This window comes from Ruegeria sp. AK4 (assembly GCF_056541025.1).
On sequence record NZ_JBQFXS010000001.1, the window covers coordinates 738412 to 848755 of the forward strand.

107 protein-coding genes and 3 tRNA genes (1 of these 110 cut by a window edge) are annotated in these 110344 nt (G+C 60.0%); 48 read left to right on the plus strand and 62 right to left on the minus strand.

Features of this window, described 5'->3' with window-relative positions; all coding sequences use genetic code 11:
- Nucleotides 1-110: the 3' end of a 30S ribosomal protein S9 gene (rpsI, locus tag ACR0EZ_RS03415; protein ID WP_480595761.1), read on the plus strand. The gene continues 376 nt to the left of window position 1, outside the view; the window shows 110 of its 486 coding nt (coding positions 377-486); the start codon falls outside the window, past its left edge; its stop codon occupies nt 108-110.
- A gap of 56 nt (nt 111-166) precedes the next feature.
- Here rpsI and ACR0EZ_RS03420 read toward each other — a convergent pair whose 3' ends face one another.
- The 9 genes from ACR0EZ_RS03420 to ACR0EZ_RS03460 form a co-directional block, all read right to left on the minus strand.
- Complete coding sequence (locus tag ACR0EZ_RS03420) at nt 167-1327, minus strand: ABC transporter substrate-binding protein (RefSeq protein WP_480610850.1); 1161 nt, start codon at nt 1325-1327, stop codon at nt 167-169.
- 25 nt (nt 1328-1352) lie between these two features.
- Nucleotides 1353-3239 (minus strand): AMP-dependent synthetase/ligase, encoded by a 1887-nt coding sequence (locus tag ACR0EZ_RS03425; protein WP_480610853.1) that lies wholly within the window; start codon nt 3237-3239, stop codon nt 1353-1355.
- 5 nt (nt 3240-3244) lie between these two features.
- Nucleotides 3245-4018: an ABC transporter ATP-binding protein gene (locus ACR0EZ_RS03430; protein WP_480610856.1), complete on the minus strand. Its 774-nt coding sequence runs from the start codon at nt 4016-4018 to the stop codon at nt 3245-3247.
- Nucleotides 4015-4779, minus strand: coding sequence for an ABC transporter ATP-binding protein (locus ACR0EZ_RS03435; RefSeq protein ID WP_480610859.1), 765 nt, complete (start codon nt 4777-4779; stop codon nt 4015-4017). The genes ACR0EZ_RS03430 and ACR0EZ_RS03435 overlap by 4 nt, the downstream gene beginning before the upstream one ends.
- Nucleotides 4776-5873 (minus strand): branched-chain amino acid ABC transporter permease, encoded by a 1098-nt coding sequence (locus ACR0EZ_RS03440; protein WP_480610861.1) that lies wholly within the window; start codon nt 5871-5873, stop codon nt 4776-4778. Before ACR0EZ_RS03440 ends, ACR0EZ_RS03435 begins: the two co-directional genes overlap by 4 nt.
- Before the next feature lie 3 nt (nt 5874-5876).
- Nucleotides 5877-6752: a branched-chain amino acid ABC transporter permease gene (locus ACR0EZ_RS03445; RefSeq protein ID WP_480610863.1), complete on the minus strand. Its 876-nt coding sequence runs from the start codon at nt 6750-6752 to the stop codon at nt 5877-5879.
- A gap of 74 nt (nt 6753-6826) precedes the next feature.
- Nucleotides 6827-7855: a zinc-binding dehydrogenase gene (locus ACR0EZ_RS03450; RefSeq protein ID WP_480610865.1), complete on the minus strand. Its 1029-nt coding sequence runs from the start codon at nt 7853-7855 to the stop codon at nt 6827-6829.
- Between the two features lie 169 nt (nt 7856-8024).
- A complete protein-coding gene (locus ACR0EZ_RS03455; RefSeq protein WP_480610868.1) occupies nt 8025-8546 on the minus strand; it encodes a hypothetical protein in 522 nt (173 codons plus the stop codon).
- Nucleotides 8547-8976: 430 nt separating this feature from the next.
- Nucleotides 8977-9066: transfer RNA gene (locus ACR0EZ_RS03460), tRNA-Ser, on the minus strand.
- Between the two features lie 123 nt (nt 9067-9189).
- On the opposite strand from ACR0EZ_RS03460, the gene ACR0EZ_RS03465 reads away from it, so the two are divergent.
- The 9 genes from ACR0EZ_RS03465 (at nt 9190) to ACR0EZ_RS03505 (ending at nt 16641) form a co-directional block, all read left to right on the plus strand.
- Entirely contained in the window at nt 9190-10032 is an 843-nt protein-coding gene (locus tag ACR0EZ_RS03465) for a DUF2059 domain-containing protein (RefSeq protein WP_480610870.1), read from the plus strand.
- Entirely contained in the window at nt 10032-10832 is an 801-nt protein-coding gene (locus ACR0EZ_RS03470; protein WP_480610873.1) for a DUF2059 domain-containing protein, read from the plus strand. Before ACR0EZ_RS03465 ends, ACR0EZ_RS03470 begins: the two co-directional genes overlap by 1 nt.
- 211 nt (nt 10833-11043) lie before the next feature.
- Nucleotides 11044-11655 (plus strand): 50S ribosomal protein L21, encoded by a 612-nt coding sequence (locus ACR0EZ_RS03475; RefSeq protein ID WP_170539672.1) that lies wholly within the window; start codon nt 11044-11046, stop codon nt 11653-11655.
- An 11-nt stretch (nt 11656-11666) separates the two neighbouring features.
- Nucleotides 11667-11936, plus strand: coding sequence for a 50S ribosomal protein L27 (rpmA, locus tag ACR0EZ_RS03480; protein ID WP_010440093.1), 270 nt, complete (start codon nt 11667-11669; stop codon nt 11934-11936).
- 95 nt (nt 11937-12031) lie between these two features.
- The gene (locus ACR0EZ_RS03485; protein ID WP_480610876.1) at nt 12032-12640 is read left to right on the plus strand and encodes a LysE family translocator; all 609 of its coding nucleotides are present in this window, start codon (nt 12032-12034) and stop codon (nt 12638-12640) included.
- A complete protein-coding gene (locus tag ACR0EZ_RS03490) occupies nt 12637-13173 on the plus strand; it encodes a GNAT family N-acetyltransferase (RefSeq protein ID WP_480610877.1) in 537 nt (178 codons plus the stop codon). Before ACR0EZ_RS03485 ends, ACR0EZ_RS03490 begins: the two co-directional genes overlap by 4 nt.
- A gap of 37 nt (nt 13174-13210) precedes the next feature.
- Nucleotides 13211-14245, plus strand: a complete 1035-nt coding sequence (gene obgE, locus ACR0EZ_RS03495) for a GTPase ObgE (protein WP_480610880.1) — start codon at nt 13211-13213, stop codon at nt 14243-14245.
- Nucleotides 14233-15339 carry a glutamate 5-kinase gene (gene proB / locus ACR0EZ_RS03500; protein WP_480610882.1) on the plus strand — a complete coding sequence of 369 codons (1107 nt, stop codon included), beginning with the start codon at nt 14233-14235 and terminating at the stop codon, nt 15337-15339. Before obgE ends, proB begins: the two co-directional genes overlap by 13 nt.
- A 39-nt stretch (nt 15340-15378) precedes the next feature.
- Complete coding sequence (locus ACR0EZ_RS03505) at nt 15379-16641, plus strand: glutamate-5-semialdehyde dehydrogenase (RefSeq protein ID WP_480610885.1); 1263 nt, start codon at nt 15379-15381, stop codon at nt 16639-16641.
- Here ACR0EZ_RS03505 and ACR0EZ_RS03510 read toward each other — a convergent pair.
- Nucleotides 16638-17234 carry a histidine phosphotransferase family protein gene (locus tag ACR0EZ_RS03510; RefSeq protein WP_480610888.1) on the minus strand — a complete coding sequence of 199 codons (597 nt, stop codon included), beginning with the start codon at nt 17232-17234 and terminating at the stop codon, nt 16638-16640. The genes ACR0EZ_RS03505 and ACR0EZ_RS03510 overlap by 4 nt on opposite strands.
- A gap of 42 nt (nt 17235-17276) precedes the next feature.
- On the opposite strand from ACR0EZ_RS03510, the gene ACR0EZ_RS03515 reads away from it, so the two are divergent.
- The 5 genes from ACR0EZ_RS03515 to tsf all read left to right on the plus strand — a co-directional run bounded on the left by ACR0EZ_RS03515 (nt 17277) and on the right by tsf (nt 21088).
- Nucleotides 17277-17459: a DUF3553 domain-containing protein gene (locus ACR0EZ_RS03515; protein ID WP_170430504.1), complete on the plus strand. Its 183-nt coding sequence runs from the start codon at nt 17277-17279 to the stop codon at nt 17457-17459.
- Between the two features lie 99 nt (nt 17460-17558).
- Nucleotides 17559-18314, plus strand: coding sequence for an L-ornithine N(alpha)-acyltransferase (olsB, locus tag ACR0EZ_RS03520; protein WP_480610891.1), 756 nt, complete (start codon nt 17559-17561; stop codon nt 18312-18314).
- Nucleotides 18301-19152, plus strand: a complete 852-nt coding sequence (olsA, locus tag ACR0EZ_RS03525; RefSeq protein ID WP_480610894.1) for a lyso-ornithine lipid O-acyltransferase — start codon at nt 18301-18303, stop codon at nt 19150-19152. The genes olsB and olsA overlap by 14 nt, the downstream gene beginning before the upstream one ends.
- Before the next feature lie 191 nt (nt 19153-19343).
- A complete protein-coding gene (rpsB, locus tag ACR0EZ_RS03530) occupies nt 19344-20135 on the plus strand; it encodes a 30S ribosomal protein S2 (protein WP_480610897.1) in 792 nt (263 codons plus the stop codon).
- 77 nt (nt 20136-20212) lie between these two features.
- Entirely contained in the window at nt 20213-21088 is an 876-nt protein-coding gene (gene tsf / locus ACR0EZ_RS03535) for a translation elongation factor Ts (RefSeq protein ID WP_480610900.1), read from the plus strand.
- Between the two features lie 373 nt (nt 21089-21461).
- Here tsf and ACR0EZ_RS03540 read toward each other — a convergent pair whose 3' ends face one another.
- The 3 genes from ACR0EZ_RS03540 to ACR0EZ_RS03550 form a co-directional block, all read right to left on the minus strand.
- Nucleotides 21462-22217: an autoinducer binding domain-containing protein gene (locus ACR0EZ_RS03540; RefSeq protein ID WP_480610903.1), complete on the minus strand. Its 756-nt coding sequence runs from the start codon at nt 22215-22217 to the stop codon at nt 21462-21464.
- Complete coding sequence (gene aroQ / locus ACR0EZ_RS03545; RefSeq protein WP_480610906.1) at nt 22214-22663, minus strand: type II 3-dehydroquinate dehydratase; 450 nt, start codon at nt 22661-22663, stop codon at nt 22214-22216. The genes ACR0EZ_RS03540 and aroQ overlap by 4 nt, the downstream gene beginning before the upstream one ends.
- A 125-nt stretch (nt 22664-22788) precedes the next feature.
- On the minus strand, nt 22789-23790 hold the full coding sequence (locus ACR0EZ_RS03550) for an NADPH:quinone oxidoreductase family protein (RefSeq protein WP_480610908.1): 1002 nt from the start codon (nt 23788-23790) through the stop codon (nt 22789-22791).
- 109 nt (nt 23791-23899) lie between these two features.
- Here ACR0EZ_RS03550 and ACR0EZ_RS03555 point away from each other — a divergent pair, with 109 nt between their 5' ends.
- Complete coding sequence (locus ACR0EZ_RS03555; protein WP_480610911.1) at nt 23900-24718, plus strand: SDR family NAD(P)-dependent oxidoreductase; 819 nt, start codon at nt 23900-23902, stop codon at nt 24716-24718.
- Nucleotides 24719-24723: 5 nt separating this feature from the next.
- Nucleotides 24724-25752, plus strand: a complete 1029-nt coding sequence (locus tag ACR0EZ_RS03560; protein WP_480611151.1) for a phosphotransferase — start codon at nt 24724-24726, stop codon at nt 25750-25752.
- 3 nt (nt 25753-25755) lie between these two features.
- On the opposite strand, the gene ACR0EZ_RS03565 is transcribed toward ACR0EZ_RS03560, so the two are convergent.
- The gene (locus tag ACR0EZ_RS03565; protein WP_480610913.1) at nt 25756-26367 is read right to left on the minus strand and encodes a DsbA family protein; all 612 of its coding nucleotides are present in this window, start codon (nt 26365-26367) and stop codon (nt 25756-25758) included.
- A gap of 180 nt (nt 26368-26547) precedes the next feature.
- Here ACR0EZ_RS03565 and ACR0EZ_RS03570 point away from each other — a divergent pair, with 180 nt between their 5' ends.
- Both ACR0EZ_RS03570 and ACR0EZ_RS03575 read left to right on the plus strand, forming a co-directional pair.
- Nucleotides 26548-27780 (plus strand): serine hydrolase domain-containing protein, encoded by a 1233-nt coding sequence (locus ACR0EZ_RS03570; RefSeq protein WP_480610916.1) that lies wholly within the window; start codon nt 26548-26550, stop codon nt 27778-27780.
- Nucleotides 27781-27828: 48 nt separating this feature from the next.
- The gene (locus ACR0EZ_RS03575; RefSeq protein WP_480610919.1) at nt 27829-28698 is read left to right on the plus strand and encodes an acyl-CoA thioesterase; all 870 of its coding nucleotides are present in this window, start codon (nt 27829-27831) and stop codon (nt 28696-28698) included.
- Here the strand turns inward: ACR0EZ_RS03575 and ACR0EZ_RS03580 are convergent.
- From ACR0EZ_RS03580 to ACR0EZ_RS03630, 11 genes are all read right to left on the minus strand, one after another.
- Nucleotides 28695-29462: an SDR family oxidoreductase gene (locus tag ACR0EZ_RS03580; RefSeq protein WP_480610922.1), complete on the minus strand. Its 768-nt coding sequence runs from the start codon at nt 29460-29462 to the stop codon at nt 28695-28697. The genes ACR0EZ_RS03575 and ACR0EZ_RS03580 overlap by 4 nt on opposite strands.
- Nucleotides 29463-29658: 196 nt before the next feature.
- A complete protein-coding gene (gene phoB, locus ACR0EZ_RS03585; RefSeq protein ID WP_480610925.1) occupies nt 29659-30348 on the minus strand; it encodes a phosphate regulon transcriptional regulator PhoB in 690 nt (229 codons plus the stop codon).
- A gap of 12 nt (nt 30349-30360) precedes the next feature.
- The gene (gene phoU, locus ACR0EZ_RS03590; RefSeq protein ID WP_480610927.1) at nt 30361-31071 is read right to left on the minus strand and encodes a phosphate signaling complex protein PhoU; all 711 of its coding nucleotides are present in this window, start codon (nt 31069-31071) and stop codon (nt 30361-30363) included.
- A 16-nt stretch (nt 31072-31087) separates the two neighbouring features.
- The gene (pstB, locus tag ACR0EZ_RS03595; RefSeq protein ID WP_480610930.1) at nt 31088-31885 is read right to left on the minus strand and encodes a phosphate ABC transporter ATP-binding protein PstB; all 798 of its coding nucleotides are present in this window, start codon (nt 31883-31885) and stop codon (nt 31088-31090) included.
- 14 nt (nt 31886-31899) lie between these two features.
- Nucleotides 31900-33231: a phosphate ABC transporter permease PstA gene (gene pstA, locus ACR0EZ_RS03600; RefSeq protein ID WP_480610932.1), complete on the minus strand. Its 1332-nt coding sequence runs from the start codon at nt 33229-33231 to the stop codon at nt 31900-31902.
- Nucleotides 33228-34700, minus strand: a complete 1473-nt coding sequence (pstC, locus tag ACR0EZ_RS03605) for a phosphate ABC transporter permease subunit PstC (protein WP_480610934.1) — start codon at nt 34698-34700, stop codon at nt 33228-33230. Before pstC ends, pstA begins: the two co-directional genes overlap by 4 nt.
- A gap of 91 nt (nt 34701-34791) precedes the next feature.
- Nucleotides 34792-35832, minus strand: coding sequence for a substrate-binding domain-containing protein (locus ACR0EZ_RS03610; RefSeq protein ID WP_480610936.1), 1041 nt, complete (start codon nt 35830-35832; stop codon nt 34792-34794).
- A gap of 194 nt (nt 35833-36026) precedes the next feature.
- Nucleotides 36027-37073 (minus strand): ATP-binding protein, encoded by a 1047-nt coding sequence (locus ACR0EZ_RS03615; RefSeq protein WP_480610938.1) that lies wholly within the window; start codon nt 37071-37073, stop codon nt 36027-36029.
- Nucleotides 37074-37103: 30 nt separating this feature from the next.
- The gene (locus ACR0EZ_RS03620; protein ID WP_480610939.1) at nt 37104-37628 is read right to left on the minus strand and encodes a gamma carbonic anhydrase family protein; all 525 of its coding nucleotides are present in this window, start codon (nt 37626-37628) and stop codon (nt 37104-37106) included.
- The gene (gmk, locus tag ACR0EZ_RS03625) at nt 37625-38266 is read right to left on the minus strand and encodes a guanylate kinase (protein ID WP_480610942.1); all 642 of its coding nucleotides are present in this window, start codon (nt 38264-38266) and stop codon (nt 37625-37627) included. Before gmk ends, ACR0EZ_RS03620 begins: the two co-directional genes overlap by 4 nt.
- 17 nt (nt 38267-38283) lie before the next feature.
- Nucleotides 38284-39174: a YicC/YloC family endoribonuclease gene (locus ACR0EZ_RS03630; RefSeq protein WP_480610945.1), complete on the minus strand. Its 891-nt coding sequence runs from the start codon at nt 39172-39174 to the stop codon at nt 38284-38286.
- A gap of 299 nt (nt 39175-39473) precedes the next feature.
- Between ACR0EZ_RS03630 and ACR0EZ_RS03635 the strand changes: the two genes are divergently transcribed.
- Nucleotides 39474-40094 (plus strand): PAS domain-containing protein, encoded by a 621-nt coding sequence (locus ACR0EZ_RS03635; RefSeq protein ID WP_480610948.1) that lies wholly within the window; start codon nt 39474-39476, stop codon nt 40092-40094.
- A 49-nt stretch (nt 40095-40143) separates the two neighbouring features.
- Here ACR0EZ_RS03635 and ACR0EZ_RS03640 read toward each other — a convergent pair whose 3' ends face one another.
- Nucleotides 40144-41514 (minus strand): class II 3-deoxy-7-phosphoheptulonate synthase, encoded by a 1371-nt coding sequence (locus ACR0EZ_RS03640; protein WP_480610951.1) that lies wholly within the window; start codon nt 41512-41514, stop codon nt 40144-40146.
- Nucleotides 41515-41683: 169 nt separating this feature from the next.
- Between ACR0EZ_RS03640 and ACR0EZ_RS03645 the strand changes: the two genes are divergently transcribed.
- Nucleotides 41684-42688, plus strand: a complete 1005-nt coding sequence (locus ACR0EZ_RS03645) for a GlxA family transcriptional regulator (protein ID WP_480610954.1) — start codon at nt 41684-41686, stop codon at nt 42686-42688.
- On the opposite strand, the gene ACR0EZ_RS03650 is transcribed toward ACR0EZ_RS03645, so the two are convergent.
- Entirely contained in the window at nt 42685-43779 is a 1095-nt protein-coding gene (locus ACR0EZ_RS03650; RefSeq protein WP_480610956.1) for a PQQ-dependent sugar dehydrogenase, read from the minus strand. The genes ACR0EZ_RS03645 and ACR0EZ_RS03650 overlap by 4 nt on opposite strands.
- Before the next feature lie 160 nt (nt 43780-43939).
- Here ACR0EZ_RS03650 and ACR0EZ_RS03655 point away from each other — a divergent pair, with 160 nt between their 5' ends.
- From ACR0EZ_RS03655 to ACR0EZ_RS03685, 7 genes are all read left to right on the plus strand, one after another.
- The gene (locus tag ACR0EZ_RS03655) at nt 43940-45121 is read left to right on the plus strand and encodes an ABC transporter substrate-binding protein (RefSeq protein WP_480610959.1); all 1182 of its coding nucleotides are present in this window, start codon (nt 43940-43942) and stop codon (nt 45119-45121) included.
- Nucleotides 45122-45247: 126 nt separating this feature from the next.
- On the plus strand, nt 45248-46036 hold the full coding sequence (locus tag ACR0EZ_RS03660) for an ABC transporter ATP-binding protein (protein WP_480611154.1): 789 nt from the start codon (nt 45248-45250) through the stop codon (nt 46034-46036).
- Nucleotides 46033-46863: an ABC transporter ATP-binding protein gene (locus ACR0EZ_RS03665; RefSeq protein ID WP_480610962.1), complete on the plus strand. Its 831-nt coding sequence runs from the start codon at nt 46033-46035 to the stop codon at nt 46861-46863. The genes ACR0EZ_RS03660 and ACR0EZ_RS03665 overlap by 4 nt, the downstream gene beginning before the upstream one ends.
- 30 nt (nt 46864-46893) lie before the next feature.
- Nucleotides 46894-47310, plus strand: a complete 417-nt coding sequence (locus ACR0EZ_RS03670; RefSeq protein WP_480610965.1) for a hypothetical protein — start codon at nt 46894-46896, stop codon at nt 47308-47310.
- On the plus strand, nt 47310-48320 hold the full coding sequence (locus ACR0EZ_RS03675; protein ID WP_480610968.1) for a branched-chain amino acid ABC transporter permease: 1011 nt from the start codon (nt 47310-47312) through the stop codon (nt 48318-48320). Before ACR0EZ_RS03670 ends, ACR0EZ_RS03675 begins: the two co-directional genes overlap by 1 nt.
- Nucleotides 48317-49630: a branched-chain amino acid ABC transporter permease gene (locus tag ACR0EZ_RS03680; RefSeq protein ID WP_480610971.1), complete on the plus strand. Its 1314-nt coding sequence runs from the start codon at nt 48317-48319 to the stop codon at nt 49628-49630. The genes ACR0EZ_RS03675 and ACR0EZ_RS03680 overlap by 4 nt, the downstream gene beginning before the upstream one ends.
- Nucleotides 49631-49819: 189 nt before the next feature.
- Nucleotides 49820-50071, plus strand: a complete 252-nt coding sequence (locus ACR0EZ_RS03685; protein ID WP_480610974.1) for a hypothetical protein — start codon at nt 49820-49822, stop codon at nt 50069-50071.
- Between the two features lie 22 nt (nt 50072-50093).
- Here ACR0EZ_RS03685 and ACR0EZ_RS03690 read toward each other — a convergent pair whose 3' ends face one another.
- The gene (locus tag ACR0EZ_RS03690) at nt 50094-51641 is read right to left on the minus strand and encodes a helicase HerA-like domain-containing protein (RefSeq protein ID WP_480610977.1); all 1548 of its coding nucleotides are present in this window, start codon (nt 51639-51641) and stop codon (nt 50094-50096) included.
- Nucleotides 51642-52072: 431 nt separating this feature from the next.
- Between ACR0EZ_RS03690 and ACR0EZ_RS03695 the strand changes: the two genes are divergently transcribed.
- The gene (locus ACR0EZ_RS03695; RefSeq protein ID WP_480610979.1) at nt 52073-52669 is read left to right on the plus strand and encodes an invasion associated locus B family protein; all 597 of its coding nucleotides are present in this window, start codon (nt 52073-52075) and stop codon (nt 52667-52669) included.
- Nucleotides 52670-52717: 48 nt separating this feature from the next.
- Here the strand turns inward: ACR0EZ_RS03695 and ACR0EZ_RS03700 are convergent, their stop codons facing one another.
- The 4 genes from ACR0EZ_RS03700 to ACR0EZ_RS03715 are packed head-to-tail and all read right to left on the minus strand — an operon-like array spanning nt 52718 to nt 56959.
- A complete protein-coding gene (locus ACR0EZ_RS03700) occupies nt 52718-53926 on the minus strand; it encodes a beta-ketoacyl-[acyl-carrier-protein] synthase family protein (RefSeq protein WP_480610982.1) in 1209 nt (402 codons plus the stop codon).
- A 9-nt stretch (nt 53927-53935) separates the two neighbouring features.
- The gene (locus ACR0EZ_RS03705; RefSeq protein WP_170748843.1) at nt 53936-54193 is read right to left on the minus strand and encodes an acyl carrier protein; all 258 of its coding nucleotides are present in this window, start codon (nt 54191-54193) and stop codon (nt 53936-53938) included.
- Nucleotides 54194-54225: 32 nt separating this feature from the next.
- Complete coding sequence (gene lpxD, locus ACR0EZ_RS03710) at nt 54226-55317, minus strand: UDP-3-O-(3-hydroxymyristoyl)glucosamine N-acyltransferase (RefSeq protein ID WP_480610985.1); 1092 nt, start codon at nt 55315-55317, stop codon at nt 54226-54228.
- Between the two features lie 34 nt (nt 55318-55351).
- On the minus strand, nt 55352-56959 hold the full coding sequence (locus ACR0EZ_RS03715; protein WP_480610988.1) for a L,D-transpeptidase family protein: 1608 nt from the start codon (nt 56957-56959) through the stop codon (nt 55352-55354).
- Between the two features lie 353 nt (nt 56960-57312).
- Between ACR0EZ_RS03715 and mepK the strand changes: the two genes are divergently transcribed.
- Nucleotides 57313-57882 carry a peptidoglycan L,D-endopeptidase MepK gene (gene mepK, locus ACR0EZ_RS03720; RefSeq protein WP_480610991.1) on the plus strand — a complete coding sequence of 190 codons (570 nt, stop codon included), beginning with the start codon at nt 57313-57315 and terminating at the stop codon, nt 57880-57882.
- Nucleotides 57883-58034: 152 nt separating this feature from the next.
- Here the strand turns inward: mepK and ACR0EZ_RS03725 are convergent.
- The 10 genes from ACR0EZ_RS03725 to iscR all read right to left on the minus strand — a co-directional run bounded on the left by ACR0EZ_RS03725 (nt 58035) and on the right by iscR (nt 66521).
- Nucleotides 58035-58111, minus strand: a tRNA-Arg gene (locus tag ACR0EZ_RS03725).
- A gap of 88 nt (nt 58112-58199) precedes the next feature.
- Entirely contained in the window at nt 58200-59420 is a 1221-nt protein-coding gene (locus ACR0EZ_RS03730) for a cysteine desulfurase (RefSeq protein WP_480610994.1), read from the minus strand.
- Between the two features lie 11 nt (nt 59421-59431).
- The gene (locus ACR0EZ_RS03735; protein ID WP_480610997.1) at nt 59432-60034 is read right to left on the minus strand and encodes a YIP1 family protein; all 603 of its coding nucleotides are present in this window, start codon (nt 60032-60034) and stop codon (nt 59432-59434) included.
- Nucleotides 60031-60516, minus strand: coding sequence for a YIP1 family protein (locus tag ACR0EZ_RS03740; RefSeq protein ID WP_480611000.1), 486 nt, complete (start codon nt 60514-60516; stop codon nt 60031-60033). Before ACR0EZ_RS03740 ends, ACR0EZ_RS03735 begins: the two co-directional genes overlap by 4 nt.
- Nucleotides 60516-61796: a Fe-S cluster assembly protein SufD gene (sufD, locus tag ACR0EZ_RS03745; RefSeq protein ID WP_480611003.1), complete on the minus strand. Its 1281-nt coding sequence runs from the start codon at nt 61794-61796 to the stop codon at nt 60516-60518. Before sufD ends, ACR0EZ_RS03740 begins: the two co-directional genes overlap by 1 nt.
- The gene (sufC, locus tag ACR0EZ_RS03750; protein WP_480611006.1) at nt 61796-62551 is read right to left on the minus strand and encodes a Fe-S cluster assembly ATPase SufC; all 756 of its coding nucleotides are present in this window, start codon (nt 62549-62551) and stop codon (nt 61796-61798) included. The genes sufD and sufC overlap by 1 nt, the downstream gene beginning before the upstream one ends.
- Nucleotides 62552-62740: 189 nt before the next feature.
- A complete protein-coding gene (locus tag ACR0EZ_RS03755; protein WP_480611009.1) occupies nt 62741-63226 on the minus strand; it encodes a hypothetical protein in 486 nt (161 codons plus the stop codon).
- Nucleotides 63227-63431: 205 nt separating this feature from the next.
- Nucleotides 63432-64952: a Fe-S cluster assembly protein SufB gene (sufB, locus tag ACR0EZ_RS03760; protein ID WP_480611012.1), complete on the minus strand. Its 1521-nt coding sequence runs from the start codon at nt 64950-64952 to the stop codon at nt 63432-63434.
- A gap of 18 nt (nt 64953-64970) precedes the next feature.
- A complete protein-coding gene (locus ACR0EZ_RS03765) occupies nt 64971-66014 on the minus strand; it encodes a cysteine desulfurase family protein (RefSeq protein ID WP_480611015.1) in 1044 nt (347 codons plus the stop codon).
- A 48-nt stretch (nt 66015-66062) separates the two neighbouring features.
- Nucleotides 66063-66521, minus strand: a complete 459-nt coding sequence (iscR, locus tag ACR0EZ_RS03770; protein WP_480611017.1) for a Fe-S cluster assembly transcriptional regulator IscR — start codon at nt 66519-66521, stop codon at nt 66063-66065.
- A 178-nt stretch (nt 66522-66699) separates the two neighbouring features.
- Here iscR and ACR0EZ_RS03775 point away from each other — a divergent pair, with 178 nt between their 5' ends.
- The 5 genes from ACR0EZ_RS03775 to ACR0EZ_RS03795 all read left to right on the plus strand — a co-directional run bounded on the left by ACR0EZ_RS03775 (nt 66700) and on the right by ACR0EZ_RS03795 (nt 71950).
- Nucleotides 66700-67353, plus strand: a complete 654-nt coding sequence (locus ACR0EZ_RS03775) for an alpha/beta hydrolase (RefSeq protein WP_480611019.1) — start codon at nt 66700-66702, stop codon at nt 67351-67353.
- Entirely contained in the window at nt 67353-67598 is a 246-nt protein-coding gene (locus ACR0EZ_RS03780) for a hypothetical protein (protein WP_480611021.1), read from the plus strand. The genes ACR0EZ_RS03775 and ACR0EZ_RS03780 overlap by 1 nt, the downstream gene beginning before the upstream one ends.
- Nucleotides 67595-68758: an HD domain-containing protein gene (locus ACR0EZ_RS03785; protein ID WP_480611023.1), complete on the plus strand. Its 1164-nt coding sequence runs from the start codon at nt 67595-67597 to the stop codon at nt 68756-68758. The genes ACR0EZ_RS03780 and ACR0EZ_RS03785 overlap by 4 nt, the downstream gene beginning before the upstream one ends.
- Before the next feature lie 426 nt (nt 68759-69184).
- Nucleotides 69185-71002, plus strand: coding sequence for a translational GTPase TypA (gene typA / locus ACR0EZ_RS03790; RefSeq protein ID WP_480611025.1), 1818 nt, complete (start codon nt 69185-69187; stop codon nt 71000-71002).
- A 219-nt stretch (nt 71003-71221) separates the two neighbouring features.
- Nucleotides 71222-71950 (plus strand): hypothetical protein, encoded by a 729-nt coding sequence (locus ACR0EZ_RS03795; RefSeq protein WP_480611028.1) that lies wholly within the window; start codon nt 71222-71224, stop codon nt 71948-71950.
- 122 nt (nt 71951-72072) lie between these two features.
- On the opposite strand, the gene ACR0EZ_RS03800 is transcribed toward ACR0EZ_RS03795, so the two are convergent.
- The 4 genes from ACR0EZ_RS03800 to recA form a co-directional block, all read right to left on the minus strand.
- A complete protein-coding gene (locus ACR0EZ_RS03800) occupies nt 72073-72684 on the minus strand; it encodes a transglutaminase-like cysteine peptidase (RefSeq protein WP_480611031.1) in 612 nt (203 codons plus the stop codon).
- Nucleotides 72685-73055: 371 nt separating this feature from the next.
- Nucleotides 73056-73343 (minus strand): DUF1330 domain-containing protein, encoded by a 288-nt coding sequence (locus ACR0EZ_RS03805; protein WP_480611034.1) that lies wholly within the window; start codon nt 73341-73343, stop codon nt 73056-73058.
- A 1-nt stretch (nt 73344) separates the two neighbouring features.
- Nucleotides 73345-76017: an alanine--tRNA ligase gene (gene alaS, locus ACR0EZ_RS03810; RefSeq protein ID WP_480611037.1), complete on the minus strand. Its 2673-nt coding sequence runs from the start codon at nt 76015-76017 to the stop codon at nt 73345-73347.
- A gap of 175 nt (nt 76018-76192) precedes the next feature.
- Nucleotides 76193-77257, minus strand: coding sequence for a recombinase RecA (recA, locus tag ACR0EZ_RS03815; protein WP_480611039.1), 1065 nt, complete (start codon nt 77255-77257; stop codon nt 76193-76195).
- Between the two features lie 192 nt (nt 77258-77449).
- Here recA and ACR0EZ_RS03820 point away from each other — a divergent pair, with 192 nt between their 5' ends.
- Nucleotides 77450-78043: a sulfotransferase family 2 domain-containing protein gene (locus ACR0EZ_RS03820; RefSeq protein WP_480611042.1), complete on the plus strand. Its 594-nt coding sequence runs from the start codon at nt 77450-77452 to the stop codon at nt 78041-78043.
- Nucleotides 78044-78046: 3 nt separating this feature from the next.
- On the opposite strand, the gene ACR0EZ_RS03825 is transcribed toward ACR0EZ_RS03820, so the two are convergent.
- The 3 genes from ACR0EZ_RS03825 to guaB form a co-directional block, all read right to left on the minus strand.
- A complete protein-coding gene (locus tag ACR0EZ_RS03825; protein WP_480611044.1) occupies nt 78047-80338 on the minus strand; it encodes a two-component system sensor histidine kinase NtrB in 2292 nt (763 codons plus the stop codon).
- Between the two features lie 106 nt (nt 80339-80444).
- Entirely contained in the window at nt 80445-81605 is a 1161-nt protein-coding gene (locus ACR0EZ_RS03830) for an RsmB/NOP family class I SAM-dependent RNA methyltransferase (RefSeq protein ID WP_480611046.1), read from the minus strand.
- A gap of 35 nt (nt 81606-81640) precedes the next feature.
- Entirely contained in the window at nt 81641-83089 is a 1449-nt protein-coding gene (gene guaB / locus ACR0EZ_RS03835; RefSeq protein WP_480611049.1) for an IMP dehydrogenase, read from the minus strand.
- 216 nt (nt 83090-83305) lie between these two features.
- Between guaB and ACR0EZ_RS03840 the strand changes: the two genes are divergently transcribed.
- Nucleotides 83306-85351: an ASKHA domain-containing protein gene (locus tag ACR0EZ_RS03840; RefSeq protein WP_480611052.1), complete on the plus strand. Its 2046-nt coding sequence runs from the start codon at nt 83306-83308 to the stop codon at nt 85349-85351.
- A gap of 33 nt (nt 85352-85384) precedes the next feature.
- Here the strand turns inward: ACR0EZ_RS03840 and ACR0EZ_RS03845 are convergent, their stop codons facing one another.
- On the minus strand, nt 85385-86062 hold the full coding sequence (locus tag ACR0EZ_RS03845) for a GntR family transcriptional regulator (protein WP_480611157.1): 678 nt from the start codon (nt 86060-86062) through the stop codon (nt 85385-85387).
- Nucleotides 86063-86139: 77 nt separating this feature from the next.
- Between ACR0EZ_RS03845 and ACR0EZ_RS03850 the strand changes: the two genes are divergently transcribed.
- Nucleotides 86140-87204, plus strand: a complete 1065-nt coding sequence (locus ACR0EZ_RS03850; RefSeq protein ID WP_480611159.1) for an AbrB family transcriptional regulator — start codon at nt 86140-86142, stop codon at nt 87202-87204.
- A 15-nt stretch (nt 87205-87219) separates the two neighbouring features.
- Here the strand turns inward: ACR0EZ_RS03850 and ACR0EZ_RS03855 are convergent.
- From ACR0EZ_RS03855 to ACR0EZ_RS03880, 6 genes are all read right to left on the minus strand, one after another.
- A tRNA-Gly gene (locus ACR0EZ_RS03855) sits at nt 87220-87293 on the minus strand.
- A 59-nt stretch (nt 87294-87352) separates the two neighbouring features.
- Nucleotides 87353-88180 carry a polyphosphate kinase 2 family protein gene (locus tag ACR0EZ_RS03860; protein ID WP_480611055.1) on the minus strand — a complete coding sequence of 276 codons (828 nt, stop codon included), beginning with the start codon at nt 88178-88180 and terminating at the stop codon, nt 87353-87355.
- 126 nt (nt 88181-88306) lie between these two features.
- Entirely contained in the window at nt 88307-89368 is a 1062-nt protein-coding gene (locus ACR0EZ_RS03865; RefSeq protein ID WP_480611057.1) for a methyltetrahydrofolate cobalamin methyltransferase, read from the minus strand.
- A gap of 9 nt (nt 89369-89377) precedes the next feature.
- On the minus strand, nt 89378-90304 hold the full coding sequence (locus ACR0EZ_RS03870) for a methylenetetrahydrofolate reductase (protein WP_480611162.1): 927 nt from the start codon (nt 90302-90304) through the stop codon (nt 89378-89380).
- Nucleotides 90305-90330: 26 nt separating this feature from the next.
- Complete coding sequence (locus tag ACR0EZ_RS03875; RefSeq protein WP_480611060.1) at nt 90331-90627, minus strand: virulence factor; 297 nt, start codon at nt 90625-90627, stop codon at nt 90331-90333.
- 247 nt (nt 90628-90874) lie between these two features.
- Nucleotides 90875-92761 carry a PhoX family protein gene (locus ACR0EZ_RS03880; RefSeq protein ID WP_480611063.1) on the minus strand — a complete coding sequence of 629 codons (1887 nt, stop codon included), beginning with the start codon at nt 92759-92761 and terminating at the stop codon, nt 90875-90877.
- A 181-nt stretch (nt 92762-92942) separates the two neighbouring features.
- Here ACR0EZ_RS03880 and ACR0EZ_RS03885 point away from each other — a divergent pair, with 181 nt between their 5' ends.
- Complete coding sequence (locus ACR0EZ_RS03885) at nt 92943-94055, plus strand: Ppx/GppA phosphatase family protein (RefSeq protein WP_480611066.1); 1113 nt, start codon at nt 92943-92945, stop codon at nt 94053-94055.
- Nucleotides 94055-94771, plus strand: coding sequence for an RlmE family RNA methyltransferase (locus tag ACR0EZ_RS03890; protein ID WP_480611069.1), 717 nt, complete (start codon nt 94055-94057; stop codon nt 94769-94771). The genes ACR0EZ_RS03885 and ACR0EZ_RS03890 overlap by 1 nt, the downstream gene beginning before the upstream one ends.
- Here ACR0EZ_RS03890 and ACR0EZ_RS03895 read toward each other — a convergent pair.
- The 3 genes from ACR0EZ_RS03895 to ACR0EZ_RS03905 all read right to left on the minus strand — a co-directional run bounded on the left by ACR0EZ_RS03895 (nt 94768) and on the right by ACR0EZ_RS03905 (nt 97800).
- Nucleotides 94768-94953 carry a hypothetical protein gene (locus ACR0EZ_RS03895; protein ID WP_480611072.1) on the minus strand — a complete coding sequence of 62 codons (186 nt, stop codon included), beginning with the start codon at nt 94951-94953 and terminating at the stop codon, nt 94768-94770. The two genes, ACR0EZ_RS03890 and ACR0EZ_RS03895, sit on opposite strands and share 4 nt — an antisense overlap.
- A gap of 85 nt (nt 94954-95038) precedes the next feature.
- Nucleotides 95039-96937 (minus strand): multiheme c-type cytochrome, encoded by a 1899-nt coding sequence (locus tag ACR0EZ_RS03900; protein WP_480611074.1) that lies wholly within the window; start codon nt 96935-96937, stop codon nt 95039-95041.
- The gene (locus ACR0EZ_RS03905) at nt 96934-97800 is read right to left on the minus strand and encodes a YihY/virulence factor BrkB family protein (protein WP_480611076.1); all 867 of its coding nucleotides are present in this window, start codon (nt 97798-97800) and stop codon (nt 96934-96936) included. The genes ACR0EZ_RS03900 and ACR0EZ_RS03905 overlap by 4 nt, the downstream gene beginning before the upstream one ends.
- Nucleotides 97801-97962: 162 nt before the next feature.
- Here ACR0EZ_RS03905 and ACR0EZ_RS03910 point away from each other — a divergent pair, with 162 nt between their 5' ends.
- Together ACR0EZ_RS03910 and ACR0EZ_RS03915 are read left to right on the plus strand one after the other, a co-directional pair.
- The gene (locus ACR0EZ_RS03910; RefSeq protein WP_480611079.1) at nt 97963-99048 is read left to right on the plus strand and encodes an AI-2E family transporter; all 1086 of its coding nucleotides are present in this window, start codon (nt 97963-97965) and stop codon (nt 99046-99048) included.
- A 3-nt stretch (nt 99049-99051) separates the two neighbouring features.
- On the plus strand, nt 99052-100158 hold the full coding sequence (locus ACR0EZ_RS03915; RefSeq protein WP_480611081.1) for an acetoin utilization protein AcuC: 1107 nt from the start codon (nt 99052-99054) through the stop codon (nt 100156-100158).
- Between the two features lie 15 nt (nt 100159-100173).
- Here the strand turns inward: ACR0EZ_RS03915 and ACR0EZ_RS03920 are convergent, their stop codons facing one another.
- On the minus strand, nt 100174-100854 hold the full coding sequence (locus ACR0EZ_RS03920; protein ID WP_480611084.1) for a Crp/Fnr family transcriptional regulator: 681 nt from the start codon (nt 100852-100854) through the stop codon (nt 100174-100176).
- Between the two features lie 192 nt (nt 100855-101046).
- On the opposite strand from ACR0EZ_RS03920, the gene ACR0EZ_RS03925 reads away from it, so the two are divergent.
- The 3 genes from ACR0EZ_RS03925 (at nt 101047) to cls (ending at nt 105143) form a co-directional block, all read left to right on the plus strand.
- Nucleotides 101047-102657, plus strand: a complete 1611-nt coding sequence (locus tag ACR0EZ_RS03925; protein WP_480611087.1) for an arylsulfatase — start codon at nt 101047-101049, stop codon at nt 102655-102657.
- Nucleotides 102658-102732: 75 nt separating this feature from the next.
- Nucleotides 102733-103707 (plus strand): HAD family hydrolase, encoded by a 975-nt coding sequence (locus tag ACR0EZ_RS03930; RefSeq protein WP_480611090.1) that lies wholly within the window; start codon nt 102733-102735, stop codon nt 103705-103707.
- A gap of 23 nt (nt 103708-103730) precedes the next feature.
- Nucleotides 103731-105143: a cardiolipin synthase gene (gene cls / locus ACR0EZ_RS03935; RefSeq protein WP_480611092.1), complete on the plus strand. Its 1413-nt coding sequence runs from the start codon at nt 103731-103733 to the stop codon at nt 105141-105143.
- Here cls and ACR0EZ_RS03940 read toward each other — a convergent pair.
- The gene (locus ACR0EZ_RS03940) at nt 105140-105574 is read right to left on the minus strand and encodes an ion channel (RefSeq protein ID WP_480611095.1); all 435 of its coding nucleotides are present in this window, start codon (nt 105572-105574) and stop codon (nt 105140-105142) included. The two genes, cls and ACR0EZ_RS03940, sit on opposite strands and share 4 nt — an antisense overlap.
- Before the next feature lie 175 nt (nt 105575-105749).
- Here ACR0EZ_RS03940 and ACR0EZ_RS03945 point away from each other — a divergent pair, with 175 nt between their 5' ends.
- The 3 genes from ACR0EZ_RS03945 to ACR0EZ_RS03955 are packed head-to-tail and all read left to right on the plus strand — an operon-like array spanning nt 105750 to nt 109838.
- Nucleotides 105750-106397 carry an ABC transporter ATP-binding protein gene (locus ACR0EZ_RS03945; RefSeq protein ID WP_480611165.1) on the plus strand — a complete coding sequence of 216 codons (648 nt, stop codon included), beginning with the start codon at nt 105750-105752 and terminating at the stop codon, nt 106395-106397.
- Nucleotides 106394-108808 carry an FtsX-like permease family protein gene (locus tag ACR0EZ_RS03950; protein ID WP_480611097.1) on the plus strand — a complete coding sequence of 805 codons (2415 nt, stop codon included), beginning with the start codon at nt 106394-106396 and terminating at the stop codon, nt 108806-108808. The genes ACR0EZ_RS03945 and ACR0EZ_RS03950 overlap by 4 nt, the downstream gene beginning before the upstream one ends.
- Entirely contained in the window at nt 108798-109838 is a 1041-nt protein-coding gene (locus ACR0EZ_RS03955) for a lipocalin-like domain-containing protein (protein WP_480611100.1), read from the plus strand. Before ACR0EZ_RS03950 ends, ACR0EZ_RS03955 begins: the two co-directional genes overlap by 11 nt.
- Before the next feature lie 13 nt (nt 109839-109851).
- Here ACR0EZ_RS03955 and ACR0EZ_RS03960 read toward each other — a convergent pair whose 3' ends face one another.
- Nucleotides 109852-110283, minus strand: a complete 432-nt coding sequence (locus ACR0EZ_RS03960; RefSeq protein WP_480611101.1) for a universal stress protein — start codon at nt 110281-110283, stop codon at nt 109852-109854.
- Between the last annotated feature and the right edge of the window lie 61 nt (nt 110284-110344).

The following is a 110344-nucleotide window of genomic DNA, read 5'->3' on the forward strand; positions in this document are numbered from 1 at the left end:
GCGGCGCTCTGAAAGCCGCTGGTTTCCTGACCCGCGACAGCCGCGTTGTGGAACGTAAGAAATACGGTAAGCGCAAAGCGCGTCGTTCGTTCCAGTTCTCGAAGCGTTAATCGTTGCGGAATACAAATTTGAAAGGGCTCGCAATCGCGAGCCCTTTTTCTTTGGGTTATTCTTCGTAAACCAGTTTCCACGCCCCGTTTTCGACGACGCTGACAAATACCGTATCCGCGCCCTGGTGGTCGTCAGGCCCATAGGTGATGTGGTTGCCAACCAGCTCGTCGGTGTAGTCCAGCGACTCCATCGCGGCGATAAAGCTGTCATGGGTCAGATCGGGGCCTGCAGCCTCCAAGGCTTTGACCATCATCTCGGCAGCGGAATAGCCCAGCATTGAGAAACCGACAGGGTCCTCGCCCGTGGCCGCTTTGTATTCAGCAATAAATGCAGCCGGGGCGGGCTCTTCGGCGCGCGCCCACAGGTCCAGCCATGAGGCAGCGGCATAGAACCCATCCGTCACGCCACCGGGTACCTGCGCCACCACGGTCAGAAAACTGGCCGAGGTGCCAAGGAATTTCATATCGTTCAGGCCCATTTTCTTTGCCGTCCCAACCACGGTGATCGCCTGTCGCACGCCCAAGGCCATCGTAACGATATCGCAGCCTTCCTCTTTGAGCTTGCTCAGAGAGCCGACAAAATCCGTCTCATCCGGCTTATGGGTGGTCTCTGCGCCAAAGGTGATGCCAGCTTCTTCGGCACCGGCCTTGCTGCCTTCAAGGATTTCTTCACCGAAATCGGTGGGCAGATACATGATACAGACGGTTTGTGATCCGAACTCACCGTTCAGATACTTCACCCCGATCCGCGCCTGATCATAATAGGTCGAGAACGAGGTGAACTTGTTCTTCATCGGCTCCTGCAGCATTTGCCGCGCTGCGGTCAGAGGGGCGACATTGGGAATACCCTTGGGGTCCAACAGCTTGAACCCGGCAAGGTTCATCGGAGTGCCCAGCGACTGCAGCATCGCAAACACCTTGTCGCGGTTCAGCAGCTTGTTATAGCCCTGCATCGCGCGCGGCATCTGATAGCCGTTATCCTCGACAACATAACGGATCTTGCGGCCATGCACGCCGCCCTCGGCATTGACACGGTCAAAGACGACATTCGCGCCTTTGGTCGCCGGAACGCCCACGGCGGCGAAAATACCGCTCAGGTCGTTGACAGACCCGATCACGATTTCATCGTCGGACACGCCTTGGGTTTCCGCCCAACCCAGCGTGGCGGATGCCGTAAGGGTCGTTGCGGCAGCAAGGCTCTTTAACAGATTGCTCATTATTCTCCTCCCGGTACTTTCCAGTCTAACTGTACATCTCTTCAATGAGATGTCCGTGTTTCTTTTCCACCAACCCGCGTTTCAGTTTCATTGTCGCGGTCAGTTCGTCATCCTCGGCGGTCAGCAGGACGTTGATCAGTCGGAAATCCTTGATCTGCTCGACCCGCGCGAACTCGGCGTTTACGGCATCAACCTCGGCCCCGACCAGACCGTTGACTTCCGGCGCCGCGCATAGGGAGGCGAAGTTTGAGAAGGGGATCTTCCTGTCCTGCGCGAACTTCTCGACATTCTCCTGATCGATCATGATCAGGGCGGTCAGGTATTTGCGCTGGTCGCCGATGATCACCGCGTCCGAGATGTAATGGCTGAACTTCAGGCGGCTTTCGATTTCGGACGGGGTGATGTTCTTGCCGCCTGCGGTGATGATGATGTCTTTCATGCGACCGGTGATAGTGACAAACCCATCCTCGTCGATGCGTCCCATGTCACCGGTGCGCAGCCATCCGTCGGGGGTGAAGGTCTCGGCAGTTTTGGCGTTGTTGCGCCAGTAGCCCTGAAAGATGTTCAGCCCTTTCAGTTGGATTTCACCGTCCTCCGAGATACGGATATCCGTGCCCGCCACGGCTTTGCCAATGGACCCGACCCGGTTGTCTTCGGTGGTGTTGAGCGTGGCCAGCCCCGCCGTTTCGGTCATCCCGAACCCTTCGACCAGAGGGACTCCAATTGCCCAGTACCATTTCAGCAAATCCACCGAAATCGGCGCGGCCCCCGAGCCGCCCCGACGCATCTTGTCCATGCCCAGCATCCGGCGCAGGTTGCGTAGAACCAGATGGTCCCAGACCCAAAATCGCGCCGCGACCAAAGCGGGCACCGGTTTCCCGGAGTTCAGATATTCCGCCCGCGCAAACCCCGCTTTCAGTGCCAGCCCAAAGGCCAGACGCCCCAGCCGCGTCGCGTCCTGCGTCAGGATTTGAACATGGGCGTAGATTTTCTCCCAAACGCGTGGAACGGCGGTGAATGTAGTGGGTGAGACCTCTTGCAGGTTCGCAAACACGGTTTCCGGGCTTTCGGCGAAATTCACGGTGCACCGGGCAGCAAGCGGGAAATAGATGGACACGTCGCGTTCGAGGATGTGGCACAGCGGCAGGAAACACAGCTGCTCGTCACTGGCCAGCGCAGGCAGGGACCGGGCCCCGGATTCTATGGCGGCGAGGATGTTCTCATGGCTCAGCATTGCGCCCTTGGGTTGGCCCGTTGTGCCCGAGGTGTAGACCAGCAGCGCGGTGTCCTGCGGTTTTGCCAGCGCGATCTCGGCCTCGAACCGGCCCGGGTCTTCGGCCTCGGCCTGTTTTCCAAGCGCGTAGAGTTCGCCGATCATCATACAACGCGGGTGGTTTAGGTCGTGCAGGCCTTCGTCTTCCAGGATGATGACCTTGAGCAGGCCGGGAACGTCGTCCTCAATCTCAAGAAACTTGTCCAGATGCTCTTCGTCTTCGACGATCAGGACCCGGCTGTCGCTGTCGTTGATGACGTATTTCAACTGACTGGCGGAATCCGTCGTGTAGACGCCCGAGGCAATGCCGCCGACACACTGGATGCCCATGTCGAACCATGCCCATTCCTTGCGATCCTCGGACAGGATCGAAACGACCTCACCCCGTTGCAGGCCAAGTTTCCGCAGGGCGAGGCCGATCCACTTGGCATGTTGCCAGTACTCGGTCCACGAATAGGACTTCCAAATCCCCAGGTTTTTTTCTCGATGCGCTGTCCGGTCGCCCAACTCAGTGCAGCGGCTTTGGAACAGTTCGGAAATGGTGGTGCAGCCATCCACCCGCAACGGGCGCTGCCCGGGAGTTGCGTTGAACTGAACGCCGTTGATGTTGATCTGTGGGGGCAGGGGGCTTGCGTCCATTCGGCTTACCTCCACGTCTTCTTGCGTTTCCAGCGGCGGTTTTCCCGCGCGCCTTCTTCCTGAACGCCCAGATAGAAGTTCCGGATGTCTTCGGATTGCAGCAAGGCGTCTGCGGCCCCGTCCATCACGATGCGCCCGACCTCCATTACATAGCCATGATGGGCCAGTTCCAGCGCCGCGTGGGCGTTCTGCTCGACCAGCATCATGGTCATATTCTGCTCATCGTTCAGGCGTTTGAGAATACCGAAAATCTCCTGCACCAGCAGCGGTGAGAGGCCTAGCGAGGGTTCGTCCAGCAGCATGATCTTCGGGTTCGCCATCAGCCCGCGCCCGATGGCCAGCATCTGCTGTTGCCCGCCGGACAGAGTGCCGGCCTCTTGCATGCGGCGTTCTTTCAGGACCGGGAAATAGCTGAACACCATCTCGCGATCCTGTTCGATCCGGGATTTGTCCGCCACCGTATAAGCCCCAAGGCTGAGGTTTTCGTTCACGGTCAGCAGCGGGAACACCTCGCGCCCTTCGGGAACATGCACGATACCCTTCTGCACGACCTTGTGCGGCTCGGACCCCTGAATGTCCTGCCCTTCAAAGGTGATTTGGCCCTTTTCCGGGTCCATCACGCCCGACACCGTTTTCATCAGCGTCGTTTTTCCGGCACCGTTTGCGCCAAGGATCGAAACGATCTGCCCCTGCGAGACGTCCAGCGAAACACCCCGGATCGCCATGATCGGGCCATAGAAGCTTTCGATATTCCGGATTTTCAGGATCGGTTCAGTCATGAGGCTTTGCCCAAATATGCCTCAACCACGGCCGGGTGGGATTGCACCTCGGATGGTGTTCCCAGTGCCAATCTTGCCCCGTCAGCCATCGCCAGCACCCGGTCCGAGACACCCGAAACCAGCCCCATGTCATGTTCCACCATCAGCACGGTGATCCCCATCTGCCGCCGGATGTCGTCGATCCACCAGCGCATATCGGTGGTCTCTTCAACCGACAGGCCCGAGGCCGGTTCGTCCAGCAACAGCAGTTTGGGATCGGTCGCCAGCGCCCGGGCAACTTCGACCACTTTGCGGACGCCATAGGGCAGGCCCGAGATCATCTTGTCGCGAAATGCCTGCAGGTCCAGAAAGTCGATGATTTCCTCGACCTTTTCGCGGTTCTCCAACTCCTGTCGCCGGACGGAAGGGGTGAACAGGATTTCCGAGATCAGGTTCGTCTTGCGGTGCCGATGCCGCCCGACCAGCAGGTTTTGCAGGACGGTGGCGTGTTCGAACAGTTCGATGTTCTGGAACGTCCGCGCGACGCCATAGGCGGCAACGCCCGAGGCTTTGACCTGTAACAGATCGTGCCCGTCGAACCGGATGGCCCCGGCATTGGGTTCATAGAACCGCGAAATCAGGTTGAATACCGTGGATTTCCCCGCACCGTTCGGGCCAACGATGGCGAAAACCTCGCCTTGCTCGACCTCGAATGACAGATTGTCGACTGCGGTCACGCCGCCGAATGTAAGCGTGACGCCTTCGAACTCAAGCAGGCTCATCTCAAGCGCTCCGTCTTGAGGTAGGATTTCTGCCGTTTGAACATATCCTTGCGGTAGAAGGGGAACAGTTCGAACCAGGTGCGGATTTTCAGCCAGCGGCCATACATGCCCATCGGTTCGAACAGGATGAAAGCGATCAGGATCATGCCGAAGATGCCGAATTCCAGCCCGGGAATGGCGACGGTGTTGCCGCCGAAAACTGCCCCAACATACTCTTTGGAAATCGACAGGAACTGGGGCAGAAAGCCGATCACGATAGCCCCCAGAAACGCCCCATGGATCGAGCCGAGCCCTCCGATCACGATCATCATCAGCAACTGGATCGAGATCAGGACATTGAAGGTCTCGTTGTTGAAAGCCCCCGCGAACATGCCCATCAGCGCCCCGGCCCAGCCGGTCACGGCGCAGGACAGGGCGAACGAGATCATCTTGGTTCTGGCGATATCCACACCCATCGCCTGTGCCGAAACCTCTGAGTCGCGCACGGCGATGAAGCTGCGCCCCAAGGGCGCGCGCAGCAGATTGATGTAGCCCAGCGTCACAATCACCGCGACGGCCAGAACCAGCCAGTAGAAATCCTTGGGCGTGGCCCAGCGGTCAACGAGATGACCGAAAATCTCGACCCCGCCCAGATACTTACCGGCGACGCCTCCGGTCAGGGGTTCGGCCAGCACGATCACGTCGTCCATCAGGATCGACAGCGCCATGGTGAAAATCGCCAGATAGATGCCGTGCAGGCGCAGGGCAGGGATCGCCACCGTCACCCCGGCAATCCCGGTCAGCAGACCTGCCAGCGGAAAGGCGATCAGAAAAGGCACTCCCGCCTCGATCAGGTTCACGTTGGCATAACAGCCAAAGGCCAGAAACGCCGCGTGGCCAAGGCTGACCTGCCCGGTGTGCCCAGTCAGGATCATCAGCCCCAGACCGGCGATGGCCCAGATAAGAACGTTGGTCAGTTCGCCCAGATAGAAGTCGTCCAGCAACCACGGCGCGGCAAAAACGACCAAAAGCAGGATCAGGTAGAGGCTCAGCTGATACCGGTCCTTCCAAGGCCAGATATCCTGCATGTAGTCGGTTTTGAAGACGATGCGCATGCGTCAGACCTTTTTCAGCCGGACCTGGCTGAACAGACCGTTGGGGCGGAAGATCAGAACCGCCAGCAGCAAGGCATACGGGGCGATCTGGCTGTACCCGGCGGCGATGTAGCGGCTGGCGAAGGGTTCGATGACACCGACGATCAGCCCGCCCGCCAAAGCGCCGGGCAGGCTGCCGAACCCGCCGATCACGGCGGCGGCGAAAGCCTTGATGCCCAACAGGCCCGTGGTGGGATCAACCGAACCTTTGGCGGCAAACAGAATGCCCGCGATCCCGGCCACGACGCCTGCCAGCGCCCAGATAAACCCCTGCACCCGCTTGACCGGAACGCCCATGTAATAGGCCGCCAATTGGTTCTGCGAGGCACCCTGCATGGCCAGCCCCAACTTGGTTTTGCTGAAAAAGACGTAAAGGCCCCAGGTCAGCAGGACGGTGACAATAATGACGGCCACATCCTCCATCCCCAAAACCAGCCCGCCAAAACGCACCTCTTTCCCCGCCAGCGGGTTTTGCAGCGTCTGGGGTTCGTGGCCCCAGATCAGCCCGGCGAAAAAGCGGATCACGAAGCCCAAGGCGATAGTGAGGATGACGACGGCGGTCTGGCTTTCGCCAAACAGGCGGCGGATGATAAGGCGGTCCAGCAGATACCCCAATGCCCCCATGATCCCCAGCGAGATCGGCAGCGCCAGCCAGAAGGGCAGCCCCATATATTCGGTATTGGTCAGGCCAATCGTGACAAAGGCCCCCAGCATCATGAAATCGCCCTGCGCGAAATTCACCGCCTCGGTCGCCTTGTAGATCAGCACGAACCCAAGCGCGATCAGGCCGTACACACAGCCATTCGCCAGCCCGCTGATCAGCAGCTGCGCGTTGTCCAAATTCACCTCCCCGTGCCGGTTTGCCAGTCCCTGAACCGCCCGCGGCATTCTTGTTGTTGGCGGGTTTGGTTCTACTATGGCGTGATCATCACCTTGCCGTCACTCTTTTTCAGCGCCCCGGCCAGATTTGGCACCACTTCCTTCAGGGTAATCCGCTCGGACACATCGGTTTTCCAGCGCCCGTCGGCGAAACGGGCCTGCACCTCGGCCACCACGCGCATCTGATCGGAGGGTGGCGTGGACATCATCCAGTTGGTCAGCCAGAACCCCTCGATCCGTTTGCCCATGAAGATCAACTGACCGGTTTGCGTCAGGGTCGGGGCCTGGTTGCTCAGCTTGCCGTAGCAAATCCAGCGCGCGCGGTTGGGCATGGCGGTAAACACCTGTTCCGACAATTGATCCATGACCGCATCCAGGAACACGCGGGGTTTCAGGCTGGCGCTGAGGTCGGCGAATTTCTGTCCGACATCAGGGTCCGTCGTGACCAGCACCTCAGCCGCACCAAGCTGTTTCAGGTTTTCCGCAGCCTCGGCACGGCGCACCAACGCGATGGATTTCAGCCCCAGATCACGCCCAAGACTGCACATCAGCTTGCCCAACTGGCTGGTCGCTGCAGAAATCACAAAGGCCTCACCTTCCTGCTTGGCGATGTCCACCATCGCCATCGCTGTCAAAGGGTTCACGATCTGCGCCGCGCCATCTTCGTCCGAGATATCAGGGCGCAGGGGGATGCAGGTCTGCATTTGCGTCACGACATATTCGGCCCAGGCACCCGAGCCTGCGGCGACAAAGGCGACACGCTGCCCCCGCAGCCCTTCGGCCCCTTTGCCCGTTGCAACCACATCGCCGCAGCCTTCGAAGCCCGCAGCTGCGCCCTGGACCCGGGGCTGCCCGTATTCACCCTTGATAAAGTGCAAATCCGACGGGTTGACCGAGGCCATGCGCATCCGGATCAACACCTGTCCGGGGCCGGGTTTCGGGACGGGCAGTTCCGCCTCGGCCAGCCAATCGCTGGCGTTTTCGATCATGGGCCCGGTTGCCGTGCCGGAATAGCCGTCATGTTTCAGAACAGTCGCAAACATCGATGCGGGCAGGGTGGTCATGTGAAAATCCTCAGAGAAGTTGCTGCGGCGAGGTCAAAAATCCATCGCTGCGGAATTGGGGGCAAGCCAAACAAACTAAGGATCGGGCGTCAATCTGACCGCGTCCTGACGTGGCGGCAAACGCCAGCGGGACAGGCGGGGCCGCCACGGATGCGGCCCCGCCGGATTTTCATTGCTGAGTCAACAGGTTCTGCAAGTCCTGCAACTTGGTCAACGCCGTATCGGGCGCGGCCTTGATATCGTCGAGGATCTGGATCACCTGAGTTTTGATGTCCTGCGCCAGGGCGCTGTCCTGCACCGACGCAACCATCTTGTCATAGTCGAATTGCTGCGCTGTCAGCATGCCCTCCTGAACCCAGGTATCGAGCAACTCCTGCCCCTGACCGGCCAGCGAGGCAACTTCGTCACCCGCCTGGGTGGCTGCATCCGAGGCCTGATCCGCGATGGACGAGGCCGCTTCCGCCGCCTGTTCGGTCAGCGACGATGCGGCTTCACCGGCCTGCTCGGCGGCCGAATTCAGGGCCTCGGTCGTTGCCTCCTGTGCCGCCGAGGCGGCTTCGTTCAGGGCCTCGCCAGCGTCCTCAGCGGCAGATTGCAGTTGTTCGGACGGTGTCGGCTCGGGTTTGTTGATGTAATAGTACGCGCCAATGCCGATTACGGCGATTACGGCGATAAGAAGAATACGCGACATGAGTGCCTCCTTTTTGGAATGTGTCGCAGAGATGAGTCAAAATTAGCCCCGCGCAAAGGGGACTTCCCACTGTTTCGCGTCAGATCCGGGGAATGAGCCAAGCCACGCTGATCGCGCATAACGGGTACGGCGATTTAGCGCGCACCGGCAGGGTCATTTGCCGCAAAGCCCTTGAAACCGTTAGCATGCAGGGGCGAGGGTTCCCGTGCCGGTCAATCAAACGACAAAGATCTCCAGCGAGTTCGAGAATTCTTTGAGTTCCACCATACTGATTTCCTCGGCATTCGGCGAGTCCGACAGGCTCGCCTTAGCGCGTCCGTCGATCATGCTGAACATCTCTTGCACCGCCAAAACCGCGCTTTGGGCCGGGTTGTTCAGGGGCTGCGGCGCGCAGGAATTGAAAGCCGGAAACGATCACATAATGGAATAGTGGCGGAGAGACAGGGATTCGAACCCTGGGTGGGCTTGCACCCACAACGGTTTTCGAGACCGCCCCGTTCGACCACTCCGGCACCTCTCCGCGGGGGTCTGTGAGGGGGGGATTTAGTGGCGAACGGGCAGGGGTGCAAGCGGAAAATTCCTGAAATGCGCAAAGGCGGGATTTTCCATTGCCTGCGGACGTAAAACACCTAGGCTATCTGGTATGAGAAATTCTGCCCGACGCTTCGCCCATTCCCTCGTCCTGCCGCTGCTGGCGCTTGTTCTGATCCCGCTGCAGGTGGCCGCCGCAAATCGCGACCGGGTCGAGGCGTTTTTGACCACAACCGGATTTGACGTGGCGTTGGAAAGCATCGCTTTAGCCTCGGGCTCGGCTCCACAGATGCTGGGGATTGATCCGGAAGGGTTCGGCTCGGACTGGACACGCCTGACGGAAGAAGTATTCGACGTTGAAATCATGCATGAAACGGCGGTTGTGATCCTTGAACAGACGCTGAGCGACGAGGCGCTTACACATGCGGTAGAGTTCTATGCCTCGGATCTGGGGCAGCGGCTGGTTGAGGCCGAGAATGCCTCGCACCTGATCGAAGATGACGATGCGAAGGATCTGGAAGGGCAAAAGATCGTCTCTGACCTGATCCAGAAAGGCTCGCAACGGGTGGAAAGCTTCAAGCGGATGAACCGCGCGGTGGATGGCAGCGACACGTCGCTGCGCGCCCTGCAGGAAATTCAGCTGAGGTTTTTGCTGGCCGCAAGTGCATCGGGTGTGATCGAGCTGAAACTCGGGGCCGATGAACTGCGCGAAATGATGAAACGCAATGAAACCGGCATGCGTCAGGCGCTGCAACTCTCGGCGCTGGCCGGTGCGGCCTACACCTATCAGGATTTTTCCGACGACGACGTAGATGCCTATGTCAAGGCTCTGGAACATCCTCTGATGCAAGAGGTGTATGAACTGCTGACCGCCACCCAATACGAAATCATGGCAATGCGGTTCGAGGTTCTGGCCACCCGTATGGCTGAATTGCATCCCGCTCAGGACATATGATGCGCCTGGCACCGCTCCTTTTGGTTTCATTTCTCTGGGCGACCCCGCTTTTCGCGCAGGAACGGGTCGTCCGCTTGTCGCAGGCGCTGAAACTGGAACAGGTCATGGAGATACTGGCCAGCGAAGGCCAGGATCAGCGGCGCGAACTGGATGAGACGCTTTTGGACAATGCGGGCGGGGCCTTTTTTCAGGCGCAGGTCGAAGACATCTATGACCCTTTGTGGATGCGCAAACAGGTCGAGCATGCCTTTGATCAGGGGCTGACGGATGCGCAGCTGGAACAGGCCTCGGTGTTTTTCGAAAGCGATCTGGGGCAGACCATCATCTCGCTGGAAAATTCGGCACGCAGGGCGATTTCGGACGACGCGATCGAGGAAATGGCCCGCGACGCCTATGAGAACGCAAAGCGCGACTCGGTGCTGTTCGAACTGGTCGAGGAGTACATTCAGGTCAACAATCTGGTCGAACAGAATGTGCAGGGGGCGCTGAGTTCGGATTACAACTTCTTCAAGGGTCTTGATACCGATTCCCGTGGCGACGATGGCGAGCTGCTGGCCGAGCTTCTCTCGCAACAGGACAGCATGACCGCCGAGACAACGACATGGCTGTATTCTTTTCTGTTGATGGCCTATCGTCCGTTGGACGAGGCCCAGATGCGCGAAAACATCGCCTTTTCCCGAACCGACACCGGGCGCGCGCTGAATGAGGCGCTGTTTGACGGGTTTGACCGTATGTACGATCACATCTCGTACCGGCTGGGCGAGGCGGTGGCGCAGGCGCTGAAAGGATCGGACCTGTAACGCCGCTTTGGTGTTGACTTTCATCCGCAATCTATGGATAAGCGCGCATCCCGGCCGGTTTTCCGCGCCGGGTCTCGTTATTATTTGACCCTTTCGGATTGGTCCGGGGGTCAGTCACACGGCCCGAAAAGGGCGCGCTGTTCGAGGTGGCTTAGGCCAGAAACACCCGAGAGAGGGGACCACAGAACGCGGGTATGAAAAGGAAAGACGCATGTTTGCGGTCCTCAAGACTGGCGGCAAGCAGTACAAGGTTCAGGCGGGCGATATCCTCCGCGTTGAAAAACTGGCTGCCGACGCAGGTGAAAAAGTTCAATTCAACGATGTTCTGATGCTGGGCGGCGACGCTCCGGTTGTTGGCGCACCTTTCGTTGAAGGCGCAGGCGTACAGGCCGAAGTGATCGAACAGATCAAAGGTGACAAGGTCATCAAGTTCGTCAAGCGCCGTCGTAAGCACAGCTCGAAGCGTACCGTTGGCCACCGTCAGAAGCTGACCCTGGTCAAGATCACCGACATCCTGTCGTCGGGCGCTGACAAGTCGGGCATCAAAGCTGCAACCGGGTCTGCTCCAGCTGGCGAAGCGGCACCTGCTGCAAAGCCTGCCAAGAAAGCAGAAGCCAAAGCAGAGGCACCCGCCGCTGCTGCCGCCGACGATCTGACCAAGCTGAACGGTGTCGGCCCCGCCGCTGCCAAAAAGCTGGTTGAGGCCGGTATCGAGAGCTTTGCCGCTCTGGCCGCCTTGTCGGACGAGCAGATTGCTGCTATCGACACCATCAAAGTGAAACCCGAATGGGTTGAGCAAGCCAAAGAGCTGGCTCAGGGCTAAGGAGAGAGAGAATGGCACATAAGAAAGCTGGCGGTTCCTCCCGTAACGGTCGCGACTCAGCGGGTCGCCGCCTTGGCGTGAAACTCTATGGTGGCCAGGCAGCCATCGCAGGCAACATCATCGTACGTCAGCGCGGCACCAAGTTCTGGCCGGGCGAAGGCGTAGGCATGGGCAAGGATCACACCATCTTTGCAACCGTCGATGGCGCCGTGAAGTTCCACAAGGGACTCAAAAACCGCACCTTTATTTCGGTCCTGCCAGTGGCGGAGGCCGCAGAGTAAGCCGAAACCCAGAAGGTTTAGAAAAAATTCATGGGGGACCGGCAGAAAGTGCCGGTCCCCTTTCTCGTTTTAACGCAGTCGTGATTGAAAAACCGATGACAGTCGCAACCACCAGTTTCCTGATCTTTGCCGCCTCGCAGGTCGGCACGCCGGGACCGGCCAACATGGTCCTGCTGGGAACCGGTGCGCGCTATGGCTTTCGGGCGGCGCTGCCGTTTGTGGCTGGTGTTGTTCTGGGCAAGCAATTGATCATCTGGCCGGTCGGGTTCGGTCTGATGCAGATGGCGGAACAGGCCCCTTTGGTCTTTTCTGCCCTGAAATACGCCTCGGCAGCCTATGTCTGCTGGCTGGCGTGGAAGATTGCCAATCTGCGCCTGTCGTCCGGTGGCGATGTGGCCGAGGCCCCCGGATTCTTGGCGGGTCTTATCGTTCACCCCCTGAACCCAAAGGCGTGGGCGATGATTATTGCGGGATTCACGGGCTTTGTGGCTGCTGGCACGTCCAGCTTTGATGCAACGCTCACGATCGCGCTTTGTTTGTTGATCTGTCAGGTGGTTCTGCACCCGATCTGGACATTCGCAGGCGATAGAATCGCCCATGCGGTTGAAGGACGGCCTGCGGAAAAATATCTGATGTGGACATTAGCGAGTTTGACTGTTTTATCCGTAGCTTTTGTGTTGTTCGGAGGAGGAACACACCAATGAAAATTGAGACGATAATAAACCAGCCGGTCATTGAAACCGAGCGGTTCGATCTGCGCCCGCTGCGCCGGTCGGATATGGGTCTCATCGAATATTATGCAGGCGATGAGCGCGTGGCGCGTATGACCACCTCGATCCCGCATCCTTTGCCGCCCGGCTCGGTCGAGGCCTTTGTTTCGCGTTCGATGGCCGATGACCGCGACGAGGATGTCTGGGTCATGGATGCCACCAAGGATGGCGGACCGGAACTGATTGGCCTGATCTCTCTCAAGCGACTGGACCGGAACCAGTCCGAGGTCGGCTATTGGGTCGCGCCGATTTACTGGAACACCGGGATCGCGTCGCTGGCGGTTGAAACTCTGGTCAGGTCAAACCCGCTTGAGAACGCCAACATGTTTGCCAGCGTGTTTCAGGACAATCCGGCCTCGGCCCGGGTGCTGACCCATTGCGGGTTCCAGTACCTTGGCGATGCCGAAACCTATTCGGTGGCGCGCGATGCGAACGTGCCCACCTGGACGTACACCAAGAAACTCTGACTTGTGGCCGATGGGGCCTTTGCAGTAGGGGACACACATGAAATTTCTCGATCTTGCAAAGGTCTACATCCGGTCCGGGGCCGGAGGTAGCGGCTGCGTCAGCTTCCGGCGCGAAAAGTATATCGAATACGGCGGGCCGGATGGTGGCGACGGCGGTAAAGGCGGGTCTGTCTGGGCCGAGGTCGTGGATGGGCTGAACACCCTGATCGACTTTCGCTATCAGCAGCATTTCTTTGCCAAGAACGGCCAACCCGGCCGCGGCCAACAGCGCACCGGCAAGGATGGCGACGACATCGTTCTGCGCGTCCCCGTGGGCACCGAGATTCTGGACGAGGACGAAGAAACCGTCATCTGCGACCTGACCGAGGTCGGGCAACGGGTTCTGCTGGCCAAGGGCGGCAATGGCGGCTTTGGCAACCTGCATTTCAAATCGGCCACCAATCAGGCCCCCCGGCGCGCCAACCCGGGGCAGGCTGGGATCGACCGCACCATCTGGCTGCGGTTAAAGCTGATCGCCGATGTGGGCCTGCTGGGCATGCCGAACGCGGGTAAGTCGACCTTTCTGGCGGCCACCTCGAATGCGCGCCCCAAGATCGCGGACTATCCGTTCACAACGCTGCACCCCAATCTGGGTGTCGTCGGCGTTGACAACGTGGAATTCGTGGTTGCCGACATCCCCGGCCTGATCGAAGGCGCGCATGAAGGGCGCGGGATCGGCGACCGGTTCCTTGGCCATGTCGAACGTTGCGCGGTGCTGCTGCATCTGGTCGATGGCACATCCCAAACGGTGGCCGAAGACTATCGCACCATCATCCACGAGCTTGAAGCTTACGGCGGAGAGTTGGCCGAAAAGCCCCGGATCACGGTGCTGAACAAGGTCGATGCGCTGGATGACGAGGAGCGCGACCTCGCCAAAGCTGAGCTGGAACAGGCTAGCGGCGGCCCCGTCATGACCATGTCCGGCGTCGCTCATCTGGGCGTGACCGAGGTACTGCGCGCCCTGCGGGCTCAGATCGACGAAAACCGTCTAAGGCAAAAGCCCACCGAGGAGGCGCAGTCTTGGCAACCCTGACCTCCGCGAAACGTCTGGTTGTCAAGATCGGGTCCGCCCTTTTGGTGGACCGCGACGCCGGTTTTTTGCGGTCGGATTGGTTGCATTCTCTGGCGCAGGACGTAGCCTGGCTGAGGGGGCAGGGAACGGATGTCATTCTGGTCTCGTCCGGTTCAATTGCGCTGGGGCGCGGGGTTCTGGACCTTCCAATGGCGAACCTGCCCTTGGAACAGTCGCAGGCCGCCGCCGCCGTGGGCCAAATCCGTCTGGCCCGCGCCTACGAAGAGGCGCTGACCCCGCACGAGATCAAGACGGCTCAGGTGCTGGTAACGCTCGAAGACAGCGCGGATCGCCGCCGCTATCTGAACTCGCGGTCAACGCTTGAGACGTTGCTGAGTCTGGGCGTTGTGCCCATCGTGAATGAGAACGATACCGTCGCAACGGACGAGATTCGCTATGGCGACAATGACCGTCTGGCTGCTCAGATCGCGGTTACGGTCGGCGCGGATCAACTCATTCTGCTGTCAGACGTGGACGGGTTCTATTCCGGCAATCCCAACGAGGATGCCAACGCCACGCGGTATGAGGTGATCGACGAAATCACGCCCGAGATTGAGGCGATGGCCGGCGATGCCGGGTCGGGCCTGTCCAAAGGCGGCATGAAAACCAAGCTGCTGGCTGCCAAGATGGCAACTGCTGCAGGATGCACTATGGCGATTACTGAAGGGTCGCCCTTGAACCCGCTGAAAATGCTTGAAAATGGCGCGAACTGTACGTGGTTCACGGCAAAGCTTGACCCGCACGCAGCCCGCAAGCGCTGGATTTCCGCCATGAAGCCGCGCGGTGAGATTACCGTCGATGATGGCGCGGCACGGGCCCTTGCCAATGGCAAAAGCCTGTTGCCTGCCGGAATCACCGAAGTGACCGGGGATTTCGGGCGCGGCGATCCCGTTTCCGTCGTCGACTTAAGCGCCCGCCGGCTGGCACAAGGGCTAAGCCGCTATACTGCGCAAGAGGCGGACGCGATCAAAGGGCGCAAGTCGTCCGAGATTGAGGCGACGCTGGGCTATCCCGGTCGCGCCGCGCTGATACACCGGGATGATCTGGCCCTGTAACCTGAAATTTGGACTGTACCGACCTGAAAGGCTTGTAAAATGAAGGATATCGACAACATCCCCGCCCTGATGGCCGATATTGGACAGCGCGCCAAACAGGCCTCGGCCGATCTAGCCTTTGCCTCGGCAGAACGCAAACACGCCGCCCTGATTGCGGCGGCCGAGGCGGTCTGGAAGAACCGGGCTCAGATCATCGAAGCCAACCAGAAGGATCTGGAGTTTGGCCGCAAAAAGGGTCTGAGCCCTGCCATGATGGATCGCCTGATGCTGAACGAGGACCGTGTGCAAGGCATGGTTGACGGGCTGCGCACCGTCGCCGATCAGGCCGATCCTGTGGGTGAGGTTCTGACCGAATGGGATATGGCCTCGGGCCTGAACATCCAGCGAGTTCGCACGCCTTTGGGCGTGATCGGCGTGATCTATGAAAGCCGCCCGAACGTGACAGCGGATGCCGGGGCCCTGTGCCTGAAATCCGGCAATGCGGTGATCCTGCGGGGCGGGTCCGAGAGTTTTCATTCCTCGACCGCCATTCACGCCTGTCTGGTCGAAGGCCTGAAAGCCGCGAACCTGCCCGAGGATGCGATCCAGTTGATCCCGACCCGCGACCGCGCGGCGGTTCAGGAACTGCTGACGATGACAGATTACGTCGATGTGATCGTCCCGCGCGGCGGCAAAGGATTGGTTGGTCTGGTCCAGCGCGAGGCGCGAGTGCCGGTCTTTGCCCATCTCGAAGGCATCGTTCACATCTATATCGACAAAGCCGCCGACCCGCAGAAAACGCTGGATGTGGTGCTGAACGCCAAGACCCGCCGTACGGGGATTTGCGGCGCAGCCGAGTGCCTGCTGATCCATAAGGACGTGGCTGAAACACTTGGGCGCGATGTCGTTGCGGCGTTGCTTGCTGCAGGTGTCGAAGTGCATGCCGAGGGTTCGGTGGCTGTGGATGGAACGGTCGCGGCAACGGCTGACGATTGGGGCAAAGAATTTCTCGACAGCATCATCGCGGCTAAACCCGTTGCCGATATCGACGCCGCCATCGCGCATATCCGGCAGCACGGGTCCAACCACACCGATTGCATCATGACCGAGGATGCCGCCGCCGCCGCCCGGTTCTTTGAACGGCTCGACAGCGCCATCCTGATGCACAACGCCTCGACCCAGTTTGCCGATGGCGGAGAGTTTGGCATGGGCGCCGAGATTGGTATCGCCACCGGCAAGATGCATGCGCGCGGGCCGGTTGGGGCTGCTCAGCTGACCAGCTTCAAATACCTGGTGCGCGGGAACGGAACGACCCGCGCCTAGAACCGTAAAGCCACGCGGGTTGAGGCTGTTTCGACCGCAACCCGCCGCCCCATGGCCGAGGCGGTTTCGGGCAAAAGGGCAAATTGCACCTGCGCGGGCGTGACCTTGTTTGCAAAGCGCCCGGTTGGGATGCTTTTCCAAAGGTCCGGATCGATATTCAGCTTGTCGGCGGTGCCCGTCACAAGCCAGTTCTCGCCCTGTGACGCAATCTCGACCTCACCCCCAAAGGGCATGGCGCTATCGCAGCACATCAGCGCCAGAAAGGCCAGCTTCACCTGATTGCGCGGCACCGGCCCGGTCAGGTTCCAGTTGACCCGAACGCGACCTGACTGCGCGACGTCCCTGAGCAATTCGGCCACATCGGCCCGGCCCAATGGCTGATCGCTGGCCGACCCGAATGCCACGCGGAAAAACCGTATCCGTGCGCCTGCGCTGCCGACGCTGCCCGAGATTAACTCCATCTCGGGGCCCTGAACGGCACCGACCATGTCCAGCAACTCCAACCCGTTGGTGATCGCCCCGATCGGGCTGATCAGATCGTGGCAGATCCGAGAGCCGATCAACTCGGCCAGGTTGACGTCTGATGTGCCCATGCATACCTCCTGAGCGTACCTGCCACCGGACCGGAGCCCCGCATGACAGACCTGAATGCCATTCTTGCACCGGGCATGTTTGTCCGCCACCCGGATTTCCCCGATTGGGGTGTCGGACAGGTTCAGTCCAACATCGCAGGCAAGATCACCGTGAATTTCCGTGAGCAGGGGAAAGTGGTGATCGACGGAACGCGCATCGCCCTGATGCCGGTCTTTGATCCGTGAAACTGGTTTAGGAAAGGTTAACTGAGATCACCAGAGGTCATCCTGTTGCCTTTGGCCGAATATGTGCGATATCAGCCGCGTGTGACTTAAAGGACTGATATGCCTGACGCTGGCCCTTCATTTACCATCCGCCTTGCCGAAACCGAGGACGACCTGCTTGCCGCACAGCGCCTGCGCTATGACGTGTTCGTGCGCGAACTGGGCGGCGGGGGTGAGATGGTTGATCATGAAGCGGGGCTGGAACGCGACCGGTTCGATCCGTTCTTTGACCACATGCTTGCGATTGACGACGCGACTGGCGAAGTTGTGGGCGTTTACAGGCTGTTGCCGGGCGAACGTGCCGCAGAACTGGGGCAGTTTTATTCCGAAGACGAATACGATCTGTCCGTGCTGAAAGAAAGCCGGCGAAAGCTGCTGGAACTTGGCCGGTCCTGCCTGCATCCCGACTATCGCGGCGGCACGGCAATGTACCATCTTTGGAACGGTCTGGCCGCCTATGTGACCGAACGGGAGATCGAGGTTCTGTTCGGCGTCGCCAGCTTTCACGGCATCGATGTGCAGGCTCTGGCGCAGCCGCTTTCGATGCTGCACCACAATCACCTCGCGCCGCCGGATCTGAGGGTTCGGGCACAGCCCGAGGTCTTTCAGTCGATGGATCTGGTCGCGCCCGATGCGCTGGACCGGCGCGCGGCGATGGTGCAGGTGCCAGCGCTGATCAAAGCCTATCTGCGACTGGGCGGTTTCGTGGGCGAGGGAGCCTTTATCGACCACGCGTTCAACACCACCGATGTCTGCCTGATCCTCGATACGGCGCGCATTAATGACCGGCAGCGGCGTATTTATGGCGGAGCATAGATCTGTGAGTGACGCCTCGTGGCACAGCGATGACGCACCCGACCCGATTGAGCTGGGCCTTGTCGGCTGGCTGCTGGTCTTACTCCGGGGTCTGCCATTGGCGATTTTGGTGTTCGGCGGGCTGTTCATCCTTCTGGCCCTGCGCCTGATCGAGCGTCCGATTTACGGGGTGCGCCGCCCGATCACGCCTTACGTCGCCCAGTTTGTCTGCCGCAACGCATTCCGGATTCTCGGGATGGGGTTCCGCACGTCAGGCGAATTGATGAACGAGCGCGGCGCGGTGGTGGCGAACCATTCCTCGTGGCTGGACATCTTCGCACTGAATTCCCGTAAACGGGTGTTTTTCGTGTCCAAGGTCGAGGTTGCCAAATGGCCCGGCATCGGCTGGCTGGCGCGCGCGACCGGCACCGTTTTCATCGAACGGAACCCGAAAAAGGCGCGAGAGCAGACACTTCTGTTTCAGGAGCGTCTGACCGCGGGGCACAAGCTGCTGTTTTTCCCCGAAGGCACATCGACCGACGGACTGCGCATTTTACCATTTAAAACAACGCTTTTCGCGGCATTCTTCACCGAGGAACTGCGAGACTTCATGTATGTGCAGCCCGTCTCGGTCATCTATCACGCGCCGAAAGGGGAACCGGACCGGTTCTATGGCTGGTGGGGAGATATGGATTTCGCGCCGCATCTGCTCAAGTCTCTGGGTGCGCGCAGGCAGGGCTCGGTCGAGTTGATCTATCACAGCCCCGCCAAGGTCAGCGATTTCGCAAACCGCAAGGCGCTGGCCGCGCATTGCGAAGAGGCCGTGCGTCACGCGCATGCGCTGGCACGGCTAGAGTAATCCGACTGGAAATTCACTTTTCAGGTGATTTTTCACTTGTCGGGTGAACTCAGCTACCGTATACGCGCGCCATTCAAACCCGCAGGCGGGGTTTGGGCTTTGTAGGGGAGACATCCTTATCTGGCCCGCCGGTTGGAGCATCCGCTTCTTTCACCCCCGCCGAGGCGTAAACCGGAAAAGGAAAGTAAAGCATGGCTCTTCCCGAGTTCACCATGCGTCAGCTGCTGGAAGCTGGCGTTCACTTTGGTCACCAGACACAGCGTTGGAATCCCCGCATGGGCCCGTTCATCTACGGCTCGCGCAATGGCATCCACATCATGGACCTGACCCAGACCGTTCCGATGCTGGACCAGGCTCTGCAGGCCGTTCGTGACACCGTCGCAAAAGGCGGCCGCGTTCTGTTCGTTGGTACCAAGCGTCAGGCTGCTGGCCCGATCGCTGAAGCCGCCGAAAAATCGGCTCAGTACTACATGAACCATCGCTGGCTGGGCGGCACCCTGACCAACTGGAAAACCGTTTCCCAGTCGATCAACCGTCTGAACCAGATCGACGAAGCGATGGAATCGGGCGCCGAAGGCCTGACCAAGAAAGAGCGTCTGGGCATGGAGCGTGACCAGGCCAAGCTGCAGGCTTCGCTGGGCGGTATCCGCGAGATGGGCGGCGTTCCGGATCTGCTGTTCGTCATCGACGTCAAGAAGGAAGCACTGGCCATTGCCGAAGCCAACAAGCTGGGTATCCCGGTTGTGGCTGTTGTCGATACCAACTGTTCGCCCGACGGCGTTGACTACATCATCCCCGGCAACGACGACGCAGCGCGCGCAATCGCTCTGTATTGCGACCTGGCCGCACGTGCCGCTCTGGACGGTATGACCGCTCAGATGGGTGCAGCCGGCGTTGACCTGGGTGCGTTCGAAGAAGCTCCGGTTGAAGAAGCCGTTGCAGAAGAAGCCCCCGCCGAAGCAGAAACACCTGCCGAAGCGTAAGCTGCCCGTCACGTAAATGACATATGGGGCAGGGTATGACCTGCCCCAAATCCGTTTGAATTGAGGAGAGCCAAGAGATGGCAATCACAGCAGCAATGGTGAAAGAACTGCGCGACCAGACCGGCGCAGGCATGATGGACGCAAAAAAAGCGCTGACCGAAACCGGCGGCAACATGGACGAGGCCGTTGACTGGCTGCGCACCAAAGGTCTGGCCAAAGCGGCCAAGAAATCGGGCCGTACCGCAGCCGAAGGTCTGGTTGCTGTTCACGTCAACGGCGGCAACGGTGTTGCTGTCGAAGTGAACTCAGAAACCGACTTCGTTGCGAAAAACGCCGAGTTCCAGGAAATGGTCGGCAAGATCGCATACGCAGCCGAAGGCGTCGACAGTGTCGAGGCTCTGCTGGCGGCCGATCTGGGCGGAAAGAACGTTGCTGACACCCTGACCGACAAGATCGCCACCATTGGCGAGAACATGTCGGTGCGCCGCATGGCGAAACTGTCGGGCGACACTGTTGTATCCTACGTCCACAACGCGGCCACCAACGGCATGGGCAAAATTGGCGTTCTGGTTGCTCTATCGGGCGGTGACGAAGCCATTGGCAAGCAGGTTGCGATGCACATCGCGGCTGTGAACCCGGCGGCTCTGTCCGAGGCCGACATGGACCCGGCGGTTGTCGAGAAGGAAAAGCAGGTTCAGATGGACATCGCCCGCGAATCCGGTAAGCCGGAGCAGGTGATCGAGAAGATGATCGTCGGCCGTATGAAGAAATTCGTCGCGGAATCGACCCTGCTGAACCAGCAGTTCGTTGTAAACCCTGACCTGACCGTTGAAGCAGCGGCCAAGGAAGCAGGTGCAACCATCACCGGCTTCATCCGTCTGGAAGTTGGCGAAGGCATCGTGGTCGAAAAAGAAGACTTCGCCGCCGAAGTTGCCAAGGCCGCACAGGGCTAAGTGATTTCCCCGGACCTTGGGAACAGGGTCCGGGAATACGCAAAGATCGGTCACGCATTGCGTGGCCGATTTTTTTGTTTGGGCACAAAAAAAGACGCCGAAGCGCCCGCAAATCCTCAGGTTGGTGAATGAGGGGCCCCGCATGATGGGGATGGTCGAGGCCCCTCAAAAATTCCGACAAAGGTACGCGGACGAATAGACGCCCCTGTGCCAGACCGACCGGAGAGCTTTGGTATTGCAAAGATCCGACCAAATGTTCCCTGGCTAAAGCCACCACTCACGGAACATTAACAGTCTGCAACTTTGCTGTCAGAACGAAAAGTCATGATTTCCTTACCCTAGGTAAAGTAAGGTCATATGACGCTAGAAGAGGCTAAGCCTCCATCACGAACATTTGATTCTGCAAGGACGCCTTCAACACGGCCTGCGCGGTGGTTTCGACCGACAAAGCCTCGCGCGCCAGCCTCAGGTGCTTTTCCACGGTCGCCGAGGTTAGCCCCATCAGCAGCGCAATGTCCTGCGTGGTCTTGCCGTCACCCACCCATTGCAACGCCTCGCGCTGACGCTTCGTCAGGGCACGGTTCGGCGCGTTGTAGGGCAGGGTCAGGATTTTCAGGTGCGCCATGTTGTTCATCAACAGGATGTCGTCGCCATGCTCGTCCCAGACCGCATCCAGCTGGTCCTGCGTCATGTCGCCGTAATGTGCCATCGAGATCGCACCCTTGGACCGCATCGACACCGAGGTGAAGCTGATCGTGAAGCCCACGGTCGCGCCCTTTGCCCGGTTGAACTCATAGACTCGCCGTTCCTCGGCAGTCATGGTTCCGCTGGACATTGCCTCGTTGATCAGGCGCCAGCTTGCAGCACCTTCATTCTGCAGCGCCCATTTCAACATCGGCGCGTTGAAATACAGGCCCGACCGCAGAAACCCGTCCAGATATTCCTGACAATGGTTGGTCAGGATCACGAAATCCTCGGGGTCGCCAAGCGAGGTTTCGGTGCGGTATTGCGTATAGCCATAAAGCAAACGGTCAAACCCGTATTGCGCCATCTGGCGGCAATGCGCATCCCAAAGCTCTTCCAGAGTCTTTGTGTAGCTTAGAAAATTGAGATACTCGGACAGGTTCATCCCGCACTCTCCGTTCCCAAATGCGCCGCCAGCGCATCGAGCGCCAAAACGTAACTTTGCGCGCCGAAGCCGCAAATCTGACCCAACGCGACCGAGGCGATGTAGGATTTGTGCCGAAACGCCTCCCGCGCGTGGATGTTGGACAAATGAACTTCAACCATCGGAAGCGCGACCGAGGCAATCGCATCCATCAGCGCGATGGAGGTGTGGGTGTATGCCCCGGCGTTCAGAACCAGCCCGTCCTGCACACCACGTGCGCCGTGGATCGCATCGATCAGCGCCCCTTCGTGATTGGACTGGAAATGCGAAACCTCCAGCCCGACGGACGCGCCGTGGCTGGTGCATAAATCCTCGACCATCTGCAAGGTGGTACTGCCGTAAACCTCGGGCTGTCGCGTACCCAACAGATTGAGGTTCGGACCGTTCAAAACCAGTATTTTATGCATTATTCCATTGTCCCCATGTGGAATTCCTGACACGAACGGTTGGGGATGTCCACCGGGGTTTGCCCTTATGAGGCGAGTTCGCAACACCCCCCGGAGAGGCCGGGATACGCGCGGGGCTGACCCATTCAGCCCTCGTCAATGGTCACCACAACTTTGCCGAGAACGGACCGCCCGGACAAAAGCGCCAAAGCCTCGGCTGCGCGGCTAAGGGGGAACCGCTCGCTGATGCGCGGTCTGATACGGCCCGTTCCGTATAAGTCAAACAATTCGCTGATGTTTTCCGCATGGCCCTTGGGATCACGGAACACTGACGCGCCCCAGAAAACACCCACGATCTGGCAGCCTTTCAACAGCGCGAGATTGAGTGGGATGCTCGGAATCCCAGCCGGAAAGCCGACCACCAGATAGCGCCCTTTCCAAGCCATGCTGCGCAACGCCGGTTCAGCATACGCACCGCCCACCGCATCATACACGACATCAACGCCATCCCCTTTGGCCAGCGTCTTGATTTCCTTGGAAAAAGCTTTTTGGGCGTCCTTGGTCATTTCCTTGGAATAAACAATGGTCTCATCCGCTCCGATCTGGCGGCAGAATTCCGCCTTTTCCGCGGATGACACCGCCGCAATCACCCTTGCGCCCATCGCTTTGCCCAGTTCGATGGCAGCGCTTCCAACCCCGCCCGCAGCGCCCAGAATCAGCAGGGTCTCACCCGGTTGGATCGCGGCCCGGTCCTTCAGGGCGTGGTAGGACGTGCCGTAGGTGAAAATGAAACACGCGGCATCGTCATAGGGCATGGTTTCGGGCACCTTGATCGCTGACGCCGCTTTGAAGTTCAGATGCGTGGCGAACCCGCCAAAAGCGGTCAGGGCAAGGACCCTGTCGCCGACCGCAAAGCCGGTGACACCTTCGCCGATTGCCAGAACCTGGCCCGCAATCTCGCCACCCGGCGCAAAGGGGCGGGGTGGTTTCATCTGATACAGGTCCTGAATGATCAGGGTATCCGGAAAGTTCACGCCCGCTGCCTTGACGCCGACCAACAACTCCCCTTTGCCCGGCTGTGGATCAGGCAGGGTGGTGAGTTCCAGTGTCTCGGGCCCGCCCGGTGCGACGCTGAGTAATGCTTGCATGTTGATCCTGTTGCCCCTGTTATTCCCTGAAAGGGAAATTTCGGGGCAAGATCGCGCTGAGTCAACACAGGGACCCGCCGCCGCGTCGAACCCAACAGAGGAGCAGACAATGACGCCAGAAACGCTGTTTTCGCTGCACGGCAAGACCGCTTTGGTCACCGGCGGGGCCACGGGAATCGGACGCATGGCGGCAGAAGCGCTGGTTATGGCTGGTGCGCGCGTTCTGATCGCGTCGCGCAAGGGGGATGCCTGCGCCGCCGTTGCCGCCGAGTTGAATGCGATGGATGCCCCCGGCAATGCCGAGGGATTTGCCGGGGATTTGAGCAGCGAGGCGGGTATCGAGGCGCTGGCCTTGGAAATCAACACGCGCACGGACCGCCTTGATATTCTTATGAATAACGCCGGTGTCTCATGGGGCGCGCCGATCGGTCAGTTTCCGTATGACGCGTGGGATAAGGTCATGTCCGTCAACGTCGCGGGCATTTTTGAGCTGACACAGCGGCTGCTTCCCCTTTTGATGGCCTCGGCGACCGAGGATGACCCGGCCCGCGTGGTCAATGTCGGCTCGGTCATGGGCGAGGTGCCGATGGGGGACGGGGCCTACAGCTATTCGGCCTCGAAAGCCGCTGTACTGCATCTGACCAAGATCATGGCGAAAGAGCTTTCCCCGTATCACGTCACCGTCAACGCGCTGGCACCCGGCCCGTTTGTTTCGCGCATGACGGCGTTTGCCACGGAAGACGAAGGCACGCGCGCCAAGGTCGGAAAGTCGGTTCCGTTGGGACGCGTTGGCCGGGATGAGGACATCGCCGGGTGCATGCTGTTCCTGTGCGGCCGCGGCGGCAGTTACGTGACCGGCGCGGTGATACCGGTTTCCGGTGGCATCAATGTCGTGACGGCGGGCAATATCTTTGCCGAAGCTTTATGAGCGCCGTGATGAGCGACACCCCCGCCTTGGACCTAACCGCAGTCGATGCCTATCTGAGCGCCCATCTGGACGGCTACAAGGGCCCTTTGCAGGCCACCAAATTCGCAATCGGCCAGTCCAATCCGACCTTCGAACTTCGCACGCCCGATAAATCCTACGTCCTGCGCCGCAAGCCGCCGGGCGTTCTGCTGAAATCAGCCCACGCGGTCGAGCGGGAATTCCGGGTACAGCGCGCGTTGGCGGGCAGCCCCGTGCCGGTGCCCGAGATGCTGGTCCTGTGCGAGGACGAAACCGTCATCGGTTCGGCCTTTTACGTGATGGAACGTCTGGAGGGCCGGGTTTTTCTGGAACCGACCATGCAAGGCGAAAGCAATGAGACCCGAACTGCCGTCTTTGACGAGATGAACCGGGTTCTGGCCGCGTTGCATATGGTGGATATCGACGCGGTCGGGCTGGCAGATTACGGCCCGACGGGCAACTATTTCGAACGCCAGATCTCGCGCTGGACCAAACAGTATCGTGCGTCGGAAACCTCAGTGATCGAGGATATGGATGCGCTGATCTCTGCGCTGGAAAGCTCGATCCCCGCTGATGACGGGCAGAGAACTCTGGTTCACGGAGATTATCGGATCGACAACCTGATGTTCGCCCCGGACGGAACCAATTGCATCGGCGTGCTGGATTGGGAATTGTCCACCATCGGCCACCCCTACGCCGATCTGGCCGCCGTCATCATGCAGTGGCAGCTACCGCCGGGGAAAGAGGGGCGGGGCCTTGCCGGAATTGATCGCAACGCTCTGGGGCTGCCCTGCGATCAGGCCTTTGTCGCCCAGTATTGCCAGCGGCGCGGCCTGTCCGGGATCGATAATTTCGGCTTCTATCTGGCCTTCAACTTCTTCCGCATGGCCGGGATTCTGCAGGGCGTCTACAAACGGGCATTGGACGGAAACGCATCCGACCCGAAACGGGCGCAGGCCTTTGGGGCCTATGTTCCGGTGTTTGCCCGGCACGGTCTGGCTGCGTTGAGCAGTTGATGATCACGCCTTAGCCGGGGTGGACAGTTCAAGTTCCAGATTTGCCAGGCTGTTTTTGCCAAAGAACATCTCGGACCCCAGGAACATGCTGGGCACGCCAAACACACCGCGTTTAACGGCGGCTTTGGATTGCTCTTTCAATTTCGGTTTGGTGTCCGCGCTGGCAATAGCCTCGCGTATTTTGCGAACCGGAAGGCCGTGCTCGTGCAGGATATCTGTCAACACGCCAATTTCCTCGACCTTCTGACCATGCACCCAGATCGCATCAAAGATCGCGTCTATATAATTGGTTTCCCATGATTTCCCCATTGCAAACAACGCACCCCGCATTGCGAATTTCGTGTTCATCGGAAAATGAGGACTCATGTGAAAGCTGATCCCGCGCCGCCGGGCAAACCGGTGCAGATCATGCGTCAGGTACGAGGTCTTTTTGCGGTTTTCTGAAAACGCCTCGAACGGGTTTTGGTTGTGGGTCGCTTTGAAAACGATGGGCAGAAGGACCGGAACGTAGTTGATTTCGACCTTGTGCCGCGCGGCCAAATCGGGCAGCGCCTTATACGCAAGAAACGCATTGGGGCTGCAAAAATCGTAAACAAAATCTATGCTTTGCGCCATGTTGTTCCTCCGCGCCGGGTGTCAGGTTATGTTTGGGAACTGGAAAACTGCGAATCTGTACCACAGGCAGTCTAACAGTCCGAAGACAGTTTCAGCGATAACAATGATTTTCTTGAGAAATATCTGCAAATGCGGTCAGATCGCGTGGGCAAGCGACTAAGATCGGGACAGGGGCAGTAAATGTCGGGCAATGACGTAAAACTCGATCCGGCGCGGCTGGATCGCATCCGCCCGTGGATGGAGCGCTATGTCGAGCAGCGCAAATACGCAGGCAGTTCCTTTTTGCTGAAACAACACGGGTCCGAGGTGTTTTTTCACGCTCGCGGTCAGCGCGGCATTGAAAACGATCTGCCGTTCGAGCGGGATACATTGGCGCGCATCTACTCGATGACCAAACCCGTAACCGCCGTGGCCCTGATGATGCTGGTCGAGCGCGGGCTTTTTACGCTGGACGCTCCGGTCTCGGACTTCATCCCTGAATTCAAAGGCGTGCATGCGCTGATCCCCGGTGCCGAAACGCTGGACCAGACCGAGGATGCAACCCCGCCAACCCTGCACCAGATGCTGACCCATACCAGTGGCCTCAGCTATCCGTTCAACCCCGGCATTCTGCCGGCCGCGATGGATGAACAGGACCTGTTATTCAAGCCGGATCAAGGGCTTCTGGGCGACAGAGTACGCGACCTAGCGAAGCTACCGCTGGCCTTTCAGCCGGGCCGCCGCTGGGAATACTCGGTCAGCATGGACGTTCTGGGCTACGTCATCGAGCTCACCTCGGGCCAGACGCTGGATCAGTATTTCCGCGAACACATCTTTGACCCGCTGGGGATGCACGACACTGCCTTCCGGGTGCCAAACGGGGCAGGGGACCAGTTTGCGTCGCTCTACACCCCGCTGTCCGGCGACGCGATGGCGTTGAGTTCCGCCAATCTGGGCTCGGAAACCCTGCGTCTGGTGGATCAACCCGGCGATTCACCCTTTGAACGCACCACGACATTCTCCGGTGGCGGGGGATTGATCAGCACGATCGGCGATTTTACCAAATTTGCGGAAATGCTGCGGAACCGGGGCATGGGCAACGGTCATCGGCTGCTTGGCCCGAAGATCGTGGACTTCATGATGCGCAACCACTTGCCGGGCGACATTGCCTCCATGGGACCAAGCAGTTTTGCTGAACAGCCGATGGAGGGTGTGGGCTTTGGCATCGGCGGCTCGGTGCTGCTGGACCCGGGCAGGGCTCGGGTCCCCGGCTCGGTCGGGGATTTCAGCTGGGGTGGCATGGCCTCGACCTTTTTCTGGATCGACTGGGAAAACGATCTGACGGCGGTGTTTTTCACCCAGTTGTCACCCTCAAGCTCATACCCGTCGCGGGCCGAGCTAAAGGCGCTGGTTCAGGCTGCATTGGTTGAATGATCCGACAAAGGCAGTTACCCGTTTGAAAACCCCATCGGAGACCGAACCATGACCGAAGCCGAGCGCATTCTGCTTGATCTTTTGAACGTCGAACGGCTGGAGGTCGACCTGTTTCGCGGCACCGGTTCCGGCGGTGAAACACCGATGCGGATTTTCGGCGGTCACGTAATCGCACAGGCGCTGGCCGCGGCCTACAGAACGGTGGATGACCGGCTGTGCCATTCGCTGCACGCCTATTTCATTCGGCCCGGAGACCCGAGTATTCCTGTTGTTTATCAGGTGGATAGAGCGCGGGATGGAGGTTCTTTCACCACACGGCGCGTGGTCGCGATCCAGCACGGCAAGCAGATCCTGAACATGTCGGCCTCGTTCCATATTCAGGACGAAGGATGGTCCCATCAGCATCCGATGCCCGACCTGAACCCGCCGGAAACCTATCCGTCCATAACCGAGTTGCGGAACCGCTACCTGGAACGGGTTCCCGAGCAAATGCGCGAGGAATTGATGCGTGAGCGCCCGATAGAGGTGCGAGAGGTCGATCATCTGGACCTTTACCATCCCGCGGTCTCCGATGATCGGAACCAGATCTGGTTCCGCATGGGTGCAGCGGCCTCGGCAGATGCCAAAACGCAACATCTGCTTCTGGCCTATGCCTCTGACATGAGTCTGATGAGTTCGGGCATGCGCCCTCATGGGCTAAGCTGGTATACGGGCGAGGTGAACGGCGTCAGTCTCGACCACGCCATGTGGTTTCATTCACCCGTGCAATTCGACCAGTGGCATCTATACGCGATGGATTCGCCATGGGCGGGGCAGGGACGGAACTTTAACCGAGGGTCGATCTATTCGGAAAACGGTGATCTGGTTGCGTCGGTCGCTCAGGAAGGATTGATGCGACGGGCTCAGAAGCGGTCTTAGGTTTTTCCTGTAAACTGCTGATTTAGTTTCTGCATTCCTGCGATCCAGCGGTCATAATCCCCGGTTTTCAGCCTCATGTAGTTCAGAACCTCCGGGTGCGGCAGCACCAGAAATTGCTCGGCGCGGATGGCCTCAACGCAAGCTTCCGCGACGTCCTCAGGCTCCAGCATCCCGTCGATTGCCGCCACCGAATTCTCATGCCCGCGCGTCATTTCGGACCGCACAGCTTGCGGGCACAGAACCGAAACGCGCAGGCCCTGAGGGCCATATGTCAAAGCCAGCCACTCAGCCAATCCAACGGCGGCATGTTTGGTCACGGCATACGGTGCCGCACCGGGCTGGTTCAACAATCCGGCCGCCGAGGCCGTCGTCAGAAGATACCCACCGCCGCGCGCGACCATCCGGGGCACCAGATGCCGCGCGGTCCAAATGTGGGACATAACGTTGATGTTCCAGATACGAGCCCAGTCGTCGTCGGGAACTTCCAGACCGCCCAAGGTCAGGATTCCGGCATTTGCGCAGAACAGATCAATCGGGGCGATGCGTTCTTCGACCTGATCGATCAAAGCTAAGATGTCGGCCTCGGACGACACATCACAGCGAATGGCGTGTCCGCCGATGGCCTTGGCGGTTAGCCGGGCACCGTCGTCTTCAATATCGGAGCAAACCACCACGCCACCTTCGCGCGCAAACCCCTGCGCAAGGCCTTTTCCGATTCCTCGGGCAGCGCCGGTGACGACAACGGTCTTTCCATGCAATTCCATTTTTTCTTCCGACAACAGGCTTTTTGGGGCATGGTACGGTGTTGGATGCGGGATTACAGAGTTATTATTTTAACATAATTCTCATTATACGATTATTGGACCGCCTAAGGGCACATTCTAAACTGGGTTGCAATTTACCCTCTATCCAACTGCCAACAAACACAAACCACGTGATTTCAACCCCTGCCCGCAGTTCTCACCCCAGCGCGTAGCCTGCGCCGCGTACCGTGCGCACCGGATCCTCGCCGCCATGTTGCGTCAGCGCTTTGCGCAGCCGACCGATATGGACATCCACGGTTCGCGTATCCACATAGATGTCGCGGCCCCAGACGCGGTCCAGCAGTTGCTCACGGCTCCAGACGCGCCCCGGCTTTTCCATGAAGGTACTCAGCAGCCGAAATTCCGTGGGTCCGAGTTTCAGCGGTTTGCTGTCGCGGCTGACCTTGTGGGTCTCGGAATCCAGAACGATATCGGCAAACTCCAGCCGCAGCCCGACTGTCGCCGGGCGAACGCGGCGCAATTGAGTGCGGACGCGCGCCATCAGTTCGATGACCGAATACGGTTTGACCACATAATCGTCAGCGCCGGTCTCAAGCCCCCGCACCTTGTCGACCTCTTCCGACCGCGCGGACAGCATGATGATCGGGATCGACCGCGTGTCCGGGCGGGTTTTCAGCCGGCGACACACTTCGATGCCACTGAGGTTGGGCATCATCCAGTCAAGCACGATGATGTCCGGGCTGTCTTCGTCCACCAGCAGCAGCGCTTCGTCGCCGTTGGCGGCTTTGGACACACGGAAGCCTTCAGCTTCCAGGTTATAGGCCAACACCTCGCGCTGCGCGTGCTCATCCTCGACAACCAAGACAGTCGGCTGATCTGCGGACATGGTCTGCGTCTCCTAGACAGTTTGCGACGTGTTATCGGCTTTGGGTCTGGCCTCGGTCGGACGCTCGCCGGTGACCAGATAGACCACCTGCTCGGCAATTGCGGTCACGTGATCGCCCATGCGTTCGATGTTCTTGGCGATGAAATGCAGGTGCATGCAGGCCGAAATATTGCGCGGATCTTCGGCCATGAAGGTCAGGAACTCGCGGAACAGACCGTTATACATCTGATCGACTTCCAGATCGCGTTCGATCACGTCGGCGGCCAGTTCGGCGTCACGTTGGATATAGGCATCGAGCGCGTCGCGCAGCATTACCTCGACTTCGCGGGCCATTCGGCGCAAAGCGGCGGCGCTGCCGTTGATTTCGCCCGCATTGATCAAAACAGCGGTGCGCTTGGCGATATTCTTAGAATAATCACCGATCCGTTCCAGATTGGCCGCCACTTTCATGACCGAAAGAACCAGGCGCAGATCGCCCGCCGTGGGCGCACGGAGCGCGATCAGGCGTGCGGTTTCCTCGTTGATCAACTCTTCCAGCGCGTCAATCGCCTTGTCCTTCCTGCGGACTTCCTGTGCGAGCTCTTCGTCACGGGATTCCAGCGAGCGCGCCGCCTCCGTGATCGAGGCTTCGACAAGCCCGCCCATTTTCATGATATGCGCCTGAATAGTTTCGAGATCGCGGTCGAAGGCGGATGCAATATGCTGTTCGCTTGTGTCGGTCATGTCTGAATACCTGTGCTCAGCCGATACGGCCTGTAATGTAGCTTTCGGTGCGCGGGTCTACCGGGTTGGTGAAGATCTGACCGGTTTCCCCGAACTCGACCAGATTGCCCAGATGGAAGAACGCGGTTTTCTGACTGACACGCGCCGCCTGCTGCATCGAGTGTGTCACGATGACAACCGAATACCGCTTGCGAAGGTCATCAATCAATTCTTCAACCTGCGCCGTCGCAATCGGGTCCAGCGCCGAGCAAGGTTCGTCCATCAGCAGAACCTCGGGCTCGGTCGCTACGGCGCGGGCGATACACAGGCGCTGCTGTTGGCCACCCGACAGACCGGTGCCCGGCGCATCCAGACGATCCTTGACCTCATCCCAGATCGCACCGCGGCGCAAGGATTTTTCAACGATCTCATCCAGTTCCGCCTTGTTCTTGGCAAGACCGTGGATGCGCGGACCGTAGGCCACGTTGTCATAGATCGACTTGGGGAACGGGTTCGGTTTCTGGAACACCATACCCACCTTGGCGCGCAACTGCACCGGATCGACGCGCTTGTCGTAGATATCTTCGCCGTCCAGTTTGAACGAGCCCTGAACCCGGGCCACGTCAATGGTGTCGTTCATCCGGTTCAGGCAGCGCAAAAAGGTAGACTTGCCGCAGCCCGACGGGCCGATGAAGGCCGTCACGGTTTTGTCTTCGATGTCGACGTTGACGTCTTTGATGGCGTGGGTGTCACCGTAGTAAACTTGGCAGTCACGGCACTCCAGCTTGATTTCCTTGGTGTCCACGTCTCTCTCCACTCGTGACATGTCGTTCATTTTCGTGCCCCTCTTTACCAGCGGCGTTCAAAGCGGCGGCGCAGGATGATTGCGATGATGTTCATGGTCAGCAGGAATACCAGAAGGATGATGATCCCGCCCCAGGCTTTTTCGTAAAAGCCCACATCCGCCCGTGCGGCCCATGTGTAAATCTGGGCGGGCATGGCCGAGTTCGGCTCGGTGAAACCGGCCAGAAACCCGTCCGGGTATCCGCGCGCGACAAAGCCGACCATGCCGATCAGCAACAGCGGAGCGGTTTCCCCCAGCGCTTGTGCCAGACCGATGATTGTGCCGGTCAGGATACCGGGCGCGGCCAGCGGCAGAACGTGGTGGAACACCGCCTGCATTTTCGAGGCCCCTACCCCAAGCGCCGCATCCCGGATCGACGGCGGAACCGCCTTGAGCGATGCGCGGGTCGAGATGATGATCGTCGGCAGCGTCATCAGCGTCAGCACCAGCCCGCCAACCAGCGGTGCCGATTGCGGCAGGTGCATGAACTGGATGAACACGGCCAGACCAAGGATACCGAACACGATGGAGGGCACTGCGGCGAGGTTCGAGATATTCACCTCGATCAGGTCGGTGAACCGGTTCTGCGGCGCGAATTCCTCAAGATAGATCGAAGCGGCGACACCGATCGGCAGCGACAGGCCAAGGACCACCAGCATCATGAAGAACGACCCGATGACCGAGGCGCCAATCCCCGCGCCGCCGGGGTTGTCCACGCCCGAATCCGCGCCAGTGATGAACGGCCAGTTGAACACCTGTTTGATGATACCTGCCTCTTTCAGCGCATCCACCAGATCAAGGTCGCTCTTCTGCAGGAAACGGCTGTCCTGAATGGTGTCTCGTGACACCCTGCCCTTGTAATATCCGTCAACCCGGCTGGAAGCTGCGAGGTCAAACTCCACAGGTTCACCCAGCTTGTCCGGGTTTGCGCTGTAGAACTCGCGGATCGTGCCGCCGACCTTGCCCAGCAGCCGTTCAATCGCGGCATCGTCAAAATCGACGTTCAGGCCGCTTTCGGCCAGTTCTTTGTTCAATTCGGCAATGAACAAGTCCGAATAGGCTTTCGTTTTGAACAATGTCCCTTCGGCTTCTTCGCGCTGCGGTTCCGTCAGCGTGAACTCAACACTCACGACCGTGCGGGTGAAGGCCGGGATGCCCTGCGACAGGATCGATGCGAACAGGACCACCAGAAAGAACAGGCCGGTTGCGATTGCAGTGATGCCATAGGCCCGGAACCGCTTTTCCGCATTGGCACGTTTGCGCGTGCGTTCGTCTGAGGCGGTCAGCGATACCGAGCGGCGACCCGACTCGGGGGTTTGCAGGCTTGCGTCGGTCATTCGTACTGCTCCCGGTACTTACGCACGATGTAGAGGGCAAAGATGTTCAGACCCAGCGTGACGACGAACAGCGTCATGCCAAGCGCGAAGGCGACCAGCGCCTCGGGCGAGGCGAAATCGGCGTCGCCGGTCAACTGGCTGACGATTTTCGCGGTAACGGTCGTCATGGCTTCGAACGGGTTCAGGCTGAGCCGGGCCGCAGCCCCTGCCCCCAAAACCACGATCATGGTTTCCCCGATGGCGCGGGACGCCGCCAGAAGGATCGCACCGACAATGCCCGGCAAGGCCGCCGGCAGGACAACCTGACGAATGGTCTCGGACTGCGTGGCGCCCAGCCCGTAGGACCCGTCGCGCATGGCCTGCGGGACCGCGTTGATGATGTCATCGGACAGCGAGGATACGAACGGGATCAGCATGATGCCCATCACCAGACCGGCGGTCATCACAGCTGTGCCTGCCTTCATCCAGCCCAGCCCGTCATCGCCGAACACGCCCAGCAGCAGCGGGCCGACGGTCAGCAGGGCGAACAGGCCGTATACGATGGTCGGAATACCGGCCAGAACCTCGAGCAGCGGTTTGGCGACAGAGCGCACCCGCGGCGAGGCATACTCGCTCAGGTAAATTGCGGCCAACAGGCCGATAGGAACGGCCACCAGAAGGGCGACCAAAGAGATATAGAACGTCCCCCACAGCAACGGGATGATCCCCAGCGCGGACGAGCCACCCCGGCCAGAAAAGCTGGGGGCCCAGGTCGTTCCGAAAAAGAAGTCGGTCGCGGGGTAAAGCTTGAAGAACTCCCACGTGTTGAAGACCAGCGACAACACGATGCCCACCGTGGTCAGGACCGCAACCGATGCCGCTGCCAGCAACAGGACGCGCACGCCCTGCTCGACCACGTTGCGGGCGCGGTATTCCGAATGGGTCTGCCACCAGCTGAACGCCGCGCCGATCAAAGCGACCAGCAGAATAACCGCTGACATGAATGCATACCCGGTCGCGTTCATGACCCGGTAGCTCTGCGCCGCGTGCAGCACGGGTTGAGTGATGTCCGAGGTCACGACCTGCCCTGCGTCTTTCAGCAATTGGGTCACCTCGGCGATATCGGCATTTGGATCGCCTGCCGCACTCGCGCTCAGCAGATCTTGAGCGACGGCGTTGTCCAGCCCACTGGCCGTCCGGCGCACCTCGGCCATGACAAGGCTAAGGGATGACCCTTCCGCCACCGCTGTTTCGGGGATCATCGCTGATATCCGGGAATTCACGAAGAGCGGCTGCACCAGCAACCACACAATCAACAAACCCAAGGCAGGGACAAGGGTCTTCAAGGCGACGTTTGCACCATAAAAGACAGGCAGTGAATGCAGATCGCGGCTGTCGCCTCCGGCGCTTTGCAAAGCGCGCGCGCGTCCCAGCACATATCCGACAGCAGAGATCGCGATGACGATCAGGAAAAGCCAAATTATCGGCATGACACCCCCACGTGTCCTGGTTTGGATTTGGAAAAGATGCTTGGGGGCGACACCCGTGGCCGCCCCCAAAAACGTCAGACCGGCGTAAGGCTTAGCTGCCCGAGCCCATTGTCTCTTCGTTGGCAATGGCGTCCTGAGTTTTGGCCAGTTCAGGATCAGCAACCAGGCCGTAGTTGGCCAGAGGGCCGGAACCGCCTGCGATTTCGTCAGCAGTGAAGAACTGAGCGTATTCTTTCAGGCCGGGGATCACGCCGATATGTGCTTTCTTGACGTAGAAGAACAGCGGGCGCGACACGGGGTATTCACCCGACGCGATGGTCTCGGTCGACGGTGCAACGCCGCCCATGGTGGCCACTTTCAGCTTGTCGGTGTTGTTCTCGTAGAACGCCAGACCAAACACGCCGATGCCGTTCGGGTTGGTGTCGATACGGGCCAGCGTTTCGGTGTAGTCACCGTCAATGTCGACCGACTTGCCGTCTGCGCGCACGTCCAGGCATGCGTCTTCGGCGTCATCTTCGCTCATGCCGCCAGCGATCATGGCTTCCATTGCGCCGGTGGATTCACAACCGGCCAGCAGAACCTTGTCTTCGAACACTTCACGGGTACCGTGCTTGGTGCCCGGGATGAACATGGCGATTTCAACGTCCGGCAGGTCGCCGTTGAACTCGGCCCAGTTGTTGAAGCTGTTGTCGACCAGCGCGCCGTCTTTCATGACTTTTGCGCCGATGGCGTTGTAGATGTCAGCAGGCTGGAACGCAGTGAAGGCAGGGCCCGACTGCTGGCTTGCAAAGACGATGCCGTCATAACCGATGCGGACTTCCATGATGTCGGTCACGCCGTTTTCGGCACAGGCTTTGATCTCTTTTTCGCGGATCGCGCGCGACGCGTTTGCAACGTCGATGGTGTTTTCGCCAACGCCTTCGCAGAAACGCTTCAGACCAGCGGACGAGCCACCCGATTCTACAACCGGTGTCGGGAAGTCGGTGTTTTCACCAAACAGTTCTGCGACGATCGAAGCGTATGGCAGCACAGTCGACGAGCCTGCAACCTGAACGTTGTCACGAGCAGCAGCTGTGGTGGCCGATACGGCAGCGATGGCAAGTGCCGAAGCCGACAGTTTTACAAAGGACATTTCAGTCTCCCTGAAAAAGGTACATTCTGATCACCCCCATGATGATCCTGGGCGAACCCCTAGGGGTCGTGCGTAAGCCTTTTGTGACAAGTGTGTAACGCTTTTATGACAAGACCGAATTTACTTTCGTTTTCCTGTCGTCAACTGACGGTCACCATTCTTCGAACTGGAGGCGCCAGAAAAGATAGCCGCATTCACAGGGGCAAAATGACTGTAAAAACCGAACCTTCGCCCAACTCGCTCTCAACACGCAGACGCCCGCGGTGCCTATTGACGATATGCTTGACGATGGCCAGCCCAAGCCCGGTTCCGCCCAGTTCACGTGAACGGTGGCTGTCGGCGCGATAGAATCGCTCGGTGAGTCGCGGCAGATGCACGGGATCGATTCCCGGACCTTTGTCGATGATCTGAACCCGCACGGCCGGACCGCGCATGGCGGTGTCCCGTTCCGAGTACATAACGTTCATTGCGACGCTGCCCCCGCCGCCGCCGTACTTGATCGCGTTTTCGACCAGATTGGTGAACACCTGCCGCAACTGATCGCTGTCACCGGTTATTGAAACCGGCCCCTCATGCGCGCTGAGCGACAAGGCCACCCCCGCATCCTCGGCCAGGGGTTTCAGTGAATTCAGGGTCGATTGCAGAAGACCCGTCAGTTCAAGTTGTTCTTTGGGGCGGACGCGTTCCTTGCTTTCCACCCGGCTGAGGGACAGAAGATCGCCCACCAGCCGGTTCATCCGGTTGGCCTCCTCGGCCATGATCCCCAGAAAGCGCTCTTGCGCGGCGACATCATCGCGTGCCGGGCCGCGCAGGGTTTCGATGAACCCCATCAGCGCGGTCAGCGGTGTGCGCAGTTCATGGCTGACATTGGCTACAAAATCGCGGCGCATCTGGCTGGCCTGCTCAAGATGCGTGACATCCTGAAAGATCGCCAGCGACGCACCGCCTGACACCGCCCCGACCCCGTCCATGTACCGAAACTGAACGTCGAAGGTCGTGTCCTGCGCGCCGTCGTTTGACAAATGCCGGGTCTCGGACGGGCCCTTTGTGCGCAGGCTTTGCTCCATCGCTTCGATGACCTGAGGCTGCCTGAGGATTGTGGCGAAATGCCTGCCTTCAATGTTCTGCCCCAGCAGGGTCCTGGCATCGATATTGGCGGCAATGATCCGCTCGGTCTGATCGACCATCAGCGCGGGCATCGGAATGGCCGAGACAAATTCGGCAAGCAGGTCGTCAGACATTTTCGTTACTCAAAGATGAATACCTGCGCCCTATCCCACGGGTTTCATAGTTTCGCGAAACATGCGCATGTTTTCCTGATAATGCAGCGCGCTGAGCGTCAGGTTTTGCGCCATCGCAGCGTCCACGCTGCGAACGACCTTGCCGGGCGATCCCATGACCAGCGAGTTGTCGGGGATTTCCTTACCCTCGGTGATCAAAGCCCCGGCGCCGATCAGGCAGTTCCTGCCGATCCTGGCCCCGTTCAGAACGATGGCCCCCATTCCAATCAGAGTGTTTTCGCCAATCGTGCAGCCGTGCAGCATGACCTTGTGGCCGATGGTGCAGTTCGGTCCAATGGTCAGCGGATAGCCTGCATCGATATGCATGACGCAGTTTTCCTGCACATTGCTGCCCTGCCCCACGCGGATTTCCTCGTGATCGGCGCGGATGGTGCAGCCAAACCAGACGGACGCGCCCTGTTCCAGAACCACCTTGCCGATCAGATTGGCATCCGGCGCGACCCAGGTGTCCTCGTGAATCTGCGGTGTGTGCTCACCCAGCGCGTAAATTGTCATGACAGTCCCTCGAATTGGTTTTGCAGTTGCCGAACGTGGTTTTGCAAGGACGGTTGCTGAATGCGGCGCATGCGTTCGGCGCTGACAATGGTTTTCAGCTTGTCCTCGGTGGAATCCAGATCGTCATTGACCAGAACGTAATCGTAATAGCCCCAGTGGCTGATCTCATCCCAGCTTTTCAGCATGCGCTTGGCGATCACGTCTTCGCTGTCCTGCCCGCGCGTCTCCAACCGGCGGCGCAGCTCGGGGATCGAGGGCGGCAGGATGAAGATCGACAGCGCGTGTTTGCCCAGATCAGAATTGCGGATCTGCACCTCGCCCTGCCAGTCCACGTCAAACAGAACATCGCGCCCCGAGTTGATCGAGTCGCGCACCGGACCGGCAGGCGAGCCGTAGAAGTTGCCGAAGACGTGGGCATGTTCCAACATTTGCCCATCGCGGACCTGCTGTTTGAACGCGTCTTCCGTCAGGAAGAAGTATTCGCGGCCATGTTCCTCGCCCGGACGCGGCGCGCGGGTTGTGGCAGAAACCGAGAACTCCAGATCGGTGTCCCAGGCCATCAAGCGGCGGGCCAGAGTGGATTTGCCCGCACCGGACGGCGATGACAGGATGACAAGTAGGCCGCGACGATCCGCCATGTCACTGGTTCCCTTGTTCATTCAACGTTTTGTACCTGCTCGCGCATCTGGTCGATCACGGCCTTCAGTTCCAGCCCAACCGAGGTCAGCTCGGCGCTTTGCGCTTTCGAGCACAGCGTGTTGGCCTCGCGATTGAACTCCTGCATCAGGAAATCCAGTTTGCGGCCAACCGCGCCGTTCTGGGTCAGCAGGTCGCTGGCAGCTGCCACGTGGGCGGTCAGGCGGTCGATTTCTTCGGTGATATCGGCCTTGACCGCGATCAGCGCCAGTTCCTGCGCCACCCGGTCCGGGTCGGTCCCCTGCGCGTTGTCCATCACGCGGGCGAGGTTTTCGCGCAGCGCGTCGGCCATCTTGTCCTTGCGTTTCTCGGCCAGATCAGCCGCCTGCGCGGTAAGCGCCGCAACCTGATCCAACTGGGTCGTAAGAACGCCGGCCAAGGCCTCACCCTCCGTCCCGCGCATCTCGATGAAGGCGGCCAGCAGCGGGGCAAATTCCCTGGTCAGATGCGCGACCAGCGGGGCCGGGTCGTCGGCCTCATTCCCCGCCTCCATCATGCCTTTCATCGCTAGTAGATCAGCCGCACACGACGGCGCAAGCGTAATTCCGCGCGCGGCGGCCATGTCCTGCGTTTGCGCCAGAGCATCCAGTGCAGCGGTCATCACGGTTTCGTTCAGCGCCAGATCGGGCGTGGATTCATCGCGGCTGATCCGCATGGACAGGGTGACGTTTCCCCGGCTCAGCGATTTCGACAGGGTCGCGCGCAAGACGGCCTCGAGCCCGGTCAGCCAGTCCGGAACGCGAATGCGCATGTCCAGACCTTTGCCGTTCACGCTGCGCAATTCCCACGTCCAGCTATGCGGCCCGAATTCACCCTTCCCCGAGGCGAACCCGGTCATGGATTTGATCATGACTGCCCTTCCTTATTCTGCCGTATTGCTGCCCGCTTGCTGCACCTAATGCTATTGGGCCATGCAGGGCAAGACTCTGCTGAGACTGCGATTGTTCGGCAGTGGTTAACCATTCGTTAAGGAATTGCTCCAAAATAGACTTAACCCGTGTCAATCTGGCGACAGGACATGCAGTTGCGCCATGGATGCACCCGATGTGTTGCATTGTATTAAAATGGCAATCGGTTGATGCTAGGGTTATGAAAATGAAAACCTTTTTCGGGATTGGTTCCGGGTCATAATTTGGAAAGATCGTTGCTATGGATCGCTTTGACAGTGGGCGCAGCCTCTCGCCGATCCGACAGGCCGAGGCTTATTGGTCCGCCCTGTTAACAGGTGACGGTGTGCCGATGCGGTCGCAGATCGACCCGCGTGGATTAGAGAATGTACTGGAATACACATTCATACTGGAACGCATCGCGCCCGGTCTGGCGCGGTTCCGATTGGCCGGAAGCCACATGAACAAACTGGCCGGGATGGAGGTGCGGGGGATGCCGTTGACCTCATTCTTTGAACCCGAAGGCCGTGCGGCAATCAAGGACACGCTGGAACAGGTTTTCGCGGCCCCGGCAATTGCCGAGCTTGGGCTGGTGTCCGGCGGCGCGATGGGGCGCCCGCGTCTGCAGGCACGCATGATCCTGTTGCCGCTGAAAAGCGATCTTGGGGATGTCAGCCGGGTGTTGGGCGTTATGGTCAGCGACGGCACCATCGGCCCCACGCCGCGCCGCTTTTCCGTCGCGGATACGCGGATCAAGGCCGTGTCCGAGGTTCAGGCCCCCACAAAACCGACCGTTCAAGAGGCTGAAGGCTTCGCCGAAGATCAGGCTGAATTCAAAAACCCCGCCAGCCACCTGCGGCTGGTCTTTTCCCGAGACGAATAAAAAACGGCGAGCCATCGGCCCGCCGTTTCCTTTTCATCTGCAAAAGCGATCAGCCTGCGGCGCGTTTTGAACCGTTCCGGCGCAGGTTGGTCAGTTCCTCTGCCACCAGGAAGGCCAGTTCCAGCGATTGCGACGCGTTCAGGCGCGGATCGCAGGCCGTGTGGTACCGGTCCGACAGGTCCTCTTCGGTCACGGCGCGTACACCACCTGTGCACTCGGTGACGTCCAGACCGGTCATCTCGAAATGCACACCGCCGGGGACGGTACCCTCGGCCTGATGCACACCGAAGAAGTCGCGCACTTCGCGCAGCACCGAGTCGAACGGACGGGTTTTATACCCCGTGGCCGACTTAATGGTGTTGCCGTGCATCGGGTCACAGACCCAGGTGACCTTGGCCCCCTCTTCCTTGACGGCCTTGACCAGACGCGGCAGATGCTCGCCCGCTTTGCCCGCCCCGAACCGAGCGATCAGGGTCAGGCGACCCTCTTCGTTTTCGGGGTTCAGTTTGGACATCAGAACCTTCAGGTCCTCGGCGGTTGTTGTCGGGCCGCATTTCAGACCGATAGGGTTCTGCACGCCGCGGCAGAATTCCACATGCGCGCCGTCGGGCTGACGCGTGCGGTCGCCGATCCAGATCATGTGGCCCGAGCCCGCCAGCCAGTTGCCCGATGTGGAATCGAGACGGGTCAGCGCCTCTTCATATTCCAGCAGCAGGCCTTCGTGGCTGGTGTAGAACTCGACAGTCGAGAACTCGTGCGTGGTGTCCGCCGTGATCCCTGCCGCTTCCATGAAGTCGATGGTGTCCTGAATGCGGTCGGCGATTTCCGAGTATTTCTGCACGTCCTGCTCATCCGTGAACCCGAGGGTCCAGGAATGCACGCGGCTCATATCGGCGAATCCACCGGTCGAAAAGGCACGCAGCAGGTTCAGCGTGGCCGCTGCCTGTGTGTAAGCCTGCAGCATCTTGCCGGGATTCGGAATCCGCGCTTCCGGCGTGAAGGCCAGTTCGTTGATGATGTCACCCCGGTAGCTGGGCAGTTCCACGCCATTCACCACTTCGGTCGGCGCGCTGCGCGGCTTGGCAAACTGGCCCGCCATACGGCCCACTTTCACCACCGGCACCTTGGCACCATAAGTCAGCACCATCGCCATCTGCAGCATCACCTTGAACGTATCCCGGATCGCGTCCGCGCTGAATTGTTCAAAGCTTTCAGCGCAATCCCCACCCTGCAACAGGAACGCTTCGCCGCGACCGGCGGCCCCCAGATGTTGCTTGAGACGCCGCGCCTCGCCCGCAAAGACCAGCGGGGGATACTGCGAAAGCTGGGCCTCGACTTTGGCAAGCGCGGCCGCGTCGGTATAGTCTGGCATCTGAACCCGGGGCTTGTTGCGCCAGTTCGATTTTTGCCATTCGGTCATAGCTTTGATCTCCGCTGAAGTATTCAGGTGGTCTCTATACAAAATGCTTTGATGAGTGACCATATCCCATTTGCGCCTCTTGACGGCGCAAACAAGCTTTGATCATGGTGGCTGCCAAATATGGCGCTGGACGCAATGCCACAGGGCGCCGAATCAGGGACAAATAGCCATGCAAGAGCAACGCCAAGTTGTCACAGTGGACGGAAGCACCGACAAGCCCGTCAACTTCGTTTTTGTGTTGCTGGACAAGTTCTCGCTTTTGTCCTTCGCCTCGGCCTTGGACAGCCTGCGGATCGCCAACCGTATGGCGGACCGCAAGATATACACGTGGACGCTGGCCGGTGAGGGCGGCGAGCTTGTTTCCTGCTCGGCCGGGACGACCTTCAAACTAGATGCAGATCTGGGCGAATTGCAGCGCGATCAGGTCATCCTGGTTTGCGGCGGGGTCGACGTTCAGGCCGCCACAACCAAGCGTGTTCTGAACTGGCTGCGCCGCGAAGCGCGCAAGGGCGTCAAAATCGGCGGGCTGTGCACTGCGGCCTATACGCTGGCCAAAGCCGGGTTGCTGGACGGCAAGAAAGCGACGATCCACTGGGAAAACGCCGACAGTTTCGCCGAAGAGTTCGACAGCGTCGAACTTACGAAATCGGTGTTTCTTATCGATGGAAACCGGATGACGACGGCAGGCGGAACATCCTCGATCGACCTGATGCTGAAGCTGATCGCCGACGATTATGGCGAGGATCTTGCCAACGCCGTTGCGGATCAGATGATCTATTCCTCGATCCGGACGGATCAGGACACCCAGCGCCTGTCCACACCCACGCGGATCGGCGTGCGCCACCCCAAGCTGAGCCAGGTCATCCTGATGATGGAAAAGAACATCGAAGAGCCGATCTCGCCCTCGATTCTGGCCAAGGATGTCGGCATGTCCACCCGTCAGCTGGAACGTCTGTTCCGCCGCTACCTGAGCCGGTCGCCCAAGCGGTATTACATGGAGTTGCGGCTGCACAAGGCGCGCAACCTGCTGATGCAGACCGACATGAGCGTGATCAACGTGGCGCTCGCCTGCGGGTTTGCCTCGCCCAGCCATTTCTCGAAATGCTACCGAGCGCATTACAACACCACGCCGTACCGGGAACGCGGGGCGCAAAGCGGTCGGCTTTCGGTTTAGCCCTCTGGCGTCATGCGGTAAACCGCGCCCTGACCAACCGAAATAAACCATATCGATCCGTCCGGGGCCTCGACGATATCCCGAACACGCTCAGTCTCGGGGCCTTTGATCTGTTCAACCTCGCGCAGCGGCGAGCCGGCAAGGCGCGCGATATAGTCGAATTTCAGCGATCCAACGAATATGTCGCCTTTCCATTGCGGCCATAGCTTGCCCGAGTAAACCAGCAGCCCAGACGGCGCGATGGACGGGTCCCAGTAGAATTCGGGCTGTTCCATGCCTTGTTTCGACGTGCCTTCGCCGATCTTCTGGCCGGAGTAATGAGTGCCGTATGAGATCACGGGCCAGCCATAGTTCGCGCCTTTTTGCACAAGGTTGACCTCATCCCCGCCTCGCGCGCCGTGTTCCGAAACCCACAGCCTGCTTCGTGCATCCAGCCCTGCGCCCTGCGGGTTTCTGTGGCCGTAAGACCAGATTTCGGGCCGAATACCAGACTGGCCCACGAACGGGTTATCTGTTGGAACCGAACCGTCCCGCGCAACGCGGATCACCGACCCCATCGCCGTCGATCTGTCCTGCGCCGAGGGCCGGTCGCCGCGGTCCCCAACCGTCAGGTAAAGCGTGCCGTCATTCGCCTCGACCACACGCGAGCCAAAGTGCCGGCCGCCCGACCCGCCCGGCACGGCCTCGAAAATCACGCGCAGATTTGTCAGCCGCTTGCCGTTTTCAGAAAGACGCGCCACGGCAAGAGCCGTTCCGGCACCGCCGCGTTGAGGTTTGGAGAAGGTCAGAAACAGCTCGCGACTGCGATCAAAATCCCGCGCTATGGTGACGTCCAGCAAACCGCCCTGCCCCGAAGCGGCAACTTTCGGAACACCCGACACGCGCTGAGCCTCACCGTCTTTGATATAGAGAATATCGCCGTCCCGTTCCGTGACCAGAAAGCTGCTATCCGGCAGGATGCCGACGGCCCAAGGGGTGTCCAAACCGCTGACCATTTTCGTAACGCGCACCGGTCCGTCGGCGGTTTGCAATGTTTCAGCCATCGCCACATTGGCCCAAGTCAGCACGATTATTGCGATTGCCCGGATCATCTCAGCCCTCCGTCAGATAGCGCGTCTTCGCCATAAAAACCTATCTGAACAAATAGCTTGCATGGGCGCAAAAACACTTTTCCGTTAGGACTTTTCTTTTCCGAACAGCTTGCCTAGGGTTCTGCCCAGAACGAATACGTTCACAACAGGGAGTAACCATATGAAAAAGCTGCTTACTGCAACTGCAGCAACCGCTCTGCTTTCGGGCACCGCAATGGCCGAGGATGTCACGCTGGGCGTTCTGTTCGGCTTCACCGGCCCGATTGAATCGCTGGCCCCCGCAATGGGTTCAGGCGCCGAGATGGCAATGGCCGAGGTCACAGAGTCCGGCAAACTGCTGGACGGCACCACCGTGACCGCCTCGCGCGCTGACACCGGCTGTATCGACAACGGTCTGGCCACGTCGAACGGGGAACGCATGATCGCGGATGGCGTTGCCGGCATCATTGGCGGCGACTGCTCGGGTGTAACCGGTGCGATCCTGCAAAACGTCGCGATTCCGAATGGCATGGTCATGATTTCGCCTTCGGCCACGTCGCCCGGTCTGTCGACCATGGAAGACAACGGCCTGTTCTTCCGCACCGCACCGTCGGATGCGCGCGAAGGTCAGGTGATGGCGGACATTCTGAACGATCGCGGCATCAGCTCGATCGCTCTGACCTACACCAACAACGACTATGGCAAGGGTCTGGCAGACGCGATCCAATCGTCGTTCGAGGCTGCGGGCGGTGAAGTGACCATTGTCGCGGCACATGAAGACGGCAAGGCCGACTATTCGGCCGAAGTCGGCGCGCTGGCCTCGGCCGGTGGCGACATTCTGGTTGTCGCGGGCTATCTGGACCAAGGCGGCCTGGGTATCATCCAGTCGGCTCTGGACAGCGGTGCGTTCGACACGTTCGGTCTGCCGGGCGGCATGATCGGTGACTCGCTGCCGGCCAACGTTGGCCCCGACCTGAACGGCTCGTTCGGTCAGATCGCGGGTTCGGGTGGTGAAGGTGCTGAAAAGTACTTTGCCATGGCGGAAGCCGCAGGTTTCGACGGCTCGTCGCCCTATTCGCCGGAAAGCTATGACGCAGCCGCGCTGTTCATGTTGGCAATGCAGGCCGCCGGGTCCACCAACCCTGCGGACTATGGCGCCAAGATCATGGACGTCGCCAACGCTCCGGGTGAGAAAATCTATCCCGGTGAACTGGCCAAAGGTCTGGAACTGCTGGCCGCAGGTCAGGACATCGACTATGTCGGCGCGTCCGGCGTTGAGCTGATCGGCCCCGGCGAAAGCGCAGGTTCCTACCGTGAGATCGAGGTGACCGACGGCGAGAACAAGACCGTCAACTTCCGTTGATCACGCACTAAAAGTCATAAAAACAAGCAGCCCGGGCCTTGTGTCCGGGCTGTTTCAATGACAAAAACCCGCACCTCTGACATGGGGATGGGAAACAACGCCGGTAAACGGCGGCTAGGGGAAAAGATGATCGTCGTCGAAGACGTGCAAAAGCATTTCGGCGGGTTTCATGCGGTGGACGGGGCATCGCTGGAAATCCAAAAGGGCTCGATCACCGGTCTGATCGGACCGAACGGGGCCGGAAAAACCACTCTGTTCAACGTGATCGCAGGTGTCCTGCCGCCGACCAGCGGCAAGGTCTACATGAATGGTGAGGATATCACCGGCCTGCCCCCGCATGAGCTGTTTCACAAGGGCCTGTTGCGCACCTTCCAGATCGCGCATGAGTTTTCATCGATGTCGTGCCGCGAGAACCTGATGATGGTGCCGGGCGCGCAGTCCGGGGAATCGCTCTGGAACACGTGGTTCGGGCGCAAGCGTATCGCGGACGAGGAACGCGCGTTGCGGGCCAAGGCCGATGAGGTGCTGGAGTTTCTGACCATCGAACATCTGGCCGATCACAAGGCGGGTCAGGTTTCAGGCGGACAGAAAAAGCTGCTGGAACTGGGCCGCACCATGATGGTCAACGCCAAGATCGTGTTTCTGGACGAGGTCGGCGCAGGCGTGAACCGCACCCTGTTGATGACCATCGCCGACACGATCCTGCGTCTGAACAAGGAACGCGGCTATACCTTTGTGGTCATCGAACACGACATGGATTTCATCGGCAAAATTTGCGATCCGGTTATCTGTATGGCCGAAGGCAAGGTGCTGGCCGAGGGCACTCTGGATGAGATCAAGGCCAATGAGCATGTGATCGAAGCCTATCTGGGCACCGGCCTGAAGAACAAAGACAAGCTGGAGGCGGGCGCATGAGCGATAACCCCTACCAGGACGACAAGGGCAACAAGGACGCCTCGATCACCAACACGCATGGCGTCGGCACCATGACCCCCGCCCACCGCAAAAGCGGTGAGACGCATCGGGTCGAGGGCGGCCCGTTCCTGATCGGCGACACCATGACCGGCGGCTATGGCAAAGGGCCGGACATCCTGCACGACTGCACCATCGCTGTCGACAAAGGCGAAATCGCGGTGATCGTCGGCCCCAATGGCGCGGGCAAATCCACCGCGATGAAGGCCGTGTTCGGGATGCTGGATGTACGCTCGGGTGCTGTGCGGCTGGATGGCGAGGATATCACCACGCTCACCCCGCAGGATCGCGTGATGCGCGGGATGGGGTTTGTGCCGCAGACCTCGAACATCTTCACCTCGATGACGGTGGAAGAAAACCTTGAGATGGGCGCCTTCATCCGTCGCGACGACATCAGCCAGACGATGGAGCAGGTCTATGACCTGTTCCCCATCCTGCGCGACAAACGCAATCAGGCTGCCGGAGAGCTTTCGGGCGGCCAGCGCCAACAAGTCGCTGTGGGCCGCGCGCTGATGACCCAGCCCAAGGTGCTGATGCTGGACGAACCCACAGCCGGCGTGTCGCCCATCGTGATGGATGAACTGTTCGACCGGATCATCGAGGTCTCGCGCACCGGCCTGCCGATCCTGATGGTCGAACAGAACGCCCGTCAGGCGCTGGAGATAGCGGACAAAGGATATGTGCTGGTTCAGGGGCGGAATGCCTATACCGGTACGGGCAAGGAACTGTTGGGTGATCCTGAAGTGCGTAAGAGTTTCTTGGGAGGGTGACGGGTGTTTAGATTCGCATGTCTCTTTTTGATGGCACTGATAACACCTTCGGCAAGCTATGCAGTTACTGCGGCTGGACCTCATCCATATTACTGCTTTGTTTCGGCAATTTGCGATGGTGAAGGTAACTGCTTGTCTCCTGTAGGGGTTCCAACAAAATTTCTTGCCGTTCAAGTACCTAGCTTTCACGGAGACACCTATCTTTTTGAAGGCTTTGGGGGGCAAACGAAAAAGGCTTTGCTATTTGACGACGTCAACAAGGCAAAGTCTTTCATGGCAGCAACCAGCTCCAACGTAAAATTTGATGCTGTCGCAATTCCTCGTAAGGACATTGCTGACGGTGTCGGTTTCATCGTTCACGAAATTTCTTTTCGCGCTAACAAAAGTGAAATCTCTAGCAACGCAACAATGGTTCGTTGCAGTTCATTATCCGACGGGATGTACTAATGGACTTCCTCAACGCCCTCGTGGCGCTCTCCAACTTCGTTCTTGTTCCCGCAATCGCCTATGGCAGCCAGTTGGCGCTGGGCGCTTTGGGGGTGACGCTGATCTATGGCATCCTGCGGTTCTCGAATTTTGCACATGGCGACACGATGGCCTTTGGCGCGATGATCGCCGTTCTGGTCACGTGGGGTCTGCAGGCCGCCGGGGTCGGTCTTGGGCCGTTGCCGACCGCTCTGCTTGCGCTGCCGTTTGCCATTCTGGGCTGTATTGTCCTGCTGCTGATCACCGACCGGCTGGTCTACCGCTTCTACCGCGAACAAAAGGCCAAACCGGTCATTCTGGTGATCGTATCGATGGGCGTGATGTTCATCATGAACGGCCTTGTGCGCTTCATCATCGGGCCGGATGATCAACGCTTCTCGGATGGCACGCGGTTCATCGTCTCGGCGCGGGATTTCAAAGCGATGACCGGCCTGCGCGAGGGGCTGGCGATCAAGACCTCTCAGGGCATCACCGTCATCGTGGCCGTTCTGGCCGTGGCACTGCTATTCTGGTTCCTGAACAAGACGCGCACCGGCAAGTCGATGCGGGCCTATTCGGATAACGAGGATCTGGCGCTGCTGTCCGGCATCAACCCCGAGCGTGTGGTGATGATCACTTGGATTATCGTGGCCGCGCTGGCGACCACGGCGGGGGTGCTGTACGGCCTCGACAAAAGCTTCAAGCCCTTCGTCTATTTCCAGCTTCTGCTGCCGATCTTCGCCTCGGCCATCGTGGGCGGTCTCGGCAACCCTCTGGGCGCAATCGCAGGCGGGTTTATCATCGCGTTTTCCGAGGTGACGATCACCTACGCGTGGAAAAAGGTGCTGACCTATCTGGCACCGGAAAGTCTGGAGCCGTCCGGATTGGTGCAATTCCTGTCCACCGACTACAAGTTCGCCGTCAGCTTCGTGATCCTGCTGATCGTGCTGCTGTTCAAGCCCACGGGTCTGTTCAAAGGGAAAGTGATATGAGCGAGCCCGTCAAGAATACGCTGCTTTTCGTTGTCGTTGGCTGCCTGATCCTGCTGACCGGATTTACCCAAAGCTGGAACGCGGCCATTCTGATCCTGAACATGGGCCTGATCTCGGCCATTATGTCGATCGGGGTGAACCTGCAATGGGGCTTCGCGGGCCTTTTCAACGTCGGCGTCATGGGCTTTGTCGCGCTGGGCGGGCTGGCGGTTGTCCTGGTCTCGACCCCGCCAACGCCCGGAGCGTGGACGGGCGGCGGCTTTGGCGTTGTACTTGCGCTATTGCTGGGGGCCGCGACCGTGGTTGCGGCGGTGATGGTTGCGCAGAAGATGCCACGGGGCCGTGCGCAGACGCTGACAATCATCGGTATTCTGATCGTCGGTTTCTTTGTCTATCGCGCGATCTTTGATCCCAACGTGGCCTCGATTGAGGCGATTGACCCCGCCGTTGCAGGCAATATCGGCGGCCTGAACCTGCCCGTTCTGCTGGCCTGGCCCGCCGGTGGACTGCTGGCCGCCGGTGCCGCGTGGCTGATCGGCAAGACGGCGCTCGGACTGCGCTCGGACTATCTGGCGATTGCCACGCTGGGCATCGCCGAGATCATCATCGCCATCATGAAAAACGAGGATTGGCTGGCCCGCGGTGTCAAGAACGTCTACGGCCTGCCCCGCCCTGCCCCGGTGGTCGGTTACGAGGTCGAGCTGCAGCAGGACCCCGGATTTCTGGCCCGCGCCGAATGGCTGGGGCTGGACCCTGTGACCGCCTCGACCCTGTCAGTCAAACTCGGCTATTCCCTGCTGTTCATGATTGTGTTGTTGGCGCTGCTGTGGATGGCGCAGATGGCGCTGAAAAGCCCGTGGGGCCGGATGATGCGCGCCATTCGCGACAACGAGGTCGCGGCCGAGGCGATGGGCAAGGATGTCACCCGCCGTCACCTGCAGATCTTCGTTCTGGGCTCGGCCATCTGTGGCATCGCGGGCGCGATGATGACCACGCTGGACGGTCAGCTGACGCCGGGCACCTACAACCCGCTACGCTTTACCTTTCTGGTTTGGGTGATGGTGATCGTCGGCGGGTCCGGCAACAACTTTGGGGCCGTCCTGGGCGCGTTCCTGATCTGGTTCCTCTGGGTGCAGGTCGAACCCATCGGGCTTTGGCTGATGAACCTGATCACCGCAGGCCTGCCCGATGGCAGCGCACTGAAATCACATCTGATCGACAGCGCCGCCCATATGCGGCTGTTCACGATGGGGGTGATCCTGCTGATTGTCCTCAGATTCAGTCCAAGGGGGCTGATTCCCGAAAAATAGGCCAAAATCCTCCGAAAATTGCGAACCGCGCCCGACCAAGGGCGCGGTTTCTTGATTCGGGAAGGAATTTTGCATAAACGGGTACACCGCACCGTTGTTTTGGTGCGGTCTGTCCGGCGCTCGCTCACACGAAACTGGCCGATCCGTAACGATCATGAACGCTCATTTATTAGAGTAGATGTTAACACAATGAAAAAACCACTCATCACCGCCATCCTTTTGCCGGTCGCCGTCGCCCTGACGGGCTGTGTTCCTTCGCCCGAAGATCTGGAAACCCCGCCGGTACAGGTGCCGACCGCCAAGGGCGTTGTCACCTGTCAGCTTTATCGACCCGACCGCGTGATCTGGGACCGGGCAATCGATTATCCCGCGACCAAAATGTCAGTGGCCGAGGCGGATGCCGTTTGTCAGGAAGAGGGTCGGCGCCAGTTGAACCGGTGACTGCGCCCCAAGCGGGCGGCATTCACCGGTTGCGAAACAACCCACCCAGAATGCCGCGCACGATCCGGCGACCGGTTGTGCCTTTCAGTTCTTTGATAACCGCCTCTCCCACCGCCGAAGCGAACGTATCCTTCCTGCGCACGCGCCGGGCCGAGGACCGCCCGACACGGCTGCCCGAATATCTGCGGGCCGAGGCATATTCACGCTCCATTGGTGTCTGCAGATCCAGCACCTCTTCGGCTTCGGCGGCCTCAGCCTGTTTTGCGGCAGCTTCGGCACGGGCCTGCAGGATTTCGAACGCTGACTTCCGATCAACGGTCTTGTCGTATTTCGCAGCCATGGGCGAGGTTTGCAGAATGGCTTTCCGCTCGGCATCCGAAATCGGCCCCAACTGAGACCCCGGTGGCCGAATCAAAGTGCGCTCGACCACGCCCGGAACGCCCTTTTTCTGCAGCATCGACGTAACCGCCTCACCGACACCAACCTCGCGAATGGCGGCTTCGGTGTCAAAGGCAGGGTTCTCGCGATAGGTTTCCGCCGCCAGACGCAGGTTCTTTCGGTCGCGGGCCGTGAACGCCCGCAGCGCGTGTTGGACGCGGTTGCCCAACTGGCCCAGAATATCCTCGGGGATGTCCGCCGGATTCTGGGTGATGAAATACACGCCAACGCCTTTGGACCGGATCAGGCGCGCGACCTGTTCGACCTTATCGACAAGCACCTTGGGCGCGTCGTCGAACAGCAGATGCGCCTCGTCAAAGAAGAACACCAGCTTGGGTTTGTCGGGGTCGCCGACCTCGGGCAGTTCCTCGAACAACTCGCTCAGAAGCCACAGCAGGAAAGTCGCATAAAGGCGCGGCGCACCCATCAGCTTGTCCGAGGCAAGGATGTTCACCATTCCCCGCCCGTTTTCATCCGTACGCATCAGATCGGCCAGATCCAGCGCCGGTTCACCGAACAGTTTTGTCCCGCCCTGATTTTCCAGCACCAGCAAACGCCGCTGAATCGCGCCAATCGACGCGGTTGAGACATTGCCGTATCTCAGCGACAACTGCGCCCGGTTCTCGCCGATCCAGACCAACAAGGCCTGCAGGTCTTTGAGGTCCAGTAGCGGCATCCCCTCTTCATCGGCCACGCGAAACGCAATGTTCAGAATGCCTTCCTGCGCCTCGCTGAGCTCCATCAGGCGTGACAGCAGCAAGGGGCCCATCTCGGTCACGGTAGTGCGCACCGGATGCCCCTGTTCGCCGAACAGGTCCCAGAACGTGACCGGACAGGCCGCATAAGCGAAATCCGCAAAGCCAATGCGTGCGGCCCGGTCCTTAAACGCCTGATGCAGCTTATGGGTTTCGCTGCCCGGCAAAGCCAGACCGGACAGGTCGCCTTTGATGTCAGACAGAAAGACCGGAACGCCCGCTGCGGAAAAGCCCTCGGCAAGGATCTGCAGCGTGACCGTCTTGCCCGTTCCTGTCGCCCCCGCAATCAGGCCGTGACGGTTGGCATATTTCAGCGCAAGACCCTGCGGCTCAGCATAGTCCTGACCCGCGCCACCTACAAAAACCTTATCGCTCATATGTCCGCCTTAATGTCCACCGATCCGGCACCAGCATACAAACTTAACCATTGACTGCCATAGTCCATTCGCTGCCTTCGCGGTGTAAGCCGTGGGGGCAGACTTCCTCCCTGTCGACTGGCCGTGCCTTCGGGCACGGCTTTTTTTGTTCAACTCTTACGTAAACCTGATGGTGTCATTAAAATTTCAGGTTTGTTGTTGACCCCCGTGCGCCCCTTCCGTAGGGTTTGCGCATAACTAAGTCGGCCAGTCCGACGGGGAGAACCAATTTGAAAGGGAGCTGCTCCACCAGCTCCCTTTTTTCGTGGCCGGACAAAACGGTGTGGCAAGAATCCGTTCACTTTCAGAATCGCGCATCGCTTAGTGACTGACAGCGGGCCTGAAGGGTGTTAGAGGAAACAAAAAGCTCAATCACTACACCCGAGGCAAGCATGATCAAGAAATTCCTCTCGTTCAATATTGTGGCGGCGGCCCTCATCGGCGGCGCGGTCAGCGCGCAGGAGGCGGGAACGTCCAACGAAACTCCAGCAGCGGAAAGCGACACCCAGCTCGATCTGGGTGAAACCGGCCCGCGTCTTGGCGAGCAATATGTGAAGGAAGAGACCGGCGACTGGCAAATCTCGTGCATCAAGACCGAGGCCGATGTTGATCCCTGTGCAATGCGGCAGTTGCTGAACGGCCAGCAAGGGCAGCCCATCGCTGAAATCACCATCCAGAAACTGCCGGAAGGCAACGCCGCCGTTGCTGGCGCGACTGTCATCGTTCCGCTGGAAACGCTGCTGCAGGCGCAACTGGCGCTGTCGATCGATGGCGCGCCGCGCAAGCTGTACGATTACCACCACTGCAACCCTGTGGGCTGTTTGGCCCAACTGGGCTTCACCCAGGGCGACATAGACGCGATGAAAGCCGGAAGCACCGCCGTGATTTCGCTGGTTCCGGTCGTCGCACCGAACCAGGTGCTTGAGATGGATGTTTCGCTGTCCGGCTTTACTGCCGGGTTTGACGGTCTTGCTGTCAACACGAACTAAGAAACTGGCTTTGATTTCGCCGCCACGGCCCTGTGGCGGCGGAAACGCTTAAATCCGCTTCAGCGCCAGAACCGCGTTCAACCCGCCAAAGGCGAACGCGTTGCTCAGGGCCACATCCACCTTGGCCTCGCGTGCTTCGTTTGGCACCACGTCCAGCGCACATTCCGGGTCGGGCTCTTCGTAGCCAATGGTCGGGGCAATGACCCCGTCCCGCAGTGCCATAATGCAGGCCAGCAGTTCCACTGCACCGGTGCCGCCGATCAGGTGCCCATGCATGGATTTCGTGGATGAGATCATCAGATCATCCGCGTGCGGCCCGAACACATCCGCCACCGCCGCACATTCGGTCTTGTCGTTGGCGGCAGTACCGGTTCCGTGCGCGTTGATATAGCCGACATCGCCCGCGTTCAGCTTCGCATCCGCCAGCGCGCCCGACATCGCGCGCGATGCGCCCTGCTTGCTGGGCATCACGATGTCCGAGGCATCCGACGACATCGCAAACCCGACGAGCTCGCACAGAATCTCAGCGCCGCGCGCACGGGCGTGTTCATATTCCTCGAACACAAAGATCCCGGCCCCTTCGCCCTGCACCATACCGTTGCGGTTGGCGCTGAAGGGGCGGCAGGCATCCTTGGACATCACGCGCAGCCCTTCCCACGCCTTGACGCCGCCGAAGCACAGCATGGATTCGGACCCGCCGGTGATCATCGCAGGGGCTGCGCCGCTGCGGACCATCTGAAATGCCTGCGCCATTGCGTGGTTGGATGAGGCACAGGCGGTCGAGACCGTGAAGCTCGGACCCTTGAGGTTGTGTTCCATCGACACATGGCTGGCCGCGGCGTTGTTCATAAGCTTGGGAACGACAAAGGGGTGAACGCGGTTTTTGCCGTCTTCGTAGACCGACCTGTAATTGTCGTCCCAGGTCGACACACCCCCGCCCGCAGTGCCCAGCACTACGCCGGACCGCGCGGCCAGTTCGCCGTGGAATTCGATGCCGGACTGTTCGATCGCTTCCTTGGCGGCGGTCAGGGTGAACTGAGTGAACCGGTCGTACAGCGACATTTGCTGGCGGTTGAACCGCCCCTCAGCCTCGAACCCGCGCACCTGTCCGCCAATTTTGATGGCCAGCCTGTCAACGTCGCGAAATTCGAGTTCCGAGATACCGCAACGACCTTCGCGCATCGCTTCAAGGGTGTCGGGGACCGAGTGGCCCAGCGAGTTGATGGTGCCAGCACCGGTAATGACAACACGTTTCATAACCGTTTGTCAGACCTTTTCCGACACAAGCTTTTCGATCCCGGCAATGATCGCGGCCACGTTCGAGATGTCGAAATCGTTGGCCTCGGGTTCGTTGGCGTTGAACGGGACCGAGATGTCGAACTCTTCCTCAATGGCGAAAATGCTTTCGACCAGACCCAGGCTGTCGATACCCAGATCCTCCAAGGTGCTTTCGGGCGTCACATCCGATGGCTCCAGCACGGCTTGCTCTGCAATGATCGCGATGACGCGGTCGCTGATGCTCATATCGATCCCCTGATTATCAATCTGAGGATGATTTAATCGCTCGGCGACTGTTTGAAAACAGCCTTTTTCAGTGCCTCAACGTCGCGGGCCATGCGCGGCAGGCGGCGTTGCGCTTTATACACATCCGTATGAGTTTCCATCTTGATGCCGGGATAGCCCATAATCACCCGTCCTGCCGGGACGTTAGACAGAATCTTGGTGCCACCGCCCGAGATCACGCCATCGCCGATGAAGATATTGTCGACCACGCCGGTCTGGCCGCCCAAAACCACGTTATTGCCGATCTCGACCGAGCCGGACACGCCGGTCTGCCCGCACAGCAGGCAATCCCGCCCGACCCGCGTGTTGTGCCCCACATGGACAAGGTTATCCAGTTTCGAGCCGTCACCAATGCGCGTGTTGCGGATTGTACCGTTGTCGATGGTGCAGTTCGATCCGACCTCAACATCGTCACCGATTTCGACCGCGCCCAGCGAATGGATGCGCAGCCAGCTTTGCGCCTTGGCATCGCCCTGATCGCCCAAAGTCTTGCGCGCGTTTTCCGCGCCCGACACTTCCGGCGTGACATAGCTGAACCCGTCGCCGCCAATCCGCGCGCCAGGCTGGGCAATAAAGCGATCGCCAATCTGCGCTCGCGCGCCAATGCTGACCATCTCACGCAGCACCGCCTGTTCACCCAGAACCGCATCCATACCGATCACGCAATGCGCTCCGACAACCGCGCCTGCGCCAATCCGCGCGCGCGCGCCAATAGCGGTCAGCGGTCCGATTGAGGCATCCGCGCCAATCTCAGCAGTGGGATCAATCACAGCCGAGGGGTGAATGCCCGGCTCAACCCCCTGCCCCCGGTCCAGCATCGCGGTGATCCCCGCCATCGCCATCCGCGGACGCCCAACAAATATCGCCGCGCGCAGACCCAGCGCCTGCCAGTCCGCGCCTTCCCACAAGACCGCCGCACGCGCATTGCTGCCCGACAGCGCTTCGGCATATTTCGGGGACATCGCCATTGCCAGATCGGTTGGTCCCGCATCACCGGGCTCAGCCGCCCGCATGATGGTCAGGCCGGTGTCGCCCTGACACGCGGCCCCCAGACTGTCGGCGATTTGCTGAACGGTAAACTGCATGACGGGCTTCCTTTTGGCAGGATTTGCCCCGTGCTTACCCCTGAACGTCCGGCAGGGCCACCCCCGCCTTTTGCAGGGCCTCCCAAATCTTGCGATCCCGGTCATAAACATCCCGGCGATACTGGATTTCGCCTTTCGGGCCTATGTAAGCCGTGCGGTAGATCAGATGCACCGGCACCGACTGTTCAAGATTCACCTTGGTCTCTTTCCCCGTGTTCAGGACGCGATGGAAAAACGCTTTTGGGTTCTCCTCCTGCTTCGCCAGCAGCGCGTAAGCGAACCCAAACGGGTCCGACAGGCGGATGCAGCCATGCGAGAACGCCCGAACCTCGCGCGCGAACAGGTTTTTATGAGGCGTATCATGCAGATAGATGTTGTGCTTGTTAGGGAACATGAACTTCACCAGACCCAGCGCGTTGCTCTTGCTGGGCGGCTGGCGCATCGCAAACGGGAAGTTGCTGCGGGTGAACTGGGTAAAGTCCACCGCGCCCCGGTCCACCTGACGGCCGCTGCGGTCGGTGATCTGGATGTGGCCGACCGCGTTGGGGTCAGACTGCAGTTTCGGCAGATATTCCTTGGTGATGATCGAGCGTGGAACATACCAGCTTGGATTGATCACCATATGCTCCATCTCATCCGAAAACTCGGGGCTGCGGCGGTCGTGAACGTTCTTGCCGATCACCGCGCGGGTTTCGAATGTCACCAGACCATCATCGACAATCTTGGCCGAGAAATCGGCCTGATTGACAAGGATATGCCGTTGGCCGCGCTCGCGGGGCAACCAGCGTTCCCGTTCCAGCGCGACATAGACGGCCTTGAGCCGGTCCGAGACCGAGCGATTGAGTTCCGTGATCGTCCCCTGACCCGCCACGCCGTCAGGTTCCAGCCCGTGCGCAGTCTGAAAGGCGCGGACGGCGGCTAGAAGGGTGTCATCGAAGGACGGGCTGGCGGTGGGCTTCAGGTAGCCCATCGTCACCAGACGGTTGCGCAGTTTGATCACGTTGGGCCCGGTGTCGCCATATTCCAGCTTGGCCACCGGAACGGCTGGCCCCCATCCGCCCTGTTCGATCAAAGCTTCCAGCGCCATCTTCTGCTTCATCAGCGCGCGATACTGGCGCGTTTGCGGGGCCAGTGACTGAAAATAGCCCGCACCCTGCGCATTCAGCCCCTGCAAATGATCCGCCGCACTGCGCCGCTTGACCGTACGCACCAGACCATCGTCAACCTGCGCCGGGCGCAGCGTGCCCGAGAACACATCGCTGGCATATGTCACGAAAACCCGGCTCAGTTCGGCCTCGATCGCGCCCATATCCCGGACCGAGCGCGCCTGCTCCAACTGATCCATCAACGCTTTCACGTCATACCGCGCGGCGGGCAGCCCATGCATTTGAACGTCAGACAGGGCCTTGATCAGGGCGGCGCGCCGTTGCGCATGTTCTTGCGTCTCACCAACCCAGATCGGCGAAAATCCGTTCGTCCGGTAGAACTCGCCAATCCCCGATGACGCTGGTGTTGCCTCGGCGACGGCCATCTGAAAGGCCGTACCGGTTTTGACCTCGGTTGAGGTGTTGGCCACGGCGGCGGTCACCGCAAAGAATGAGGTGAGCAGGATACTGGTACTGGTCCGAAGAACTGAGAACATGGGATGACCTTGGTTATTCAATATATTGCGCATATGGGAAATACGCCAAATTAATATGGTTTTTCACCGGTGCAAATGTCTATTCACAATCTCCTTACTCAAACGCTTCTTTCCACGCATGATGCGCGTTTGCATCGGACCGGTTGCACAAAAGACTCAGTCGCTCAGAAATGTGCAATATTACGTCACGTGCGCAAAAAACTGCCGAAAATTCCCCCTTGATAAGGTGCAAATGAAACACTTCTTGGCCGCAGAATCCGATTGTGCCATAAAACTGCCATCTGGGATGGGAAAAAATTAAGACAGCGCGCGTAACATCGTGTGCAGGCAGGAACAGTACGGGACGACAAGAAATGACCAAGAGCAGTGCATCGGGCTTGACCCGGCGTGCCCTATTGGGCGCATTCGCGGCCACGACGGTTGCCGCAGCACCTACTTTCTCCAATGCAGCAGGTTTCCTTCGCGGCGGTGGCGATATCCGCCGTATCCGCATGTATTCCGGTCGCACCGGCGAACGGATTGACATGATCTATTGGGTGGATGGCAAGTACATCAAGGATGCCGTCAAAGAGGTGAACCACTTCATGCGCGACTGGCGGACCGATCAGGTCAAGTCCATGGATCTGCGCACGATCGACATCATGGCAGCCTCGCACAACCTTCTGGACGTGAACGAGCCATATATGCTGCTGTCGGGCTACCGCTCACCCCAGACGAACGCGATGTTGCGGTCGAAATCCCGCCGCGTGGCACGCAATTCATTGCATATGCAGGGCCAGGCCGCTGATCTGCGCCTCGCGTCCCGCTCGGTTTCCCAGATGGCCAAAGCAGCCATGTCTTGCCGTGCAGGTGGCGTGGGCCAGTACTACCGTTCGAATTTCGTCCACATGGATTGCGGCGTCATCCGCACCTGGCGCGGCTAAGTTAGAAACCACTTTTCACCGAAGACCGCGCCGTCGGCGTCGTCATCCATTGTGATGTCGGCGCCTTTGTTATTTGAGACGATGCACCCAAGACCAAATTGGCCGCGGGCAACGCAGAAAAAGCGCGCTCTGGAACCGAGATGATCAAGAAGTGGCGCACCTGAGAGGATTCGAACCTCTGGCCTCTGCCTTCGGAGGGCAGCGCTCTATCCAGCTGAGCTACAGGTGCCTTGGCCGTTAGCTAACCCTGATCCGATCCGGGTGCAACTGGAAATCTGTCCGCAGCGCAAAGGTTTTGGCGGTCGGCCGACCCTCGTTCAGGCGAACAGATCATGGGCCAGTTCAAGCGCCTCGACCAGGGTATCGACCTCATCCGTAGTGTTATACAGGCCAAAGCTCGCACGACAGGTTGCAGTCACGCCAAGGTGATCCATCAAGGGCCCGGCACAGTGGTGACCGGCGCGGACGGCGACACCCTTCTTATCCAGAATGGTCGATACGTCATGCGCGTGCCCTGCCCCGTCCAGCGTGAAGCTGAAGATCGCAGCCTTGTCCGGTCGGGTGCCCTGAACCTGCAGCCAGTTGAGCCCCGTCAGCCGCTGCATCGCATAGTCGCGCAGACCAGCCTCGTGCGCGGCGATTTTGTCCATGCCCAGACCCATCATGTAGTCCAGCGCGACACCCAGACCGATGGTTTGCACAATGCCCGGAGTGCCGGCCTCGAATTTCATCGGCGGGTCGTTATAGATGACCTGATCCTTGCTGACCTCTTTGATCATGTCGCCGCCGCCGATAAAGGGGCGCATCTCGGCCATGCGTTCGGATTTGATGTAAATCGCGCCTGAGCCAGAGGGGCCGTACAGCTTGTGCCCGGTGATCGCGTAGAAATCGCAGCCGATGTCCTGCACGTCGACCGGCATATGAACGGCCCCCTGGCTGCCATCCACCAGAACCGGTACGCCCTTTGCATGCGCGCCCTGGGTGATCGCCTTGACGTCCACCACCGTGCCCAGCACGTTCGAACATTGGGTGACGGCAACCAGCCTGGTTTTCGGGCCAATCGCATCGATAACCGCCTGCGGGTCCAGCCCGCCATCGGCACCCACATCGACCCATTTCAGAACAACACCCTGACGTTCGCGCAGGAAGTGCCAGGGCACGATGTTGGCGTGATGTTCCATGACACTCAGAACGATTTCATCCCCGGCCTCGAGCCGTGGCATGGCCCAGCCATAGGCGACCAGATTGATGCCCTCGGTCGTGCCGGAATTCAGGACGATCTCATCCTCATCCGCCGCGCCAAGGAACCGCGCGATCGTGCCGCGCACGGCCTCGTATTTCTCGGTCGCGAGGTTTGACAGGTAGTGCAACCCGCGATGGACGTTCGAATATTCCTCGGCATAGGCGCGGGTCACGGCGTCGATCACCACCTGCGGTTTCTGCGCCGAGGCGCCGTTGTCCAGATAGGTCAGCGGTTTGCCGTTGACCTGCCGCGACAGGATCGGAAAATCGGAGCGAATTTTCTGCACATCGTACATTGGCGTTTTTCCTAGACGGGCCCGCTTGGGGTCAACATGAGGACAAATGGAACCGCGACGAGGGCCGACAGCAGGATCACGCCAAAGGACTTTAGCAGCGACCCGAACTGATGCGCCTCGTTGAGGAAATGCAGCGTGATGTAAAGGCTCAGCAGCGCGGTTGCCAAAACCAGCATCACCATCATGACCGGCAACGCAATGCTGACAACAAGCGAGATCAGCAGCGCCGCAATCTGCATGTATTGCAGCCAGATCGTCAGCACCATGACGCCATCAAACGTACCTGAACCGCCCAGAAACCGCCCGACATAGAGAAAGGCAAAGATGCTCAGCATCATTGCCCCGGCGGATTTCACCAGCACCAGAGGAATAGGCTCTGGTGCGGTCAGTTGTTCAGCATTCGGCAGGGCCGCAGTCTCTGCCAGCCGTTCGGCGCTGGGTATCGTTACAAAAAAGTCAATGCCCAGTTGAACAAGCCCGTTGAGCACAACGGCCAGAAAGAAGGCCAGCCACAAAACCTCGCGCCCCGGGTGCAAGGCCAGCAGGCGGCGCGCGGCCTCGGCGGGGGTTGTAACGGTCAGCACTGCCAGATTGACCAGAAAAGCCATGTTCATTCCGCAGACCTCTGCACTTGTCTGAGACCGGATAACCAGAACCAGACAAAAACGGCAACCCATACGGCACCAACCAGCGTCAGGGCGGGCCCCGGACCAATGAAACCGGCGACCAGACCGTTCAGCAACACCAGCGGTGCCGAGGACAGCAAAGCCCAGAACAGGGCAAGCCTTGCGCCATAGGCGGTCCCGTGACCACCCACCAGACGTGCGGCCCAATGTGACAGCAACGCCAGAAAGTAGAACAACAGCGGCAGGATAAAGACAGAGCCCAGCAAGGCCCCGCCCAGCAGCATGTTCAGCTCCACACCTTCCAAATGCGCGCGGCGCGCAAGGCTGGGCATCTGCGCAACAAAAGCCACCACGCAGAACGCCATCACAAAGGCCAGCGCCCGGTCTTCGCGCGGGCCCATATCAAGAAGCCGGCGCACAACGCGCCCCGGCCCCCGATAGGTCGCCACGATATCTGTTGTGACAGGCATTAGCTGTGACGCGCCAACCAGCCTTCCAGACGGGTCACGATCTCTTCGGCCAGTTCGCTGTCTTCGATCTCGTCCACCGCCTCGGCCAGAAAGGCCAGCGTCAGCAGGTTGGTGGCATCCTTCGCAGGCACACCGCGCGACCGCAGATAGAACAGCGCGGTTTCGTCAATCGCCCCCGAGGTCGACCCGTGCGAGCAGGCAACGTCATCGGCATAGATCTCAAGCTCGGGCTTAGCCAGGAACTGGCTGTCGTCATCCAGCAGCAGTGATTGGCTGATCTGGTACCCGTCGGTCTTTTGCGCGCCTTCTTTCACAAGAATCTTGCCCTGAAACACGCCCGTCGCGCCGTTGCGCAGAACCTTCTTGAAGACCTGACGGCTTTCGCAATTCACCGCGTCATGGGTGACGAAAACGGTATCGTCGTGGTGGAAATCACCATCGCCAACGCAGGCACCAGCCACATGGGCCACCGCGTCATCTCCGGTCAGTTCAACGACCTGTTCGTTGCGTGTCAGAACACCGTTCGCCGTCAGGGTGAAGGATTTATAGGTCGATTCCTTGCCCAGACGCGTAAACATATGCGTCACCGCGCGCCGCTCGTGATCGCGACCCTGTGCCCTAACGTGGTGCAGCGTGCCATTGTCGGCAATGTCGATTTCCATGCATTTGTTGAACCGCGACGCCGCCGGACCGGTCTCGAGGATGGTCACCTCGGCGTCGCTTTCCACGCGCACCACATGGTGCAGGATCGCATCCGAGCTTTCGGATTCGTGGCGATAAATAAAGTTGATCGGCTTGGACGGTTTGCCCGTCACATGGATCGCCGCCCCGTCCGTCGCATAGGCCGTGTTCAATGCAGCCAGCGGGCGCTGCACCGGGGTCTGGCCCCGCTCTTCCAGCTTGCCATACAGGTCTTTCGCCCAATGGATATCCTTGCAGCAGATATCCTCAAGCCGGTCGATCTTTACACCTTCAAGGCTCAGATCGTCAGATTGCTCGGGGCTGAACACACCGTCAACGAACACGATTTTCAGGCGGTCGACGTCGCTGAACACCATCGGCTCGCCTGCGTTGAACAAGGCCGCATTCGGCGCATCGGGCGAGATCAGCGTGTCGGGCTGGGTGTATTTCCAGTATTCGTCACGGCGACCGGGCAATCCCATCTCGCGCACGCGGGCCAAAGCGCCCTCGCGCGCCGCTTTGGTGCAGCCCGGATCGGGCATGGTCAAGGACGCCAGCCGCGCCTCGGTTGCGGTCTGTTTTGTTTGCGGCAAAGCCATCAGTTCACCTCGGCCAGAATGTCGGCGTAACCGTTATGTTCAACTTCCAGCGCCAGTTCGGGACCGCCGGATTTGACGATACGGCCGTCTGCCATGATGTGCACGACGTCGGGTTTGATGTGATCCAGCAGACGCTGATAGTGCGTGATCACCAGGAACCCGCGCCCTTCGTCGCGCAGAGCGTTCACACCTTCGGCCACCAGCTTCATCGCATCCACGTCGAGGCCCGAGTCGGTCTCGTCCATGATGCACATCTTTGGCTCCAGCATGGCCATCTGCAGGATTTCGTTGCGCTTTTTCTCACCGCCCGAAAAGCCCACATTAACCGGACGCTTCAGCATATCGGCATCGATCTTCAGCGTCTTGGCCTTGGCGCGAACCTCTTTCAGGAAGTCTGCCGCCGAAAGTTCCTCTTCTCCGCGTGCCTTGCGCTGGGCGTTCACGGCGGTGCGCAGGAAGGTCATGTTGCCGACGCCCGGAATTTCAACCGGATACTGGAAGGCAAGGAAAACACCAGCCGCCGCGCGCTCTTCCGGCTCCATCTCAAGCAGGTCTTCGCCGTCCAGCGTGGCCGAGCCTTCGGTGACTTCATAGCCGTCGCGGCCCGACAGCACATAGCTGAGGGTCGACTTGCCCGAGCCGTTCGGCCCCATGATCGCATGCACCTTGCCGGCCTCAACCGTCAGGTCCACACCTTTCAGGATCTGCTTGTCTTCTTCTTCAAGCTGAACGTGCAGGTTCTTGATTTCCAGCATTTTTACCTCGTCTATACCAATGCCATCACGCAGATGGCTGTGTCCTTGTCGCGTCAGAATTCCCAGCGCCCCACACGTCGAAAGGACATGAGGCCGCGCAGTTGAGCACCCGTTGATTTGGCTGATTGCCATGCGTCCGCGCACCACATTTGGGTGCCCGTCCGGCTGTATCGATGAGTTGTCGTTCGGTCAGTCGAACTCGATCACGTTGTTGAAGAACCGAATGCTTGATGCAGGCGTGTGATCCTGCACCGCGTCCACCCAATCCGGCCCGTAGACCCGCTCGAAGAGATCCGGATAGGCCCATACGGTGTTGTGAAACGTGAATGTTGTTAACAGCATCGCCAACGTGCTGGTGCTGGCAAACTCTTTCTGCCCGCCTTTCAGCATGTTTGAAATAAGGAAGACCGCGCCGCCAGCCAAAGCCAGCCCGACAACATCCTGCGTGCTTCCCTTGGCATCGCCGGGAACGCCGACCATCTGCAACTGAACATAGCGCAACAGGAATATCGCCCCCACGCCCAGAAGAAACGCTGCGACGAAGCCCGCCGGATAGGCCAGACGCCGCCACAGGCTTGGCCCGCACGCCTTGTTTGGCCGGTGTTTCGCGGCCTCTTCGGCCCGGGCATTGATGCGCTCGACACGCGCCTGAAAACCCGACTTCTGCTCTTCCATCATCGACGCTGTTACCGCTCGTTCTGATTTGCTGCTCTGGCCTGCTTAGCAAGCGAGAGTGGGACGAGCAATTCACAATCTCAGGATGATACCAGCCTACATGTCGCACCCCGATCCAATGCAGAACCGACAGGCATACACCCGCTGAACGCAACGCCACAAACGGCGCAACCTGGGGATTGGTCCAAAGCTGCAACATGGCGTGTTAACCCACTGATCCTTCTAGGCTAATCGCTACCAATTGCTGCGCTTCCATGGCAAATTCCATCGGCAGGGCCTGCAGCACGTCCTTGCAGAATCCGTTGACAACCAGCGCCACGGCCTCTTCCTCATCCATGCCCCGCTGGCGGCAGTAGAACAGTTGATCGTCGTCCACTTTCGAGGTCGTCGCCTCATGCTCAACACGGGACGAGTTGTTCTTGACCTCGATATACGGAACCGTGTGCGCGCCGCATTTGTCACCGATCAGCAAGCTGTCGCATTGGGTGTAGTTGCGGCTGTCCTTGGCCTTGGGGTGCATCGAGACCAGACCGCGATAGGTGTTCTGCGCCTTGCCCGCGCTGATGCCCTTGGAGACGATGCGCGACTTGGTGTTCTTGCCCAGATGAACCATCTTGGTGCCGGTGTCGGCTTGCTGCATGTTGTTGGTGATCGCAATCGAGTAAAACTCGCCCTGGCTTTCATTGCCGCGCAAGATGCAGGACGGGTATTTCCACGTCACGGCTGAACCGGTTTCGACCTGCGTCCACATCACCTTGGACCGGTCGCCCCGGCAATCGGCGCGCTTGGTCACGAAGTTATAGATGCCACCTTTGCCGTTCTCATCCCCAGGGAACCAGTTCTGGACGGTCGAGTATTTCACCTCGGCGTCTTCTTCGACGATGATCTCAACAACGGCGGCGTGCAACTGCGCCGTATCCCGCTGGGGTGCGGTGCAACCCTCAAGGTAGGATACGTACGAGCCTTTGTCGGCAATGATCAGAGTACGCTCGAACTGACCCGTGTTTTCCGCGTTGATACGGAAATAAGTGCTCAGTTCCATCGGGCAACGGACGCCCGGCGGGATGTAGACGAAAGACCCGTCCGAGAAGACAGCCGAGTTCAGCGTGGCATAGAAATTGTCCGAGACCGGAACAACGGTGCCGAGGTATTTCTTTACCAACTCAGGATGCTCTTTGATCGCTTCGGAGATCGAACAGAAGATGACACCGTGCTTTGCCAGCTCATCCTGAAAGGTCGTGCCTACGGATACCGAGTCGAACACCGCGTCCACAGCGACCTTGCGGCCTTCGGCGGGCATATTCTCAGCCCCTTCGACACCAGCCAGAATCATCTGTTCTTTCAGGGGGATACCCAGCTTTTCGTATGTGGCCAGCAGCTTGGGATCGACCTCATCCAGCGATTTGGGCTTTTCCTCCATCGACTTGGGGCGCGCATAATAATACTGGTCCTGAAAGTCGATTGGCGGATAGTGAACCATCGCCCATTTCGGCTCGTCCATCTTGGTCCAGCGCTCGAAGGCCGACAGACGCCATTCGGTCATCCACTCGGGCTCTTCGTTTTTCTCGGAAATCAACCGCACGATATCGGGGTTCACGCCCTTGGGCGCGTATTCCATCTCGATATCCGTGTCCCAGCCGTATTTATAAGTCCCGACCTCGCGCACCGCATCCACGGTTTCCTGATCGACACCCTCTTTCACCTGGGTCTGGTCCAAAGCGGCCATCTTTTACCCTCCGTCAGATCACGCGGCCCGCGCGCGATGCTTTTTCTCTTTCTCAAGCCACGTTTCGGCGAAACGCAGCACATCTTCTTTCGTTGTCCGAGGGCCCAGCGACACGCGGATTGCGCTGGCTGCTGTCACCTCATCATATCCCATTGCAGTCAATACCGCGCTGGCGCGAACCTTGCCGCTGGAACAGGCAGAGCCCGCACTGACCGCAAAACCCGACAAATCCATCTGCATCACCTGCGTTTCACCCTTCCAGCCGGGCGAGGCAAAGCAGAGCGTGTTCGGTAGGCACTCCTGACCTTTTCCGACAAAAATAGGTGATTTTATCGCAGCCTCAAGAGCGTTTTCTAGAATATTTCTAAATTCTTCAACCTGCGCCCAGACACCGTTCGCCAGATCGCGTGCCGCCGCTTCAGCTGCAGCACCGAAACCCGCTATTCCAAACACATTTTCCGTGCCGGACCTGCGCCCCATCTCTTGCCCGCCACCCTTGATCTGGGCGGCAAGATCGGTGCCTCGCTTCATCACAACAGCACCGACCCCCTTGGGACCACCCAGCTTGTGGGCCGAAATCAGCGCCATCTGCGTATCCAGCCAGTTGAACGCAACGGGCAGCTTTCCGAACGCCTGCGTTGCATCCGTCACCGCCAGACCCGACGGCAGGGATTGCACGATACCCGTTTCCGAATTTGCCAGTTGCAGCGTGGATCGCGCGGGATTTTGAACCGCGACCATACCCGCATTGGAAACGGGCAAGTCCTCATTTATCCAAGCCCTTACCGCATCATGTTCAATTGCAGCGCCATGCAGATCACGCCCGCCCAACGTCAGCGCAGCGCCTTCTGTCGATCCGGATGTGAAAACGATATCCGCCCCATCTGCACCAAAGGCCGCCGCCACCTGCGCCCGCGCGCGTTCCACCAACGCCTTGGCCGCACGCCCTTCGGCATGGACCGAGGATGGGTTTCCACACACATCCATCGCCGCGATCATCGCGTCGCGCGCCTCGGGCCGCAGGGGCGTTGTTGCGTTATGATCCAGATAAACACGTTTCATGGATGCATCTTTTTCTCGCTGCGATTCATCGCGGATCGGACCCTCATCTCAGTCATCAACGATTGAAAACAGGCTGGGCACAGCCGGGCACGGAGCCAGGTCATTCTTGATCACGTCAGAAAGTCTTGTCTGGTGCAGGAACACGTAGACATGGGCGCTCAGGCCTTCCCACAACCTGTTTGTCAGCGATTGCGCCCGGCTGCCCGAGGACGCCCCCGAAGCCCCCGCGCCCTTTTGCAGCGCATCAACGGTTTCATCGACCGCAGCCAACACCTCGACCACGCGAATCTCTGACGCCGGACGCGCAAGCCGGTAGCCCCCGCCCGGACCGCGCACCGAGGACACAAGCTCGGCCCGGCGCAGTTTGACGAACAACTGTTCCAGGTAGGGCAGCGAAATATCCTGACGTTCCGAGATTTCACCCAGCGTCACCAGCCGGTCCGACGGCTGCAGCGCAATATCGGCCAAGGCAACCATGGCGTAACGACCCTTGGTCGAAAGCTTCATATTCCCGTCCTCTTAGCCAGATCCGCGTGAAATCATTGACGCCGCCGCCGCCAGTGCGTATCTCCGACGGGCAGCGATATAGCGCTGAGCAAGATAATTAGAACCGTTCTAAGGTGTCCGACGATTATCGTCAAGTATATCCGGGCACCCGCACGAAAAAGACAGGACCAAAGCACACATGCCCGAGGTGATTTTTCCCGGACCCGAAGGCCGCCTAGAAGGCCGCTACCACCCGCAAAAGGAAAAAGACGCACCGATCGCCATCGTGCTGCACCCGCATCCCCAGTTCGGCGGGACCATGAACAACAAGGTGGTCTATAACCTGCACTACGCGTTCTACAACATGGGTTTCACCGTGTTGCGCTTCAACTTCCGCGGTGTGGGCCGCAGCCAGGGCGAATACGATCAAGGCGTCGGTGAGCTGAGCGATGCGGCATCGGCGCTGGATTACCTGCAGTCGATGAACAACAACTCGAAACACTGCTGGGTCGCAGGGTTTTCGTTCGGCGCGTGGATCGGCATGCAGTTGCTGATGCGCCGCCCGGAAATCACCGGCTTCATCAGCGTGTCGCCACCCGCCAATATGTACGACTTTTCGTTTCTGGCCCCGTGCCCCTCGTCCGGTCTGATCATCAACGGGTCGTCGGACCGCGTAGCGCCGCCCGCCGACACCACCTCGCTGGTCAACAAACTGCACGAGCAGAAGGGCATCACCATCACTCATAATGAGGTCGAGGGTGCCGATCACTTCTTCCAGGACCGCCACATGGACACGCTGATCACCGATGTCAGCGATTATGTGAAGCGCCGCCTGACCGAGACAACGCGCTGATGTCCGACACGATCACGAACCTTGCGGCCAAGCTGGCCGAGGACACGATGAAGGTCATGGATGAGACCGGTGAAGACCGGTTCTTTGTCGAGGTCGGCGAGGTTCTGGGCGCGGCGTCGCAATCGCTGGAAGAGGCGTTTCTGACCGAAATCCGCGTGCGTCTGGCGGAACGCAAGGCCCGCCAGTTCGTCATCAAACGGCTGTCCGCACATCGCGAGCGGCTGAAGGCGATCGAAAAGCAATGACCGACCGGCTGTCGGCGCAAATCGCTTTCCTGAAACGGGCCGATGCATTGAAAACGGTTGAGCGGGCAAATGTCCTGCTCGACCAGTCGCGCCCTGAAAACTCCGCCGAACACAGCTGGCATCTGGCGTTATGGGCGCTGGTTCTGGCGCCGCTGGCCGGCCCGGACGTATTAATCGACCGCGTGATCCGGATGCTGCTGCTGCATGATCTGGTCGAGATTATCGTCGGCGATCACCCAATCCACGAAAAAACCGACTGGCAGGCCCTCGCAAAGGCGGAACACTCCGCTGCGCATGAACTATTCGGCCTGCTGCCACAGGATCAGGCCGCCGAGTTTCTGGCCCTGTGGACCGAGTTCGAAGCCGACCAGACACCCGACGCCCGCTTCGCCAAAATTCTCGACCGTAGCCAGCCGATGTTTCAGGTTCTCTGCGCATCGCAGCCCCGGCCAGACCATGTGGACGTGGTCCGCGCCAATCTGGCCGGTGGGCGCGCGGCCTATTTGGTCGATGCATTCCCCTTGGCGCATCAACATGCGCTGGACCTTCTGTCGGGCCATACGCCTGTGAACAATGCATTCACGCAAAGGCTGCCTCTGCTGACCGAGGCCGATCAGTTGAAATCTGTTCTGCGCGGCTCTCGCAATATAGCCAGTGACCGGTTCGAGAACTCGGCCGAGCATTCCTGGCACATCATGCTCTATGCCTGGGTTCTGGGCGAGCATGCCGACGACAACGTCCGGATCGACCGCGTTCTGCAGATGCTCCTGCTGCACGACATTGTCGAAATCGACGCCGGAGATCACCCGATCCACGGGCAGGTGGACCACGCCGCGCAGGCCGCCAAGGAAGAGGCCGCCGCCGCGCGCCTGTTCGGATTGCTCCCCTTGCCCCAAGGCGCGGCCTTCGCCGATCTTTGGCGCGAGTTCGAAGCAGCCGAGAGCCATGACGCCCGATTTGCCAAGGCGGTAGACCGGTTCCAAACCCCAATCGCCAATCTGGAAAACGGCGGCGGGTCCTGGGTGGATTACAACGTCACCTATGCGCAGATCGAATCCCGGGTCAGGCCAGCCATCGAGAAAGGCGCGCCCGCGCTTTGGCGCTGGCTTCAACCACAATTGGCCGACCATTTTTCGGCGGTGGTGGGATCAGCAGATTAACCACAGCAAAGAAAAAGGAGCCGAAAAAGGCCCCTTTCCCCCTGCTACAAGCTGAACGACGCTTAAATCACGCTACCATCAGACTGTTCACTCAGATTGGCTGCATCACTATCGACGGACCCCCCGCCTGCAAGCCACCCTAGCGCCGCTATCAATGCCGAAGCAAAAATGACGGACTTCGCAAATGTCGTCATCAGAAAATACTCACCAACAAATCAATAAATATGGGCTGCATGCTACACCATTCTGCAGCAATCCATAGTCAGGTAATCCTGACCTGCGCCCCTGCCGCCCGGAATCGAGCCCGCATCCACCACATTGGCCGGTTTTTTCAGGCCGCACGACGCGGACCAAAGGTTAGGGCTGGCATATTCCGCCGCGCCGCGTTATGCGCGCGGCAACTTCCCGTTCAAAGGCTGACCTCTCATGGACCTGCGCAATATCGCAATCATCGCTCACGTGGACCACGGCAAGACGACTCTGGTCGATGAACTGCTCAAACAATCCGGCGCGTTCCGGGAAAATCAGGCCGTGGCTGAACGCGCCATGGACAGCAACGATCTGGAGCGCGAACGCGGCATCACCATCCTTGCCAAGGCCACATCGGTCGAGTGGAAGGGCACCCGGATCAACATCGTCGACACCCCCGGCCACGCCGATTTCGGTGGTGAGGTCGAGCGTATCCTGTCGATGGTCGATGGTGTGGTTTTGCTGGTCGACGCTGCCGAAGGCCCGATGCCGCAGACCAAATTCGTGACCTCCAAGGCGCTGGCGCTGGGTCTGCGCCCCATCGTTGTGCTGAACAAGGTGGACAAACCCGATGCCGAGCCCGACCGCGCGCTGGACGAATGCTTCGACCTGTTCGCCAACCTCGGTGCCGATGACGACCAGCTGGACTTCCCTTCCATGTACGCCTCGGGCCGCTCGGGCTGGGCGGATATGGAACTGGACGGGCCGCGCAAGGACCTGACCGCGCTGTTCGACCTGATCGTCGATCACGTCCCGGCCCCGAAACAGGCCGACAAGAAAGACGAACCCTTCCGCATGCTGGCCACCACGCTGGGCAGCGATCCGTTCATCGGCCGCATTCTGACCGGTCGCGTGGAAAGCGGCACGCTGAAGGCGGGCGACAGCCTCAAGGCGCTGTCCCGCGATGGCACGCTGATCGAAAACTTCCGCGCCTCGAAAATCCTGGCCTTCCGTGGTCTGGCGCAGCAGCCTATCGACGTGGCCGAAGCCGGTGACATTGTCACCATCGCAGGCATGAGCAAGGCGACCGTGGCGGATTCGCTGGTCTCGCCGCAGGTCGATGAGGCCCTGCCCGCCCAGCCCATCGACCCGCCGACCATCACCGTGACCTTCGGCATCAACGATTCACCTTTGGCCGGTCGGGATGGCAAAAAGGTCCAGTCGCGCGTGATCCGCGACCGGCTGATGAAAGAGGCCGAGTCGAACGTCGCCATCCGCATCAGCGACACCCCCGGCGGCGAAGCCTTCGAGGTCGCGGGTCGTGGCGAACTGCAGATGGGCGTTCTGATCGAGAACATGCGCCGCGAAGGGTTCGAGCTCAGCATCTCGCGCCCACAGGTTCTGTTCCGTGAAGAAGATGGTCAGCGACTGGAACCGGTCGAAGAAGTCACCATCGACGTGGACGACGAATTCTCGGGCGCTGTGATCGAAAAAGTCACCGGCGCGCGCAAAGGCGAGCTGGTCGAAATGCGCCCCGCCGGTGTCGGCAAGACCCGCATCATCGCCCATGTGCCGTCGCGTGGGCTGATCGGCTATCACGGAGAGTTCCTGACCGACACCCGCGGCACCGGCGTTCTGAACCGCGTATTCCACGGTTGGGCCGCGCATAAAGGCCCGATCCCGGGACGCCGCGCGGGCGTTCTGATCTCGATGGAAAAAGGTCAGGCCGTGGCTTATGCGCTGTGGAATCTGGAAGAGCGTGGCCGCATGTTCGTTGGCCCTCAGGCTGATGTCTATCAGGGCATGGTGATCGGCGAGCACTCGCGCGACAACGATCTGGAAGTGAACCCGCTGAAAGGCAAGAAGCTGACGAACGTGCGCGCAAACGGCTCGGACGACGCGGTTCGCCTGACACCTCACGTTCAGTTCTCGCTGGAAGAAGCCATCGCCTATATCGATGACGACGAGCTGGTCGAGGTGACCCCCAACGCGGTACGCCTGCGCAAGCGCTTTTTGGATCCGCATGAGCGCAAACGCATGGCAAGATCCGCCTGATTTTGACCCGATCCGGCTGTTCGCGTCGGAAACAATAGATGCTGTGTGGCATCTTTGCTTCGGGTTTCGATATTGTGAATTTGCGAAGGCCTGCCCCAACGGCAGGCCTTCTTTCTGTTTTCGTTATCGTTTCAACTTTAAGTAAGATTAATTCTAATCGATGCATCCTCTGGCAGTCTTGTAAATCTGACTACAAAAAGGTGTATTTGCGGCGTAAGTGTGACGTTGTTCATAAACACCGATAGTTGTGTGGTGCATAAGTTCGACGTGAAAGAGTTAACAAGTGCCGAGGAGTTCGACATGGGCATCCAATCACGCAAATTGCCGCTGTTTTTTGCGGCTACCACTTTCCTTTTATCTCCCGCCGGAGGAGCTTTTGCGGCAGGGGTATGCGATATCAAAACCGCGCGTCAGTCCGGTGCATCGACTCAGGTTCTGTGCGAATGCGACGCTGTCACATCCGGGATGATCCGCTACCTGCAGCGCCGCAACGACTTTGACAGGATCATCGCGCGGCTCGGCGCAGAATGCTCTCCGCTGGCGGACGTGATATCCGACTTTGCGACCGAATCGACAGGCTTCACCGACACGAGAACCGGAGACGGCCCAGCCGATGAAGGCGACACCGGCGGACCGGGTGATACCGGTGGACCCGGCGACAACGGTGGACCCGGTGATGACGACGGACCGGGCGACAACGACGGACCGGGCGACAACGACGGACCGGGCGACAACGACGGACCGGGTGACAACGACGGACCGGGTGACAACGACGGACCGGGTGACAACGACGGACCGGGTGACAACGACGGACCGGGCGACAACGACGGACCGGGTGACAACGACGGACCGGGTGACAACGACGGACCAGGCGATGGCGACGGTGATGGAGATGGCGACGGTGATGGAGATGGTGATGGTGATGGTGACGGCGACCACGACATCTGACCTGAAGCCGGGCCCGTGATTTCGAAAATCACCAAGCTCTAGACATCACAAAAACAAAGAACCGGCGCAACATGACTGGCGCCGGTTCTAACTTAAAAATCTGGTTTTCTGCAGGTCCGCAGTCAGCTTCTTCCGTAAACCCCAACCCAGCGACGGGGTTGATTCGGGTCCTGCATGCGCAAAAACAGGTAGCGGGTCGAGGACCAGGGTTTGATTCGGTTCGTCAGGTTATCCAACACCAGATCCCCTCTGGCCGAGCGATACACCAAAACAGCGTGCGGAGTGCGGCTTGTATCCAGAACGGTGGCGATCAGAAGTTTGTTGGGGTCGATCCCCGCCTTGATCAGATCCCTTTTCTTCAGCAAGGCAAAATCTTCGCAATCCCCGCCCAGTGACGTAGGCAACGCCCACCGCTCTTGTGTTCTGTACTGGGATTGATCCGTAATCGCGCGGGTTGTTGCATTGACCCGGCGGTTAACGTTTTTGACGATGTTCATCTCCTGCTGGCTCGAAAGCTTCACGGACCGTTTGGAGGAACATGCCCAACTATATTGCCGGCACAAATCCCGCGCGCCCGATGGCGGAGACGAAGCAGCGACACTGGGAATAAATGCGCCTTCTGAAGCGTGTGCCTGGGGGGTAGCAAACAGCGCGCCAACCACAAGGGCGGAAAGCCCCAGCTTGATCGCAAACCGCTTACCAGCGGCACCGAATTGACCTGCCCAAAATTTCATCCCTGCACCTCAATCCAAGTTTGTCCGAGCAATCGCGATCAAACTGAACATGTTTACGGCTTTCTGGACTTTAACCGCAAATCGCTCTGCTCACGCAATGCCCGCTCAGATTGGCGGCGAAAAAAGGCGGAAACTCGTCATTTTCTTAGACCATTTCGCGCAAGAATTTAGACGGGGGCGCCATAATTGACGCGAAGGCAGATGAACAGCCCCCACGCCAAGTGCATAGAAGTTATGACAATTTTGAAACTTTACTCACAACCCGACACCACTGGCCTGCGCCAGACGAGCCAGAAAAGTAGTGAGCCGAAATTCGCTTACAAGCAGGCCATTTAGCCGAAAACGCAGGCCGAAGAACCGAAAACCGATTCTCACTCGGTGATTTCAACGACCACCAATTCGCGCTCACTTGCGCCCCGGGCGTGATCAAGCGCTGCCTGATACTCGGCCGAGTTGTAGCACTCGACCGCAGCCTCGAGGGAGGGAAACCGCGCAACCACATTGCGCGGCCTTTCCTTGCCTTCCAGTTGAACGTAGCGCGCCGCGCGGGCAATGAACTCACCGCCGTGATTGGCGATCGCCGGTCCTGCCAGTTCGGCGTATTTTCCGTATGCCTCGGTATCTGTCACCGTGACATGTGCAATCCAAAGTGCCGCCACTTTATCCTCCCAAAACCTGTTCGGCGGCTTTGATGGCCGCATCCGCGTTGGCCGCATCCCGACCGCCGCCTTGCGCCATGTCAGGGCGTCCGCCGCCGCCCTTGCCGCCCAGTTCCACAACGGCGGCCTTGACCAGATCAACCGCAGAAATCCTGTCGGTCAGATCGCCCGTGACCCCAGCGGCAACGGCGGCCTTGCCGCCGGTATCCGCAATCAGCAGAACAGCACCCGATCCCAGACGGGATTTGTGTTCGTCGATCAGGGCAGGCAAATCCTTGCCCGATACACCTGTCAGCGCCTGCGCGAGGAATTTGACACCGTTCACGTCCTGCGCTTCGGCCCCGTTGCCCTGCCCCGCTCCGCCGGCCATCGCCAGATCGCGACGCAACTGAGCGACTTCGTTTTGCAGCGACTTCCGCTCATCAATCAGCGCCTTCACCCGGCCAACCACGTCGCCGGGCTGGGCTTTCAGCTCCAGCGCGATTTGCGCCAGACGGTGATCCTGCGCCGACAGATATTGGAACGCGTCGTCCCCGGTCAGCGCCTCGATGCGCCGAACGCCTGCGCTGCTGGCGCTGTCGCCAAGCACGACAAAGGTGCCGATATCGCCGGTCTGGCGCACATGTGTCCCGCCGCACAGCTCAATCGACCACGTTTCGCCATCCTGCCCCTTGCCGGTGGGTGCCTTGCCCATCGACACAACGCGCACCTCATCGCCGTATTTCTCACCAAACAGCGCCTGCGCCCCCAGCGCGCGGGCGTCGTCCGGGGTCATGATCCGGGTTTCGACGGTCGAGTTCTGCCGGATGAACTCATTGACCTGCCGTTCGACCTTGTGCACCTCGTCCAGAGTCAGCGCCTTTGAATGGCTGAAGTCGAACCGCAAACGATCCTCGGCGTTCAATGAACCGCGCTGTGCCACGTGATCACCCAGCGTCTCGCGCAGGGCCTCGTGCAGAAGGTGCGTGGCCGAGTGGTTAGAGCGGATCGCCGTGCGCCGCGCGTGGTCGACCTCAAGCTCGACCGCATCGCCCTTCGACAACGCGCCCTGATCCACCGTCACTTTGTGGGCGTAGACTTTTCCGTCCGCGAACTTCTTCGTGTCTTCCACGCGGGCGACATCGTCGCGCTCTTCCACCCTACGAATCTCACCCGAGTCACCAACCTGCCCCCCGGCCTCGCCATAGAACGGGGTCTGGTTCACGACGACCCAGCCGCTGCCCCCCTGTTCGATCTTATCGACCAGAGCGCCATCGACGACCAGAGCGGCAACCTGCCCCTCGGCCTTCTCGGTGTCGTAGCCAAGGAAATCCGTGGCCCCGGCAGTGTCCAGCACGTCAAACCAAACAGCCTGATCAGCGGCCTCACCGGAACCGGCCCAGGCCGCGCGGGCCTTGGCTTTTTGTTCGGCCATCGCCGCGTCAAAACCATCGGTATCCACGGTACGGCCCTTTTCACGCAACGCGTCTTGCGTCAGGTCCAGCGGGAAGCCGTAGGTGTCGTAAAGCTTGAACGCTGCATCCCCAGGCAAGGCCGCGCCGTCCGGCAGGCTTGCGACTTCATCATCCAGCAGCTTGAGACCGCGGTCGAGGGTCTGCTTGAACCGGGTTTCTTCCAGCAGCAGCGTTTCTTCGATCAGCGCCTGTGCCTGCCCCAGTTCGGAATACTGCGCACCCATCAATTGCACCAGCGAGGGCACCAGCCGGTGCATCACCGGGTCCTTCGCGCCAAGCAGATGCGCGTGACGCATGGCGCGGCGCATGATCCGGCGCAGCACGTAACCGCGCCCGTCGTTCGAGGGCATAACCCCGTCGGCAATCAGGAACGAGGTCGAACGCAGGTGATCCGCAATCACGCGGTGGTGCACGTTCTGGTCGCCATAGGGATCGACGCCTGTCGCGTCCGCCGACGCCTCGATCAGCGTCTTGAACAAATCGGTGTCATAGTTGTCGTGGCTGCCCTGCAGCAAGGCCCCGATCCGTTCCAGCCCCATGCCTGTGTCGATCGACTGCATGTCGAGTTCCACCATCGAGCCGTCCTCGAACTGCTCGTTCTGCATGAAAACGATGTTCCAGATTTCGATAAACCGGTCGCCGTCTTCCTCGGCCGAGCCCGGAGGGCCGCCCCAGATGTGATCGCCGTGATCATAGAAAATCTCAGTGCACGGCCCACACGGGCCGGTGGGGCCCATCTGCCAGAAGTTGTCACTGGTGGCGATCCGAATGATCCGGTCCTCGGGCACGCCGACCTTCTTCCAGATCTCGAACGCCTCATCATCGGTATGGTAAACCGTTGTCAGCAGGCGATTTTTGTCGATTCCGAATTCCTTGGTGATCAGTTCCCACGCGAAAGGAATGGCTTCGGGCTTGAAATAATCCCCGAACGAGAAGTTTCCCAACATCTCGAAAAACGTATGATGCCGCGCGGTATAGCCGACATTGTCGAGGTCATTATGCTTGCCGCCCGCGCGCACACATTTCTGGGCCGTTGTGGCGCGCTGATAATCGCGGGTCTCGACACCAGTAAACAGGTTTTTGAACTGCACCATGCCCGAGTTCACGAACATCAGCGTCGGGTCGTTGCGCGGCACCAGAGGGCTGGACGCCACAACCTCATGCCCCTGTTTTGCATAGTAGTTCAGAAAGGTTGATCGGATATCGTTCAGCGTGGGCATGGGGCTCTCTCGGCGCGCAATCATTCGGGTCTGCAAAGGTTTAGCCCCGCGCCCGCAGACTGTCCACAGCCCACGCGCCCGAAACGAAACAAGGCGGCCCCGATGGACCGCCCTGTTCCAGTATTCTCAGCATCTTCGGGATGCCGGGGGATTTCTGCTGTTCCCGTCAGCGTGTTTAAGCCTCGAGGATATCATCCTCTTCCGCTTGCGGTGGCATGTCGAAATCCAGACCGTGCGCCGCGCGAATCTTGTCTTCAATCTCGAAGGCCACGCGGCTGTTGTCGCGCAGATATTGCTTGGCGTTCTCACGCCCCTGCCCGATCCGCTCGTCGCCATAGCTGAACCAAGAACCCGACTTCTCAACCACGCCAGCCTTGACGCCCAGATCCAGCAACTCACCCATTTTCGAGATGCCTTCGCCATACATGATGTCGAATTCCACCTGTTTGAACGGAGGCGCCACCTTGTTCTTGACGACCTTCACGCGGGTCTGGTTGCCGACCACCTCGTCCCGATCCTTGATCGCGCCGATGCGGCGGATGTCCAGACGGACCGAGCTGTAGAATTTCAGCGCGTTACCACCGGTTGTGGTTTCCGGGCTGCCGAACATCACGCCGATCTTCATCCGGATCTGGTTGATAAAGATCACCATGCAGTTCGAGCGGTTGATCGATCCGGTCAGTTTCCGCATGGCCTGGCTCATCAGCCGGGCCTGCACGCCCACGCTGCTGTCACCCATGTCGCCTTCGAGTTCCGATTTCGGCGTCAGCGCCGCCACCGAGTCGACTACGACCATGTTCACAGCGCCCGACCGCACCAGCGTATCGGTGATTTCCAACGCCTGTTCGCCGGTGTCGGGCTGCGAGATCAGCAGTTCGTCCAGATCGACGCCCAGTTTGCGGGCATATTGCGGGTCCAGCGCGTGTTCCGCGTCAACAAAGGCACAGACACCGCCGCGTTTCTGCTGTTCGGCAATACAATGCAGGGTCAGCGTGGTCTTACCGGAACTTTCCGGCCCGTAAATTTCGACAATCCGCCCCATCGGCAGACCGCCGATCCCAAGCGCAATGTCCAAACCCAGCGAGCCGGTAGAGCTTGCGTCGATATCCTGCTTGGCATCCTCGCCCAGCTTCATGATCGAGCCTTTGCCAAATTGCCGCTCAATCTGTGCCAGCGCACTGTCGAGCGCCTTTTGCTTGTCTGCGTTTTTCTTGTCGCTCATCGTCAGAAGATCCGCCATTGTCCTGTCACTATCCCTTTTGTCACACCCTTTGACGGGCGGCAATCGCTGCTTTGTTCGCCTCTTGTTCTTTATGGGACCAAAAAGAGAACATTTCAACTAAAACTTACAAGGCCTACTGTTCCGCAATTGTATTAAAGAGTCGTTTACGACAATCTGCACCTGATGGAATTGTTCGCGAAGGGCCTTTAAATGCTTGTTTTCTATAAGGAACGTCTGGCGTTTCTTGCTGTCCCGAAAACCGGAAGCACCGCGTATCACTCGGCCTTGCGCGACCGCGCCGACCTTGTGGTGACCGGCCCGCCCGAGCTGAAACACGCGCCCGTTCGCAGATATGACCGGTTTTTTCAGAACATTTTTCGTAAAATGTATGACGCCGAGATGGAAATCATGGCAGTTGTTCGCGAACCCATCGACTGGCTGGGCAGTTGGTACCGGTTCCGCAGCCGACAAGACCGTATCGGCCATCCGCATTCGACCCGCGATCTGAGCTTTGATGAGTTTGTGCAGGCCTACATGCAAAATCCACGGCCCGAATTTGCCGATGTCGGCAGTCAAAGCCAGTTTTTCCGCACCCGAAGCAATGGATTCGGAGCAACCCATATCTTCAAATACGAGCATCAGGACAAAATTCTAAACTTCCTGCAGGACAGGCTGGATATCGAGCTAAACCCGGCGCGCGAAAACGTATCTCCGCCACGCGACCTGTCCCTGACTGCAGAAACCGAGCGCAAGTTCAGAAGAACCCACACGGCCGAGTTTGAAATTCACCAGTCGGCTCAGTGACCTTCAGTTCAGTTGCTGAAACACAGCCTCGGTCAGTTGATTGAGCGAGAACGGTTTGGGCAGGAAGGTCGAGTTTGCAATTTCCGGCCCGGAATCGCCAAACGCGCCTTCGGTATAGCCCGACACGAAAACGACGCGCACATCCGGGCGGGCCTGCATCGCCTGTCGCACCCAGGTTGGCCCATCCATGCCCGGCATCACGACATCCGTGACGAAAACATCGACCGTCAGGTCAGGATCGTCCAGCAGTTTCAAAGCGTCTTCGGCGGATTCCGCCTCGAGCACAGTGTATCCTTTCAGCCGCAGCGCACGGGTGGCAAAGGCCCGGACCGGGGCTTCGTCTTCCACCAGCAAAACGACCCCTTCCCCTTGCCCTGCGCTTTTGACGTTTGGCTGGTCCTCGATCACCGGTGCGGGCTTAGAGGTCGCTCCGCACACCGGCAGAAGAACCGAAAACTCGGTTCCTGTGCCCGGCGTGCTGTCCACAAAGATGAAGCCGCCGGTTTGCTTGACGATGCCATAGGCCGTGGACAGGCCAAGACCGGTTCCCTCGCCCGTGCGTTTGGTGGTGTAAAACGGCTCGAACACTTTTTGCAGCTTGTCCGCCGGAATACCCGTGCCGCTGTCGATCACCTTGACCGTTGCGTATTCGCCGGGCTGAACGGTTGCACGGTCGCGCCGGAACGGGTCTGTCACGTTCAGCACCCCGGTCTCGATCCGGATTTCGCCACCTTCAGGCATGGCATCGCGCGCGTTGACCACAAGGTTCATCAGCACCTGCTCAAGCTGGCGCTTATCCGCCCGAACAGGTTTGAGGATCGGATCGTGGCTGAGTGTTAGTTGGATCTTTTCCCCCACCAGACGGTTCAGCAGGTGAATCAGGTCTGAGATCGTATCGCGCAGGTCCAGAACCTCGGGGCGAAGGGTCTGTTTGCGCGAAAACGCCAGAAGCTGACTGACCAGCGCAGCGGCGCGATTGGCGTTCTGATGTATCTGAACGAGGTCACCGTAGTTCGGATCGTTCTGGTCGTGACGCAGCAGCAGCAGATCACAATGGCCGGATATCGCAGTCAGCAAATTGTTGAAATCATGCGCCACACCGCCCGCCAATTGGCCGACGGCCTGCATTTTCTGGCCCTGCACGAACTGCGCCTCGAGCGTCTTCAGCTCGGTCGCGTCATTCATAACCGCGATCAGGCAGACCTGACCGTCGATTACGTCCCGGCCCAGAGTGACCTGTACAAACACCTCTTTATCCTCGCGGCTGAGCCGCAGAAACTCGGACCGTGGCGCTTCTTCGCCCGAAGCGGTCCGGGCCAACCAGTCCAGTATCGGGTGCCCGAGGCCCTGCATGATCTGGCTGATATTTGTGTCGTGCAACCGGCTTGTTCCCAACAGCTTGCTGGCAAGGCGATTGGCCTCGAGGATCGCGCCGTCGGCGGTCAGCCGCAAAATCGGGACCGGCAGATCGGCGATGGATGTCTCGGGGCTTTGTCGCCCCGTCTCTTGCAGCGGCAGCGCAATCAGATTGCGGCTTATGCCAGAGCGGGAAAGCTGCGAAACAGCAACCGGAAGCGGCCCGGACTCGGTCTGCAACTGGCAGACAATTCCGTCTGACGGGGCATCACCCTGAAACACCTGATCCGTGGATTTGGGCCTGTACCCCAAAAGTCGGAGGGCTGCGTTATTGGCGCGAAGCACAACTCCGTTTCGACCTTCGGTCAGGATAGGAAGCTCGGCGTCGTTCCAGTGATCCGACCGATCCAGACGAAACCGCCAGCAGAACACGCCCGGCCCGGGCCGGAAAACCGACACCGGGGTCGTGGAGCCTCGGGTCACAACTTCCTCTGCCGCGCGCCCCTGTGTTTGCGCCTGAAATTGCAGGCGCAGTAAAAGCGCCGAGGGGTCGGCAAAAGTGGTGCGCACGCATTCGGCCAGACTCTGGCCCGGCTCCGCGTGAAACCGTTCGCGGGCGTGCGTGTTGGCAACCAGTATGTCGCCCTGAGCATTGGCGATCAGGCATGGGGCGTCATCCTGTTCGGCAAAAGCTGCCATCACGGCGACGGCCTGCCGCGCGGATCGATCCGCCAACCGCCCTTTGGCCCAGAACAGCGCAACCGCACCCAGAACCGAGAAGCCGACGACATGCAAAGCCGCCGCCCAATCCGCCGGAATCAGCCCCGCAAAGGGGCCAAAACCCAGCCCGACGGCCAGCAGAAGCAGTGGTAACAAGCGAGAGATAGAAGGCGTTTGGCGTAGCGTTGGGTCTGAAAACGGTTCTGCAGTGTCTGACATGAATGACTCGGGCAATGGATTCAGGGGATTACCAGCGCAATTTGGTTAACGCCCGCTTAACATCGCAGCAAGTCAGGTTTTCCATTCTAGGTTGATGCTCAATGCGTCACTGCCGCTTAAGATGCGCCGTAAAGAACCCATCTGTCCCGTGTGAAACCTGCCATGATTTCCGAAACACCTGCTGCCAATCCGGGTGAGTATTCAAAAAGCTGTCAACGACCAGACCATTCTCATCCCGCAACATCGAACAGGTCGCATAGGCGAGGACCCCGTCCGGATGCACCAGGCTGGCGACTTCGTCCAGAATACCGGACTGGATAGCGGTCAGTTCGTGCAGGCGCCCCTCGGTCAGCGCCCATTTTCCGGCAGGCGCGCGGCGCCACGCCCCGCTGCCCGAGCAGGGCGCATCCGTTAGCACCACATCAAACGGCGCGTGGCGTGCGATCTGATCGGTGGACAGCATTTTGATCTTGGCCCCGGCCCGTTCGGCGCGGGCTGGAAGGTCACGCATCCGTCCGGGGTCGATGTCATGGGCAAAAACGTCGACGCCCGCATACGCTGCCAGCGCCAGTGACTTGCCGCCCCCGCCCGCGCAATAGTCCAGAACCCGCATTCCGGGTCTTAGGTCCAATGCCGCGACAACCGCCTGGCTGGCTGCGTCCTGAAGCTCGACTAAACCATCGGTATAGGCGCGGCTTTGGGCGATCTTTCGGGCGCCCTCCACCACCTCTAACGCCGTGTCGCAGGCTGAGTGCGCATGGGTGGAAATACCTTCGGCGGCCAGTGAAGCGATTGCCGCTGAAAGGTCGAACTTCAGAAGATTGACCCGCAGATGAACAGGCGCGCGGCTTTGCAGAGCCTGCGCCGCCCCAATCGCCTCATCCCCCAGCGAGGCCACGAAGCCGGGCCAGAGCCAGTCAGGGATGTCGTATCGCTCGGCATCCGACGTGAAACCCCGGCTTTGTTCGGTCGCATTGATCCGCTCAGGCGCGTGCCTGCCGCCGGAAAACAACGCATCAAGGTCGCCCCCAGCAACGCGGACCGCACCAATCATAAGACCGCGACCGGTATCCGCCCCGCCCAACGCCGCAAAGGACCGCTTACAGCGCAGCGCATCGAAGACATGATCCCGCACCGCTGCCCGGTCCTTGGACCCGGCAAACCGGCTGCGCCTTGCCCACCCTGTCAGCACCTTTTCCGCCGGTTGGTCAGCCAAAATCTGGTCAAGGATTTCAATCGAGGCCTGAACGCGCGCCGCAGGGGTCATGTTGTATCTCGTCCGTCCGTCCGTGAGGGCTGACCTCACATCACCCGATAGTTCGGGCTTTCGCGGGTGATCTGAACGTCATGCACGTGGCTTTCCTTCAGACCCGCACCGGTGATTTTGACGAAATTGCAGTTCCGGCGCATCTCATCGACCGTCGCGCAGCCGGTGTAACCCATCGCCGCGCGCAGGCCGCCAACCAGTTGGTGCACCACTGCGCTGGCCGAGCCTTTATAGGGCACTTGCCCCTCGATCCCCTCGGGCACCAGCTTGTCGCTGGCCGCGTCCTTCTGGAAATACCGATCCGCCGAGCCGCGCGCCATCGCGCCCAGGCTGCCCATGCCGCGATAGGATTTGAACGAGCGGCCCTGATACAGGATCACCTCACCCGGGCTTTCATCGGTGCCCGCGATCATCGATCCGACCATGGCACATGAGGCGCCCGCCGCAATCGCCTTGGCGAAATCACCCGAGAACTTGATGCCGCCATCGGCGATAACCGGAACGTCCTGCGCCGCCGCCGCGCAATCCATGATCGCTGTCAGCTGAGGCACACCAACCCCCGCCACCATCCGCGTGGTACAGATCGAGCCCGGTCCGATCCCCACCTTGATCGCATCCGCGCCCGCATCGATCAACGCCCTGGTGGCCTCGCCCGTGGCGACGTTACCCGCGATGATCTGCACCTCATTCGACAGGGTCTTGACCCGCTTCACCGCGTCCAGCACGCCCTGAGAATGCCCGTGTGCGGTATCCACCACGATAATATCGACGCCGGAATCCACCAGTTGCTCGGATCGCTCAAACCCCGCATCGCCGACCGAGGTCGCAGCGGCGACGCGCAAACGGCCCAGACGGTCCTTGCAGGCGGTCGGGTTCAGCACGGCTTGTTCGGTGTCTTTCAGCGTCAAAAGCCCCGTCAGCTTGCCCTGACCGTCAACCACCAGCAGCTTTTCGATCCGGCGGGCCTTCATCAGGCTTTTGGCCTCTTCCAGATCGGCAGGCTCTTGCAGCATCGCCAGATTGTCGGCAGTCATCATTGCCTTGATCGGCGTGTCATCGGATGTCGCAAAACGCATGTCGCGGTTCGTCACGATCCCGACGACACGGCCTTCCCCATCAATCACCGGGAAGCCGGTGAAGTTATAGCGTTCAACCAGCGCCTTGGCATCCGCCAGCGTCTGATCCGCGCGCAAGGTGACCGGGTTGTAGACGATGCCGGATTCAAACCGCTTGACCCGCCGCACTTCGCGGGCCTGTTCCTCGACCGAGAGGTTCTTGTGGACAACGCCAATCCCACCGGCCTGCGCCATCGCGATGGCCATGCGGGCCTCGGTCACCGTATCCATGGCCGAACTGAGAAGCGGGATGTTCATGGTGATCTCGCGCGTCACACGCGTGGTCGTATCCGCCGTCGCCGGAAGCACGGTGGATGCGCCCGGAACCAGTAGAACGTCGTCAAAGGTGAGTGCCTCGCGAATCTGCATCTGAAAACCCCATGCATAAGCCCGTTTGGCGCTGACCCTATTACATGGTTTTGACCCAAGGAAAAGACCCCATCCTCAAGTTGTTGGCGCAGACAGGACAATGCCGCGCCGCAAAACGACGCAACCAGCCATAAACGTGCCGCTGATTGCCCTTTCCCTTTGCGCGCAAAACCATATCTTGCGCGGCATACGTGCGGATACAAAGGCAGGCCGATCATGACCACCGACCCTCTTGTCGTCTTTACCCCTTCGGGCAAACGCGGGCATTTCCCGCTTGGCACGCCGATTTTGACGGCAGCGCGGCAGTTGGGAGTCGATCTGGATTCGGTCTGCGGCGGGCGCGGGATTTGTTCGAAATGCCAGATCACGCCCAGCTATGGTGAATTTCCCAAACACGGCGTCACCGTTTCTGACGGCGCGCTGAGCGAATGGAACGCCGTCGAGCAGCGCTATGACGACAAGCGCGGCCTGAAACCGGGCCGCCGTCTGGGCTGTCAGGCCACGGTGCAGGGCGACGTGGTGATTGACGTGCCGCCTGAAAGCCAGGTCCACCGTCAGGTCGTGCGCAAGGCCGCCGCCGCGCGTGCGATCACGATGGACCCGGCCACGCGGCTGTATTTCGTTGTCGTCGAAGAGCCCGACATGCATTCCCCCACCGGCGATCTGGAGCGGCTGGAACGCGCCCTGCGTGAGCAGTGGAACATCGACGCCGTAACTGCAGACCTGTCGCTGATGTCGAAACTGCAGCCCACCCTGCGCAAGGGCAAGTGGGAGGTCACGGTCGCCGTTCACAAAGGCCACAAAGACAACGTGGCCCGCATCGTGGAAATCTGGCCAGGCTTGCATGAAAGTGGCCTCTATGGTCTGGCAATCGACCTCGGCTCGACCACCATCGCGGCGCATCTGACCGATCTTGAAACCGGTCAGGTCAAGGCCTCTTCGGGGCTGATGAACCCGCAAATCCGGTTCGGTGAAGACCTGATGAGCCGGGTGTCCTACGCCATGATGAACCCCGGCGGCGACAAGGAAATGACAAAAGCCGTGCGCGAGGCGATCAATGATCTGACCACCTCGATCGCCGATGAGGCCGAAATCGAGGCCGCGCTGATTGTCGAGACGGTGTTCGTCTGCAACCCGGTCATGCATCACCTGCTGTTGGGCCTCGATCCGGTGGAACTGGGTCAAGCCCCCTTTGCACTGGCGACGTCCGAAGCTATCTCGCTACCCGCGCGCGAGATGGACCTGACCAACATGAACCCTCGCGCGCAGGTCTATATCCTGCCCTGCATCGCGGGCCATGTGGGCGCGGATTGCGCGGCTGTGGCGCTGTCCGAGGAACCCGGCAAGTCCGAAGACCTAGTGCTGATCGTGGATGTGGGCACTAACGCGGAAATCCTGCTGGGCAATCTGACCCGTGTTCTGGCGTGTTCCTCGCCCACCGGTCCTGCCTTCGAGGGCGCGCAGATCAGCTCGGGCCAGCGCGCAGCGCCCGGGGCCATAGAGCGCATCGAAATCGACCCCGCCACAAAAGAGCCCCGCTTCCGCGTCATCGGGTCCGAGAAATGGTCGGACGAGGACGGGTTCGACAAAGACATCGCAACCACGGGCATTACCGGCATCTGCGGCTCGGGCATTATCGAGGCTGTGGCGGAAATGCGCATCGCCGGTCTGCTGGACGAAAGCGGTTTGATCGGGTCTGCCGAGCAAACCGGCGCCGCCCGCTGCATCCCCGAAGGGCGCACCCACGCCTATCTCATCCATGACGCCAGCGCCGAGGGCGGCCCGCGCATCACCGTCACCCAAGGCGATATTCGCGCGATCCAACTGGCGAAATCCGCGCTTTATGCCGGTGCGCGCCTGCTGATGGATGAGATGGAGGTCGATACCGTCGACCGCGTGGTGCTGGCGGGGGCGTTCGGTGCGCATATCTCGACCAAACACGCGATGGTTCTGGGCATGATCCCGGATGCGCCGCTGGACAAGGTAACAAGCGCAGGCAACGCCGCCGGAACCGGTGCGCGGATCGCTTTGTGCAACATCGCGGCCCGGGCCGAGATCGAACGTGTCGTGCGAGAAATCACCAAGGTCGAAACCGCCATCGAGCCGAAGTTTCAGGACCATTTCGTCGCCGCCAACGCGATCCCGCACAAAACCGACCCGTTTCCGGAGCTGGCTCAGGTCGTCACCCTGCCGAACCCAAGTTTCAACTCCGGCGGAGACTCCGAATCCGGAACCGGCCGCCGCCGCCGCCGTCGCGGCTGAATCCGTACGCGTTCAAATGGCTGATGGTCCCCGTCAGCCCTGATCGCCCGCCCGATCCCGGTCCTGCAATGACCGGATACGCATACGTTGCGCGGCCCGGACATGGGCCCGCATCTCAGCCTCGGCAGCGGCACCGTCGCGGGCTTTCAGTGCATCCATGATGCGGGTGTGTTCTGCAACAGCCTCACCCGCGCGGTCGGTGTCCAGCAATTGGGAAGGCCCCAAAATCAGCAACGCTTTTTGCAGCGATAGCATGGATTTCGTTAAGAACCGGTTCTTCGCCGCATCCAGCAGGGTCGCATGGAAGATCCTGTTCAGCCGAACCGCCTTGGGCCCGGTGCCCGCATCGGCAAGCTGGCCGTTCAGCACCTCAAGCTCGTCAAGCTCAACATCCGACGCCGCCCGCGCGGCAAGCCGGGCCGCCGTACCTTCGAGCACCGCGCGCATTTCATACAGTTCCATGACCTCGGCATAATCAAGACTGCGGACCGTCGCGCCCAGCCTCGGGATATGAGACACCAGCCCATCCGCTTCAAGCTGCCGAATGGCCTCGCGCACGGGGGTTCGGCTGACGCCCAGCCGCTCTGACAGTTCGATTTCCCGTAGCCGATCCCCCGGCGACAGGGTGCCATCGCGAATCTCCTCTAGCAACTGCCGATAGGTCGAGTTGCCTTGTGGGCCGGGTTGAATCGAGTCGTCCTGACTTGTCATTCCACTCATAAATCCTTATTGCGTTTTCTTGGATACATTTGGATACTTTCGAAGTCAACGTGGTGGGAACGACCATTTTGCCGACACAGACCTCAAAATACCCCCTTTTGCAGCAACGCGGCCTGACCATCGCCGTCGCGGCTTTGGGAACTGCTGTGTTTTGGCTTTTGGGCCTGCCCCTGCCCTTTCTGTTCGGTCCAATGTCCGCCTGCCTGATTGCCGCGCTGGCGCATGCGCCGCTGAAAGGCTTTGGCCAGGTGTCGGTCGCCGCACGCACCATATTGGGTGTTGCGGTCGGGGCGTCAATCACACCCAGCCTGTTCGCGGAACTTCCCAAAATGGCGGCTTCGATCATGCTGGTGCCACTGTTCATCCTGTTGATCGCATTGGTCGGAGTGCCCTTTTTCCGCAAAGTCTGGGGCTTTGACGACAAAACGGCGTTTTACGCCGCCATGCCGGGCGGGCTGCAGGATATGATCATCTTCGGCACCGAGGCCGGCGCCAACCCCCGCACCCTGTCCCTGATCCACGGCACCCGTGTCCTGATCATCGTGACCCTGGCCCCATTGTTCCTGACGGTGTTTTACGACGCTGAACTGACGAACCCCATTGGTGAACCCGCAAGCCAGCTTCCGGTTCACGAGTTGCTGTTGATGGTTCTCGCTGCAATCGTCGGATGGAAAGGCGGCGAACGCATCGGGCTTTTCGGAGCGTCAATTCTGGGCCCCATGATCCTGACCGCAGCGCTGTCGCTGGGGGATTTCATCCACACCCGCCCCCCGCGCGAGGCCATTCTGGCGGCGCAGTTCTTCATCGGTTGCGGCATCGGCGTGCAATTTGTCGGCGTCACGATGCGGGAACTCAGGCGCGTTGTGGCGGCAGGCGTGGCCTATGTCGGCCTGCTCGCCATCCTCGCGGCCAGCTTCACCGCCGTGGTCACCACGCTGGGCCTTGGCCGCCCGGTCGAGGCCTTTCTGGCCTTCGCACCCGGCGGGCAGGCCGAAATGACGGTTTTGGCCATCGTGACCGGGGCGGATCTGGGCTTTGTCATCACCCACCACCTGACGCGCATCGTGCTGGTCATCATCGGCGCACCCATCGCAGCGAACCTGCTGGCCCGGTGGTTCGGGCCAAAGACCTGATCGTTTTCAAGGATTTGGAGCGGGTAGCGGGAATCGAACCCGCGCGTTCAGCTTGGGAAGCTGACAGGCTACCATTACATCATACCCGCCGCGCGGGACTGGATAGCACCGGTTTCGATCCGGGATCAAGCGGGATCGTTGAAAATCCTCATTCGGTTCGCGCGCGCAGGCTGTCAATCAGGGATTTGTCCACGTCCAAAGCCTCACCCGCCGCTTCCAGAGTTTGCCGGTCCAGATGCTGAGGGCTCAGGTCCACATCCTTGGAGAACGCTTTAACAATCTCACTTATCGCATTGATTCTCGCATATTTCTTGTTGTTTGCCGGGATCACGTGCCACGGCGCGATCTCGGTTGAGGTCCGGGCCAGCATCTCATCAACTGCAACTGTCGCCTCCTCCCATTTCTCGCGGTTGCGGAAATCTTCGTAGGTGAGTTTCCAGCGTTTGAGCGGGTTTTTCAGCCGCTCGGTGAAACGCTGCATCTGCTCTTCGGGCGAGATGTGAAAGAACAGCTTTACGATCCGCGTGCCGTCATCGACCAGCATACGTTCGAAATCGTTGATTTCACGGTACCCGGCGCGCCAGCGATCTTCGGGCGTGAATTTCTCGATCCGCTCCACCAGAACGCGGCCATACCAGCTGCGGTCAAAGGCCGAAATCGCACCCGCCGGGGGCAAACGTTCCCAGAACCGCAACAGATAATGGCGGTTGAGGTAGTAGTTTCGCGGCGCACCGATAGGCCAGACCTTGAAACTGCGCGGGTCCAGAGCCTGACTGATCCGACGAATGGTCCCCCCTTTGCCCGCCGCATCCCAACCTTCAAAAACGATCACGCCCTTCAGGCCATGAAACAGGAAGGCCTGCTGGATAATGGACAGCTTCGCCTGCAGACCCACCAGCTGTTCGAAATATTCTTCCTTTTTCAATCGCTTGGTCAGGTCCGCATCGGACAGTCTCGGGGGGATATGCTTAGCCATGACCTCTCCTGTTCCTTGCAATTGGGGTGGGACCATTGTGCAGGGTACAGCCTGCGTGACATTGATCAGGGTCAAACGAAAAAGGCCGGGCAAGTGCCCGGCCATTGACTGTGATTGGTACTTAGATCAGGCGCGGCGGCGGCGTCCGCCACCGCGACGGCCGCGACCCTCGGCTTCGGCGCCGGCCTCGGCGGGGGGTTTGTTGAACTTGATCCAGGCTCCGCCATGCGGGTCGTTGTTGGTCAGCAGGTTGGCGGCACGGATGGCCTCCATTTCCTTGCCGGCGCGCGGCAGGGTCGAGCCCAGACCGAACAATTGGCAGAAGGTTTCATCATCCATATCCGCAGGAAGGATGATCCCCTTGGCTTCAACTTCGGCTTTCTTTTCGGCCAGCTTCTTCGGGCCAACCGGCAGAGCCACCGGGTTCATGATCGCCGAGGTCATGCCAGCGCCCATCGCCATCGGCAGAAACGCGTTATTGATGCCATGGCGGTTGGGCAGACCGAACGAGATGTTGGACGCACCGCAGGTGGTGTTCACGCCCAGTTCCTCGCGCAGACGACGGACCAGAGCGAACACCTGATTGCCCGCGGTTGCCATCGCGCCGATGGGCATGACCAGCGGGTCAACCACGATGTCATGCGCCGGGATGCCGAAGTCGGCGGCGCGTTCGACGATCTTCTTGGCCACATCGAAGCGGACGTTGGGGTCTTCGGAAATCCCGGTGTCGTCGTTCGAGATCGCAACAACCGGCACGTTGTATTTCTTGACCAGCGGCAGAACCAGTTCCAGACGCTCTTCCTCGCCGGTGACCGAGTTCAGCAGCGGACGGCCTTCGGCCGCCTCAAGACCGGCCTCCAGCGCGCCGGGAACCGACGAGTCGATGCACAGCGGCACATCGACCAGACCCTGCACCAGTTCGACGATCTTGGTCATCAGCGGCGGCTCGGTCTCGTTCGGGTTGGGGTTCGAGTTATAGACAACGCCCGCGTTGATATCCAGAACGGTCGCACCCGCCGCAACCTGCGCCAGCGCGTCTTTCTCGACGGTCGAGAAATCGCCCGCTTCCAGTTCAGCGGCCAGTTTCTTGCGGCCGGTCGGGTTGATCCGCTCGCCAATCACGCAGAACGGTTCGTCAAAGCCCAGAACGGCGGTTTTTGTTTTTGATTCTACGACTGTACGGGTCATGTCCGTTCCTTAAGCGTTTGCTGGCTTTGCCGAGGCGCCGCCATTTTTGATCGCCCAGTTGGCGTTGGTCTTGATCCCGCCCAGCGGGAAGAAGTGCACGTTGGTGATGTTGAAATCCGGGTTGGCCGCCTTGTGGTTGGCCAGTTCGGTGACAACATCGGTCGGCTCGTACGGCAGCAGCAGCTTGGACACGTCCATCGCACGCTTCTGCAGAACCTTCAGCGAAGGGCCAACACCGCAGGCGATGGCGAATTTGATCAGCGTCTGCAGCTTGGCCGGGCCTGCAATACCGATATGGATCGGCAGGTCGATCCCTGCTTCTTTCAGGCTGTCGGCCCAGGCGATGATCGGCTTGGCGTCAAAGGCAAACTGGGTCGCCAACGCCATTTCCGCGTCGGTGGTTTCCGAGAATTTCTGTTTCCAGCGCAGCGCGTCCTCGACATTTTTGGTCGAGCCGTCGGGGTCGATATCCTTGTTCCCTTCGGGGTGACCCGCCACATGCAGGCGCTTGAAGCCTGCCTTGTCGAACAGGCCACTTTCCAGCAACTGCATCGAGCTGTCGAAATCGCCATGCGGATTGGCAACGCCACCGGCCAGCAGCAGCGCCTGTTCGACGCCCGCTTCGCCTTGATACATGGCGATCCAGTTCTCCAGCGTCGCCGCGTCCTTGATGATGCGCGCCGGGAAATGCGGCATCACCGGATAACCGTCAGCAGCGAGGCGCTTGGCGGTTTTCACCATATCCTCGATGGGTGTACCCTCGATATGGGCGATGTAGACGCGGGTGCCTTCGGGCAGCAAAGCGCGGAAATCTTCGACCTTTTCGGCGGTGCGGGGCATCACCTCGATCGAATAGCCTTGCAAAAAGGCTTCGACGGTCGGATTCACGGGGCCGTTTTCGACCACATCACGTTTCTTGAAGTTCAGCAAAGCCATCGCGGCCTCCCATAGCTGTCTCGGGCTCATGCCCAACCGTCATTGGCGATCAGAGCCTTGATGCGGTCCTGATCGTATTCCGTTTCCAGACGCAACGCTTCGGCCTCGGCAATCTCGGACGGATCGCCCTCGACTGCGAAAGGTGCAGCTTTGCGCCATTCGGCCAGGTAGGCATCACTGTCCTTGGCGTTCACTTTCATGGCCGCACGGTCGATGGCTTGCTCGAACCGCTCCTCCAACTGCCGCTTGGCGCCACGCCGGCCTTTGCCGACGATGACTTGGGCGGGAATATCGCGCCAGTAAACGATAGAGACGTCAGGCATCTGCGTTGATTCCTCCTAACCAGATGGGCCGGTTCTAAACGGCAATATGGGTTTGGGTCGGTCGATTTTCGACACCCGGCGCTTTTCCAGCGACGTTTTTGTCCACGATTGCGTACCGGGCTTTTAGCCAATTCCGCCGGGATTGCGCATATCAAATTTCTCAACCTTTCCATGAACGCCTTGCATAACGACGAAAAACCCCGGACAGCGGCTGCTGTCCGGGGCGTTTTTCTGGCTGATTCCGGTCTTAACCGACCAGGCCACCATCTTCGCGGGTGATGGCGATGATTGCGGAACGCGGCACTGCATCACCACCTTCCGGCCAATGGCTGTTGCCCTTTTCACCGGGGTGCTGAATGCCGACGAACATGGTGCGACGATCCGGCGACCAGCTCAGGCCGGTGACCTCACACTCGTTCGGACCAACCAGGAAGCGGCGGATTTCACCGGTGACGGGGTCGCCAGCCAGCATCTGGTTGTTGCCCTGACCGACAAAGTCGCCTTCGTTGCCATAGTTGCCATCGGTCTGAATCCACAGCAGGCCGTTGGTGTCGAACTTCAGGCCATCGGGCGAGTTGAACATGTTGTCGGCGTTCACGTTGTCGGACCCGCCATAGGCGTCCTGATGAACGTCCGGGTTGCCTGCCAGAACATACAGATCCCAGCCGAAGCCCGACGCGGTGTGGTCACCCCCTTCGGGACGCCAGCGCACGATCTGGCCATAGTGGTTTTCGTTGCGCGGGTTCGGACCGTTGGCCGAGGTGTCGTCGCCCCCGGCATTGGGCTTCACGCCACGGTTCTTGTTGTTGGTCAGGCAGCAATAAACCTCGGGCGCGTTCGGGTTCGAGGCAACCCATTCCGGGCGGTCCATTGTCGTAGCGCCAACTGCCGAGGCAGCTTGACGGGTGTGAATGCTTACCTCGGCTTGCGAGGCCAGACCAGTAGTTTCGGGCGTCAGGTCAAGCCACTCGCCGGTGCCGTCGTCGTTGAACTTGGCGACCGACAGCGTCCCGTTTTCCAGCAACGCGTTGGTGTCCACCCCGGCGGCATAGACGCCATCCGACACGAAGCGATACAGGAACTCGCCCCGCTCATCATCGCCCATATAGACCACGACGCGGCCATCATTGTTGACCACGGCATCCGCATTCTCGTGCTTGAACCGACCCAGGGCGGTCAGCTTGCGCGGGGTCGAGGTCGGATCGGTCGGGTCGATTTCCACGACATAACCTGCGCGGTTTGGCTCGTTCGGGTTTTTCGAGACGTCGAAACGGTCGTCGATCTTGGCCCAGCCGTAACCCCAGTCGCTGGCCGATACGCCATAGCGTTTCAGTTCCGGGCTGACCTCGTGGTTTTCGTCAGCCGCCGAGAAGTAGCCGTTGAAATTCTCTTCACAGGCCAGATAGGTGCCCCAGGGGGTCATGCCGTTGCCGCAGTTGTTCCAGGTGCCTTTCGCCGAGGTGCCCGACGGATCAGCAGCCGTTTTCATCAGGTCGTGACCGGCCGCCGGGCCTGTCAGTGCCATGTCGGTCTGCGGCGTGATGCGGCGGTTATAGGGGCTGTCTTTGACGATGCCCCACTTGCCGTCGGTGTTGGCAATCTCGACCACGGTGACACCATGGGCCATCATGCCCTTTGCGACGTCATCATCTGACGCTGCTTTGGCATCAGGGTTGTTGCCCCACAGAATGTCACGGTTGGTGTATTCGTTGTTCACCACCAGCAGAACGTGACCGTCATGGAAAAAGACATCCTGACCATCGGTGTTGTCGCCAAAGGCGCGCTCTTGACTGGCTGCGGTGCCGCGGGTCGCGGGGTCGAATTCTGGCGCATCGGACCAGAGCGGATCGCCCCAGCGCACCATGACCTCGGCCTTGTAGCCGGGGGGCACGATCACCTCGTCCGCAGTCGAGACCGGGATAGCCTCGAACGAAAAACGGTCGGCTGCAGCACGCGCACCGGTTGGTAGAATCGAGCCGCCAACTGCCGCAAAGCTGCCCATTGCCAGAACGCCGCCCATGAACCCGCGACGCGACAGGGCGCGTTCCACCACGCGATCAAAATCGCATTCTTCGGGCCGGGGATTTACGACTTCGTCGAATTCATCGAAGGAAAGTGTGCGCTCATCTTTCATGGCAGACACCGTATCTGGCTGTAAGCTGGTAAAGAATCCCGTGTCGGGTTCCGCAGATGCCCTTCGCATCTGAGTGTGAACGGTATGTGACAGTCACGTTAATTTCAATTTTGAAATCACTTGCACGTCGGCGACGCCCCGCCTAGGGTCGGGGTAACTCGAAAATCGGAGGGCGTTACGAATGGCGCCCAAGCGTCCCAAAGGTGCGGGCGCGTTCCCGAAGGCGGTCGAAAGCCCCGCGCCGGCAAGACCCGATCCAGATGCGTTATATGCGGCGCTGGATCTGGGGACAAATAGCTGCCGCATGTTGATAGCCCAGCCCAAGGGCAGCGGGTTTCATGTGGTAGACAGCTTCTCCAAGTCCGTCCAACTGGGGGCCGGACTGGAACGGACCGGACGGCTGTCGCGGGCGTCGATGTCGCGCACCGTTCAGGCGCTGCGCATCTGTCAGCAAAAACTCAAGCGCAACAAGGTCAAACGGATGCGACTGATCGCGACCGAGGCGTGTCGGCGGGCCAAAAACTCGCGCGATTTCATCCGGCAGGTCAAGCGCGAAACCGGCCTGACGCTGGAAATCATCCAGCCCGAGGAAGAGGCCCGTCTGGCGGTGATTTCCTGCGCGCCGCTGGTGTCGACCAAGACCGAACAATTACTGGTCGTGGACATTGGCGGCGGCTCAACCGAACTGGTCTGGATTGACATCTCATCCGTTCCGCGCCGCGACCGCCCGGCAGCGATCATGCGCTTGCACAACGGCTTTCACACCGCCGACAGCCCCTTTCCGGCGGCCAAGGTCGTGGACTGGATCAGCGTCCCACTGGGCGTGGCGACGCTGCGCGATCAGTTCCACGATGTTGAAGACGACGCCGCCCGCTTTGCCCTGATGAGCTGGTTTTTCGAAGAAAACCTGGCCGACTTCGCCCCCTACAAGGACGAACAGGCGCGCGAGGGGTTCCAGATCGTCGGCACCAGCGGCACAGTGACGACGGTGGCCGCGTCTCATCTGGGATTGAAGCGCTATGACCGGACCAAGGTGGACGGTTTGCGCATGACCAGCGATCAGATTGACAAAGTCATACGCGGGTATTTAGAACTCGGCCCTCACGGGCGACGCCGGGACCCTCGGATTGGGGATGACCGGCAGGCCCTGATCATGTCCGGCTCGGCCATTTTGCAGGCACTGCTGCGCTGCTGGCCCACCGATCGCCTTTCCGTGGCGGACCGGGGGCTGCGCGAGGGCTTGCTTTATGCACAGATGAGCGCGGACGGTGTATTGGAAGACGGACCGTTCTGATGGCGAAGACACCGACCGGCAAAAACACCTCGGGCCGCGGGCAGCGCGACCTGAAGGTCAAGGTGAAAACTGCGCGCGGGCGCAAGCTCAGTTCGACCCGTTGGTTGCAGCGGCAGTTGAACGACCCTTATGTCAAGCGCGCGCAGGCCGAAGGGTATCGCGGGCGCGCGGCGTTCAAGATTCTGGAACTGGATGAAAAGTTCCGGTTCCTCGTGCCTGGCGCGCGCGTGGTGGATTTGGGCTGCGCGCCGGGCGGCTGGCTGCAGGTCGCGGTGAAACGGGTCAATGCACTGGGCGAGAAATCGGGCAAGAAAATCGGCACCGTTCTGGGCATCGACCTGCAAGAGGTCGAACCCGTCGCCGGGGCCGAGGTGCATGTGCTGGACTTCATGGAAGACGACGCCGACGACAAGGTGAAGGACTGGCTGGGCGGCAAGGCGGATGTGGTGATGTCCGACATGGCAGCGGCCTCATCCGGGCACAAACAGACCGACCATTTGCGCATCATCGCCCTGTGCGAAACGGCGGCCTATTTCGCATTTGATGTGCTTGAGGAAGGCGGCACCTTTGTCGCCAAAGTTCTTGCCGGAGGGGCCGAGGGCGATCTGCAGAAGCTATTGAAGCAAAAGTTCGAGAAGGTGGCCAACGTCAAACCGCCCTCTTCCCGGTCGGACAGTTCCGAGAAATTCGTCGTCGCAACCGGTTTTCGCGGCTAGGCTTGGCCGTCCAGCGCGATCTGATCTCCGGCAAGTCGCTGTTCCCGCAAGGACGCGGTGGCCATCCCCTGCAGCAGCAAAGCCTCGCCGTGGTTCAGGTCAATCGGCTTGCGCGCGCGCAATTCCGCGATGCGTTGATCAAGCGAGACCGGCGCTTTTGGGATCTTCGATTGTTCCGACATGGATCACCTTTCAGCAGCATCGGCAGTAATGCTACCGGTGAAATCTGCCGGTAAAATGGCCCAAAACAGGCGCTGTGGTGCCGGATCAGGGACCAAGCTGAGTGGAAAGCTGCCGGAGTGTCGGATCATCAGGCAGTCGTTCCAACCCCTCTTGCACGACCTCGCGGGCCGCGTCCGGGCCGCGATTGATCGCGGCCAGTTGCACCAGCATCGGCCACGCCTCGGCTCGTTGCGGGTCGAGCGTGACCACCTCGCGAAACGCCTGTTCCGCCGCAGGCGCGTTGCGGAAGGTCAGCGCCATCCCGCCCAGAACCAGATGCGTCTCGGGGAAATCGAGTCGGTTCGACATAGCTTCTTGCCATTCCGTCATGCTTTGGCCCGCCAGCGCCTGCTGGTCCGGTGTGAGGGCTTGCAGCGGAATGTTCAGGAACTCTTTGGCTGCCGCGATCCGCACATTGCGCATCGGGTCCGATAGCAAGGGTTCAAGCCGCTGCACCTGATCTGAAACGCTGGCCTGCCGCTGCAACGGGGCGGCGTTTGCGCGGATCAGGGGATCGTCTTCGTCCAAAAGCGGGGCCGTAGCAGCCGCCAGTTCGGGCGATCCGAAGGGCTGTAACAGATACGCCGTCGTCGCACGTACGATACCGGGTTGCGCAGGATCGGATGCGAGGGCCAGAAGGCCTTCGGGGCTGTCTGACTGTCCCGCCATCGCAGGGGCAAAAACAGACCCGTAATGCGCAGCCCGATGGTTGGGCTGGGGAAACCAAGCCTCGATCTGCCGGGCGGCCCAGCCCTGCGTTTCATCCTGATGGCAATCGGTGCAGGCATCTTCGCCCAGCCCAAGATCGGGGCGCGGCACCCGGAAGCTGTGATCGCGCCGCCCGTCCACGCCCATGTAGACCCGCTGGATCATATGGCAGCTTTTGCACTGCGCGCCGTCGCTGCCATCCGGGTGATGATGATGCGCAGGTGTGTCGTAATCCTTCAGGCTCAAAGACGAAAAGCCCGGATTGCCCGCTGGCGAATGGCACTGCGTGCACACCCCGTTGCCATCCGCTTTCAGGGTGGCGCTGTGCGGCTCGTGGCAATCCATGCAGCCGACGCCCTTGGCATACATCCTGGACTGCAGGAACGAGCCATAAACATAGACCTCATCCAAAATCTGCCCGTCCGGTTGGTACAGACCGGGCCGCAGCAGGGCCAGGTTATAGGCATCGTGATAGGGCGTTCCGGGCAGCGGGTTTCCATCCTCATGCGCCTCGCGCCGCGAATGGCATCCGGCGCATTGCTGGATTTCCGTTTCAGTCTGGCCCCTGCCCCAAGAAATCGAGAACCCATACTCGTTCACGCCCGCGGGCAACTGCGCCCCCTCAACCCAGTCGATATGCGCCGAGCCGGGTCCATGACAGGCCTCGCACCCGACACCGATCTCGGCCTGCTGAGAGCGATAGGTCCGCGTTTCGGCATCATAGTTCTTCTGGAACCCCGTGGCATGACACTCGGCGCAGCGGGCGTTCCAGTTCTTGTAGGGGCCGGTCCAGTGCAACCCGTCATCGGGTGGCAGGTCCTGATCGGGGTACAGATGGAACCATTGTCGCTTTTCGGTATCCCAGACCACATCAAAGCTCTGCAACCGCCCCGGTTCGGTTTCGAACAGGTACTGCTGCAAAGGTTCCACCCCGACAACCGAGTGCACCTTGTATTCGGTTGTCACGCCATCTTTTTCCGTGACCTCAGCCAGATAGTTCCCGCCCTGCGTTCGGAAATTGACGGACATGCCGTCATGGTCGAACCCGGTGCCGTTAAAATCAGCCTGAACCGAGTCACCGTTCACTTCGGTCCAGGCCAGCGCGTGGTGCGATGTTTCCCAGGCTTCGGCCTCATCCTGGTGGCAGTCTGCGCATTGGTTCGAGCCAACATAACCCGGCGTTTGCGCAAGGGCCGCAGCGGGCACCAGCCACATCGCAAGGGCAAGTGCTCTCATGAATCATACGCCTCGGACTGGTTGAGAAGATCCATCAACGCCCCGTTATACTCGGCCCCGAGGATCAGGATCGCCGCGCAGAGATACAGGAAAATCAGCGCCGCCATCGCCCCCGCCAGCCCGGCATAGGTGGCGCTGTAGGTTGCGAATTGGGCGATATAGACCGAAAACCCCCACCCTCCGGCCCCCAACAGGGCGAGGGTCAGCAGGACGCCCGGCAGGATTTGCGTCAGCTTGTGGCGGCGGGTTGGCAGTATGAGATGCGCCAGATATATCGTCCCGATGGGCACGGCGACGGTGAAGGTCCAGCGCAGGCGGTCAACCGACAACCAGTCCGACACATCGACATCGGTGTGCCGGGTCACCAACTGCGTATAGACCGGCAGAACAACCTCGACCGCGGCGATCAACAGAATGGCCGCGCCGCCCAGAAGAACCAGCCCGATGCACAGCAGGCGCGTTTTCCAGAATGGCCAGCTGTCGTAGTCATGATAGGCCTGATTCATTGCGGCACGCACCGCGGCGACGCCGTTCGAGGCAAAGTAGACCGCAAGCAAACCACCCAGGGTGATCACACCCGACCCGGACTCGCTCAGCACCGCGCGCAGTTCGGACACGATGGGGGTGGCAACGTCTTTGGGCCATGCGCCAAAGATCAGCTCGATCAGTTCGTCGGTGACGTATCCCTGCGACAGCGAGCCCGCCAGCGCGACGGTGAACAGCACAAACGGAAACAGCGCCATCATCATCGACATGGCCACATGGCTGCTCATGACAAAGCCGTTTTTGGCGTTGAACCGGCGAAAGGCCAGCCAGAACGCTTTGACAAAACGGCCTATCGGGGGATTCGCGGGTAAGGTCATAACCAAAGCCTACCGCGCCCGCCGGAAACACATAACCCGTTTTGGATGAAAAACCCGCCCACAAATACCTGACCGCATTGCATAAACCCACCGGCCTGTGCAGGATCGGTGCAGGCTGACCCATCACGGGGGCAGCGCACTGGCGGCAACACAGGGCTTGGGATGACGTCCGATCAACACGACATAGCGGATCAGCCAAGGCTCAAACTGCCGGTTGTGCGCGATACCTGCATTGTCGCCACGCTGGTTGTGCTGGGGCTTTATGCCGGGTCCGCCTTTCTGATACCGCTGACCATGGCGCTGTTGATCAACGTGCTGATCATCGCGCTCAGCGACCGGGTGATCGCCCTGACACGGGCCCCGGTCTGGCTGGCCAATATCGCGGGCGTCACCGTGGTTCTGGCCGGTCTGTTCATGATCATGTACATTCTGGGCAGTCAGGCCACGCAGTTCGCGCGGGGCATCAATACCTATGAGAACCAGTTCGACGGGGCCGTTGACCGTGTGGCCGGGCTGATCGGCAACGACGTTACCAAGTTCATCCGGGACAATCTGGTCAGCATCGACATGTCTTACGTGGCCCGGATTCTGCTGGGCAGCGCGACATCCCTTCTGAACCATTTCTTTCTGATCAGCCTCTACGTCGCCTTCCTGATGGCCGAGCGTCTGGCCTTTCGCAAAAAGATCCAACTGGCCGCAGGCAGCCCGCAAACAGGGGCCGAGTTCGCTTCGATGCTGGACGCGATTTCGTTCAGCCTGCAGCGTTATGTCGGCGTAAAGACCTTTATCAGCCTTGTGACCGCCGGGATCAGCTATGCCGTGTTCCGCGCGCTGGGGCTGGAATATGCCGAGACTTGGGGCGTTCTGACCTTTGCGCTGAACTTCATCCCCTCGATCGGGTCGATCATCGCCGTGATTTTCCCGGCAATGATCGCGCTGGTGCAGTTCGAAAGCGTGGGGCCGTTTTTGATCATCGTGCTGGGCTGCGGCACGATCCAGTTCATGATCGGCAATTTCGTGGACCCGGCGATGCTGGGCCGGTCGCTGAACATGTCCACCTTTCTGGTGATCCTGGCGCTGATGTTCTGGACCACGATCTGGGGCATGATCGGCGCGTTCCTGAGCGTGCCTTTGACCGTCTGCATCCTGATCGTGTTCAGCCACATCCCGGCGCTGCGCCCGATTGCGATCCTGATGTCTCTGGACGGCAGGCTGACTGACGATGGCCAAACGCAATCCGCAGACTGACCGATGCAGGAACCGCTGTTCATCGGATCGGAAATCTATCGTCATTCGACCTACGGATCGAAACATCCCCTTGCCATTCCCCGGGTTTCGACCGTCATGGACCTGTGCCGCGCACAAGGCTGGTTGACCGCTTCGAACTATCGCGTCAGCCCCTGTGCAAAGCCCGACGCGCTGACGACCTTTCACACGCCCGACTACATCGCGGCACTGCAACGGGCCGAGAAGGATCAGGCCGTCTCGGAACAAACGCGGCAGAGGTACGGGCTGGGCACCCTCTCCAACCCTGTATTCGCCGAGATGTACCGCCGCCCCGCCACCGCTGCCGGAGGGTCCATGCTGGCAGCCGAGCTGATCAGGAACGGCGGCATCGTCTACAACCCGGCGGGCGGCACGCATCATGGACTGGCGGATCGGGCCAGCGGGTTTTGCTATCTCAACGACCCGGTTCTGGCGATCCGGACACTGTTGAATGCAGGACTTGACCGCATCGTCTATGTAGACATCGATGCCCATCACTGCGATGGCGTCGAGGCCGCGTTTCGCGGCTCGACTCAGGTTCGCATGATCTCGGTCCACGAGGCGCGCAGATGGCCCTTTTCCGGTACGCTTGCGGATGACGCTGACGGCGCGGCGTTCAATCTGCCGGTCGAACGCAACCTGAATGACGATGAGTTCCGCGCCATCCTCGACCAGTTGATCCTGCCCGCAACCGAAGGGTTCAACCCTCAGGCCATCGTCCTGCAATGCGGCGCGGACGCGGTGGCCGAGGACCCTCTGTCCCGCCTAACACTTTCGAACAACGCACATTGGGCGACCGTTGCCAGCCTGCGCGATATGGCCCCGCGCTTTCTTGTGCTGGGCGGCGGAGGGTACAATCCCTGGTCTGTGGCAAGGCTGTGGAGCGGCGTCTGGGCGACCCTCAACAAGATCGAGATTCCCGATGCCCTGAACCCTGCCGCACAATCCGTTCTGCGCGATCTGACGTGGAACCGCGCCGCCGGAAAACAGCCACCCCGGCATTGGTATGAAACCCTGCGGGATGGTCCGAATAACGAGGAAATCCGCCCTCAAATCCGGGCCAATTTACAAACGCTTGTAAGCCGTTTGTAATGCAAATCCCGGCGCTCAGGTCTGACAGCTTGCGATCAGGGCACGTCTGTCTTTAAGTCGGATGCGGCCATAGCCAAGCTCGATCAGGTCCATGTCCGTAAGCCGGTGCAGGCTGCGATGCAACGTGGGTTGCGAGACGGCAATCATCTGGGCCAGTTCCTCTTGCGGGATTATGATCCACCCTTCCGATTTCGGCCTGCATTCGTCCAGATGAAGCAGGCGCAATACAAGCCTTTTCTCTGTCCCGGTCACGGCCAGATTCGCCAGAATACGCAGCGCGGTTTCCATATTTTCGTGTGTCAGCGCATAAAAGTCCCGGATATAATCAGGGTTTCGGCGGACCATCTTGTTGATGCGTGAGTTGGGGAAGAACAGCGTCAGCGTATCCTGCGTGGCCGCAACGCTGATCAGTCTGAGCGCTCCTGCGAACAGGGCCAGATCCCCGATCCAGAACCCGGCGCCTTCGCGGTGCAGGACAAATTCCTGACCATCATCCGCCGGAGCCTTGATCTGCACACCGCCACGCAGAACCGCATAAATGCCGTCTGCAGTATCCCCGTAATGATAAATCGCTTCACGTGCCGCAAAACTCTTGGAAATTCCGCATTCTAACAGGTCTTGCTGAAACGCCCCGGACCGCTCGCCAAACCAGCCACCCGCCTGCAAGAGCTTCAAATTATTAGATTTATCTAGCATTAGAAGTTTCCAATATCATCATTTGATAGGTTTTCTATGCCTAACATAGCCTAAGGTGAATGTATTCCAGCCCCGGAAATGCACATCCGGGGCTGAATCACTTTCCGGCCGTTTGTAGGGCTTATCCAGCGGTCGCCATTTTCTTTAAGTCTTCGGGTCCTCCGACCCCCGTTCTCAGATCAGGAGAAAACCATGTCACCACCCCGTTCGATTGCAGACCGCTGGCGCAGCACCTTACGCCGGTTCGCCGTGGCATCCGCCGCTGTCGTGCTGGCCCTGCCAGCCTGGGCTCAGGATCAGAAGCCGAACATTCTGGTGATCTGGGGCGACGATATCGGGCAATCCAACATCTCGGCCTATACGATGGGGCTGATGGGGTATCAGACCCCGAATATCGACCGCGTCGCGAAAGAGGGCATGATTTTCACTGACTACTACGGTGAGCAATCCTGCACCGCCGGTCGGTCGTCTTATATCATGGGGCAATCTGTGTTCAGAACCGGCCTGTCCAAAGTTGGCCTGCCCGGGGCCGATCTGGGTATGCAGGTCGAGGACCCGACCATCCCGGCGCTGTTGAAGGACCACGGCTATGTCACCGGTCAGTTCGGCAAAAATCACCTTGGTGATAAGGATGAACATCTGCCGACAAACCACGGATTTGACGAATTTTTCGGCAACCTCTACCACCTGAATGCAGAAGAGGAACCGGAAAACGAAGACTATCCGGGCGATGCCGTTCTGCCCGACGGGCGCACCTTCCGCGAGGCTTATGGCCCGCGCGGTGTGATCAAATCCAGCGCCGGTGGCGAAATCGAAGACACCGGCCCGCTGACCAAGAAACGCATGGAAACCGTTGACGACGAAACCGTCGCCGCGGCCATCGATTTCATCAAGAGCGCGCATGAGCAAGGACAGCCCTTCTATGTCTGGTGGAACGGAACGCGCATGCATTTCCGCACGCATGTGAAGGATGAGATGCGCGCACAGGCCAATGAGATCGCAGGCCGTGTTGCGGATGAATACACCGCAGGCATGATCGAACATGACATGCATGTAGGCCAGCTGCTGGACCTGCTCGATGAGTTGGGCATCGCCGACAATACAATCGTGCATTATTCCACCGACAACGGCCCGCATATGAACACATGGCCGGATGCAGCGGCGACTCCGTTCTGGGGCGAAAAGAACACCAATTGGGAAGGCGGTTGGCGCGTTCCGTCGATGGTGCGCTGGCCCGGTCGGATCGAGGCAGGCTCGGTCACCAACGAAATCGTGCATCATATGGACTGGCTGCCAACCTTTCTGGCCGTGGCAGGCGATCCGGACATTAAAGACAAGCTGAAGGCCGGCTATAGTTCCGAAGGTATGGGCCGCGACTACAAGGTTCATCTTGATGGCTACAACATTCTGCCGCTGCTGACCGGAGAAACCACGAAAAGCCCGCGTCGTGAGATTTTCTATTTCTCGGACGATGGCGACCTGACGGCGCTGCGCTTTGACGATTGGAAGCTGATCTTCCTCGAGCAAAAGGCCTGGGCTACCCTGCGCGCATGGATCGAACCGTGGACCGAGTTGCGGATTCCGCTGATCGTCAACCTGCGCCGGGACCCGTACGAGCGGGCCTATAGGACCTCGAACACCTATTACGACTGGCTGCTGGATCGGGCTTATTTCCTGGTGCCCGCACAGCAATATGTCGGGACGTTCCTGTCAACTTTCCAGGAATTCCCTCCGCGCCAGAAGGCTGCCAGCTTTAATCTGGAACAGGTGATGGAAAAGCTGAACACGCCGACAAATAACTGAGTGCGGTTCACGAGCAATCAAAGGGCCACCAGTTGAACGGCGGCCCTTTTCAGATTGAGAACAAAGGGAATTCCCATGAAACACCTGATGCTTTCCGCCTTCGTGTCAGCCGCGCCCCTGACTTTGCTGGCAGACCCGCTGCCAAGCTGGACGGCCTCGGGATCAAAAGAGCAGATCGTTGCATTTGTCGATGCAGTGACGGACCCGGACAACGCCGACTACGTCACCCCTGCCGACCGGATCGCCGTTTTTGACAATGACGGCACACTTTGGGCCGAGCAGCCGGTGTATTTCCAGTTCATTTTCGCCATGGACCGGCTGGCGGAACTGGCGGAACAGGACCCGTCTATCCTGGCGACCCCCGCTTTGAAGGCGGCAGCGCAAGGTGATGTCGCCACGGTTCTACAGGGCGGCCATGTCGCGCTGATCGAGGTGGTGAATGCCTCGCATTCAAACATCAGCGTGGACGACTTTCAGGCGTCGGTTGCCGACTGGCTGGACACAGCGCGCCACCCGGATACCGACCTGCCCTACCATCAGATGACGTATCAGCCGATGGTCGAACTGCTGCGCTATCTGCGCGATGAGGGGTTCAAGACCTATATCGTGTCCGGCGGTGGCCTGCATTTCATGCGGGTCTTTGCGGAAGAGGCTTACGGCATCCCGCCCGAGCAAATCCTCGGCACGTACGGCACAACGACCTACGAACAGGTCAACGGCGTTCCCACGGTGGTCAAGGCGCCCGGCATCGCCTTCATCGACGACAAGGAAGGCAAACCGATCAACATTGAACGCACCATCGGCAAACGCCCGATTCTGGCCGGGGGCAACTCGGACGGCGATTTTGCCATGATGGAGTGGACAACAGCCGGGGACGGCCCGCGTCTGGGCGTGCTGATCCACCACACGGATGCCGGGCGTGAATGGGCCTATGACCGCGAAAGTCCCATTGGGAAGCTCGTCGATGGGCTGGATAAGGGGCCTGATATGGGCTGGGTCATTGTGGATATGGCGCAGGACTGGTCTCGTATCTACACTGGCGGGAACTGAACCCGTCGGAGTCGCCTAACCTCATGTGGACATTATTGGTTTCCACCTTCGTTTTCGCCCTCTACGTCACGGCGGTGGTGTTTTCGATCCGCGCGGCGCAAACCGCGCGGACGCCACAGGGCGCGGTAGGTTGGGTGGTCTTTCTGATCTCTGCCCCGTTTGTTGCGGTGCCGCTTTACCTGTTTCTGGGCCACCACCGGTTTCGCGGCTATCGGATCGCCCGGCAGGAAAGCGAGCAGGTTGTCGAAGGGATCAAAACCTTCGCCGACTATTCCAAGCCCGACCCGTCAACCATGTCGATCAATCCCCGCCCTTTCGAGCTTTTGGCGCATCTGCCCGTCTCGCGCGGGAACGGGGCCGAGTTGCTGATCGACGGGCAAGCCACGTTCGACGCCATTTTCGAAGCGATTGACTCGGCGCAGAACTACATCCTGATCCAGTTCTACATCGTGCGCGACGATGCGCTGGGCCAAAAGATGCAGAACAAGCTGATCGAGGCGGCGAAGCGTGGCGTGCATGTCAGGTTCATGACCGATGCGGTGGGCAGCTATGGCCTGCCGAACGAATATCTGGAAACCATGCAAAACGCCGGGATTGACGTTGCAAACCCCCGGGATCAACGTGGGCCGAACTTCCGGTTTCAACTCAACTACCGGAACCATCGGAAGACTGTGATCATCGACGGGGAAACCGGGTTTATCGGCGGCCACAATATCGGGGTCGAATACCTTGGGCAGAACCCGCATTTTGGCCGCTGGCGCGACACGCATCTGAAAATGACCGGCCATATCGTTCGCCAACTGCAGCTGATCTTCACCGAGGATTGGCACTGGGCCCATGACGAAGACCTGATCGACCATCTGGACTGGGCCGGCAGCGAATCTGAGCAGGACATGAACGCCCTGCTGGTTGCAACGGGTCCGGGGGATGAAACTGAAACCGGTGCCATGATGTTCTTTTCCGCCATTGCCGAAGCGAAAGAGCGGGTTTGGATCGCCTCCCCCTATTTCGTTCCCGACATCGACATCATGACCGCCTTGCAGCACGCCGCCATGCGCGGTGTCGATGTTCGTATCCTCGTGCCCGAAGTAATCGACCACCGCCTGCCCTGGCTGGCGGCCTTTGCCTATTTCGACGAAATCCGCGACTGCGGCGCGCGGGTGTTTCGTTATACCGATGGCTTCATGCACCAAAAGGCGTTCGTCATAGACGACACTTTGGCTGCGGTCGGGACCACCAATCTCGACAACCGCTCGTTCCGCCTGAACTTCGAGGCGATGGCCCTGTTCTTTGACTCCCGCGCCGCTCGGGCCACGGAAAACATGCTGTTGACGGATTTCGAAGCCAGCTATGAACTGACACGCTCGCTGGACCAGCAACCAAGGCACATCCGGTTCGGAGCCCCACTGGCCCGTCTGTTCGCGCCCATTCTCTAGGAAAAGAAGTTTTCCTGAAACACTCTGGTCATCAGGGCCACCATATAGGCGGTCGAAAGGCCAAAGGCCAAAAGCCCCGCGACCGCCGCGAAAGACCCGAAGATGCGCAACGCGTCACCCAGAACGATATCGCCATATCCAAGGGTCGTGAATGTCACCAGCGAGAAGTAAATTGCGGTATTCCAGTCCGGCAGAACCTCGAGCAGCATCCAGACAATCGCCCATATCCAGACCTGAATCGTGTGCGTCAACACGATAAAAGCCAGCGCAATGGCAATTGGCCCGGCGGTGCCCACGAAGATACCGCGCTCGGCCTTTTTGGCCTCCATCTTCATGATGACAACGGTGCACCAGGTCAGCAGCAGAATTTCAACGATGAAGCACAGACCCAGAAAGACACTGCCGAGGAATATCTGATTTGGCAATGTCATGTTTTTACGTCCTGAATTACGTTACGGGATGCTCAGGGCAGAATGACCGCTTGGGCGTTTGCGCACAAGCCCGATCCGCACGGAACCCATCTGCGGCGAATGGCACCGGGTGCAGGTCTGCACTGGACACTCTGCCAACTTGTTGCACATCTTGCAGGGCAAGACGGGGCAGACCATGCTGTTGAATATCGACCGAGTTCAGAAATCCTATCCCGGCGGGCGGCCCGTTCTGCGCGACGTTTCGCTGACGCTGGATCAGGGCCAGACGCTTGCCCTGACCGGGGAAAGCGGCAGCGGCAAGAGCACGCTGCTGAACCTGACCGCCGCGCTGGACGGTTTTGACGGCGGCGAGATCACGCTGGATGGAACGCCCCTGTCCGCGCTCGACGATGCGGGCCGCGCGGCGTTGCGGCGGCGAAGCGTCTCGCTGGTGTTCCAGCAGTTCAACCTGATCCCGTCGCTGACGGTCGCGCAGAACCTCTCGTTTCACGCGCGTTTGGCCGGTTGCCCTGATGCCGAATGGGCGGCGCATCTGGCGGACAGGCTGGGTCTGACGGATTTTCTGGATCGCTACCCCGAAACCCTTTCGGGCGGGCAGCAGCAGCGCGTCGCGATAGGCCGGGCCATGGCCTCGCGCCCGAAATTGCTGCTGGCGGACGAACCCACCGGCAATCTGGACGAAACGGCCAGCGCCAATGTTCTGGACTTGATGCTGTCGCTTGTGGCCGATACCGGGGCCGCGCTGCTGCTGGTGACGCACTCGCAGGACATCGCGGCGCGGCTTGACCGAAGGGTGCATCTGTCAGGCGGGCATGTTCAATGACCGCTGCGGTCATACAGGCGCTGCTGTCTCATTGGGCGGCCCATCGCCTGCAACTGGCGACCCTGCTGATCGGTATCGCGCTGGCCACCGGGCTTTGGTCGGCGGTTCAGGCCATCAATGCCGAGGCCCGCGCCAGCTATGCAAGGGCAAACGCCCAGCTTGCGTTCGGCCAGTTTGACGAGTTGCGCGACCCCTCGGGCCCGATCCCCCTGTCGCGATATATCGACCTGCGCCGCGCCGGTTGGCAGGTCGCCGCAGTGCTCGAAGGCCGGTATCGGGCAGGCCGGCGCAACCTGCGCCTGATGGGCGTGGACCTTGTGACCTTTCCCGCCCTGCCCGCGGTCACCGAAACGGAGCAGAGCGCAAACCCGCCCGGCCCCGCCGACATCCTGACCGCCCCGGGGCGCCTTTTGGTGTCGCCCGACCTTGCGCCAGTGCTGCGCGATCAGGACGATCTGCCGCCGATCCTGACCACCTCGGCTTTGCCGTCCGACATCATCCTGACCGACATCGGCGTTGCCGAAGTGCTGTTGAACCGACCGGGCGAAATATCTCGGCTGGTGGTCCTGCCGGACCAGCCCCGCACCCTACCCCCTCTGTCCGAGATCGCGCCCGAGCTGGAGCGGATCAACCCAACCGCTCAGGTAGATACGGCGCAATTGACCGACAGTTTTCATTTGAACCTGACGGCCTTTGGCCTGCTGTCCTTTGCCGTCGGGTTGTTCATCGTGAACGGCACGGTTGGTCTGGCCTTTGCCCAGCGGCGCGGCATGATCCGAACGCTGCGTGCGCTGGGTGTGTCGATGCGGCGGCTGGTCTGGCTGATCCTGGCCGAACTGACCCTGCTGGCGCTGATCGGCGGGATACTGGGTCTGGTTTTGGGCTTTTTCCTGGCCGGAGCCCTGCTGCCCGATGTGGCCGCAACCCTGCGCGGTCTCTACGGCGCGCCCGTCAGTGGGGAGTTGTCGCTGCAACCGGCATGGGCCGCCGCCGGTATCCTTATGGCCGTTGCGGGCACTCTGCTGGCCAGCGGGCACGCCCTTTGGCGGTTGTCCCGCATGCCGCTTTTGGCCGGACCGGGCCTGCAGGCCTGGCAAGGCAAAGCCGCCGCTCGGCGCCTGACCGGGATCGCGGGCCTTGCTTTGATCATCGGCGGGGCCATCGCATATGTCAGTGTCGGAGGGTTGCTTGCCGGTTTCGCCCTGTTGGCCGGACTTCTGACCGGCGCAGCGCTGCTTTTGCCCGTCTTCCTGTCCTTCGCCCTGTCCTTATGCGCGCGCGCCGCAAAGGGGCCGGTTTCACAATGGGTCTGGGCCGATATGCGGGCGCAATTGCCGGGGCTTTCACTGGCCCTCATGGCGCTGCTGCTGGCGCTTGCGGCCAATATCGGCGTCGGAACGATGGTGTCCAGCTTTCGCCTCACCTTCGTCGGCTGGCTGGACCAGCGCCTGACCGCAGAACTCTATGTAACCGCAGAAGACGCGCAACAAAGCCGCGAGATGTCCGAGTGGTTGCGCCCACAGGTCGACGCAATCCTGCCGATCCGGAACGTGGAACTGGCCCACGAAACAGGCCCGCTGTTTCTGTACGGAGTCGTTGATGACCCGATTTACCGCCAATACTGGCCCCTGATCGCGTCGTCACCGGGTGTCTGGGATCAGGTCATGACCGACAGGGCCGTTCTGATCAACGAACAGCTTGCCCGCCGCGCCGATCTGTGGCCCGGCGATACCCTGACCCTAGGCGATGGTCATACTCTTCCGATCACAGGCGTCTATTCCGACTATGGAAACCCCACCGGGCAGGCCATCGTCTCGATGCGGCAGCTGGACCGGATCGCCCCCGGAACCGAGGCCCGGCGTTTTGGCATTCGGATGGATCCGGCGAACGCAACCGGGATGGCGCAAACCCTGAGGGATCGTTTCGCCCTGCCCCGTCAGGCCGTCATCCAGCAAGCGGCGATGAAAGCGCAATCGCTGGCGATATTCGAGAAAACCTTTGTCGTCACCTCGGCCCTGAACGTTCTGACGCTTGGGGTGGCGGGCTTTGCCATCCTCACCAGCCTGCTGACCTTGTGGACACAGCGCCTGCCGCAGATTGCGCCGGTCTGGGCGCTGGGTCTAAATCGGGCACAACTGGCGCGACTCGAACTGTTGCGCAGTGTGTTGCTGGCCGCGTTAACGGCCTGTCTGGCCCTGCCCTTGGGCTTAGTGCTTGCGTGGGTGCTGCTGGCGGTCATCAACGTGCAGGCCTTTGGCTGGCGCTTGCCAATGTATGTGTTTCCGTGGGACTGGCTCTACCTGTTTCTTCTGACCCTTCTCGCCGCGTTGATCGCCGCCGCCCTGCCCGCGCTGCGATTGCTGCACCTGCCCCCTGCCGATTTGCTAAGGGTGTTTGCCAATGAACGTTAAGCCCCTCCTGACAGCGCTGTTGCTTCTGCTCCCGGTCGCAGGCTGGGCGCAAGGCTACGCCAACCTCGGAGGCTCCGCCGAAGGCTTCGCCATCCCGCAGCGCGGTTATCAGTTCGATTTCCCCGCAGATCACGGGCCGCACCCAACCTATCGGATCGAGTGGTGGTATCTGACCGCAAACCTGCAAGGCGAAGACGGGCGCGACTATGGCATCCAGTGGACGCTGTTTCGATCGGCTTTGAAGCCCGAGGACACGCACGGCTGGCAAAGCCCGCAACTCTGGATGGGGCACGCGGCGCTGACAACGCCAAAGGTCCACTATTTCGCCGAACGCTTGTCGCGCGGCGGTATCGGTCAGGCCGGTGTGACAGCAACCCCGTTCGAGGCCTGGATCGACGAATGGCGCATGGCAGGCCCGGATTTCGACACCTTGACCCTGACCGCGAACGGGCATGATTTTGGATACGACCTGTCCCTGAAGGCCCAAGGCCCGCTGGTCTTTCATGGAGATTCGGGTTTTTCGGTGAAATCCGCCGATGGTCAGGCCAGCTACTACTATTCGCAACCGTCCTACGCCGTCGAAGGTGTCCTGCACCTGCCTCAGGGCGACGTCGCTGTCACCGGCAATGGCTGGCTTGACCGCGAATGGTCCTCGCAACCTCTGGCCGGGGACCAAAGCGGCTGGGACTGGTTTTCGCTGAGTTTCGACGATGGCGACAAGCTGATGGCCTTTCGCCTGCGGGGCGCGCGCGGGGATTTTACGGCTGCCACATGGATCGACGCAGACGGCAATGCCACAGCCCTGCCCGATGGCTCGGCGCGGTTCACCCCGCTTGAAACCGCCCACGTCGCCGGGCGGGATGTCCCCGTGCAGTGGCGCGTCGCGCTGCCGGATCGCGGTCTGGATGTCGAAGTTTCCGCCCTTGTGCCTGACGCATGGATGGCGACCCGATTCGAATACTGGGAAGGCCCGGTCAAGGTGTCCGGGTCGCATCACGGGCGCGGCTATCTGGAGATGACTGGGTACTGACCGGGCCCGCCCCTTACCGGACCACGTAGACAGACACATCCGAATGCCGCACCACCCGGGCTGCGTTCGGACCCAGCAGGTAATCCTTGAGGTCGGGTTTATGCGCGCCGATGACGATCAGGTCTGATCCGGCCTCTTTGGCCGTATGCAAGATCTCCTGATACGCGCTGCCGGTGGCAACCACGTGGCGGACCGAGGCGTTGCGCGCCTCGCCCAGTGTCGATGCGCAGGCGGCGATCAGCTTCTCATGCGCGGTCTCAACCGCGTTTTCATGAAAGCTGGCATCGAAAAAGCCCGAGACCCAGCTTTCCCCGAAGTCCGGCAGCACGGTCACGACATCCAACTGCGCACTGTCCAGATCGGCCAGTTGGGCCGCGCGCTGCAATACGTTCGCATCCAGATCGTCATTGCTGATATCCACGGCGCAGAGGATGGATTTTGTCATGGTGTTACCTCTTGGTCAGTGGTGCGTGCGGCGCGGCCGCGCTGCAGGAAGGCGATGAGGG

Coding starts and splice junctions, on each gene's coding strand:
- ACR0EZ_RS03620 (WP_480610939.1), bottom strand. CDS start 37,628: ATGACAATTTACGCGCTGGGTGAGCACACACCGCAGATTCACGAGGAC.
- ACR0EZ_RS03645 (WP_480610954.1), top strand. CDS start 41,684: ATGCAAGAGCAACGCCAAGTTGTCACAGTGGACGGAAGCACCGACAAG.
- pstC (WP_480610934.1), bottom strand. CDS start 34,700: ATGCCGATAATTTGGCTTTTCCTGATCGTCATCGCGATCTCTGCTGTC.
- ACR0EZ_RS03840 (WP_480611052.1), top strand. CDS start 83,306: ATGACCACCGACCCTCTTGTCGTCTTTACCCCTTCGGGCAAACGCGGG.
- ACR0EZ_RS03905 (WP_480611076.1), bottom strand. CDS start 97,800: ATGACCTTACCCGCGAATCCCCCGATAGGCCGTTTTGTCAAAGCGTTC.
- ACR0EZ_RS03695 (WP_480610979.1), top strand. CDS start 52,073: ATGATCAAGAAATTCCTCTCGTTCAATATTGTGGCGGCGGCCCTCATC.
- sufB (WP_480611012.1), bottom strand. CDS start 64,952: ATGGCCGCTTTGGACCAGACCCAGGTGAAAGAGGGTGTCGATCAGGAA.
- olsA (WP_480610894.1), top strand. CDS start 18,301: ATGGCGGAGCATAGATCTGTGAGTGACGCCTCGTGGCACAGCGATGAC.
- ACR0EZ_RS03860 (WP_480611055.1), bottom strand. CDS start 88,180: ATGGCTAAGCATATCCCCCCGAGACTGTCCGATGCGGACCTGACCAAG.
- ACR0EZ_RS03665 (WP_480610962.1), top strand. CDS start 46,033: ATGAGCGATAACCCCTACCAGGACGACAAGGGCAACAAGGACGCCTCG.
- ACR0EZ_RS03715 (WP_480610988.1), bottom strand. CDS start 56,959: ATGTTCTCAGTTCTTCGGACCAGTACCAGTATCCTGCTCACCTCATTC.
- iscR (WP_480611017.1), bottom strand. CDS start 66,521: ATGAAGCTTTCGACCAAGGGTCGTTACGCCATGGTTGCCTTGGCCGAT.
- obgE (WP_480610880.1), top strand. CDS start 13,211: ATGAAATTTCTCGATCTTGCAAAGGTCTACATCCGGTCCGGGGCCGGA.
- ACR0EZ_RS03685 (WP_480610974.1), top strand. CDS start 49,820: ATGAAAAAACCACTCATCACCGCCATCCTTTTGCCGGTCGCCGTCGCC.
- ACR0EZ_RS03615 (WP_480610938.1), bottom strand. CDS start 37,073: ATGTCTGACGACCTGCTTGCCGAATTTGTCTCGGCCATTCCGATGCCC.
- ACR0EZ_RS03880 (WP_480611063.1), bottom strand. CDS start 92,761: ATGAAAGATGAGCGCACACTTTCCTTCGATGAATTCGACGAAGTCGTA.
- ACR0EZ_RS03945 (WP_480611165.1), top strand. CDS start 105,750: ATGCTGTTGAATATCGACCGAGTTCAGAAATCCTATCCCGGCGGGCGG.
- ACR0EZ_RS03930 (WP_480611090.1), top strand. CDS start 102,733: ATGAAACACCTGATGCTTTCCGCCTTCGTGTCAGCCGCGCCCCTGACT.
- ACR0EZ_RS03670 (WP_480610965.1), top strand. CDS start 46,894: ATGGCACTGATAACACCTTCGGCAAGCTATGCAGTTACTGCGGCTGGA.
- ACR0EZ_RS03455 (WP_480610868.1), bottom strand. CDS start 8,546: ATGTCGCGTATTCTTCTTATCGCCGTAATCGCCGTAATCGGCATTGGC.
- ACR0EZ_RS03865 (WP_480611057.1), bottom strand. CDS start 89,368: ATGACCCGTACAGTCGTAGAATCAAAAACAAAAACCGCCGTTCTGGGC.
- ACR0EZ_RS03895 (WP_480611072.1), bottom strand. CDS start 94,953: ATGTCGGAACAATCGAAGATCCCAAAAGCGCCGGTCTCGCTTGATCAA.
- ACR0EZ_RS03900 (WP_480611074.1), bottom strand. CDS start 96,937: ATGAGAGCACTTGCCCTTGCGATGTGGCTGGTGCCCGCTGCGGCCCTT.
- ACR0EZ_RS03755 (WP_480611009.1), bottom strand. CDS start 63,226: ATGGAAGAGCAGAAGTCGGGTTTTCAGGCGCGTGTCGAGCGCATCAAT.
- ACR0EZ_RS03570 (WP_480610916.1), top strand. CDS start 26,548: ATGTCGGGCAATGACGTAAAACTCGATCCGGCGCGGCTGGATCGCATC.
- lpxD (WP_480610985.1), bottom strand. CDS start 55,317: ATGCAGTTTACCGTTCAGCAAATCGCCGACAGTCTGGGGGCCGCGTGT.
- ACR0EZ_RS03675 (WP_480610968.1), top strand. CDS start 47,310: ATGGACTTCCTCAACGCCCTCGTGGCGCTCTCCAACTTCGTTCTTGTT.
- ACR0EZ_RS03465 (WP_480610870.1), top strand. CDS start 9,190: ATGAGAAATTCTGCCCGACGCTTCGCCCATTCCCTCGTCCTGCCGCTG.
- ACR0EZ_RS03765 (WP_480611015.1), bottom strand. CDS start 66,014: ATGAAACGTGTTTATCTGGATCATAACGCAACAACGCCCCTGCGGCCC.
- tsf (WP_480610900.1), top strand. CDS start 20,213: ATGGCAATCACAGCAGCAATGGTGAAAGAACTGCGCGACCAGACCGGC.
- phoB (WP_480610925.1), bottom strand. CDS start 30,348: ATGTCCGCAGATCAGCCGACTGTCTTGGTTGTCGAGGATGAGCACGCG.
- ACR0EZ_RS03890 (WP_480611069.1), top strand. CDS start 94,055: ATGGCGAAGACACCGACCGGCAAAAACACCTCGGGCCGCGGGCAGCGC.
- ACR0EZ_RS03780 (WP_480611021.1), top strand. CDS start 67,353: ATGTCCGACACGATCACGAACCTTGCGGCCAAGCTGGCCGAGGACACG.
- gmk (WP_480610942.1), bottom strand. CDS start 38,266: ATGGCGGATCGTCGCGGCCTACTTGTCATCCTGTCATCGCCGTCCGGT.
- ACR0EZ_RS03440 (WP_480610861.1), bottom strand. CDS start 5,873: ATGCGCATCGTCTTCAAAACCGACTACATGCAGGATATCTGGCCTTGG.
- ACR0EZ_RS03820 (WP_480611042.1), top strand. CDS start 77,450: ATGCTTGTTTTCTATAAGGAACGTCTGGCGTTTCTTGCTGTCCCGAAA.
- ACR0EZ_RS03740 (WP_480611000.1), bottom strand. CDS start 60,516: ATGCCTGTCACAACAGATATCGTGGCGACCTATCGGGGGCCGGGGCGC.
- guaB (WP_480611049.1), bottom strand. CDS start 83,089: ATGCAGATTCGCGAGGCACTCACCTTTGACGACGTTCTACTGGTTCCG.
- ACR0EZ_RS03515 (WP_170430504.1), top strand. CDS start 17,277: ATGACAGACCTGAATGCCATTCTTGCACCGGGCATGTTTGTCCGCCAC.
- rpmA (WP_010440093.1), top strand. CDS start 11,667: ATGGCACATAAGAAAGCTGGCGGTTCCTCCCGTAACGGTCGCGACTCA.
- ACR0EZ_RS03475 (WP_170539672.1), top strand. CDS start 11,044: ATGTTTGCGGTCCTCAAGACTGGCGGCAAGCAGTACAAGGTTCAGGCG.
- alaS (WP_480611037.1), bottom strand. CDS start 76,017: ATGCCCACGCTGAACGATATCCGATCAACCTTTCTGAACTACTATGCA.
- ACR0EZ_RS03910 (WP_480611079.1), top strand. CDS start 97,963: ATGACGTCCGATCAACACGACATAGCGGATCAGCCAAGGCTCAAACTG.
- ACR0EZ_RS03550 (WP_480610908.1), bottom strand. CDS start 23,790: ATGCAAGCATTACTCAGCGTCGCACCGGGCGGGCCCGAGACACTGGAA.
- mepK (WP_480610991.1), top strand. CDS start 57,313: ATGACCAAGAGCAGTGCATCGGGCTTGACCCGGCGTGCCCTATTGGGC.
- ACR0EZ_RS03730 (WP_480610994.1), bottom strand. CDS start 59,420: ATGTACGATGTGCAGAAAATTCGCTCCGATTTTCCGATCCTGTCGCGG.
- typA (WP_480611025.1), top strand. CDS start 69,185: ATGGACCTGCGCAATATCGCAATCATCGCTCACGTGGACCACGGCAAG.
- ACR0EZ_RS03505 (WP_480610885.1), top strand. CDS start 15,379: ATGAAGGATATCGACAACATCCCCGCCCTGATGGCCGATATTGGACAG.
- ACR0EZ_RS03775 (WP_480611019.1), top strand. CDS start 66,700: ATGCCCGAGGTGATTTTTCCCGGACCCGAAGGCCGCCTAGAAGGCCGC.
- ACR0EZ_RS03430 (WP_480610856.1), bottom strand. CDS start 4,018: ATGACTGAACCGATCCTGAAAATCCGGAATATCGAAAGCTTCTATGGC.
- ACR0EZ_RS03565 (WP_480610913.1), bottom strand. CDS start 26,367: ATGGCGCAAAGCATAGATTTTGTTTACGATTTTTGCAGCCCCAATGCG.
- ACR0EZ_RS03630 (WP_480610945.1), bottom strand. CDS start 39,174: ATGATCAAATCCATGACCGGGTTCGCCTCGGGGAAGGGTGAATTCGGG.
- ACR0EZ_RS03470 (WP_480610873.1), top strand. CDS start 10,032: ATGCGCCTGGCACCGCTCCTTTTGGTTTCATTTCTCTGGGCGACCCCG.
- ACR0EZ_RS03540 (WP_480610903.1), bottom strand. CDS start 22,217: ATGAACCTGTCCGAGTATCTCAATTTTCTAAGCTACACAAAGACTCTG.
- olsB (WP_480610891.1), top strand. CDS start 17,559: ATGCCTGACGCTGGCCCTTCATTTACCATCCGCCTTGCCGAAACCGAG.
- ACR0EZ_RS03870 (WP_480611162.1), bottom strand. CDS start 90,304: ATGGCTTTGCTGAACTTCAAGAAACGTGATGTGGTCGAAAACGGCCCC.
- ACR0EZ_RS03885 (WP_480611066.1), top strand. CDS start 92,943: ATGGCGCCCAAGCGTCCCAAAGGTGCGGGCGCGTTCCCGAAGGCGGTC.
- ACR0EZ_RS03450 (WP_480610865.1), bottom strand. CDS start 7,855: ATGACCACCCTGCCCGCATCGATGTTTGCGACTGTTCTGAAACATGAC.
- ACR0EZ_RS03655 (WP_480610959.1), top strand. CDS start 43,940: ATGAAAAAGCTGCTTACTGCAACTGCAGCAACCGCTCTGCTTTCGGGC.
- ACR0EZ_RS03650 (WP_480610956.1), bottom strand. CDS start 43,779: ATGATCCGGGCAATCGCAATAATCGTGCTGACTTGGGCCAATGTGGCG.
- ACR0EZ_RS03555 (WP_480610911.1), top strand. CDS start 23,900: ATGACGCCAGAAACGCTGTTTTCGCTGCACGGCAAGACCGCTTTGGTC.
- ACR0EZ_RS03960 (WP_480611101.1), bottom strand. CDS start 110,283: ATGACAAAATCCATCCTCTGCGCCGTGGATATCAGCAATGACGATCTG.
- cls (WP_480611092.1), top strand. CDS start 103,731: ATGTGGACATTATTGGTTTCCACCTTCGTTTTCGCCCTCTACGTCACG.
- ACR0EZ_RS03485 (WP_480610876.1), top strand. CDS start 12,032: ATGACAGTCGCAACCACCAGTTTCCTGATCTTTGCCGCCTCGCAGGTC.
- ACR0EZ_RS03700 (WP_480610982.1), bottom strand. CDS start 53,926: ATGAAACGTGTTGTCATTACCGGTGCTGGCACCATCAACTCGCTGGGC.
- ACR0EZ_RS03425 (WP_480610853.1), bottom strand. CDS start 3,239: ATGGACGCAAGCCCCCTGCCCCCACAGATCAACATCAACGGCGTTCAG.
- ACR0EZ_RS03510 (WP_480610888.1), bottom strand. CDS start 17,234: ATGGGCACATCAGACGTCAACCTGGCCGAGTTGATCGGCTCTCGGATC.
- ACR0EZ_RS03640 (WP_480610951.1), bottom strand. CDS start 41,514: ATGACCGAATGGCAAAAATCGAACTGGCGCAACAAGCCCCGGGTTCAG.
- ACR0EZ_RS03660 (WP_480611154.1), top strand. CDS start 45,248: ATGATCGTCGTCGAAGACGTGCAAAAGCATTTCGGCGGGTTTCATGCG.
- ACR0EZ_RS03635 (WP_480610948.1), top strand. CDS start 39,474: ATGGATCGCTTTGACAGTGGGCGCAGCCTCTCGCCGATCCGACAGGCC.
- ACR0EZ_RS03925 (WP_480611087.1), top strand. CDS start 101,047: ATGTCACCACCCCGTTCGATTGCAGACCGCTGGCGCAGCACCTTACGC.
- recA (WP_480611039.1), bottom strand. CDS start 77,257: ATGGCGGATCTTCTGACGATGAGCGACAAGAAAAACGCAGACAAGCAA.
- ACR0EZ_RS03435 (WP_480610859.1), bottom strand. CDS start 4,779: ATGAGCCTGCTTGAGTTCGAAGGCGTCACGCTTACATTCGGCGGCGTG.
- ACR0EZ_RS03875 (WP_480611060.1), bottom strand. CDS start 90,627: ATGCCTGACGTCTCTATCGTTTACTGGCGCGATATTCCCGCCCAAGTC.
- phoU (WP_480610927.1), bottom strand. CDS start 31,071: ATGACCGACACAAGCGAACAGCATATTGCATCCGCCTTCGACCGCGAT.
- rpsB (WP_480610897.1), top strand. CDS start 19,344: ATGGCTCTTCCCGAGTTCACCATGCGTCAGCTGCTGGAAGCTGGCGTT.
- ACR0EZ_RS03825 (WP_480611044.1), bottom strand. CDS start 80,338: ATGTCAGACACTGCAGAACCGTTTTCAGACCCAACGCTACGCCAAACG.
- ACR0EZ_RS03950 (WP_480611097.1), top strand. CDS start 106,394: ATGACCGCTGCGGTCATACAGGCGCTGCTGTCTCATTGGGCGGCCCAT.
- sufC (WP_480611006.1), bottom strand. CDS start 62,551: ATGCTGGAAATCAAGAACCTGCACGTTCAGCTTGAAGAAGAAGACAAG.
- ACR0EZ_RS03845 (WP_480611157.1), bottom strand. CDS start 86,062: ATGACAAGTCAGGACGACTCGATTCAACCCGGCCCACAAGGCAACTCG.
- sufD (WP_480611003.1), bottom strand. CDS start 61,796: ATGGCTTTGCCGCAAACAAAACAGACCGCAACCGAGGCGCGGCTGGCG.
- ACR0EZ_RS03690 (WP_480610977.1), bottom strand. CDS start 51,641: ATGAGCGATAAGGTTTTTGTAGGTGGCGCGGGTCAGGACTATGCTGAG.
- ACR0EZ_RS03580 (WP_480610922.1), bottom strand. CDS start 29,462: ATGGAATTGCATGGAAAGACCGTTGTCGTCACCGGCGCTGCCCGAGGA.
- aroQ (WP_480610906.1), bottom strand. CDS start 22,663: ATGCATAAAATACTGGTTTTGAACGGTCCGAACCTCAATCTGTTGGGT.
- ACR0EZ_RS03915 (WP_480611081.1), top strand. CDS start 99,052: ATGCAGGAACCGCTGTTCATCGGATCGGAAATCTATCGTCATTCGACC.
- ACR0EZ_RS03940 (WP_480611095.1), bottom strand. CDS start 105,574: ATGACATTGCCAAATCAGATATTCCTCGGCAGTGTCTTTCTGGGTCTG.
- ACR0EZ_RS03420 (WP_480610850.1), bottom strand. CDS start 1,327: ATGAGCAATCTGTTAAAGAGCCTTGCTGCCGCAACGACCCTTACGGCA.
- ACR0EZ_RS03800 (WP_480611031.1), bottom strand. CDS start 72,684: ATGAAATTTTGGGCAGGTCAATTCGGTGCCGCTGGTAAGCGGTTTGCG.
- ACR0EZ_RS03490 (WP_480610877.1), top strand. CDS start 12,637: ATGAAAATTGAGACGATAATAAACCAGCCGGTCATTGAAACCGAGCGG.
- ACR0EZ_RS03735 (WP_480610997.1), bottom strand. CDS start 60,034: ATGAACATGGCTTTTCTGGTCAATCTGGCAGTGCTGACCGTTACAACC.
- ACR0EZ_RS03955 (WP_480611100.1), top strand. CDS start 108,798: ATGAACGTTAAGCCCCTCCTGACAGCGCTGTTGCTTCTGCTCCCGGTC.
- ACR0EZ_RS03705 (WP_170748843.1), bottom strand. CDS start 54,193: ATGAGCATCAGCGACCGCGTCATCGCGATCATTGCAGAGCAAGCCGTG.
- pstB (WP_480610930.1), bottom strand. CDS start 31,885: ATGAACGACATGTCACGAGTGGAGAGAGACGTGGACACCAAGGAAATC.
- ACR0EZ_RS03920 (WP_480611084.1), bottom strand. CDS start 100,854: ATGCTAGATAAATCTAATAATTTGAAGCTCTTGCAGGCGGGTGGCTGG.
- pstA (WP_480610932.1), bottom strand. CDS start 33,231: ATGACCGACGCAAGCCTGCAAACCCCCGAGTCGGGTCGCCGCTCGGTA.
- ACR0EZ_RS03610 (WP_480610936.1), bottom strand. CDS start 35,832: ATGTCCTTTGTAAAACTGTCGGCTTCGGCACTTGCCATCGCTGCCGTA.
- ACR0EZ_RS03830 (WP_480611046.1), bottom strand. CDS start 81,605: ATGACCCCTGCGGCGCGCGTTCAGGCCTCGATTGAAATCCTTGACCAG.
- ACR0EZ_RS03575 (WP_480610919.1), top strand. CDS start 27,829: ATGACCGAAGCCGAGCGCATTCTGCTTGATCTTTTGAACGTCGAACGG.
- ACR0EZ_RS03680 (WP_480610971.1), top strand. CDS start 48,317: ATGAGCGAGCCCGTCAAGAATACGCTGCTTTTCGTTGTCGTTGGCTGC.
- ACR0EZ_RS03785 (WP_480611023.1), top strand. CDS start 67,595: ATGACCGACCGGCTGTCGGCGCAAATCGCTTTCCTGAAACGGGCCGAT.